103 protein-coding genes (1 of these 103 only partly in view) are annotated in these 113,258 nt (G+C 71.0%); 48 read left to right on the forward strand and 55 right to left on the reverse strand.

What is annotated here, in order from left to right; all coding sequences use genetic code 11:
• Positions 1 to 142: 142 nt before the first annotated feature.
• Positions 143 to 1,297 carry an alpha/beta hydrolase gene (locus tag AB0J87_RS22530; protein ID WP_363967904.1) on the forward strand — a complete coding sequence of 385 codons (1,155 nt, stop codon included), beginning with the start codon at positions 143 to 145 and terminating at the stop codon, positions 1,295 to 1,297.
• 87 nt (positions 1,298 to 1,384) lie between these two features.
• On the opposite strand, the gene AB0J87_RS22535 is transcribed toward AB0J87_RS22530, so the two are convergent.
• Positions 1,385 to 2,203, reverse strand: coding sequence for an APH(3'') family aminoglycoside O-phosphotransferase (locus AB0J87_RS22535; protein WP_363967906.1), 819 nt, complete (start codon positions 2,201 to 2,203; stop codon positions 1,385 to 1,387).
• Between the two features lie 114 nt (positions 2,204 to 2,317).
• On the opposite strand from AB0J87_RS22535, the gene AB0J87_RS22540 reads away from it, so the two are divergent.
• Positions 2,318 to 3,196: a hypothetical protein gene (locus AB0J87_RS22540; protein ID WP_363967908.1), complete on the forward strand. Its 879-nt coding sequence runs from the start codon at positions 2,318 to 2,320 to the stop codon at positions 3,194 to 3,196.
• A 21-nt stretch (positions 3,197 to 3,217) separates the two neighbouring features.
• On the opposite strand, the gene AB0J87_RS22545 is transcribed toward AB0J87_RS22540, so the two are convergent.
• The 3 genes from AB0J87_RS22545 to AB0J87_RS22555 are packed head-to-tail and all read right to left on the reverse strand — an operon-like array spanning position 3,218 to position 5,978.
• Positions 3,218 to 4,078: a helix-turn-helix domain-containing protein gene (locus tag AB0J87_RS22545; RefSeq protein WP_363967910.1), complete on the reverse strand. Its 861-nt coding sequence runs from the start codon at positions 4,076 to 4,078 to the stop codon at positions 3,218 to 3,220.
• A complete protein-coding gene (locus AB0J87_RS22550; RefSeq protein WP_363967912.1) occupies positions 4,075 to 4,926 on the reverse strand; it encodes a phytanoyl-CoA dioxygenase family protein in 852 nt (283 codons plus the stop codon). The genes AB0J87_RS22545 and AB0J87_RS22550 overlap by 4 nt, the downstream gene beginning before the upstream one ends.
• Before the next feature lie 44 nt (positions 4,927 to 4,970).
• Positions 4,971 to 5,978, reverse strand: a complete 1,008-nt coding sequence (locus AB0J87_RS22555; protein ID WP_363967913.1) for a WYL domain-containing protein — start codon at positions 5,976 to 5,978, stop codon at positions 4,971 to 4,973.
• Between the two features lie 95 nt (positions 5,979 to 6,073).
• On the opposite strand from AB0J87_RS22555, the gene AB0J87_RS22560 reads away from it, so the two are divergent.
• Together AB0J87_RS22560 and AB0J87_RS22565 are read left to right on the forward strand one after the other, a co-directional pair.
• Positions 6,074 to 6,490, forward strand: a complete 417-nt coding sequence (locus tag AB0J87_RS22560) for a VOC family protein (RefSeq protein WP_363967915.1) — start codon at positions 6,074 to 6,076, stop codon at positions 6,488 to 6,490.
• A gap of 33 nt (positions 6,491 to 6,523) precedes the next feature.
• Positions 6,524 to 7,618: a winged helix DNA-binding domain-containing protein gene (locus AB0J87_RS22565; RefSeq protein ID WP_363967917.1), complete on the forward strand. Its 1,095-nt coding sequence runs from the start codon at positions 6,524 to 6,526 to the stop codon at positions 7,616 to 7,618.
• A 22-nt stretch (positions 7,619 to 7,640) separates the two neighbouring features.
• Here the strand turns inward: AB0J87_RS22565 and AB0J87_RS22570 are convergent, their stop codons facing one another.
• Genes AB0J87_RS22570 through AB0J87_RS22595 form a run of 6 tightly spaced genes read right to left on the reverse strand, consistent with a single transcriptional unit; the run spans position 7,641 to position 15,162 of the window.
• Complete coding sequence (locus tag AB0J87_RS22570) at positions 7,641 to 9,497, reverse strand: hypothetical protein (RefSeq protein ID WP_363967919.1); 1,857 nt, start codon at positions 9,495 to 9,497, stop codon at positions 7,641 to 7,643.
• A 2-nt stretch (positions 9,498 to 9,499) separates the two neighbouring features.
• Positions 9,500 to 10,330 carry a carbohydrate ABC transporter permease gene (locus AB0J87_RS22575; RefSeq protein ID WP_350742026.1) on the reverse strand — a complete coding sequence of 277 codons (831 nt, stop codon included), beginning with the start codon at positions 10,328 to 10,330 and terminating at the stop codon, positions 9,500 to 9,502.
• Positions 10,320 to 11,261 carry a sugar ABC transporter permease gene (locus tag AB0J87_RS22580; RefSeq protein ID WP_355196890.1) on the reverse strand — a complete coding sequence of 314 codons (942 nt, stop codon included), beginning with the start codon at positions 11,259 to 11,261 and terminating at the stop codon, positions 10,320 to 10,322. The genes AB0J87_RS22575 and AB0J87_RS22580 overlap by 11 nt, the downstream gene beginning before the upstream one ends.
• A 1-nt stretch (position 11,262) precedes the next feature.
• A complete protein-coding gene (locus AB0J87_RS22585; RefSeq protein ID WP_363967921.1) occupies positions 11,263 to 12,516 on the reverse strand; it encodes a sugar ABC transporter substrate-binding protein in 1,254 nt (417 codons plus the stop codon).
• A gap of 19 nt (positions 12,517 to 12,535) precedes the next feature.
• Positions 12,536 to 14,140: an FAD-dependent oxidoreductase gene (locus AB0J87_RS22590; RefSeq protein ID WP_363967923.1), complete on the reverse strand. Its 1,605-nt coding sequence runs from the start codon at positions 14,138 to 14,140 to the stop codon at positions 12,536 to 12,538.
• 8 nt (positions 14,141 to 14,148) lie between these two features.
• Entirely contained in the window at positions 14,149 to 15,162 is a 1,014-nt protein-coding gene (locus AB0J87_RS22595) for a LacI family DNA-binding transcriptional regulator (protein WP_350742018.1), read from the reverse strand.
• 316 nt (positions 15,163 to 15,478) lie between these two features.
• Here AB0J87_RS22595 and AB0J87_RS22600 point away from each other — a divergent pair, with 316 nt between their 5' ends.
• Entirely contained in the window at positions 15,479 to 16,408 is a 930-nt protein-coding gene (locus tag AB0J87_RS22600) for a hypothetical protein (protein ID WP_363969028.1), read from the forward strand.
• Between the two features lie 224 nt (positions 16,409 to 16,632).
• Here AB0J87_RS22600 and AB0J87_RS22605 read toward each other — a convergent pair whose 3' ends face one another.
• Positions 16,633 to 17,253 (reverse strand): helix-turn-helix domain-containing protein, encoded by a 621-nt coding sequence (locus AB0J87_RS22605; RefSeq protein WP_363967925.1) that lies wholly within the window; start codon positions 17,251 to 17,253, stop codon positions 16,633 to 16,635.
• Between the two features lie 76 nt (positions 17,254 to 17,329).
• Here AB0J87_RS22605 and AB0J87_RS22610 point away from each other — a divergent pair, with 76 nt between their 5' ends.
• On the forward strand, positions 17,330 to 18,286 hold the full coding sequence (locus AB0J87_RS22610) for an aldo/keto reductase (RefSeq protein WP_363967927.1): 957 nt from the start codon (positions 17,330 to 17,332) through the stop codon (positions 18,284 to 18,286).
• A gap of 97 nt (positions 18,287 to 18,383) precedes the next feature.
• Here the strand turns inward: AB0J87_RS22610 and AB0J87_RS22615 are convergent, their stop codons facing one another.
• Complete coding sequence (locus AB0J87_RS22615) at positions 18,384 to 19,124, reverse strand: SDR family oxidoreductase (protein ID WP_363967929.1); 741 nt, start codon at positions 19,122 to 19,124, stop codon at positions 18,384 to 18,386.
• A 435-nt stretch (positions 19,125 to 19,559) separates the two neighbouring features.
• Between AB0J87_RS22615 and AB0J87_RS22620 the strand changes: the two genes are divergently transcribed.
• A complete protein-coding gene (locus AB0J87_RS22620) occupies positions 19,560 to 19,868 on the forward strand; it encodes a hypothetical protein (RefSeq protein WP_363967931.1) in 309 nt (102 codons plus the stop codon).
• A 102-nt stretch (positions 19,869 to 19,970) separates the two neighbouring features.
• Here AB0J87_RS22620 and AB0J87_RS22625 read toward each other — a convergent pair whose 3' ends face one another.
• Positions 19,971 to 20,126 (reverse strand): hypothetical protein, encoded by a 156-nt coding sequence (locus AB0J87_RS22625; RefSeq protein WP_363967933.1) that lies wholly within the window; start codon positions 20,124 to 20,126, stop codon positions 19,971 to 19,973.
• Between the two features lie 571 nt (positions 20,127 to 20,697).
• Positions 20,698 to 21,534: an NAD(P)H-binding protein gene (locus tag AB0J87_RS22630; protein WP_363967935.1), complete on the reverse strand. Its 837-nt coding sequence runs from the start codon at positions 21,532 to 21,534 to the stop codon at positions 20,698 to 20,700.
• Positions 21,535 to 21,616: 82 nt separating this feature from the next.
• Between AB0J87_RS22630 and AB0J87_RS22635 the strand changes: the two genes are divergently transcribed.
• Entirely contained in the window at positions 21,617 to 22,552 is a 936-nt protein-coding gene (locus AB0J87_RS22635; protein WP_363967937.1) for an AraC family transcriptional regulator, read from the forward strand.
• 24 nt (positions 22,553 to 22,576) lie between these two features.
• Here the strand turns inward: AB0J87_RS22635 and AB0J87_RS22640 are convergent, their stop codons facing one another.
• Positions 22,577 to 23,470: a LysR substrate-binding domain-containing protein gene (locus AB0J87_RS22640; protein WP_350742003.1), complete on the reverse strand. Its 894-nt coding sequence runs from the start codon at positions 23,468 to 23,470 to the stop codon at positions 22,577 to 22,579.
• A gap of 118 nt (positions 23,471 to 23,588) precedes the next feature.
• Here AB0J87_RS22640 and AB0J87_RS22645 point away from each other — a divergent pair, with 118 nt between their 5' ends.
• Genes AB0J87_RS22645 through AB0J87_RS22655 form a run of 3 tightly spaced genes read left to right on the forward strand, consistent with a single transcriptional unit; the run spans position 23,589 to position 27,179 of the window.
• Positions 23,589 to 24,344 (forward strand): enoyl-CoA hydratase/isomerase family protein, encoded by a 756-nt coding sequence (locus AB0J87_RS22645; RefSeq protein ID WP_363967940.1) that lies wholly within the window; start codon positions 23,589 to 23,591, stop codon positions 24,342 to 24,344.
• Positions 24,341 to 25,858, forward strand: a complete 1,518-nt coding sequence (locus AB0J87_RS22650; RefSeq protein ID WP_363967942.1) for an AMP-binding protein — start codon at positions 24,341 to 24,343, stop codon at positions 25,856 to 25,858. The genes AB0J87_RS22645 and AB0J87_RS22650 overlap by 4 nt, the downstream gene beginning before the upstream one ends.
• Before the next feature lie 10 nt (positions 25,859 to 25,868).
• Complete coding sequence (locus AB0J87_RS22655) at positions 25,869 to 27,179, forward strand: MFS transporter (protein WP_363967944.1); 1,311 nt, start codon at positions 25,869 to 25,871, stop codon at positions 27,177 to 27,179.
• Between the two features lie 17 nt (positions 27,180 to 27,196).
• Here the strand turns inward: AB0J87_RS22655 and AB0J87_RS22660 are convergent, their stop codons facing one another.
• From AB0J87_RS22660 to pdhA, 7 genes are read right to left on the reverse strand one after another with little or no spacing between them, the layout of a single operon-like run.
• Positions 27,197 to 28,159, reverse strand: a complete 963-nt coding sequence (locus AB0J87_RS22660) for a hypothetical protein (protein WP_355196916.1) — start codon at positions 28,157 to 28,159, stop codon at positions 27,197 to 27,199.
• On the reverse strand, positions 28,156 to 29,001 hold the full coding sequence (locus AB0J87_RS22665) for an ABC transporter ATP-binding protein (RefSeq protein WP_363967946.1): 846 nt from the start codon (positions 28,999 to 29,001) through the stop codon (positions 28,156 to 28,158). The genes AB0J87_RS22660 and AB0J87_RS22665 overlap by 4 nt, the downstream gene beginning before the upstream one ends.
• A complete protein-coding gene (locus AB0J87_RS22670) occupies positions 28,998 to 29,390 on the reverse strand; it encodes a GntR family transcriptional regulator (protein WP_363967948.1) in 393 nt (130 codons plus the stop codon). Before AB0J87_RS22670 ends, AB0J87_RS22665 begins: the two co-directional genes overlap by 4 nt.
• A gap of 59 nt (positions 29,391 to 29,449) precedes the next feature.
• Positions 29,450 to 30,505, reverse strand: a complete 1,056-nt coding sequence (locus AB0J87_RS22675; protein ID WP_363967950.1) for a histidinol-phosphate transaminase — start codon at positions 30,503 to 30,505, stop codon at positions 29,450 to 29,452.
• Positions 30,506 to 30,524: 19 nt separating this feature from the next.
• Entirely contained in the window at positions 30,525 to 31,952 is a 1,428-nt protein-coding gene (locus tag AB0J87_RS22680) for a dihydrolipoamide acetyltransferase family protein (RefSeq protein WP_363967952.1), read from the reverse strand.
• The gene (locus AB0J87_RS22685; RefSeq protein ID WP_363967954.1) at positions 31,949 to 32,965 is read right to left on the reverse strand and encodes an alpha-ketoacid dehydrogenase subunit beta; all 1,017 of its coding nucleotides are present in this window, start codon (positions 32,963 to 32,965) and stop codon (positions 31,949 to 31,951) included. The genes AB0J87_RS22680 and AB0J87_RS22685 overlap by 4 nt, the downstream gene beginning before the upstream one ends.
• Positions 32,965 to 34,041 carry a pyruvate dehydrogenase (acetyl-transferring) E1 component subunit alpha gene (gene pdhA, locus AB0J87_RS22690; RefSeq protein WP_363967956.1) on the reverse strand — a complete coding sequence of 359 codons (1,077 nt, stop codon included), beginning with the start codon at positions 34,039 to 34,041 and terminating at the stop codon, positions 32,965 to 32,967. Before pdhA ends, AB0J87_RS22685 begins: the two co-directional genes overlap by 1 nt.
• Before the next feature lie 119 nt (positions 34,042 to 34,160).
• On the opposite strand from pdhA, the gene AB0J87_RS22695 reads away from it, so the two are divergent.
• Positions 34,161 to 34,652 (forward strand): Lrp/AsnC family transcriptional regulator, encoded by a 492-nt coding sequence (locus AB0J87_RS22695; protein WP_363967958.1) that lies wholly within the window; start codon positions 34,161 to 34,163, stop codon positions 34,650 to 34,652.
• Positions 34,653 to 34,656: 4 nt separating this feature from the next.
• Here the strand turns inward: AB0J87_RS22695 and AB0J87_RS22700 are convergent, their stop codons facing one another.
• Positions 34,657 to 35,118, reverse strand: a complete 462-nt coding sequence (locus AB0J87_RS22700; RefSeq protein WP_363967959.1) for a hypothetical protein — start codon at positions 35,116 to 35,118, stop codon at positions 34,657 to 34,659.
• Positions 35,119 to 35,241: 123 nt separating this feature from the next.
• Here AB0J87_RS22700 and AB0J87_RS22705 point away from each other — a divergent pair, with 123 nt between their 5' ends.
• Together AB0J87_RS22705 and AB0J87_RS22710 are read left to right on the forward strand one after the other, a co-directional pair.
• On the forward strand, positions 35,242 to 36,807 hold the full coding sequence (locus AB0J87_RS22705) for a GMC family oxidoreductase N-terminal domain-containing protein (protein WP_363967961.1): 1,566 nt from the start codon (positions 35,242 to 35,244) through the stop codon (positions 36,805 to 36,807).
• A gap of 8 nt (positions 36,808 to 36,815) precedes the next feature.
• A complete protein-coding gene (locus AB0J87_RS22710) occupies positions 36,816 to 38,234 on the forward strand; it encodes an aldehyde dehydrogenase family protein (RefSeq protein ID WP_363967963.1) in 1,419 nt (472 codons plus the stop codon).
• Between the two features lie 15 nt (positions 38,235 to 38,249).
• On the opposite strand, the gene AB0J87_RS22715 is transcribed toward AB0J87_RS22710, so the two are convergent.
• Together AB0J87_RS22715 and paaZ are read right to left on the reverse strand one after the other, a co-directional pair.
• On the reverse strand, positions 38,250 to 39,053 hold the full coding sequence (locus AB0J87_RS22715) for an enoyl-CoA hydratase-related protein (protein WP_350741979.1): 804 nt from the start codon (positions 39,051 to 39,053) through the stop codon (positions 38,250 to 38,252).
• Between the two features lies 1 nt (position 39,054).
• Entirely contained in the window at positions 39,055 to 41,106 is a 2,052-nt protein-coding gene (gene paaZ, locus AB0J87_RS22720) for a phenylacetic acid degradation bifunctional protein PaaZ (RefSeq protein ID WP_363967965.1), read from the reverse strand.
• A gap of 108 nt (positions 41,107 to 41,214) precedes the next feature.
• Between paaZ and paaA the strand changes: the two genes are divergently transcribed.
• The 8 genes from paaA to AB0J87_RS22760 are packed head-to-tail and all read left to right on the forward strand — an operon-like array spanning position 41,215 to position 47,589.
• On the forward strand, positions 41,215 to 42,159 hold the full coding sequence (paaA, locus tag AB0J87_RS22725; protein WP_363967967.1) for a 1,2-phenylacetyl-CoA epoxidase subunit PaaA: 945 nt from the start codon (positions 41,215 to 41,217) through the stop codon (positions 42,157 to 42,159).
• The gene (paaB, locus tag AB0J87_RS22730; RefSeq protein ID WP_192783751.1) at positions 42,156 to 42,449 is read left to right on the forward strand and encodes a 1,2-phenylacetyl-CoA epoxidase subunit PaaB; all 294 of its coding nucleotides are present in this window, start codon (positions 42,156 to 42,158) and stop codon (positions 42,447 to 42,449) included. Before paaA ends, paaB begins: the two co-directional genes overlap by 4 nt.
• Before the next feature lie 13 nt (positions 42,450 to 42,462).
• Positions 42,463 to 43,299, forward strand: coding sequence for a 1,2-phenylacetyl-CoA epoxidase subunit PaaC (gene paaC, locus AB0J87_RS22735; RefSeq protein WP_363967969.1), 837 nt, complete (start codon positions 42,463 to 42,465; stop codon positions 43,297 to 43,299).
• Positions 43,296 to 43,796: a 1,2-phenylacetyl-CoA epoxidase subunit PaaD gene (gene paaD / locus AB0J87_RS22740; protein ID WP_363967971.1), complete on the forward strand. Its 501-nt coding sequence runs from the start codon at positions 43,296 to 43,298 to the stop codon at positions 43,794 to 43,796. The genes paaC and paaD overlap by 4 nt, the downstream gene beginning before the upstream one ends.
• A 1-nt stretch (position 43,797) precedes the next feature.
• On the forward strand, positions 43,798 to 44,853 hold the full coding sequence (gene paaE / locus AB0J87_RS22745) for a 1,2-phenylacetyl-CoA epoxidase subunit PaaE (protein ID WP_363967973.1): 1,056 nt from the start codon (positions 43,798 to 43,800) through the stop codon (positions 44,851 to 44,853).
• A gap of 11 nt (positions 44,854 to 44,864) precedes the next feature.
• The gene (locus AB0J87_RS22750; RefSeq protein ID WP_363967975.1) at positions 44,865 to 46,043 is read left to right on the forward strand and encodes a thiolase family protein; all 1,179 of its coding nucleotides are present in this window, start codon (positions 44,865 to 44,867) and stop codon (positions 46,041 to 46,043) included.
• A complete protein-coding gene (locus tag AB0J87_RS22755; protein WP_363967977.1) occupies positions 46,040 to 46,771 on the forward strand; it encodes an enoyl-CoA hydratase/isomerase family protein in 732 nt (243 codons plus the stop codon). The genes AB0J87_RS22750 and AB0J87_RS22755 overlap by 4 nt, the downstream gene beginning before the upstream one ends.
• The gene (locus tag AB0J87_RS22760; protein WP_363967979.1) at positions 46,768 to 47,589 is read left to right on the forward strand and encodes a 3-hydroxyacyl-CoA dehydrogenase family protein; all 822 of its coding nucleotides are present in this window, start codon (positions 46,768 to 46,770) and stop codon (positions 47,587 to 47,589) included. The genes AB0J87_RS22755 and AB0J87_RS22760 overlap by 4 nt, the downstream gene beginning before the upstream one ends.
• Here AB0J87_RS22760 and AB0J87_RS22765 read toward each other — a convergent pair.
• Positions 47,577 to 48,221, reverse strand: a complete 645-nt coding sequence (locus AB0J87_RS22765) for a TetR/AcrR family transcriptional regulator (RefSeq protein WP_363967981.1) — start codon at positions 48,219 to 48,221, stop codon at positions 47,577 to 47,579. The genes AB0J87_RS22760 and AB0J87_RS22765 overlap by 13 nt on opposite strands.
• Before the next feature lie 245 nt (positions 48,222 to 48,466).
• Between AB0J87_RS22765 and AB0J87_RS22770 the strand changes: the two genes are divergently transcribed.
• Entirely contained in the window at positions 48,467 to 49,420 is a 954-nt protein-coding gene (locus AB0J87_RS22770; RefSeq protein WP_363967982.1) for an AraC family transcriptional regulator, read from the forward strand.
• A 12-nt stretch (positions 49,421 to 49,432) separates the two neighbouring features.
• On the opposite strand, the gene AB0J87_RS22775 is transcribed toward AB0J87_RS22770, so the two are convergent.
• The 6 genes from AB0J87_RS22775 to AB0J87_RS22800 all read right to left on the reverse strand — a co-directional run bounded on the left by AB0J87_RS22775 (position 49,433) and on the right by AB0J87_RS22800 (position 56,401).
• Positions 49,433 to 51,004, reverse strand: coding sequence for an arylsulfatase (locus tag AB0J87_RS22775; RefSeq protein ID WP_363967984.1), 1,572 nt, complete (start codon positions 51,002 to 51,004; stop codon positions 49,433 to 49,435).
• Between the two features lie 47 nt (positions 51,005 to 51,051).
• Entirely contained in the window at positions 51,052 to 51,747 is a 696-nt protein-coding gene (locus AB0J87_RS22780; protein WP_363967986.1) for a TetR/AcrR family transcriptional regulator, read from the reverse strand.
• On the reverse strand, positions 51,740 to 53,200 hold the full coding sequence (locus tag AB0J87_RS22785) for a sulfatase-like hydrolase/transferase (RefSeq protein ID WP_363967988.1): 1,461 nt from the start codon (positions 53,198 to 53,200) through the stop codon (positions 51,740 to 51,742). Before AB0J87_RS22785 ends, AB0J87_RS22780 begins: the two co-directional genes overlap by 8 nt.
• A gap of 491 nt (positions 53,201 to 53,691) precedes the next feature.
• Positions 53,692 to 54,837, reverse strand: a complete 1,146-nt coding sequence (locus AB0J87_RS22790) for an epoxide hydrolase family protein (RefSeq protein ID WP_363967990.1) — start codon at positions 54,835 to 54,837, stop codon at positions 53,692 to 53,694.
• 557 nt (positions 54,838 to 55,394) lie between these two features.
• A complete protein-coding gene (locus tag AB0J87_RS22795) occupies positions 55,395 to 55,640 on the reverse strand; it encodes a hypothetical protein (RefSeq protein ID WP_363967992.1) in 246 nt (81 codons plus the stop codon).
• 110 nt (positions 55,641 to 55,750) lie between these two features.
• Positions 55,751 to 56,401, reverse strand: coding sequence for a helix-turn-helix domain-containing protein (locus AB0J87_RS22800; protein ID WP_363967994.1), 651 nt, complete (start codon positions 56,399 to 56,401; stop codon positions 55,751 to 55,753).
• A gap of 193 nt (positions 56,402 to 56,594) precedes the next feature.
• On the opposite strand from AB0J87_RS22800, the gene AB0J87_RS22805 reads away from it, so the two are divergent.
• Both AB0J87_RS22805 and AB0J87_RS22810 read left to right on the forward strand, forming a co-directional pair.
• Complete coding sequence (locus AB0J87_RS22805; protein ID WP_363967996.1) at positions 56,595 to 56,795, forward strand: ferredoxin; 201 nt, start codon at positions 56,595 to 56,597, stop codon at positions 56,793 to 56,795.
• Positions 56,792 to 57,976 carry an FAD-dependent oxidoreductase gene (locus tag AB0J87_RS22810; protein ID WP_363967998.1) on the forward strand — a complete coding sequence of 395 codons (1,185 nt, stop codon included), beginning with the start codon at positions 56,792 to 56,794 and terminating at the stop codon, positions 57,974 to 57,976. Before AB0J87_RS22805 ends, AB0J87_RS22810 begins: the two co-directional genes overlap by 4 nt.
• Before the next feature lie 60 nt (positions 57,977 to 58,036).
• Here the strand turns inward: AB0J87_RS22810 and AB0J87_RS22815 are convergent, their stop codons facing one another.
• From AB0J87_RS22815 to AB0J87_RS22825, 3 genes are read right to left on the reverse strand one after another with little or no spacing between them, the layout of a single operon-like run.
• Entirely contained in the window at positions 58,037 to 58,864 is an 828-nt protein-coding gene (locus AB0J87_RS22815) for an alpha/beta hydrolase (protein ID WP_363968000.1), read from the reverse strand.
• Positions 58,865 to 58,900: 36 nt separating this feature from the next.
• A complete protein-coding gene (locus AB0J87_RS22820; RefSeq protein ID WP_363968002.1) occupies positions 58,901 to 59,575 on the reverse strand; it encodes a response regulator transcription factor in 675 nt (224 codons plus the stop codon).
• Entirely contained in the window at positions 59,568 to 61,319 is a 1,752-nt protein-coding gene (locus AB0J87_RS22825; protein WP_363968004.1) for a histidine kinase, read from the reverse strand. Before AB0J87_RS22825 ends, AB0J87_RS22820 begins: the two co-directional genes overlap by 8 nt.
• Positions 61,320 to 61,453: 134 nt before the next feature.
• On the opposite strand from AB0J87_RS22825, the gene AB0J87_RS22830 reads away from it, so the two are divergent.
• The gene (locus tag AB0J87_RS22830; RefSeq protein ID WP_363968006.1) at positions 61,454 to 62,794 is read left to right on the forward strand and encodes a serine hydrolase; all 1,341 of its coding nucleotides are present in this window, start codon (positions 61,454 to 61,456) and stop codon (positions 62,792 to 62,794) included.
• Between the two features lie 9 nt (positions 62,795 to 62,803).
• Here the strand turns inward: AB0J87_RS22830 and AB0J87_RS22835 are convergent, their stop codons facing one another.
• Entirely contained in the window at positions 62,804 to 63,646 is an 843-nt protein-coding gene (locus tag AB0J87_RS22835) for an NAD(P)H-binding protein (protein ID WP_363968008.1), read from the reverse strand.
• Positions 63,647 to 63,730: 84 nt separating this feature from the next.
• Between AB0J87_RS22835 and AB0J87_RS22840 the strand changes: the two genes are divergently transcribed.
• Positions 63,731 to 64,588, forward strand: coding sequence for a helix-turn-helix transcriptional regulator (locus tag AB0J87_RS22840; protein ID WP_363968010.1), 858 nt, complete (start codon positions 63,731 to 63,733; stop codon positions 64,586 to 64,588).
• A 6-nt stretch (positions 64,589 to 64,594) separates the two neighbouring features.
• Here AB0J87_RS22840 and AB0J87_RS22845 read toward each other — a convergent pair whose 3' ends face one another.
• The 5 genes from AB0J87_RS22845 to AB0J87_RS22865 all read right to left on the reverse strand — a co-directional run bounded on the left by AB0J87_RS22845 (position 64,595) and on the right by AB0J87_RS22865 (position 75,550).
• Positions 64,595 to 67,855, reverse strand: coding sequence for a DUF2961 domain-containing protein (locus AB0J87_RS22845; protein ID WP_363968012.1), 3,261 nt, complete (start codon positions 67,853 to 67,855; stop codon positions 64,595 to 64,597).
• 11 nt (positions 67,856 to 67,866) lie between these two features.
• The gene (locus AB0J87_RS22850; protein ID WP_363968014.1) at positions 67,867 to 69,900 is read right to left on the reverse strand and encodes an N-acetylmuramoyl-L-alanine amidase; all 2,034 of its coding nucleotides are present in this window, start codon (positions 69,898 to 69,900) and stop codon (positions 67,867 to 67,869) included.
• Positions 69,901 to 69,914: 14 nt separating this feature from the next.
• Positions 69,915 to 71,387, reverse strand: coding sequence for a VCBS repeat-containing protein (locus AB0J87_RS22855; protein ID WP_363968016.1), 1,473 nt, complete (start codon positions 71,385 to 71,387; stop codon positions 69,915 to 69,917).
• A gap of 13 nt (positions 71,388 to 71,400) precedes the next feature.
• Positions 71,401 to 72,873 carry an FG-GAP-like repeat-containing protein gene (locus AB0J87_RS22860; RefSeq protein WP_363968018.1) on the reverse strand — a complete coding sequence of 491 codons (1,473 nt, stop codon included), beginning with the start codon at positions 72,871 to 72,873 and terminating at the stop codon, positions 71,401 to 71,403.
• Between the two features lie 76 nt (positions 72,874 to 72,949).
• Positions 72,950 to 75,550: an FG-GAP-like repeat-containing protein gene (locus tag AB0J87_RS22865; protein WP_363968020.1), complete on the reverse strand. Its 2,601-nt coding sequence runs from the start codon at positions 75,548 to 75,550 to the stop codon at positions 72,950 to 72,952.
• A gap of 306 nt (positions 75,551 to 75,856) precedes the next feature.
• On the opposite strand from AB0J87_RS22865, the gene AB0J87_RS22870 reads away from it, so the two are divergent.
• Entirely contained in the window at positions 75,857 to 76,834 is a 978-nt protein-coding gene (locus AB0J87_RS22870) for a LacI family DNA-binding transcriptional regulator (protein WP_363968022.1), read from the forward strand.
• Here AB0J87_RS22870 and AB0J87_RS22875 read toward each other — a convergent pair.
• The 6 genes from AB0J87_RS22875 to AB0J87_RS22900 are packed head-to-tail and all read right to left on the reverse strand — an operon-like array spanning position 76,831 to position 85,683.
• A complete protein-coding gene (locus AB0J87_RS22875; protein ID WP_363968024.1) occupies positions 76,831 to 78,270 on the reverse strand; it encodes an FGGY-family carbohydrate kinase in 1,440 nt (479 codons plus the stop codon). The two genes, AB0J87_RS22870 and AB0J87_RS22875, sit on opposite strands and share 4 nt — an antisense overlap.
• A complete protein-coding gene (locus tag AB0J87_RS22880) occupies positions 78,270 to 79,241 on the reverse strand; it encodes a substrate-binding domain-containing protein (RefSeq protein WP_363968026.1) in 972 nt (323 codons plus the stop codon). The genes AB0J87_RS22875 and AB0J87_RS22880 overlap by 1 nt, the downstream gene beginning before the upstream one ends.
• A complete protein-coding gene (locus AB0J87_RS22885; RefSeq protein WP_363968028.1) occupies positions 79,238 to 80,308 on the reverse strand; it encodes an ABC transporter permease in 1,071 nt (356 codons plus the stop codon). Before AB0J87_RS22885 ends, AB0J87_RS22880 begins: the two co-directional genes overlap by 4 nt.
• Positions 80,305 to 81,810: a sugar ABC transporter ATP-binding protein gene (locus tag AB0J87_RS22890; protein WP_363968030.1), complete on the reverse strand. Its 1,506-nt coding sequence runs from the start codon at positions 81,808 to 81,810 to the stop codon at positions 80,305 to 80,307. The genes AB0J87_RS22885 and AB0J87_RS22890 overlap by 4 nt, the downstream gene beginning before the upstream one ends.
• Positions 81,807 to 84,278, reverse strand: coding sequence for a glycoside hydrolase family 172 protein (locus AB0J87_RS22895; RefSeq protein ID WP_363968032.1), 2,472 nt, complete (start codon positions 84,276 to 84,278; stop codon positions 81,807 to 81,809). The genes AB0J87_RS22890 and AB0J87_RS22895 overlap by 4 nt, the downstream gene beginning before the upstream one ends.
• Positions 84,268 to 85,683, reverse strand: coding sequence for an L-fucose/L-arabinose isomerase family protein (locus AB0J87_RS22900; RefSeq protein WP_363968034.1), 1,416 nt, complete (start codon positions 85,681 to 85,683; stop codon positions 84,268 to 84,270). Before AB0J87_RS22900 ends, AB0J87_RS22895 begins: the two co-directional genes overlap by 11 nt.
• 905 nt (positions 85,684 to 86,588) lie before the next feature.
• Here AB0J87_RS22900 and AB0J87_RS22905 point away from each other — a divergent pair.
• The 5 genes from AB0J87_RS22905 to AB0J87_RS22925 all read left to right on the forward strand — a co-directional run bounded on the left by AB0J87_RS22905 (position 86,589) and on the right by AB0J87_RS22925 (position 92,002).
• Entirely contained in the window at positions 86,589 to 87,938 is a 1,350-nt protein-coding gene (locus AB0J87_RS22905) for a sugar ABC transporter substrate-binding protein (protein ID WP_363968036.1), read from the forward strand.
• A gap of 198 nt (positions 87,939 to 88,136) precedes the next feature.
• On the forward strand, positions 88,137 to 89,084 hold the full coding sequence (locus AB0J87_RS22910) for a sugar ABC transporter permease (RefSeq protein ID WP_355197007.1): 948 nt from the start codon (positions 88,137 to 88,139) through the stop codon (positions 89,082 to 89,084).
• Entirely contained in the window at positions 89,074 to 89,871 is a 798-nt protein-coding gene (locus AB0J87_RS22915; RefSeq protein ID WP_363968038.1) for a carbohydrate ABC transporter permease, read from the forward strand. The genes AB0J87_RS22910 and AB0J87_RS22915 overlap by 11 nt, the downstream gene beginning before the upstream one ends.
• Positions 89,872 to 89,882: 11 nt before the next feature.
• Positions 89,883 to 90,962, forward strand: a complete 1,080-nt coding sequence (locus AB0J87_RS22920; protein ID WP_363968040.1) for a glycoside hydrolase family 172 protein — start codon at positions 89,883 to 89,885, stop codon at positions 90,960 to 90,962.
• A gap of 38 nt (positions 90,963 to 91,000) precedes the next feature.
• Positions 91,001 to 92,002, forward strand: a complete 1,002-nt coding sequence (locus AB0J87_RS22925) for a LacI family DNA-binding transcriptional regulator (protein ID WP_355197013.1) — start codon at positions 91,001 to 91,003, stop codon at positions 92,000 to 92,002.
• Positions 92,003 to 92,006: 4 nt separating this feature from the next.
• Here AB0J87_RS22925 and AB0J87_RS22930 read toward each other — a convergent pair whose 3' ends face one another.
• The 4 genes from AB0J87_RS22930 to AB0J87_RS22945 form a co-directional block, all read right to left on the reverse strand.
• Complete coding sequence (locus tag AB0J87_RS22930) at positions 92,007 to 92,429, reverse strand: nuclear transport factor 2 family protein (RefSeq protein ID WP_363968043.1); 423 nt, start codon at positions 92,427 to 92,429, stop codon at positions 92,007 to 92,009.
• A gap of 85 nt (positions 92,430 to 92,514) precedes the next feature.
• On the reverse strand, positions 92,515 to 92,652 hold the full coding sequence (locus AB0J87_RS22935; protein WP_363968045.1) for a hypothetical protein: 138 nt from the start codon (positions 92,650 to 92,652) through the stop codon (positions 92,515 to 92,517).
• Positions 92,653 to 92,665: 13 nt separating this feature from the next.
• Positions 92,666 to 93,421: an SDR family oxidoreductase gene (locus tag AB0J87_RS22940; RefSeq protein WP_363968047.1), complete on the reverse strand. Its 756-nt coding sequence runs from the start codon at positions 93,419 to 93,421 to the stop codon at positions 92,666 to 92,668.
• Positions 93,422 to 93,534: 113 nt separating this feature from the next.
• On the reverse strand, positions 93,535 to 94,176 hold the full coding sequence (locus AB0J87_RS22945) for a TetR family transcriptional regulator (protein ID WP_363968049.1): 642 nt from the start codon (positions 94,174 to 94,176) through the stop codon (positions 93,535 to 93,537).
• 300 nt (positions 94,177 to 94,476) lie between these two features.
• Here AB0J87_RS22945 and AB0J87_RS22950 point away from each other — a divergent pair, with 300 nt between their 5' ends.
• The 4 genes from AB0J87_RS22950 (at position 94,477) to AB0J87_RS22965 (ending at position 97,245) form a co-directional block, all read left to right on the forward strand.
• The gene (locus tag AB0J87_RS22950; RefSeq protein ID WP_363968051.1) at positions 94,477 to 95,697 is read left to right on the forward strand and encodes a cytochrome P450; all 1,221 of its coding nucleotides are present in this window, start codon (positions 94,477 to 94,479) and stop codon (positions 95,695 to 95,697) included.
• A gap of 14 nt (positions 95,698 to 95,711) precedes the next feature.
• The gene (locus AB0J87_RS22955) at positions 95,712 to 95,906 is read left to right on the forward strand and encodes a ferredoxin (RefSeq protein ID WP_363968053.1); all 195 of its coding nucleotides are present in this window, start codon (positions 95,712 to 95,714) and stop codon (positions 95,904 to 95,906) included.
• 57 nt (positions 95,907 to 95,963) lie between these two features.
• Positions 95,964 to 96,191 carry an aldehyde dehydrogenase family protein gene (locus tag AB0J87_RS22960; RefSeq protein WP_363968055.1) on the forward strand — a complete coding sequence of 76 codons (228 nt, stop codon included), beginning with the start codon at positions 95,964 to 95,966 and terminating at the stop codon, positions 96,189 to 96,191.
• Positions 96,192 to 96,279: 88 nt separating this feature from the next.
• Entirely contained in the window at positions 96,280 to 97,245 is a 966-nt protein-coding gene (locus AB0J87_RS22965; RefSeq protein ID WP_363968057.1) for a metallophosphoesterase, read from the forward strand.
• A gap of 42 nt (positions 97,246 to 97,287) precedes the next feature.
• Here AB0J87_RS22965 and AB0J87_RS22970 read toward each other — a convergent pair whose 3' ends face one another.
• Positions 97,288 to 98,262, reverse strand: a complete 975-nt coding sequence (locus AB0J87_RS22970) for an oligopeptide/dipeptide ABC transporter ATP-binding protein (RefSeq protein WP_363968059.1) — start codon at positions 98,260 to 98,262, stop codon at positions 97,288 to 97,290.
• A gap of 7 nt (positions 98,263 to 98,269) precedes the next feature.
• Complete coding sequence (locus AB0J87_RS22975; RefSeq protein WP_355197027.1) at positions 98,270 to 99,271, reverse strand: ABC transporter ATP-binding protein; 1,002 nt, start codon at positions 99,269 to 99,271, stop codon at positions 98,270 to 98,272.
• A 129-nt stretch (positions 99,272 to 99,400) separates the two neighbouring features.
• Here AB0J87_RS22975 and AB0J87_RS22980 point away from each other — a divergent pair, with 129 nt between their 5' ends.
• The 7 genes from AB0J87_RS22980 to AB0J87_RS23010 are packed head-to-tail and all read left to right on the forward strand — an operon-like array spanning position 99,401 to position 107,019.
• Positions 99,401 to 100,609, forward strand: coding sequence for a membrane dipeptidase (locus AB0J87_RS22980; RefSeq protein ID WP_363968062.1), 1,209 nt, complete (start codon positions 99,401 to 99,403; stop codon positions 100,607 to 100,609).
• On the forward strand, positions 100,609 to 102,180 hold the full coding sequence (locus tag AB0J87_RS22985) for an ABC transporter substrate-binding protein (RefSeq protein ID WP_363968065.1): 1,572 nt from the start codon (positions 100,609 to 100,611) through the stop codon (positions 102,178 to 102,180). Before AB0J87_RS22980 ends, AB0J87_RS22985 begins: the two co-directional genes overlap by 1 nt.
• A gap of 5 nt (positions 102,181 to 102,185) precedes the next feature.
• On the forward strand, positions 102,186 to 103,139 hold the full coding sequence (locus AB0J87_RS22990; protein ID WP_355197032.1) for an ABC transporter permease: 954 nt from the start codon (positions 102,186 to 102,188) through the stop codon (positions 103,137 to 103,139).
• Positions 103,136 to 103,990, forward strand: coding sequence for an ABC transporter permease (locus AB0J87_RS22995; protein ID WP_363968068.1), 855 nt, complete (start codon positions 103,136 to 103,138; stop codon positions 103,988 to 103,990). The genes AB0J87_RS22990 and AB0J87_RS22995 overlap by 4 nt, the downstream gene beginning before the upstream one ends.
• A complete protein-coding gene (locus AB0J87_RS23000; protein WP_363968070.1) occupies positions 103,987 to 105,156 on the forward strand; it encodes a Xaa-Pro peptidase family protein in 1,170 nt (389 codons plus the stop codon). Before AB0J87_RS22995 ends, AB0J87_RS23000 begins: the two co-directional genes overlap by 4 nt.
• 11 nt (positions 105,157 to 105,167) lie before the next feature.
• On the forward strand, positions 105,168 to 106,007 hold the full coding sequence (locus AB0J87_RS23005) for an alpha/beta hydrolase (protein ID WP_363968072.1): 840 nt from the start codon (positions 105,168 to 105,170) through the stop codon (positions 106,005 to 106,007).
• A gap of 19 nt (positions 106,008 to 106,026) precedes the next feature.
• Positions 106,027 to 107,019 carry an Lrp/AsnC family transcriptional regulator gene (locus tag AB0J87_RS23010; protein WP_355197038.1) on the forward strand — a complete coding sequence of 331 codons (993 nt, stop codon included), beginning with the start codon at positions 106,027 to 106,029 and terminating at the stop codon, positions 107,017 to 107,019.
• Between the two features lie 93 nt (positions 107,020 to 107,112).
• On the opposite strand, the gene AB0J87_RS23015 is transcribed toward AB0J87_RS23010, so the two are convergent.
• Together AB0J87_RS23015 and AB0J87_RS23020 are read right to left on the reverse strand one after the other, a co-directional pair.
• Positions 107,113 to 108,096: a hydroxyacid dehydrogenase gene (locus AB0J87_RS23015; protein ID WP_363968074.1), complete on the reverse strand. Its 984-nt coding sequence runs from the start codon at positions 108,094 to 108,096 to the stop codon at positions 107,113 to 107,115.
• Between the two features lie 37 nt (positions 108,097 to 108,133).
• Complete coding sequence (locus AB0J87_RS23020; protein WP_363968077.1) at positions 108,134 to 109,171, reverse strand: LacI family DNA-binding transcriptional regulator; 1,038 nt, start codon at positions 109,169 to 109,171, stop codon at positions 108,134 to 108,136.
• A gap of 195 nt (positions 109,172 to 109,366) precedes the next feature.
• On the opposite strand from AB0J87_RS23020, the gene AB0J87_RS23025 reads away from it, so the two are divergent.
• The 4 genes from AB0J87_RS23025 to AB0J87_RS23040 form a co-directional block, all read left to right on the forward strand.
• Positions 109,367 to 110,341 (forward strand): ABC transporter permease subunit, encoded by a 975-nt coding sequence (locus AB0J87_RS23025; RefSeq protein WP_363968080.1) that lies wholly within the window; start codon positions 109,367 to 109,369, stop codon positions 110,339 to 110,341.
• Positions 110,338 to 111,222, forward strand: coding sequence for a carbohydrate ABC transporter permease (locus AB0J87_RS23030; RefSeq protein ID WP_363968083.1), 885 nt, complete (start codon positions 110,338 to 110,340; stop codon positions 111,220 to 111,222). The genes AB0J87_RS23025 and AB0J87_RS23030 overlap by 4 nt, the downstream gene beginning before the upstream one ends.
• Before the next feature lie 83 nt (positions 111,223 to 111,305).
• Positions 111,306 to 112,946, forward strand: coding sequence for an extracellular solute-binding protein (locus AB0J87_RS23035; protein WP_363968085.1), 1,641 nt, complete (start codon positions 111,306 to 111,308; stop codon positions 112,944 to 112,946).
• Positions 112,947 to 113,005: 59 nt separating this feature from the next.
• Positions 113,006 to 113,258, forward strand: partial view of a DNRLRE domain-containing protein gene (locus tag AB0J87_RS23040; RefSeq protein ID WP_363968087.1) — the 5' portion only. The gene runs 3,182 nt beyond the window's last position; 253 of the gene's 3,435 nt are visible here — the first part of the coding sequence; its start codon is at positions 113,006 to 113,008; the stop codon falls past the right edge of the window.

Raw genomic sequence — 113,258 nt, forward strand, 5'->3', positions numbered from 1 at the left:
CACAAGTGAACGGACCTCTCCGATGAGACACCTCCTGGCAGTCGCCGCCGGACTGGCCGTCCTCGCCGTGTCCGCCTGCTCCGCACCCACCCCGCCCTGGCCAAGGCCCTGACCTTGCTGCACAAGTGAACGGACCTCTCCGATGAGACACCTCCTGGCAGTCGCCGCCGGACTGGCCGTCCTCGCCGTGTCCGCCTGCTCCGCACCCACCCCGCCCCGCTCCGCCGCTCCCTCGGCCACACCCACCGGCCCGGCCACCCTGCCCGCCCCCACCGGCCCCCACCCCGTCGGCACCACCGCCCTGTACCTCAACGACACCTCCCGCCCCGACCCCTGGGACCTCGACGCCACAACCAGACAGCTCAAGGTCACCCTCTGGTACCCGACCAAGCAGCGCGACGGACAGCGAGCCCCGTACATGACCCCCAAGGAATCCGAGCTCACCCTGAAGGGAGGCAGGATCGCGGGCGTCCCGGACGACACCCTGAGCAAGACCCGAACGAACGCCACCAAAGACGCCGAACCCACAGGCCGCGACCTTCCCCTGGTGGTGCTCTCCCCCGGCTTCACCAAACCGATGAGCACGCTCACCGCCCTGGCCGAGGACCTGGCCAGCCGCGGCTACGTCGTCGCGGGCATCGACCACACCTACGAGAGCTACGCCACGACCCTCGCCGACGGGCGCGTCGCCGAATGCCTCGCCTGCGACAGCGACGCCGACCCCGGCTTCGGCACAGGCCTGGTCGCGGGCCGGGCCGCCGACGTCTCGTTCGTGCTCGACCAACTGCCCTCGACCTGGAACGGCGCCGACCGGATCGACCGCTCCCACATCGCCATGGTCGGCCAGTCCATCGGCGGGGCCGGCGCCATGGCGACCATGGTGAAGGACCCCCGGATACGCGCCGGTATCGACATGGACGGCACCACCTACGCCCGGATCCCCAAAACCGGATTCTCCCGTCCCTTCATGTTCATCGGTTTACCGCAGCACGTCCCCGGCGGCCGCGACAACTCGTGGGAGCGCGACTGGAAACTGCTCACCGGCTGGAAGCGCTGGATCGTGCTGTCAGGCGCGGACCACCAATCCTTCACCGACCTCCCGCTCCTGTCAGGCGCCCTCGGCATCAAACCCTCCTACGGCATCCTGCCCGCGGCGCGCGCCGCCGAGCTCACCCGTACGTACGTGGCGGCCTTCCTCGACCAGCACCTGAAATCGCAACGGCAGCCCCTCCTGGACAAGCCGTCCGCACGCTACCCCGAGGTCAAATTCTGCCCCGCGACCTGCGGCCAATCCTGAGATCCGTCGTGGAGCCCGTGGTTCTGCGCTGTTCTGGATGGGGTTTGCCCCAGCCGACGCCCTTTACATTGTAGATTTCTACCGGCGCTAACCCCAGGTGAGCGGGTCGAGGTGGAGGTAGAACCGCTCGCGGTCACGGTCGAGGACGATGCCGTACCGCTCGGCGAACCTCTCGTCCGCCAAGCTCGCCTCCCGCTCGTCGGGCCACGTCTCCCGCGCGTTGGCGAGCAGGAGCGCGATGTCGGCGTAGGGGTCGGCCCGTCCGAGGCGGCCGAGGTCGATGAAGCCCGCCACGTCCAGGGTCTCCGGGTCGAGGATGATGTTGGGCAGGCACAGGTCGCCGTGGCAGACGACCGTCTCGGCGGCCTCCTGCGCGAGGCGGTGCTCCAGCTGGGGCTCGAGGCGGGCGAGCAGTTCGCCGGCGGGCGTGTCCTGTTGTTCTTCCGGGAGGAACGCGGGGTTGACCGCGCCCCGCGCGACGACGTCGCGGGCCGTGGCGAACATCCATGTGAGATCCCGCGCGAACGGGCACCCGCGAGCGGGCAGGTCGTGCAGGCGGCGTACGGCATCCGCGATCTTCTCCCAGGCCGCCCGCAGCTCCGCGGCCGGGACCCGATCGGCGGGGACGCCCGCGACGGCGCTGGTCACCAGGCGGGCGCCGTCGGCCGTGGCGCGCCAGTCGAGGACGCGCGGGCCCGGAACGCCCTGCGCGCCCAGCCACTCGGCGCGGTCCCGCTCCTCCTCCAGCGAGGTCACGGAACCGGCGGGGACGCACTTGGCGTATCGGGTGCCGTCCTCGGAGCGGAAGACATCGGCCCCGGACTCGCCGCCGGTGACGGGGATCCATCCGTCCCCGTCGCGGCCGTCGTACAGCAGTGCCCGCAAGGCCGATGTCGAGTCGATCATGTGAACCACCCTAGCCGCCGGGGCCGACCGTGAAGCCCGCCTCCCCCTCGCTGGGGAGGGGCCTGCCTCTTACGGGGGTGCCCGGGCACCCCCGCCGGCCGCGAGGCTCCTGCCATGCGTCTACACATCGAGGTCCGTACGCTCGTGCTGGTGCGCCGCGTCGCCGGGTTCGGCGCGGCGGCGGCGATGTCTCTTTACCTGCTGGTCAAGCTGGTCTGGATCGCCGCCGAGGTGTGGCAGGGCACGGCCCAGTGGGTGCTGCTCAACGCGATCACGGTGGTGATGGCGCTGGCCGGCGCCGCGCTGGGCCTGGCGCTGGCCCAGTCGTGGGGGACGCGACTGCCGGGCTGGCTGGTGCTGCCGCTCGGCTGGGTCGCCGGCGGCTTCCTGGTTTCCATGATCCCGTACATGATCGTCGCCAGCCTGGTGGCGCCGAGCGCGCCCGAGCCGGCGGCCACCACGCCGGCCTGGGAGAGCGCGCTCATCGGCGTCGGGTTCGCCGGCATGGCGGTGGCGCTGGTCGTGGGCCTGCCGCTCTTCCTGCGTGAACGATGGCCCCGCGCCTTCACCGGACGGGTGGGCCGGGAACGAGCGGACGGCCGCTTCCTTTGGGTGTTGCCGCCGCTCGGAGTGCTCACCGCGACCTGGATCTCCTGGGCCGCGGGCAGCACCTACGGGCTGCTCACGGTGTGCGACACCCAGGGCAGGCTCCTCATGGCCAACAGCGCGCTGTGCGCGGCGGGCGCCGGTTGGAGCCTGTGGACGCTCGGCCCGTGGGGCAGCGGGCGGACGCCGGTGTGGCTGCCCATGGCCGTGGGGTTCGTCGCCTCCGGGTCGTTGTTCTCATGGGGAGCGTGGCGGCTGGCGTGGCTGGTGGCCGGAACGTACCAGCCGGTCGAACTTCGCGGGGTGGCCGTGGCCGAGCACTGCGTCGCCGTGGTCGCGGGCCTCGCCGTCCTGGTGGCGTTGACGCAGGCGTACGGGCGCCGGTGAGAGTGCACGCTGCGGGTTGGGTCAGGGGGCCTGGACGAGCGGTTGCAGCACCGTGAGGCCGTAGGACTCCGCCGGTGACGGCGGGGCGGCCTCCGGTGCGGTGCGGCGGAACGTGGTGGGCGCCATCCCGTAGATCGCGCGGAAGCGGCGGGAGAAGTGGTAGGCGTCCGCGAAGCCGCACTGCGCGGCGATCGCCCGCATGGACAGGTTGCTCTGCCACAGGAGCGGTTCGGCCCTGGTCAGGCGGAGGAGTTCGAGGGCGGCGACCGGACCGACCCCGAACGTGCGGCGGAACGTCCGGCACAGCGTGCTCGGCGAGACCCGGGCAGCCGAGGCGAGCTCCCGCATCGGCACCGGCCTGGCCACCCCGTCGGACCAGTGCTCGCGCACCGCGCGCAGCATCGCGGTCACCGGTGACGGCAGGGCCGAGGGCGGGCGCTGCGCCGGCGCCGGATCGGCCAGGAATGTCAGCACCAGCAGGCGCAGCGTCTCGCAGGCCTGGACCCGCCACCGCGGCGGGCACTCGGCGCCCAGCCAGAGCAGATACTGGCACAGGGCGCCCATCGGGTCGTGCCGCCCGGTCAGGTCCCGTACCAGCGGCCAGTCCGCCGGCACCTGACCCGTGAGCGTGAAATGCACGTACGCGTGCCGGGTCGGGGTGCGGGGATCCCAGCGGAACGCGTCACGCATACCCGGCCGGATGAGCAGCAGCTTTCCCGGGGTCAGCGACAGCGCGACGTCGTCCCACAGCCAGGTGGCACTGCCGCGGAGCAGCCAGACGAACTGGTACGACCTGGCCTCCCGCGGGCCGAACGTCGAGCCGGGCGGATAGTCCGCGACACTCGGCTCGAGCCGGGCCACCAGATCGACGGAGATCGTCATCTGTCACAGCCGCCGTCGCGATTCGGGCGGATCCGCGGCCGGCGCACGTCCTGGAGCCCTTTGTAGGCGTACGGGTCGGTGCCGGCGACGAGGACGACGTCCCGGAAGTCCGCCTGCGCCATGCCCGTCCCCTCCGCCGGGACGGCCCAGGGCAGCAGGGACTCGGCGCTCATGTAGTGGTTGACCAGCGCCCGCCGGTAACCCCGCCGTCCGGTGTTGGGCAGCGACCTGTGCAACAGGTAGCCGTTGAACACCACCACGGTCCCCGCCGCGACCTCGACGGGCACCGCGTCGGAGTCGCCGAACGGGAAGCCGTAGGACTCCACCGTGCAGTCGTAGCGGGGGTCGTCGTGCTCGCGGTTCGGGTAGAGCACGCCGCGCCGGTGCGATCCGGGCAGCACCCAGAGGCACCCGTTCTCCACGGTGGCGTCGTCGAGCGCGATCCAGGCCGCCGCGAGCGAACGGTCGCGGGTCGGGATGAACAGCTCGTCCTGGTGCCAGGCCTGCCCCGGCTCACCCTCGGACTTGATGAACAACATCGACTGCATCGCCTTGACGTTCGGGCCGATCAGCGAGGTCAGCGCCGAGACGATCGCCGGATGGCGCATCGTGTCGAGCATCAGGCCGGACAGCTTGTGCGGGTAGTGGACGCACAGGAACCTGCGCAGCACGTCGTCGTCGCTGTCGGCGTCCCCGGCGGGGAGCGCGCCGCTGATGTCGCCGAGCTCGCCCCGGCAGATGCGGACGGCCTCTTCGAGCAGCTCGCCCACCTCGCCGGGGTCGAGGGCGCGGTCGAGGACGAGGTAGCCGTCGCGCTCGTACGGGGACTTCAGGTCGGGGTTCGTCATCGCCCCATCATCGCCATCGCGGCCCGGTCCCGGCCATGGCCCGATCACGCATCCGGATGGCGAATCGTGTCATCCGCCGACGCCACCTGGGACGAGGAGGCGTCGGCGTAGCGGCGGGCCAGGTGCGCGAAGGCGTCCTTGAGCGCGGCAGGGCCGACGACCTCGATGTCGGCGTCGAACCTGCCGACGCTCGCGGCCAGCCCGACCCAGGACCAGGACCCCAGGATGAGCCGGCACCGGTCCGGGCCGAGCTCCTCGACCACCCCGTCGTGAACGTAGGGGGACACGGCGGCGGCCGGCAGGCCGAGGATGACCTCGCCGCGGCAGGGCCAGTCGCCGGAGCCGCCGGAGCCCCGGAACCGATCGGCCACGAAGGCGGCCACCCCTCCCCCGGGCAGCTCGCGCGGCGCGAAACGGGGCCCCGTGGGGACGCGCGGCGTGATCCGGTCGGCCCGGAAGGTCCGCCAGTCCTCCCGGTCGAGATCCCATGCCACGAGATACCAGCGCCCGCCCCAGGTGACGAGGTGGTGGGGCTCCACGCGGCGCGGCGGGCCGCCGTCGTCGCCTCCCGGCGAGGCGTAGTCGAAACGCAGCACCTCCCGGGCACGTACGGCGGTGCCGACGGACACCAGCACCCCGCTGTCGACCTGGGGATCCGGCGCGTACCGCTCGACGGCGATGATCTGGAGTGCGTCGATGCGGTGGCGCAGCCGTGCGGGCATGACCTGCCGGACGGTGGTCAGCGCGCGGGCCGCGGCCTCCTCGATGCCGGCGCCGGTCGTGGTCGCGGCCTGGAGCGCGATGGCCAGGGCGACGGCCTGCTCGTCGTCGAACAGCAGCGGCGGCAGCCGCGTACCGGCGTCGAGCCGGTAACCGCCCTCGGGTCCCTTGGTGGCCACGATCGGATAGCCGAGCTCACGCAGCCGGTCGACATCGCGGCGCACGGTGCGCGGGCTGATGCCGAGGCGCTCGGCCAGCAGCGCTCCCGGCCAGTCCCGGGGTGCCTGGAGCAGCGAGAGCAACGACAGCAGCCGAGCCGAGGTTTTCTGCACCCGTCCAGTATCGCCCGGAGAAGAGGCCACAACCTGACCGCTACCCCTGGAATTGTGGTCGGCGACCGGAAAGACGACCGACCAAGGAGCACATCATGTCCGTGAACACCGTGACCCATCTGAACTTCCGCGGAGACGCCCGGGCGGCGCTCGCGTTCTACCAGTCCGTGTTCGGCGGGGACCTGGCCGTGGTCACCTACAAGGACGCCGGCAACGTGCAGGAGCCGGCCGAGGCCGACCGGGTCATGTGGGGCCAGGTGAGCGCCGCCGGCGAATTCGAGGTCATGGCCTACGACGTGCCCTCGCGCCTGCCGTACAGCCGGGGAGAGAACGCGTTCTTCGTCTCGGTGCGCGGCGAGACGGCCGAGGAGATCACCGCGTACTGGGAGAGGCTGTCCGACGGGGCGACCGTGCTGCAGCCTCTGGGGCCCGCGCAGTGGGCCCCGCTGTACGGGATGCTGACGGACCGGTTCGGCGTGACCTGGGTCATCGACGTCGCCGCCCAGTACTGATCATCACAGAACGCGCTGCGGCAGGATGATCGCATGACTGTGCTCGACACCCGGACACTCAACCGCGCGACGCTGGCGCGGCAGCTACTGCTCGACCGCGCCGACTTACCGGTGCGGGACGCCGTCGCGCACCTGTGCGGCCTGCAGGCGCAGGAACCGCAGGAGCCGTTCGTGGGGCTCTGGTCGCGGCTGCGCGCGTTCGAACCGGCGGCGCTCTCGGACCTGCTGACCGGGCGACGCCTGGTGCGGACCATTCTCATGCGCCGCACCGTTCACCTCCTCACCGCGGAGGACGCCCTGGCCTGGCGCGCCCGCCACGACGCCATGCTGCGCCAGCGCATGCTCGGGACCTACCGCCGCGAGCTCGACGGGGTGGACCTCGACGAGCTCCTGGCGGCGGGCCGGGCGCTGATGGCCGACGGGGAGCCCCGCTCGATGGGCGAGATCGGGCGGGCGGTCGCCGAGCGCTGGCCGGCGCCGGGACCGCGCGTGCTGGGCGAGATGCTGGTCGCCGCCCTCATCCCGATGGTGCAGCTGCCGCCGCGCGGGCTGTGGCGGACGAAGGCGGGCGTGAGCAACGCGCTGCTGTCCTCCTGGCTCGGCCGGGAGATCGACCCGCCCGCCCCGAACGGCTCGGACCCGGTCGGCGAGGCGCTGGTGCGGCGCTACCTGGCCGCCTACGGCCCGGCGGCCTCGGCCGACCTGCGCGCCTGGTGCGGCCTGGCCGGGCTGCCGGGCGCGGTGGCCGCGGTACGCCCCGAGCTCGTCTCCTTCCGCGACGAGCGCGGCCGGGAGCTGCTGGACCTGCCCGACGCGCCGCGTCCCGACCCCGGCACGCCCGCGCCGGTGCGGTTCCTGCCCGCCTTCGACAACGCGATCCTCGGCTACCACGACCGCGGCCGGATCATCGACGACGCCCACCGCGGCCCGTCGGTCGCCGGGGCCCGCGTGGTCCTGGTCGACGGCCGGGTCCGCGCGACCTGGACCGTCGAGGACGGCACGGTGGCCGTCACGCCACTGGGCCGCCTGTCCGGAGCCGACCGCGACGCCGTCGGCGAGCAGGGGCGGGCGCTGGCGGCGTTCCTGTCCGACGGCGACAGCCACCGCGTGCGGATCGGCGACGGCTGAGGTCACCAGCCCGGCGTTCGCGTCACCCCATGATGACCGTGAGGTCGAACGTGCCCTGGTGCGGGATGCGGAGGGCGTGGAAGCGGCGGGCGCCGTCGCGGAAGTAGCGCACGCTGCCGGCCGCCAGGGTCGCCTGCAAAGGGGTGTTCCAGCGCAGGCGGATCGTGGTGCGGCCCCTGCGGAGGTCGAACCCGTCGGCGGTGGCGGTGGTCGTGCCGCCGAACGCCGCCCGGGTGCCGTCGGTGAAGGTGAGGACGTCCGTGGGATGCAGGACGAGGGGGATCTGCTCGGTGGCGGCGGCGTTCGCCGTGACCGTGCGCCGGATCGTCCGGCGGGTGACCAGGACGTCCGTGGTGACGTTCGCGTTGCCGTAGCGGATGCCGAGGGCGGCGGGGGCCCGGCCGCCGCTCCATTCGCGGCCGCCTGGGGCGCCGTGGAAGTAGGTGGCGGGCAGGGAGCCGTCGGAGTCGGGCGCCTGGCCGGGGAAGACGGTGGACCAGCAGGCGTAGTCGTTGTCGTTGAGCCCGCAGATGATCGTGCCGGCGTCGGGGTGCCACAGGAAGGTGAGGCCGGTACGGCTGCGGGAGGCGCGCGTGCCGAAGTAGCCGCCCAGGTACAGGCCGGGCTTGCGGACGTACAGGAAGTCCTGGCTGCCGTCCCTGCGCAGCTCGGCGAAGTCGTTCGAGCGCAGGTAGGGCAGGTCCGCGATGGCCTCGGCCCGCTGCCGCCTGCTGGGGAACCGCTCGCCGTACAGGCCGTGGGTGAGGATGCGGGGCGAGGTGTCCTGCTTGGCGAGCGGCGTCACCGGGTCGGTGGAGGCCGCCCAGGCCGTACGGGCGTCGGCCAGGTCCTCGCGGGCGGTCATGAAGGCCGACAGCAGCGGCACCTGGCGGGTGAACGTCCAGTTGAGCGCGGTCCTGTCGGGGTCGGGCCGGACCTCGTCGTACCAGCGGGCGCTGGTGCGGGTGGAGGGGGCGACGTTGACCAGGTATCCGGCGCCGTCGGGCTCGCGCAGCAGGTTGTAGGACAGGAAGCCGGTGAACGCGCGGGCCATGTCCACCAGGTGCGCGTCCTGGCTGTGGAGGTAGGCGTCGGCCAGCTCGGGGAGCATGACCTCGAAGTTGTAGTTCATGTCGTGGCCGCCCTCCTCGTAGAAGAAGCCGGCGGGGCTCTGGCCGACCGCGGGGAGCCGGGCGAACGCCTCGGTCAGGCGGGTGGCGAGCGCGGGTTCGGGGTCGAGCCGGAGCGCGTGCGTGGCCCCTGCCAGGCCCGAGGTGGTCTGGTTCGCCCAGGTGAGGCGATCTTGCCAGACGACCCGGTTGCCGGCGTCCAGGAACCACGTCATGGCCTTGCGCAACGCGGCGGTGAGCTGCGCCTGCCGCGCGGGCAGCGCCCCGGACGCGCGCAGGAGGCGCAGGGTCTTGGCCAGGTAGCCGAGGCCGAACCCGGTGGGGGCCAGGCCATGCTGGTCACGGCTGTACTCGGGGAAGGAGCCGTCGGGGTGCTGGAGTGACAGGTAGTGGCCGAGCGCCGCGTCGAGCGCGGCCAGCAGGCTCGCGTCCCCGGCGTACGGGTTCCACGGGCGGGCATTGGCGTGGAACCAGGCCAGCGTGAAGACGTGCTCCTGCACGCGGGCGTTGTACGACGCCGCCGGCGTACGCCACCAGCCGCCGGCGAAGAAGCCGCTGGAGTCCATGTCGTTGACCATGGGCGCCAGGGTGGCCAGGTACGGCGCGAAGCGCTGCTCGTGGGGGGCGAACGACGTGCGGTCCACAGCCGGCGGCAGGGAGGGGATGGCGGCGAAGGCGGCGCCGGGCGCGAGCACGGGGACGGCCGGGAGCAGCGCGGCGGCGCGGAGGAGGGTGCGGCGGGAGAGCATGGTCAGCCTTTCAGACCGGTGTGCGCGAGCCCCTCGATGAACTGCCGCTGGGCCAGCACGAAGACGACCAGGATGGGCAGGGCGGTCATCGTGGCGGCGGACAGCTGCACGTTCCACAGGGGCGAGCCGTAGGCGTCGACGAACTGGGTGAGCGCCTGCGGCAGGGTGAACTTCGACGGGGTCGACAGGAACACGATGGGTTCGAGATAGAGGTTCCACGAGTGCAGGAAGGTGAAGATGGCGACGGCGCCGAGCGCCGGCCTGGCCAGCGGCAGCACCACCCGGCAGAAGGTGCCGAAGCGGCCGAGCCCGTCGACCCTGGCGGCCTCCTCCAGCTCGTCCGGCAGCGTGATGAAGAACTGCCGCATGATGAACGTCGCCAGCACGCTGGGCGCGCCCAGGATCGGCACCAGGATCAGCGGCCAGTGCGTGTCGGTCATCCCCGCCGCGTGGAACATCTGGAACAGCGGGACGATCGTCACCTCGCTGGGGATCAGCAGGCCGACGAGCACGACCAGGAAGAGCACGTTCTGGCCGGGGAAGCGGATGCGGGCGAAGGCGTAGCCGGCCATCGCGGCCACCGCCATCGTCCCGACGGTCACCACCGCGGCGATGTAGAGGCTGTTGAGGTACTGCTGCCCGAACGGCTGCAGCTCGAAGACCCGGCTGTAGGTGGAGAAGTCGAACCTGGAGGGCACCAGCGCGGGCGGGAAGGCGAAGATGTCGCTGATCGGCTTCACCGACGAGGTGACCATCCACCAGGTCGGGAAGACGAACGGCACGCACAACACGCACAGCAGCGCGTACAACGCGAGCTTGACCCTACGACTCATGGAAGACCCACCTCCGGCGCAGCCGCCACTGCAGCAACGTCAGCGCCGCGACGATCAGGAACAACAGGACCGACAGGGTGGCGCCGTAGCCGAGGTGCCGGAACTGGAAGGCCTGCTGGTACAGGTAGTAGACGAGGACAGTGGTGGACATACCGGGCCCGCCCTGGGTGAGCACGGCGATCTGCGCGAACACCTGCAGCGACCCCACCACGGTGATGATCGAGGTGAGCAGGATCGTCGGGCTGATCAGAGGCACCGTGATGCGCAGGAACCGGGTCCAGGCGCCGGCGCCGTCGAGCTGCGCCGCCTCGTACAGCTGGCGCGGCACGCCCTGGAGCGCGGCCAGGAACAGGACCATGTTGAGCCCCACGTTCTTGACGACCTGGACGACGACGACCGACAGCAGGGCGGTGGTCTCGCCGCGCAGCCAGTTGGGGCCGTCCACGCCCGCCGCGCCGAGCAGGCCGTTGATGCCGCCGTCCTGCTGGAGCAGGAACTGCCAGACGATGGTCCAGGCGACCAGCGACACCAGCACCGGCGAGAAGAACAGCGTGCGGAAGAACGTGGTGCCGCGCAGCCGCTGGTCGAGCAGGATGGCCAGGGTGAGGGCGAGGGCCAGGTTGAGCACGACCAGGCCGACCGAGAAGAGCGCGGTGCTGGTCAGCACCTGCCCCATGTTCGGGTCGGCGAGCAGCTTGGCGTAGTTCTCGCCCCCGACGAACTCGAACGTGCCCGCCAGCACGTTCCACTCCTGGAGGCTGTAGTAGACGACCAGGCCGAGCGGCAGCAGGACGAACAGCGCGCTTCCGGCGAGCTGCGGCGAGATCAGCAGGTAACCGACGAGGGCGTCGCGCCGGGGGATGGTCCAGAAGTGGCGGGGCCGGGCGGCGGCGCGGTCAGCCACCCGGTTGCCGAGATCCGTCACCGCCACGTCATCCGCCCAGCAGCGGCTGGATCTTCGCGCACACGCCGTCCAGCACCGCCTTGACGTCGGCGTCCGGCTTCCACAGCGGGTCGAGTGCGGCCCTGGCGGTCTGGGCGAGCTCGGCCTGCCCCTTGTGGCTGGGCTTGACCACGCCCTTCTCGATGCCGTCGATCACCACCTTCTGGAGCTGATCGCCGTTCAGCAGGGGGCTGGTCTTGGCCATGGTGTCGGCCGTCAGCAGGGAGGTACGCGCGGGCGGGAAGTACGCGGCGAGCTTGGCGGAGTTCGCGGAGTTGGTGAAGTAGGCCAGGAAGTCGGCGGCCTGCGCGGCCCTCGGCGACTTCTTCAGCACGCCGATCCCGGCCTGGCCGATGACCGCGTACTCGCCCTTCGGCCCGGCGGGCAGCGGCACCAGGTCCCACTTGAACGTCGCGTCCTTCAGCATGGCGGCGCGGGAGATCTGGGCGACGGCCATCGCCGTGTCGCCGGAGAAGAAGTCCACGGAGGTGCCCGGCCCCGGCATGGACTTGTCGGTGAAGATCGCCTTGTGCATGAACGTCATGGCTTCGACCATCTCGGGCGCGTTGAACTGGCACGTGCCGCCGTCGTCGCTCCACGCCTTGGCGCCCCAGCCCTGCCAGACGGTGGCGAGGTTGTCCCAGGCCTTGTAGTCGAAGTTGAGGATGGTCAGGCCGTTCTTGCCCTTCGCCGCCACGGCCTTGTTGATCTCGTTGGCGTGCTCCCAGTCCCACTGGCCGGCCTTGATCAGCTCGCGCGGCGCCTTCTGGCCCGCGGCCTTGACCAGGTCGGTGTTGACGAAGACGCCGAAAGGCGAGGTGGAGAACGGGTAGGCGTACAGCTCGCCGTCGCGCTCCCACAGCCGGGTGGCGGCGGGGACCAGCTCGGCCGCGTTCTCGACCTTGCTCTTGAGCGGGACGAGGGCGCCGGAGCCGACGAAGTCGGGGGCGGAGTTCTCGAGGATCCAGGCCAGGTCGGGGGCGTTGCCGCCGGCGATCTGCGTGGTCAGCGTGGTGGTGTAGTTCTCGAACGGGATCGGGTCGAAGGTGATCTCGCCGACCTGCGGGTGGGACGTGCGGTATTCGGCGGCGATCTCCTTGAACAGCTTCAGGTGGGCCTCGTTGGAGGTCCAGATCGACATGCGCAGCGGCTGCGGGCCCTGCGCGGCCGGCGCTTCACCGCCGCCACAGGCGGTGACCGTAAGGAGGGCGGCCAGCGCAAGGGCAGCCAGGGGTGCTTTCATGGGGGATCTCCTTCTGGCGTCAGTAGCCGGTGACGTCGGGCCAGCGCAGCTCCACGCCGTCGCGGACGAGCCGGTCCTGGTAGTCGGCCAGGAGCCGGCCGTCCGCGCGCACGGCGTGCGGCGTGGTGGCGCGGTCCAGGCAGAAGGCGGCGAGCGCGCCGGCCGCCTCCCCGACGTTCCACTCCACCGGGTGCAGGCGGTAGGCGCCGTTGGTGATGTGGGTGGTGCCGATGTTCTTGCAGGCGGGCAGCAGGTTGCTCATCCGCTGCGGGATCAGCGCCCCGAGAGGGATCTCGAACGGGGAGCAGGCGACGTCGATGTAGTTGTCGCCGCCGGTCGACGGGTGCAGGTCGATGCGGTACATGCCCACGCCCACCGAGTCGTGATAGGAGACGGCGCCCTTGTCGCCGCGTACCGCCACGGACAGGTCCTGTTCGGTGACGGTGGTCAGGGCCCGGACGCGCCGGGACTCGCGGATGTAGGGGGCCTGGGCGAGCCCGTCGGCGCCGCCGGTGACGTCGCCGCGCAGCCGCAGGCCCGGATAACCGGTGCCGCCGTCGTGGCGGGGGGCCTCGGTCTGCAGCCAGTACAGCACCGACATCGACAGCTCGCGGGCCGCCGCCAGGTGCCGGTCGGCGTCCGGCACGTCGATGACCGGCCCCTCCAGGTAGTCAATCATCGGCCAGTTGACCAGCGCGATGTCGCTGTCGTACGCGCCCGGCAGGAAGTTGTCGCGGGCGGCGATCCTGCGGAACGTCCACAGGTTGCCGTCCCCCGGGTTGACCCGCTGGTCGGCCGCCACCAGGCGGGGGTCGTCACCCGGGTTCGGGGTGAAGGAACGCTCCACGATCTCCAGCGTCCGCGGGCTCGGGCAGCGCCACGACAGCAGCCGGTCGCCCCAGAAGGGCGGCTGGTAGGCGCGCCAGAAGTCGTACGACGCGGGCTTGTCGACGGTGTGGTCACCGTCCACGTGGTCGATCGCGAAGCACACGGACACGGCCTGCATGTTCATCGGCTGCGCCGCCGCCGGGGCGCTCGGCTCGCCGGTGTCGGCCTGCGACTCGAAGCCGGTCACGTACTCGGTGCCGGTCAGCGGCAGCAGCTCGCCGGTCTCGGTGGCGTCCAGCACGTACGGCGCCACCGCGGTGATCTCATCGCCCCCGTCGCGGTGCGCGAGCCGCACGGCCGTGACGCGGTCGCCGTCCACCTCGGCCCCGACCGGCCGGTACGGCTGGAGCACGCGCAGCCTGCCCGATCCCCGGTACGGGGCCAGCATGGCCTCGATGACCGCGACCGCGACCCTGGGCTCGTGGCACAACTTGCTGACGTGCCCGGCGCCCGGGTTCAGCTCCGGCCACGCCCGCGCCCGCTCGGTCAGCGGGTAATGGTCGCGGTAGTAGCGCCGGATGCCGTCACGCAGCGCGCGGTAGCTCGCCGTGACGCCGAACCGCTCCACCCAGGTGTGCTCGTCCGGCGGCACCGCCTGGCTGGTGAGCTGGCCGCCCAGCCAGTCGTACTCCTCGGTGAGCACCACCGATCGCCCGGCCCGCAGCAGGGCCAGCGCGGCGGCCACGCCGCCCAGCCCACCGCCGACTACGAGCGCGTCTGCCGATATCTCAACCACGTGGGGGATTACCTCTCCTCATGTACGGGTGCCAGCGTCGATCCCTCGACCAGCTCGCACACCAGCAGTTCCTGCGGGATGCCGCCGCGTTCCAGCACCTGGGTGAGCAGCTCGACGGCCCTGCGGCCCATCTCCCGCCGGGGGATGCGGAGCCCGGAGAAGTCGATGTCGGTCGACACCGGCCTCGTGGGCGCGCCCATCGCGACCATGGACAGGTCGCGCGGCACGTCCAGCCCGCGGGCCTCGGCGGCCTCGGCGATGGCCACGCCGTCGGCCAGTTCCTCGGCGAACACCACGGTCGCGCCACAGTCGAACAGCCCGTCCGCGGTGGTCAGGTGCAGCCCCTCGACGCCGGTCGCGGCCACCCCTTCGGTGAAACCGCGAAACCGGTCGGCGTAGGACTCCGGGCCCTCCCCCGCTCCGACGTAGGCCATCCGCCGGTGCCCGAGCGCCGCCGCCCGCTCGACCAGCGCGCGCACCGCCGGCGGGTAGTCCGCTCCGACGTACGGCACCGGCCCGCCCGCGTCGTCGCGGCGGCCGACCGAGACGAACGGAATGCCCTCGGACAGCAGCCTGGACAGATCCTCCCGGTCGATCGTCCGGCCGAGCAGGACGCATCCGTCGGCCAGCCGGATCCGGCTCTCCGCGCTGAAGATCCGCCGCCGCTCCCCCTGCTGCACCTTGGCGCTGGTGAACAGCAGCAGGTCGCAGCCCGCCTCCTCGACGCACTCCTCGATCCCGACCAGGAACGGGTGATAGAAGTCGGCGCTCTCCGCGGGGAAGACGGCCTCGTAGGTGAACACGCCGTAGATGCGGTTGCGCCGTTCGACGAGCCGGCGCGCGGCGGGGTCGGCCACGTACCCGGTCTCCCTGATCACTTGAAGGACCCGATCGCGGGTTTCGGGCGAGATCCGTACCTCGCCCTCGGCCCTTCCGTTGAGCACCAGGGACACCGTCGTCTGGCTCACTCCAGCCATGCGCGCGATGTCCTGCTGCGTCAGCCGCCGCCCTGAAGCAGTCACAGTGCGTATCACCTGTCGTTTCGATAATGCGTATTAGTTCGGTCATTCTGGGACCGGGCAGAACTGGGCGTCAAGAGATAATCGCTGAGTAATTCGTATTATCAGGTGGTACGGCTTCCTCCGGGCATGGCAACATACAGTGACGCCGGCGACGGCGGGCCGAAGGCATTGCCGGCCGCACGGCGCCCATCGCCTGTCGCGACCAGGATCGGAGGGCATGTTGACCATCCATCAATCAGGCCGGGACTTACGTCCGCCCACCCGACGCGGCGTGTTACGCGGCGCCGCTTCTCTGGGTGCCGGGTCTTTGGGCGCCGTGGCCGCCGCCGGCCTCGTCGCCCGGCCGGCCACCGCCGGGACCGCCGCCCAGCCGGCGGGCATGCCGGTGTTCCGATACGTGCGGGACGCTCTGGCCCTCCCCCTGCACTACAACCGCACCGGGGAGTTCATCTTCCCCTGCATCAGAGGGGTGTACGACAAGCTCGACAACCCGCGCTCGCGCTACTACCTCTACTACGCCCCTCATGAGAACCCCGGCGGCATCTGCGTGGCCTTCAGCGACACCTTGGAGGGCCCGTTCCACGACTACAGCGGCAACCCGATCATCGACAGGTACCTGCCCACCACGACGGTCAGCCACGTGTCCTCGCCGCACGTCACCTGGGACGCCGCCACGAAGCAGTTCTTCTGCTACTTCCACGGCGAGAACTTCACCACCCGCGTGGCCCGCTCCACCGACGGCATCACCTTCACCGACGAGACCCCCATCCTGAGCACCCGCCTGGTGTCCGGCACCTCCGAGACCTCCTACGCCCGGGTCTTCGAGCATTCCCTTCCGGGCCGCGGCAACAAGTACGTCATGGTCTTCATGGGCGTGAAGAACGGCCGCCGCCTCTTCTACGGCTGGTCCCCCAACGGCTGGGACGGCTGGCAGTTCAGCCGGCAACCGCTGGTCAACCCCGAACCCGACGGCGTGACCGACATCTCAGGCCCGTCCCTGGTCAAGCGCAACGGCACCACGTACGTCGCGTACCACGGCAACGACGGCAACATGCGCATCACCGAGGTCGGCAACGCCTTCGACAAGGAGGTCCACCTCGGCGTCTTCCACTCGCCGATCGCCTCGGACAACGGCCGCGTGGCCGCGCCCTCGTTCGGCACCCAGGGTGGGGTCGAGTTCATGTTCTACGAGGCCAGGCCCCGGCTGCAGGCTCGCATCTGCATCGCCCGCGCCGTTCCCGCCTGACCTGCCCGCGCGTCCGGGCACCCGCTTGCCCGCCGACGACCTCGCTGTCAGGCCGGCCCCCCGGAGCGACCCGTCCTGACAGCGACGCCCGCCTCTTCCTCACCGAACACTTCGCGATCGCCCGGTGGGCTGAGTGCCATCACGTCAGGAGTGCGGCGCGATCCGTGCGCATGCCTCCTCCGCACGCACGGTCCTGTCGCGAGCCAGCCGGGCACGGGCCGCCGCTACCGGCCCGCCCCGGGGAGGAGGGCATCGACGAGCAGGTCCAGGAGCCGGCCGGTCTGCTCGGGGGTATCGCGGGCCGCCGTGGCGAGAAAGATGCCCAGGAGCATCGTGGTGACCTCGTCCGGGTCGACGTCCGCACGGAGTGAGCCCGTTTCGGCCCCCTTGGCGAGGATCATCGCGATCGCGGCGGTGATGCGTTCCCTGGTGGTGGAGGTCGGGATACGGCCCGAGGCCTGGCCGGCGCGCAGCGCGTCGGCCATCCCGCGTTTCACCGCACTGAACGCCGCGTACCGCTCCATCCAGGCGCGCAGCGCGATCTGCGGCGGGAACCGTTCGAGCAGGGCGGGGGCGCTCGTGGCGATGTCGTCGAGCTCGGCGGCGTAGACGGCCTCCACCAGCGCTTCGCGGGTGGGGAAATGGCGATAGAGGGTGCCGATCCCGACACCCGCCTCACGGGCGATGCTTTCGAGCGGGACGGTGTCGTCGGCCGCCGCGAAGGCGGTCCGGGCGACGGCGATGAGCGTGTCCCGGTTGCGCTGGGCGTGGGCACGCAGCGGGCGCTGTGTCGCGGCCGGCCGCTCGGCGGAGGTGCCGGCGGACGCCGATTCGGGCGAACTCAAAGCGGAGGAACCTCCGGTATTGCTCTATAGTCAGTCAGAGATAGCGGAGGATCCTCCGTTATCTCTGACATCCTACGTGGACGGGATCCTCATGGCCTCCAGCAACCCCCTTTCCGACGAACAGCCGGTCAACGCCCTTCGGCCCGGCGGCACCGCGCCGTTCGCCGGACGTACCGTCTCCCGCGTCGGCTACGGCACCGCACAGCTCGAACGCCTGCACCACGACCGCGACACGGCCCTGGCGCTCCTGCGCCGCGCGATCGACCTCGGCGTCGACCACATCGACACCGCCCAGTTCTACGGCAACGGCTTCGCCAACGAGCTCCTGCGCGAAGCGATCCGGCCGCAGGACGACGTCATGGTCGTCAGCAAGGTCGGCGCCGACCCCAACCCCGGCGGCCCGATCCCACTGCGCCCCGCACAGCGACCCGAAGAACTCCGCGCCAGCGTCGAGGACAACCTCATCAGCCTCGGCCTGGAGCAGATCCCGGTCGTGAACCTGCGCCGCCTGGACGCCGGCCCCGGACTACGGGCCACGGGCGACCAGGCAGTCGACCTCGACGACCAGCTCGCCATGATGACGGCGATGCGCGACGAGGGCAAGATCGGCGCGATCGGGCTGGGCAGCGTCACTCTCGACGGGCTGCGCCGGGCGATCCCCGCCGGCATCGCCTGCGTACAGAACGCCTACAGCCTCGTCACCCGCGACGACGAGGCCCTGCTCCAGCTGTGCCAGGCCGAGGGGATCGCCTGGGTCCCGTTCTTCCCCCTCGGCGGCGCCTTCCCTCAGATGCCGAAGGTGACCGACGAGGCGGCCGTCCTCACCGCGGCGGCGTCCCTCGACCGCACACCCTCACAGGTCGGCCTCGCCTGGCTGCTGCACCACGCCCCCCACGTCCTGCTCATCCCCGGCACCTCCAGCATCAAGCACCTCGAAGAGAACATCGCCGCCGCCACGATCACCTTCGACCGCGCCACGCTCAACACGCTCGACGCCGTCCCCTCCCGCTCGGCAGAGGTTCCGCTCGGCTGATCCCCCGCTCGACGCTGAGGTCCGCTGAGGCCGGGATACGGCGTTCGTTCGCGAGCTGGTCGGACACCGCGACGGACCCGACCCCGCCGAAGCCGGCTCAGCCGCGCGCGACGTAGCCGCCGTCTACCGGCAGGGTGACCCCGGTGATATAGCTGGACCGCGGGGAGGCGAGGAAGAGGATCGCTTCGGCGACCTCCTCCGGACGGCCGAGGCGGCCGAGCGGGTTGCCCGTACGCCCCCACTCCTCGAACATCTCTTCACCGAGGGCCTTCACCACGTTGTCGGTCCTGGTGTTGCCAGGGGCGACGGAGTTGACCCGCACCCCGCGATCGCCGAACTCGGCGGCCCAAGAGCGAGTGAGGGCGTCGAGAGCGGCCTTCGTCGCCCCGTACGCGGCGGCGTCCGGGATGCCCTGAAGAGCGGCGATCGAGCTGACATTGACGATGCTGCCGGACCCCTTGGCCCCCATCCTCGGCGCGAGGGCGGCGGTCAGGAAGAACGGCCCCCGCACGTTGGTGTCGAACACCTGCATGAACGACTCCAGATCCTGCTTCGGGGTCGGCATGAAGGGGTAGACGCCCGCGTTGTTGACCAGGATGTCGACGTCACCGGCCTCGTCGGCAAGCCGCTGCAGCGCGTCCAGGTCGTTGAGATCGGTGGGAACGGCACGAGCCCTGCCCCCCGCGGCCTCGATCTCCGCGACCGTCTCGGTGAGGCGATCGGCGCTGCGACCGGCGACGATGACGAAGGCCCCCTCGCGGGCGAGCGCCAGCGCGGCCGCCCGGCCGATGCCCGAGCCGCCTCCGGTCACCAGCGCGGTCTGGTTCTGAAGTTCCATGATCGAGCCCTTGATCAGAGAAATGCCGAGCCTGAGACCGCTCCAGCGAGGACCAGGACCGCGATCACACCCTCTGCCAGCCATCAGCGTTCAGCCCGACTCCCGTGACCGAATATGCCCCTAACCAGCCACAATACACGCGACGTCCGGCGACCCACTCGGGGGCGAAGGTCGGATGTTGGTGAGGTTGTTGCACCATTCTCACCCGGCGCCTTTACGATGTAGATTCGTTCGGCGCAGAAGGACTGGTCGTGCTCTCAGTCCGCACCGCCGAGGCCACCGGGACACCGAGGTCATGGCTCCGCTTTCGACGCCGAACCTGGTCGTCAGCGCCTTCCGAGGAAACAACGATGTACCCGCAGCGGTCGTTATTTTCGGTAGCAGATCGACTACAGAATGTTATATTCCCTGATCAGCTCCCCGAAAGGAAAACCGATGCGACGTTTTTCCGCCCTCTCAGCCATGGCCGCCACCGGCGCGCTCGTGCTCGCCTGCGCCGGTCCCGCCTCCGCCGCGCCAGGGTTCGTACGCCTCTACTCATCTGACGGCCAGGTGGCGACGGTCGTCGATCCGGAGCCCTTCGTCTGCCATCAGGGCTTCGGCGACGACACCGCCGTGGTGAACCGGACCCGGGGCACGATCCTGATCTTCCCGGACTTCGACTGCCGGACCAGGATCTTCGACCCGGTCGAGCCCGGCGAGGACAGGTACGGCAACATCGGCAGCTTCCAGGCGCTCAACTGAGCCGATCCCAGAGGCCCGGCGGCACAGCGGTCGTCGAGACGCTCGGGGTGCCGCCGGTACGGGTACGCGGCAGGCCGTACCGAGAGAGGGGGTATCGCCTGATCAGTACAGCCAGATGGCGTTGCGACGGTGTCGGGCAGGGTGGACCTCGAGATCGTCGACGGCCTCGGTGGCGTTGGCGCTCTGGCGGATCGCTTCGAGCTGGAGACGCAGGCGCTGGCGCGCTCGGCGCTCTTCGATCTTGGCCCATTCCGCCACCGACCGGTCCCGACGATCGGCCCTGGCCCAGGAGTAGACGTCGACCCTGCGGCGGACGGGGGCCGGGCATGGTCGATGACCGGCTCGTTCTGCCTCGCGCAGGCACGCGGCGCTGTAACGGAGATCGGCTATCGTCACCGATCGCCACGGGTCTCCCCGCCGATCACCTCCAGCGGGAATCGGGCGGTCAAGGTGATGGGCGGTGCGGGACATGGGGCTCCCCTGGTAGCACCGCCAGGTATCTCCTGGCGGACTACCTGAAGCCGGTCGGCCCCGTTGATCGCTCGTGATCCATGGCCGGACCCTAGCATCGCGGGCGGCGAGGTCGCTCAGGTCGCACACACCGGAACGCGAACGGGCACGCGTTCGTCGGTCCACAGCACCGCAGGCCGAACCACGGTATGCGGTCCGGCAGCTACCTGGGAATGCCCTTGGCCGGACTGGCGCGACGGCGACGAGGAGGCGGGCCGGATCGCGGGGCACGGGCCGGCGATGGGCGCCGAAGCTGGTCCCGCTCTGCGCCCATCGCTTCCTGCCCGGCGGACGCGGCACATCCGGCAGCCCTCGGTGGTCAGTCCCAGTGGCCGGCGGCGGCGGTCTCGACGACGTAGTCCTCGAACGACCTCGGCGGCCGGCCGAGGGCCCGTTCCACGCCGTCCGAGACCGGCGAGCCCCGGCCGTCGCGGACGGCCACGAAGAGGCCGGTGAGCAGCCGGGCGACGTCGGCGGGGACGCCATTGGCGACCTGACGCTCGACGAAGACCTCGGGCTCGACGTCGACGTGACGGATCGTACGCCCGGTGGCCTTGCCGATGAGGTCGGCCGCCTCGCCGAAGCCGATCACCCGCGGTCCGGTCAGCTGGTAGGTCCGGCCGCCATGGCGGTCCTCGGTGAGCGCGGCCGCGGCGACCTCGGCGATGTCCTCGGCGTCGATGAACGGCGTACCTCCGTCACCGGCGGGCAGGACCAGCTCCCCGGAGAGAACCCCCTGCCGCCAGAAGCTCTCACTGAAGTTCTGCGCGAACCAGTCCGGCCGCAGGATGGTCCAGCCGACGCCGGAGTCGCGCACGGCCTGCTCGGCGGGCTTGAGGGGATGGCTGTCGCCGGCCTCGCCGACGCCGTAGGCCGACAGCAGCACCAGCCGCCGCACCCCCGACGCGACCGCCTCGGCCACGAACCCGGGGATGCGCGCGCGGTGGTCGACGCTCCCCCGCAGGTCCGGCTCCATGAGGTAGGCGGCGGTGACGCCGTCGAGCGCGGGCGCCCACGTCGTCGGATCGCCCAGGTCGAAGGGGAGGTCGCCGGTGGTACGGGCCACCGCCCGTACCGGATGGCCGGCGCTCCGCAGACGCCGGACGATGCGGCGGCCGGTCTTGCCGTTGCCGCCCAGGATGAGGATGTTCGTCATTCCCCCAAGGGAACTCCACAATGCGAAGACGATCCATGGGAGAACATCCGGGATACCTTTGTGATCGTCTACCGTGATGGGCATGGATGTCCTGAGCGATCTGCTGCACCGGGCCCGCGCCAAGAACGCGCTGGTCAGGAAGCTGGTCCAGCGGCCGCCGTGGTCGCTGGGCTTCGCCGACGCTCCCCCGCTCACGGTCGTGGCCACGCTCGGCGGCCACGCGTCGGTCCGGCTCGGCGAGGACGCCGCCCCCGTCCATCTCGCCGCCGGTGACATCGCCCTCATCAGCGCCACGGGCCGCTACACGATCGCCGACAGCCCCTCCACCCCACCCCAGGTGGTGATTCAGGGACAGAAGAAGTACGCCGTCGGCGGCGACCAGGTGGCGGCTCACCGGAGCCTGGCGCCCCGCACCTACGGTGACGGCCTGCCCGGGGCCACGGTCATGATCCGGGGCGCGTACGAACTCCGCGGCGACGTGGGCGACCGCCTGCTGGACATGCTCCCGCCGCTGGCGGTCGTGCCCGCGGGGCCGCGGACCCGAGCGGCGCTGGATCTGCTGGCCACCGAGATCGCCTGCGACGAACCCGGCCAGGACGCCATCCTCGACCGCCTGCTCGATCTGGTGCTCGTGCTGGCGTTGCGCGCATGGTGCGCCAGGCCGGATCCGGCCCTGCCCGCCTGGCATCGGGCGCTGGCCGACCCCGCGATCGGGGACGTACTGCGCCTGCTGCACGAGGACCCCGCCCACCGATGGACGGTCGCCGAGCTGGCCGCCAAGGTCGGCATGTCCCGCGCCGCCTTCGCCGCGCGCTTCACCGGCCTGGTCGGCGAGCCCCCGCTCACCTATCTCACCGGCTGGCGCATGGCCCTGGCGGCGGACCTGCTCCGTGACACCGAGGCGACCGTCGCCACCGTGGCGCGGCAGGTCGGGTACGAGGACGCCTTCGCCTTCAGCGTGGCGTTCAAGCGCGCCCGCGCGCTCAGCCCCTCGGCCTGGCGCCGCCAGGCCCGCTGACCTCCGCCGTCGCGGACCGCGGCGCTAGGCATGGCCGACCTCGCGCAGCCCCGCGAGGGCCGCGGCGGCGAAGGCGGTGGCGACCTCGCCGCCCTGCACCGGCAGCCACACCGCCGAGGTCGACCAGGTCAGCCGGGGCTCGTCGATCGGCCGCCACACCAGCCCGGCGGGCAGCTCGTCGTACGGCTCCTCGTTGAGGTGCGCCCCCAGCCCCGACATGACGAGGCCGTGCACGAAGTGGGGGTTTCTGGCGTGCCTGATCGCGCCGGGCAGGAACCCGTTGTCCCGGCACGCCTCCAGCACGTGGTCGTACAGCTGAGGCGCCATCTCCCGGGGGAAGATCACCAGCGGTGACCCGTCGAGCGAGCGCAGGCGTACCACCTCCTGACCGGCCGCGCGGTGGCCGGCGGGCAGCACCACGCCGAGCCGCCGGTGGACGACCTCGCTCGACTCCAGCCCCACCGTGTCGCAGGGATGCCGGACGAGGCCCACGTCGAGCTCCTCCGCGCGCAGCTTGGCGAGCTGGCTGGCGGTGGTCAGCTCGTGCAGCTCCAGCAGCACGTCGGGAACGCGCTCGGCGAACGTGGCCACCAGCGTCCTGAGCGCCATCGGCGTCGTGTCCGGCGGCACCCCGGCCCGGAGCACGCCCGAGTCGCCCGGGCGGATGCGGCGCATGGCCTCGCGGGCCGCGTCCGCCCGCTCCAGCACCCCGCGCGCGTGCTCGAGCAGCAGCGCGCCGGCCTCGGTGAGCGAGACACGGTGCGGGTTGCGGTCGAACAGCCGGACGCCCAGCTCCCGCTCCAGGTCGCGGATGCGCTGGGACAGCGGCGGCTGCGCCATGTGCAGCCGCTCGGCGGCCCGGCCGAAGTGCAGCTCCTCGGCGACCATGACGAAATACCGCAGGTGGCGTAGCTCCATCAGCCTGACCATATCGCTCTGATATCGCCAAGAGTCCACATTGATGTTGGCCAGCACCCCGCAGGACCTGGTTATATCCCCGACAAGCCCGTTGACCTGCGGAGGGACGCTAGTGAGTGTGCTGCTGGACCGTGACGGACCCGTCGCGGTGATCACCTTGAACCGCCCGGAGAAGCTGAACGCCTGGACCGCCGGGATGCGGGAGCGGCTGATCGAGCTGCTGCGCGCGGCGGGCGCCGACCCGGAGGTGGGCGCCGTCGTCCTCACGGGGGCGGGGCGCGCCTTCTGCGCCGGTCAGGACCTGGGTGAGACGGCCGGGATCGACCCCGACGACCACGCCGCCTCCGACGCCTGGATCGACGGCTTCGACCGGCTCTACCGGGCGGTGCTCGACCTGGACAAGCCGGTCGTGGCCGCGGTGAACGGGGTGGCGGCCGGGTCGGGGTTCCAGTTCGCGCTGCTGGCCGACCTGCGCATCGGCCACGCGGGCACCCGGATGGGCCAGCCGGAGGTGCTGTCGGGCATCCCGAGCATCACCGGCATCTGGGCCATGTGGGGCGTGCTCGGCCGCGCGAAGACCATCGAATTCGCGCTGACCGGACGCCTGGTGCACGGGGCGGAGGCGGAGCGGCTCGGCCTGCTGACCAGGCTCGTGCCGGAGAACGACGTGCTGGCCTCCGCCGTGGCGCAGGCCAAGGAGCTGGCCGCGCTGCCCTCCGGCGCGGTGGCGCTGACGAAGGGGCGGCTCAGGGAACTGGAGCGGGACGCCCTGGCCGACTCGGTCGCGGCGGCGAAGAAGGTGCACGCCGCCGCGTACGCCACGGGCGAACCCCAGCGGGAGATGGCCCGTTTTCTGAAGGGACGCGCCAAGTGACCGAGTGGAGCGTTCCCGCACGCTACAACATGGCCGTGGACGTGGCCGACCGCCACCCCCGCGAGAACCTGGCGCTGATCTTCGAGGATCACACGGGAGCGCGCGAGGAGGTCCGCTGGGGCGCCGTGCAGGACCGCTCCCGCCAGGTGGCCGCCTGCCTGCACGGCCTCGGCGTCCGCCCCGGCGACCGGGTCGCGGTCATGCTCCCCCAGCGCACCGACACCCCGGCGACGTACCTGGGCGTGCTGCGTACCGGCGCCGTGCTCGTGACCATGTCCCTGCTCTGGGCCGACGACCAGATCGCCTACCGGCTCGCCGACTCGGGCGCGTCCGTGCTGGTCACCGAGGCGGGCGCGATCCGGCGGGCGAGCGGGTACGGCGGGACCGTGATCGACGTGGACGACCCGGCGATCGGCCTGCTGACGCCGGAGTTCGAGGACGCCGACACCGCCGCCGACGACCCCGCGCTGATCTTCTACACCTCCGGCACGACCGGCCCCGCCAAGGGCATCGTGCACGCGCACCGCACGCTGCTCGGCCACAACGAGTTCCGGCACTGCCATGACCTGCGTCCCGGCGACGTCTTCTACGGCGCGGGAGAGTGGGCCTGGTCGATGGCCAAGCTCATGGGCCCGCTCAGGGCGGGCGCGACGCACCTGGTCTACCGTCCGGCGGCCGGGTTCGACCCCGAGGGGCTGCTGGCCAGCATGGCGCGCAACGGCGTCACGACCGGCCTGGTCAACCCCACGTTCCTGCGCAAGATGCGCGAGCAACTGCCCGACGCGGGCCGCCGTCACCCGCAGCGGTTCCGTACGATCTGCTGCGCCAACGAGCCGCTCACCGCCGACCTCATCGGCTGGTTCCGCGACCAGTTCGGGGTCACGCTGCTCGACTACTACGGCTCCACGGAGTCGTACCCGCTGATCGGGAACTTCCCCGGCGTCCCGGTCAAGGAGGGGTCCATGGGCCGGCCGCTGCCCGGCTGGGACGTGGCGCTCCTCGACGAGCACGAGCGGCCGGTCCCGGCGGGCGAGGTCGGCGAGATCTGCCTGCGGGCGCGGAGCAACCCGCAGTTCCCGCTCGGCTACTGGAACCGCCCCGAGCCCTCCCGGGAGGTGTTCGGCGGCGAGTGGTTCCACACCAAGGATCACGCGCGGGTGGACGAGGACGGCTACTACTGGTTCCTCGGCCGCGTCGACGACGTGATCAAGACCTCCGGCTACCGCGTCGGCCCCGACGAGATCGAGGAGGCGCTGCGCGCCCATCCCGCCGTCGCGGACGTGGGCGTGGCCGGGGTGCCCGACCCCGTACGCGGCCAGGCCGTCAAGGCGTGGATCCGGCCGGCGCCCGGCCACCTGCCGGGCGAGGAGCTGGCACGGCAGATCCGCGAGTTCGCCAAGACCACGCACTCGCGCTTCGCCTACCCCAGGGAGATCGAGTTCGTGGACGAGCTGCCCCGGTCGGCGACCGGGAAGATCCAGCGCGCCCAGCTCCGACTCCGTCACCAGAAATAGGGAGCAAGCAATGACCCCCCACGCCTCCACTGACGTCCGGCGCAAGGTCACCCTGGCCTCCGCCATCGGCAACTTCGTCGAATGGTTCGACTCGGCGGCGTACGCGGTGATGTCCGCGACGATCGCCAAGCTGTTCTTCCCCGACTACGACACGACGGCCGCGCTGCTCGCCACCTGGGCGATCTTCGCGGGCGGGTTCGTCGCCCGCCCGCTCGGGGCCGCCTTCTTCGGCAGGTACGGCGACCGCCTCGGCCGCAACAGGATGCTGGCGCTGACCATCCTGACGATGAGCGGCGCCACGTTCCTCATCGGCATCCTGCCCACCTACGCCTCCTGGGGCATGGCCGCGCCGATCCTGCTGTTCCTGCTGCGCTGCGCCCAGGGGTTCTCGACCGGCGGCGAGTACACGGGGGCGTCGGCGTTCATCGTGGAGTACGCGCCGGAGGGGCGGCGGGCCCGCTTCGCCGCCGCCGTGCCGGTGACCGTGGGCCTGGCCAGCGTGGCGGGCTCCGGCGTCGGCTTCCTGATCACCTCGACGGTCACGACCGAGGCGCTGCAGAGCTGGGGCTGGCGCATCCCGTTCCTGCTGGCGGCGCCGCTCGGGCTCATCGGCCTGTACCTGCGGTCCAAGGTCGAGGACACGCCCGTGTTCCGGTCGCTGCAGCAGCACGACGCGGTCGAGCCGGCGCCGCTGCGCGAGGCCGTACGCCGCTGCGGTCGCCAGATCGCGACGCTCTTCGGCTACAGCATCACGAACGCCGTCGGGTACTACCTGATGAGCAGCTACATGATCGCGTACATGTCGGAGGAGCTCGGCTACACCAAGAGCCAGGCCCAGCTCACGAACGTGGTCTCGATGCTCGCCTACAGCGTGGCCTGCCTGTTCGCGGCGGCGGCCAGCGACCGGTTCGGCCGCCGGCCCATGCTCGTCGTCGCGTGCGCGGGCTTCGTGCTGCTGCCGCTGCCGGCGTTCTGGCTGATGGGGTCGAGCCTGGCCGGGGCGATGGTCGGCACGTCGGTGCTGGCGATGCTCGTGGCGGTGATCGGCACCTCCAACGTGCCCGCGCTGGTGGAGATGTTCCCCGCGAAGGTGCGGGCGAGCGGCTCGGCCATCGGGTACACGGCGGCGTACGTGCTGTTCGGCGGCACCGCCCCGTTCGCGGCGACCGGGCTGGTCTCCGCGACGGGCAGCGCCGTCGCGCCCGCCTACTACATGGTGGGGCTCGCGGCCGTGTCGCTGGTGGTGGTGCTGACCTCGTTCAGGGAGACCCGCGGCCTGCGGCTGGAGCGGGGCGTGGACGAGGTCACCAGCGGGGCCTGACCGGCGGAGCCGGCCCGTCAGCCGGGGCGGCGGAGGGTACGGCGTACGGCCAGGCCGCCGAGGACCGCCGACGCGAGCGCCAGGATTCCCGCCTCGGTCCACTGGAAGCGCCAGAAGCGGGACGCCGGATGGTGGTACACCGCGTACCGGTAGCCCTTGCCGAACAGGCACGCCTGCCACGCCTCGGCGTTCCTGTTGCTCTGCCCCGCGTCCACCCGACGCGGGCAGCCGCTCCCCGACGGCTCGGCTACCTCCCTCCCGGACGGCTCCACCCAGGCGGCGCTCACCATCCGGGCGTCGGGATCGTCCAGCAGCACGGTGCCGGACAGCTCGGTGCGCGCCGGCTCGGCGTAGTAGTCGCTCAGCTGAAACAGGGTGAACATCGTCACCGCCACCCCGGCCACGACCAGCGCCATCGCGGGCAGCGTACGCCGGAACAGGGTGCCGGCCAGCGTGCCCAGCGCGAACGCGTACAGCCACCACGCCGCGGGTTCCACGCCGACCATGTTGAACACGCCGATATTGCCGAACGTGGAGTCGACCCCTTCCCTGAACACCGGCCGCCACAGGCTCACCATGAGCGACAGCAGCAGCCCACCCGCCACGACCGCCCCGCCCAGGATCGACAGCTTGACCGCCAGCCACCGCCACACGGGCACCGCCTGAGTCCAGGCCAGGCGGTGGGTGCCGCGCTCGTACTCGCGGCCGAGCAGGGGCGCGCCCCAGAACGCCCCGATGAGCGCCGGCGCCACCAGCGGCATCCAGCCGAACACCGAGTAGACCGCGTCGTAGCGCCGCCCGAGCGCCACCGCCAGGTCTCCGCACTCCACAGCGGGCCCCGGGCAGCCGGGCGGGGCGTGCTCGGTCACGTACCGGCTCGCCTCCACCGCCGAACCCAGCAGCAGCACCCCCAGCAGCGCCAGGAAGCCCGCCGTCACCAGGAGCTGCGCCCGGTGCTGGCGCCACGTCACCCAGATCACGCGCTCACCCCCGTCAGCTCCGGAAGTGCCGCCGACTCGGGGCTGCGCAGATAGCCCATGACGAGCTCCTCCAGCCGGGGGCGCCGCGCCTGCCAGCGAGGATCGAGCGGGGGCGCTCCCCTGACCAGCATGCTGACCTGCCTGCCGGCCCGGCTCGCGCTCACCACCTGCATCCCCGCCACCGATGCCCCGTCCGGCCCGGTGAGCACGAGATGCCCGTCGAGGAGGTCCTCGATGTCACCACTGACCTGCAGCCGGCCCCCGTTCAGCACGATCAGCCAGTCGCACGTCTCCTCCAGGTCCGAGACGACGTGCGAGGAGAGCAGCACGGTCAGCTCCCGCCCGGCCATCTCCGCCATGATCGAGCGCATCACGCCGTGGCGGGCGAGGGGGTCGAGGTTGGCCAGCGGTTCGTCCAGCACGAGCAGGTCGGGCCGGCAGGCCAGCGCCATCGTGACCGCCACCTGCGCCCGCTGCCCGCCCGACAGCCCGCTCACCTTCCGCTCCAGCGGGATGCCCAGCCGGGCGAGCCGGTCCGCAGCGGCGGCGTCGTCCCAGCGGGTGTTCATGCGGCGGCCGAAGGTGAGCATCTCGGCGACGGTGAAGCTCTCGTACAGCGGCTTGTCCTGGGCCACGAACGCCACCTCGCCGGCCACGCGGACGCTTCCCAGCGCGGGCCGCAGCAGGCCGACGGCCGCGTGCATGAGAGTGGTCTTGCCCGCGCCGTTGGGCCCGACGAGCGCCGCCACGCGTCCCGCGGGCACGGACAGCGAGCAGTCGCGTAACACCCACGTACGGCGGTAGCGGACCCCCAGCCCGGTCGCCTCCAGCGCGGGACTCATGCCGCACCCGCCTTCGCGGCGTCGGCCAGGACCACGGTGACCAACACCCTCAGGTCCTCCTGGTCGAGCCCGGCCGCGCGGGCCTCGCGCACCCACGCCTCCAGCCCGCGCCGCAGCCGCGTGTGCTCGGCGAGCGTCGCACCCGCGACGCCCCGCTGAACGAACGTCCCCATCCCCTGCCGTCCCTCGACCAGCCCTTCGCGCTCCAGCTCCCGGTACGCCTTGAGCACGGTGTTGGGGTTGATGGCCAGGCTCTCGACCACCTCGCGGGCAGTCGGCAACTGGTCACCGGGCCGCAGCGTACCGAGCCTGAGCGCCTGTTTGACCTGGTGAACGAGCTGCAGGTACGTCGAGACCCCCGAGCCGCGGTCCAGGTTGAACTCGATCAACCGAAAACACCCTTTCACTATTTGAGTAGTGAAAGGGTGTTGTATCCGGGCGTCCGTTGTCAACCCTGCTGTCGTTGCCAGGTTGCGGCCGGCGCGAGAAAGGCCGCGTTCTCCTCCGGCAGGCCCACCGTGACGCGCACGCCCTCCCCCGGGAACGCCCGCACGATCACCCCGCTGGCGTGGCAGTGGTCGGCGAAAGGCGCGCTGTCGTGACCGAGCGGGAGCCACAGGAAGTTCGCCTGGGACGGCGGCAGGTCATAGCCGAGGGCCCGGAGCTCGCCGGTGACGCGGTCACGCTCTTTGACGGTGAGGGCGACCCGCCGGTCCACCTCCTCGTGCTCGCGGAGCGCCGCGATCGCCGCCTCCTGGGCGAGGGCGCTGACGCTGAAGGGCGTCTGCGTCTTGCGTACCTGGGCGATGATCTCCGGTGGCCCGACGCAGTAGCCGACCCGCAGGCCGGCCAGCGCGTACGCCTTGGAGAAGGTTCGGAGCACGACGACGTTCGGCCGGTCGCCGAAGAGCGCGAGCGCGTCCGGCACGGCGGACGGGTCGGTGTACTCGTGGTAGGCCTCGTCCACGGCGACCAGCACGTGCTCGGGCACCTGGTCCACGAAGGCGCGCAGGGCGGCCTCGCCGACGGGGGTGGAGGTCGGGTTGTTCGGGTTGCAGACGAACACCAGCCCGGTCCGCGGGGTGATGGCCGCCGCCATGGCCTGGAGGTCCTGGACGTGGTCGCGCAGCGGGACCCGTACGGGGACTCCGCCCGCCACCGTGGTCAGGATCGGGTACGCCTCGAACGACCGCCACCCGAAGACCACCTCGCTGCCCGGCCCGCACACCGTGTGCAGGACCTGCCCGCAGACCTCGGACGAGCCCGCCCCCACGGCGATGCGATCGGTGCTCACCTCGTGGCGGGCGGCCAGCGCTTCGAGCAGGCGGGCGGCCCCCATGTCCGGGTACCGGGACAGGCCGCCGGTCAGCTCGGCCAGGCGGGCGGCGACGCCGGGCAGCAGGCCGTACGGGCACTCGTTGCCGGCCAGCACGACGGCCCCGGGCGACTTGCGGCCCGGCACGTAGGACTGGAGGTCGAGCAGAGACGAGCGTACGTTGACCACCTGATGTCACTTCCTTCCGTCAGACGTGGGCGAGCAGGACGGCGGGGTTCTCCACGCAGTCGGCCACGAAGCGCAGGAAGCCGCCTGCCGCGCCGCCGTCGCAGACCCGGTGGTCGAACGTGAACGACAGCTGGGTGACCTTGCGGGGCACGACCGCGCCGTCCTTCACCCAGGGGCGGTCGATGATGCGGCCGACGCCGAGGAGCGCCGCCTCGGGATGGTTGATGATCGGGGTGGACCCGTCCACGCCGAAGACGCCGTAGTTGTTGAGCGTGAACGTGCCCCCGGTCAGCGCCGCGGGCGGCAGCGTGCCTTCGCGGGCGAGGGCGGTGAGCCTGGCCAGTTCGGCGGCGAGCTGCGCGGTCGTCATCAGGTGCGCGTCGCGGACCACCGGCACGACCAGGCCGCGATCGGTCTGGGCGGCGAAGCCGAGGTTGACGTGGCCGTGCCGGACGATCTCGGCGCGGGCGGTGTCGACCGAGGAGTTCAGCTCGGGGAAGCGGCGCAGGGCGGCCACGCAGCTGCGGGCCAGGAGCGCGAGCAGCCCGATGCCGAGGTCCGGGCGATCCCGCCGGAGCGCGTCCTTGACCTCGAGCAGGCCGGTGGCGTCGACGTCCACCCAGGTGGTGGCGTCGGGGATCTCGGTACGGCTGCGGCTCAGCTTGTCGGCCACCGCCCGCCGCAGCCCGCGCAGGGGGATGCGCTCGGTCCGGAGCGGGGTTCCGGTTCCGGTCGCCTCCGATGCCGTCCGGGTCGCGGCGGACGCTGTCCCGGTCGCGGCCGGCGTCGTCTCGGTCGCTCCCGGTGTCGCCGGGGCGACGGCGGAGGCTGCGGGGACGGTGGAGGCGGCGGGGGTGGCCATGGCGCGTTCGACGTCGCGGCGGAGGATCACGCCGCGGGGTCCGGTGGGGGTGACGGCGGAGAGATCCACCCCGTGCTCGTGGGCGAGCCTGCGCACGAGCGGGGAGATCACCCGAGGCGCCTGCCGCTCACCAGCCGCGGCCGGGGAAGCAGGCGCGGCCGGCGAGGTGGGCGCGGGCCGGGAGGCCGGAGCCGTAGGTGGCTGGCCGGGGGTTGCGGGGGCCTTTCGGGAACGTCGGCGGGTGGTGGGGGTGTGGCCGGTGCCGTAGCCGATGAGGACATTTCCGGATCCGGCGCGTTCCTCCTCCCGGTAGCGCTCCGCGGCGGCCGAACCGCCCACGCCGCCCGCCGGGCCGACCTCGATGAGCGGCTCCCCCACCGACAGGACGGCCCCCGCCGAAGCGTGCAGGCTCAGCACCGTCCCCGCGTACGGCACAGGCACCTCCACCGCCGCCTTGGCGGTCTCGACCTCCACCACGATCTGGTCGATCTCGACGGTGTCCCCGACGGCGACCTTCCAGTCGACGATCTCGGCCTCCGTCAGCCCCTCGCCCAGGTCGGGCAGGCGGAACACGTGCCGCGTCATGACGCCTCCCCGCCCAGGTGCGCCAGATCGGGCTCGTCACCGAACTGGAGCCGGTCCACCGCGTCCAGCACCCGGTCGGCGTCCGGCAGATGCGAGTGCTCGAGGATCGGAGGCGGGTACGGGATGTCGAACCCCGTGACCCGCAGCACCGGCGCCGCCAGCGAGTGGAAGCACCGCTCCTGCACGCGGGCCGCGATCTCCGCGCCCACCCCGGCGAAGCCCTGGGCCTCCTGGATCACCACGCAGCGCCCGGTCTTGCGTACGGAGGACACGACGGTCGAGTCGTCGAACGGGACGATCGTCCGCAGATCCACCACCTCCAGGGCGAGCCCGTCCCTGGCCGCGGCGTCGGCGGCCTGGAGCGCCACCGAAACGCTCGGCCCGTAGGCGACCAGCGTCGCGTCGCGGCCCTCGCGCAGCACCGCCGCCCGCCCGAACCCCGCCGCCCGCCGGTCCCCGACGGACGTCTCGCCCTTGGACCAGTACAGGCGCTTGGGTTCCATGAAGATCACCGGGTCGGGGTCGGCGATGGCGTCGCGCAGCAGCCAGTACGCGTCGTCGGCCGTCGCGGGGGTCACGACCTTCAGGCCGGGCGTGTGCGCGTAGTACGCCTCGCTGGAGTCGCAGTGGTGCTCGACCCCGCCGATGCCGCCCGCGTACGGGATCCTGATCACCATCGGCAGCGACAGCCGACCGCGCGTGCGGTTGCGCAGCTTGGCCACGTGCGAGGCGATCTGTTCGAAGGCCGGGTAGGCGAACGCGTCGAACTGCATCTCGATCACCGGCCGGAAGCCGCCCATGGCCAGTCCCACGGCCAGCCCCACGATCCCGGCTTCGGCCAGCGGCGTGTCGAAGCACCGCTCCTCGCCGAACTCCTTGGTCAGCCCGTCGGTGATGCGGAAGACGCCGCCCAGCGGGCCCACGTCCTCACCGAAGACGAGAACGCGTTCGTCCTCGCGCAGGGCGTCCCGAAGCGCGGCGTTCAGCGCCTGCGCCATGCTCAAGGTGGTCATCAGTCCTCCAGCTCGGACGCCAGCAGGGCCCGCTGCTCGCGCAACTGGGGCGTGGCCTCGGCGAAGACGTGCTCGAACAGCTCGAACGGATCCACCTTCGGGTCGGCGTTCATCTCCGCGCGCACCCGGGCGGCGAACTCCTCGGCGGCCTCGTGCGCCGCGTCGACGGCCTCGGCGTCGAGTACGCCGCGCCCACGCAGGTAGGTCTCCAGGCGGGCGAGCGGGTCGGCCGCCTCCCACTGCTCGACCTCCCGCTTGTCCCGGTACCGGGCGGCGTCGTCGGCGTTGGTGTGGGGGTCCATCCGGTACGTGTGCGCCTCCACCAGGAAGGGGCCGCCGCCCGTACGCGCGTGCTCCACGGCCTCGGTCAGGACGGACAGCACCGCGACGAGGTCGTTGCCGTCCACCTGCTCGGAGCGGATGCCGTACCCGATGCCCTTGTACGCGAGCGCGGGCGCGGCGCTCTGCTTGGCCAGCGGCACGGAAATCGCGTACTTGTTGTTCTGCACGAAGAACACGACGGGCGCGTGCAGGACCGCGGCGTAGTTCAGCGCCTCGTGGAAGTCGCCCTCGCTGGTGCCGCCGTCGCCGATGAAGGCCATGACGACGCCGTTCTCATTCTTGCGGCGCAGGGCGTCGGCCATGCCCACGGCGTGGATGGTCTGGGTGGCCAGCGGGGTGCACTGGGGCGCGACCCGGGTGGCGGCGGGGTCGTACCCGCAGTGCCAGCCGCCCCGCAGCAGGGTCAGCACCTCGACGGGGTCGAGGCCCCGGGAGACCAGCGCCACCGAGTCCCGGTAGGTCGGGAACAGCCAATCGTCCTCGCGCAGCGCGAGCACCCCGGCGATCTGGCAGGCCTCCTGCCCGCGGCTGGAGGGGTAGACGGCCAGGCGCCCCTGCTTGGTCAGCGCGGTCGCCTGGCGGTCGAAGCGGCGGCCAACGACCATCCGGCGGTAGGCCTCCAGCAACCGCTCCTCCTCCGGCACCTGGTAGCCGGTGGGCGGCTGGACCGCCGTGCCGTCCTCGGCGACGAAGCGCACCGGCACGGGTGAGGGCAGAAGGACGTCGACGGACATGCGACGCTCCCTTTCTCTGGACGTTTGACAGGGAAAGCGTCCGCGTGTGGGGCCAGGTGTTCAAGACATCAGGCATGATGAGCGACAAAAGGTCTGAAACCAGTCTTCAGGAGGACCGATTGTCGTTCAACGACGGTGCCGGAGAGGGGTCGGCGGGACATTCGGCCGCGCCGCTGGACGGGGTGGATCGGGCGATCATCGCCGAGCTGCGGCGGGACGGCCGGATCTCGATGCGCACCCTCGCCGAGCACGTGCACGTCTCCCGGGCCAACGTCTACGCCAGGATCACCCGGCTCATGGACGCCGGGGTGATCACCGGCTTCACGGCGCGGATCGCGCCGCACAAGGCCGGCCTGGGCACCAGCGCGTACGTCTCGCTCACCATCGAGCAGAACTCCTGGCGCGCGGTGTCGGCCCGGCTCCGGGAGACTCCGTACGTCGAGAACTTCGCCCTGGTCGGCGGCGACTACGACGTCCTGGCGCTGGTCAGGACCCCGGACAACGCGACGCTCCGGCACGTGGTGCTGGAGCTCATCCAGGACATCCCGGGCATCCGCGCCACCCGTACGTGGCTGGTGTTCGAGGAGGCCCGCGGCGCCGGAGCCGGGTGAGCGGTCAGCGCGCCCGCAACGCCTTGTACTCGCCGAGCAGCGCCTCCAGGCTCCGCACCATGAACGTGTAGTACTCGTACATCTCGGACATGCGGGCGCGCTGCCGGTCGGGAAGATCGGCCGAGCGGGCCCGGGCGTTCTCGGCCAGAGAGAGCAGCTCCGTCGTCTGCTCCAACTGGTGCTGCAGGCAGCCGATCCAGGCGTCCTCGCGCCACTCGTAGACGTACTGCCGGGACCCGGACTCCTTGAACCGCCGTACGGTCCCGTTGACCACGAGCAGGCGGGTCGTCTCCGAGACTGAGCCCTTGCTGGCGTTCAGGGCGGCCTGCAGTTCGTCCATCGTCATGGGCGCCTCGCTCAGCATGAGCACCCCCGCGGCGCGCCCGGCCATCGGCGGCCAGCCCATCGCGCGGCCGATGCGCAGGCCGAAGTCGTCGATCAGGGGATTCACGTCGCCGACAGACACCAGCGGAACACCATCCGTTCAGAAAAAAATGAACTTTCACTATTGACTGAACTTTCTGCTGGGGGGCAGTCTACCGGCTAACGGTGGCCCGGGCGGTTCCGGGCCGAGCGCAGGAGGTTCGCCGTGACAGACACGGGCTGGGACATCATCGTCGTGGGAGCGGGTTCCGCCGGCGCGGCACTCGCCGCCCGCTCCGCCGAGCGGGGCAAGCGCGTCCTGCTGCTGGAGGCCGGCCCCGACTACCGTTCGGCGCGGATGCACGAGGCCTGGCGCTCGCCGAACCCGGTCCGCGCGCTGCTGGACCCCACCGCCGTCGAGGGCATGGTGTGGATGGGCGTCACCTCCTCCCGCACCGACAGGCAGGCGCCGGCTCCGTACTGGCGGGGCAGGGGCGTCGGCGGCAGCTCGTCGATCAACGGGCAGATCGCGATCCGCCCGCCGATGGAGGACTTCGACGACTGGGCCGCGGCGGGATGCGCCGGCTGGTCGTGGCGGGACGTGCTGCCGTACTTCGCGAAGCTGGAGGACGACGAGGAGTTCGGCGACGAGCCGTACCACGGGCGCGGCGGGCCGACTCCGATCTTCCGGATGCCGCGCGAGCGGTGGGGCGGGGTGGACGCCGCGCTGGCCGCCGCCGCGCTGGCGGCCGGGCACGCCTGGGCGCCGGACGTGAACGCGCCCGGCGCCGCCGGGGTCTCCCCCTACCCGATCAACTCGCGCGCCGGGCGCCGGGTCACGGTCAACGACGGCTACCTCGAGCCCGCCCGGTCCCTGGCCGGCCTCACCGTCCGCGGTGACGCCCTGGTCGACCGGGTCCTCTTCGCCGGTGACCGCGCCGTCGGCGTACGGGCCGTCGTGGGCGGGACGGCGGTGACCGAGTACGCGGACGAGATCGTCCTCAGCGCGGGCGTGATCCACTCCCCCGCGATCCTCATGCGCTCGGGCGTCGGCCCGGCCGCCGACCTGCGCCGCCTGGGGATCAGGGTACGGCGGGATCTCCCGGTCGGGCTCGGCATGCAGGACCATCCGATGATCGTCGTCGAGCTGCCGCTGACCCAGGAGGCCGCCATCAAGACGGCCGACGACCGCCACACCAACGTCTGCGTCCGCTACACGAGCGGCCCCGGTGGGCTGCCGCACGACATGATGTTCGTCTCGCTGAACCAGAACGTGCTGTCCATGGAGGCCGCCGACACCCGCTTCCCGGCGGGCGGCTTCGGCGTGTGGCTCAACCAGAACCACTCGCGCGGAGTGCTGACGCTGACCTCCGCCGACCCGCAGGCCCAGCCCGAGGTGCGCGAACGCATGCTGTCGGACTCCCGCGACCTGGAACGCCTGCGCGCGGGCGTGCGCGCCCTGGTCGGGCTGGCACGCGGCCCCGAGGCGGCCACGATCGTCGCGGGCTCCGGCTCCGTGGAGGCCGGCAACAAGCGGCTGTTCGCGGTGCTGGACGACGACGCCGCGCTCGACGAGCACATCCTCGCCACCGCGGTCGACGCCCAGCACGGCACCAGCACCTGCCGGATGGGCGCGCCCGGGGACGCCGCCACGGTGGTGGACCCGTCGTGCCGCGTCCTCGGGGTCGAGGGGCTGCGCGTGGTGGACGCGTCGATCTTCCCGTCCGTACCCCGGGCCAACACCAACCTGGCATCGATCATGGTCGGCGAGCTCATGGCCGACCGCCTCTAAGGAGCCCTGTGAAAACCCTGCAGAACCTGATCGGCGGCATCTGGGAAGACTCCCGGGGCGACGCGTTCCACGAGGTGGTCAACCCCGCGACCGAGGAGGTCGTCGCCCGCTGCCCCAGCGGCTCACCGCAGGACGTACGCCTGGCCGTGGACGCGGCCGTGCGCGCGCAACCGGCCTGGGCCGCGCTGACCGTCGCCGAACGGGTGGAGCGGCTGTCCCGATGGGCGGACACGGTCGCCGCCCACGCCGGCGAGCTGGCGGAGATCGAATGCCGGGAGATGGGCAAGCCCGTCGCCCTCGGCCGGGCCTTCATCGGTGGCGCGGCGATGGGGTTCAAGGCGGCGGCGGCCGAGGCCCTGGAGTACGCGTTCGAGGAGACCGTCCCGGCGCCGGACGGGGGCAGCACCACGATCGTGCGCGCCCCGCTCGGCGCCACGGCCGTGATCGTGCCGTGGAACTTCCCCGTGCCCATGACCCTGGGCGCGCTCGGCCCGCTGCTGGCCGCCGGGAACACCGTCGTGCTCAAGCCGTCCGAGCGCTCGCCGATGTCGGCGGTGCGGCTGCTTGAGCTGATGGACCTGCCGCCCGGCGTGGTCAACCTGATCCTCGGCGACTCCCGCGCGGGCGCGCCGCTGGTGGCCGACGAACGCGTCGGGCTCGTGCACTTCACCGGCTCCGTCGAGTCCGGGCGCAAGGTCGGCGAGCGGGCCGGGGCGCTGCTGCGCCGCTCGATCCTGGAGCTGGGCGGCAAGGACCCCGTGGTGGTCGACGCGGGGGTGGACCCGGTCGCCACCGCCGCCGCGGTCGCGTTCGGCGCCTTCGCGAACTCCGGCCAGATCTGCACCTCCATGGAACGCGTCTACGTGCACCGCGACGTCGCCGAGCCGTTCATCGAGGCCCTGGTCGAGGCCGCGGGGACGTACGCGCTCGGCGACGGGCACGACGCGGCCACCGTCCTCGGCCCGCTGGTCGATCAGCGGCAGCGCGACATCGTGGCACGGCACGTCGCCGACGCGGTCTCGCGCGGCGCGACCGTACGGGCCGGCGGGGTGGTGCCCGAGGGCAGGGGCTTCTTCTACCCCGCGACCGTGCTCACCGGCGTGGACGAGTCCATGCTGGTCATGACCGAGGAGACCTTCGGCCCGATCGCCCCGGTCGTCGTGGTCTCCTCCTTCGAGGAGGGGCTGGAGCGGGCGAGCGCGTCACGCTTCGGCCTGGCCGCCACCGTGTACACCGCCGACCCCGAGCACATGGCGGCCGCCCGCCGCATCCCCGCCGGTGTCGTGTGGGTGAACCAGTGGCAGGGCGGCGGCCCCGAGCGGCTGTACGAACCGGCCGGGGACAGCGGCATGGGCGCGACCGGCTCCCGCGCCGCCTATGACGCGGCCACCCGCCCCACCTCGATCCACACCGCCCCCGCCGCGTGACGGGGACCCCAGGGGTCAGCGGCCCTCGAAGGTGGGTTTGCGTTTCTCGAGGAACGCCTCCACCGCTCCCGCGTGGTCGGCGGTCAGCCCCAGGCGGGCCTGGGCGCGGGCCTCGGCGGTGAGTGCCGCGCCGAGGTCCTGGTCCCAGGCCCCGGCGATCAGCCGCTTGGACTCGGCGTACGCGGCGGTCGGCCCGGCGGCGAGCCGGGCCGCCAGCTCGCGCGCCACCGCACCGGCCTCCTCCCGAGGGACCACGCGCCCCGTGATCCCCCACTCCACCGCCTGCCGGGCGCCGAACGACTCACCGAGCAGGACCAGCTCCTTGGCCCGGGCCTCGCCGACCGCCCGTACGAGCGTCAGGGACAGCCCCGAGTCGCACGTCAGCCCGATCGCCGTGAACGCCGTCGCGAAGACGGCCTCCTCCGCGAGCACCCGCAGGTCACAGGCCAGGGCGAGGGCCAGACCGGCGCCGACGCACGTGCCGTTGACGGCGGCGACGACCGGTTTGCCCATGGTGGCCAGGAGCCGGACGATCGGCGCGTAGTCCTCCTCGACGGTGTCGAAGGCGTGCCCGGCGTCCGAGCGGAGCGCCGCCGCGTGCTCGGCTAGGTCCTGGCCGACGCAGAAGGCGGTCCCCGCCCCGGTCAGCACCACCGCGCGTACGGCGTCGTCGGCCGCGACCTCCTCCAGCGCCCGGCGCAGCGCCGTCTTCAGCCCGGTGTCCAGCGCGTTGCGGCGGTCCGGGCGGTTGAGGGTCAGGACGGCCACGGCGCCGTCGCGTTCCAGCAGGATCGAGGCCCCGTCCAGCTCAGGCTCCACCTCAGGCCTCCTGTCCGGGCAGCGGCCAGGTCTTGGCCACGAGGGTCAGCACGTCGTACGTGGCGACCGGCTGGCCGTCCTGGTTGGCGACGACGGCGTCCCAGCGGACCTCGCCGTAGTCGGCGGAGCTGCGCGGGGTGATCTGCTTGACGGTCAGCGTCACGTCGATCGTGTCGCCCGCCTTCACGGGGGTGAGGAAGCGCAGGGAGTCGACGCCGAAGTTCGCCAGGACCGGCCCGGGCGCCGGGTCCACGAAGAGCCCGGCGGCCAGGGACACGACGAGGTACCCGTGGGCGACGATGCCGCCGAACAGCGGGTTGCGCGCGGCGGCCTCGGCGTCGGTGTGCGCGTAGAAGGTGTCCCCGGTGAACTCGGCGAAGTGCTCGATGTCGGCGAGCGAGACCGTGCGCGGCGCGGAGGCGATCGTGTCACCGACGCGCAGCTCCGCCAGGGACTTGCGGAACGGGTGAACGCCCGACTCGGCGCGCGCGGCGCCCGTGGTCCAGCGGCCGGTGACCGCGGTGAGCAGGTCCGGGGAGGCCTGGACGGCGGTGCGCTGCATGTGGTGCAGGACCCCGCGGACGCCGCCCAGCTCCTCGCCGCCGCCGGCCCGGCCCGGGCCGCCGTGGACGAGGACGGGCAGCGGCGAGCCGTGCCCGGTGGACTCCTTGGCGTCGTCCCTGTCCAGGACGAGGACCCGGCCGTGCCACGGCGCCAGCCCCAGCACGACGGTCCGCGCGACCTCCGGGTCGTGGGTGGCGACGGAGGCGACGAGGCTGCCCCTGCCGCGCGCCGCGAGCGCGATCGCCGAGTCCAGGCCGTCGTAGGCGAGCACGGTGCCGACCGGCCCGAACGGCTCCACGTCGTGCGGCTCGGTGGCGCCGGGACGGGCGCGCAGCAGGAGCGGGGTCATGAACGCGCCGCGTTCGGCGTCGCCGTCGAGCAGGGAGGAGCCGGAGGGGTCGCCGAAGGCGATCTCGGCGCCGGCCCGCAGCGCCTCGACGGCCTTGCGCACCTCGTCGCGCTGGCCGAGGCTGGCCAGCGCGCCCATCCGTACGTCCGGATTGCGGGGATCGCCGACGGTCACCTTGGCCAGGCGCGCGGCCAGCGCCTCGACGACCTGGCCGGCCATGGCCGAGGGTACGAGGATCCGGCGGATGGCGGTGCACTTCTGGCCCGCCTTGACCGTCATCTCGGTGACGACGCCCTTGACGAACAGGTCGAACTCCGGGTCCTCCGGCCGCACGTCCGGCCCCAGGATCGAGCAGTTCAGCGAGTCGGCCTCGACGCCCAGCAGGACGCCGCCGTCCAGCACGTTCGGGTGGCGGCGCAGGATGCCCGCGGTGTGCGCGGAGCCGGTGAAGGCGACGGAGTCCTGGACGGTCAGCTCGTCGAGCAGCCCTCCGGCGCCGCCGGAGACGAGCTGGAGCGTGCCTTCGGGCAGGATGCCCGACTCGACGATCAGCCGTACGGCCAGCTCGGTCAGGTACGCGGTCTGGCTCGCGGGCTTGACGATCGAGGGCAGCCCGGCGAGGAAGGCCGGGGCCAGCTTCTCGAGCATCCCCCAGACCGGGAAGTTGAAGGCGTTGATCTGCACCGCGACGCCCGGCCGCGAGGTGTAGAGGTGCTGGCCGACGAACGTGCCGCCCTTGCCCAGGCGTTCCAGGCCGCCGTCCAGGACGACGGTGTCGTTCGGCAGCTCGCGCACGCCCTTGCCGGCGTAGCTGAACAGGGTGCCGATGCCGCCGTCCACGTCGATCATGGTGTCGCGCGAGGTGGCGCCGGTCCGCACGGACAGCGCGTACAGCTCCTCCTTGCGCTCGGTCAGGTGCTTGGCCAGCGCCTTCAGCAGGGCCGCCCGCTCGTGGAAGGTCAGGGACCGCAGTGCGGGCCCGCCGGTGTCGCGGGCGTGGCGGACCATCGCGGCGACGTCCAGCCCCCGGCTGGAGATCCGCGCGACCTCCTCGCCCGTGGCGGCGTCGAGCAGGGGCTCCCCTTCATCGGCCGCCCGGAACCATCGTCCGGCGGCGTAGCTCTCCAGCAGCGCGCTCACGCGTCCTCTCCTCTCCACGGGCCCCTTGCGCAGGTACCCCAACACGTGCCACGGTATTACTGACCGAGCGATAAGTAAATACGACTCGACGCCCGAGGAGGGAAATCGATGACGACGACACCGGCGGAGCCGGAAGCGCTCGAAGCCGCGTTCGAGGCGACGATCGCGCGCCACGACCGGATCGAGCCCCGGGACTGGATGCCGGACGCCTACCGCCGGACGCTCGTACGCCAGATCGCCCAGCACGCGCACTCCGAGATCATCGGCATGCAGCCCGAAGGCGCGTGGATCGGCCGCGCTCCGTCCCTGCGCCGCAAGGCGATCCTGCTGGCCAAGGTGCAGGACGAGGCCGGGCACGGGCTGTACCTGTACTCGGCGTGCGAGACCCTGGGCGTCTCCCGCGCCGAGCTGACCGAGCTGCTGCTCACGGGCCGGCAGAAGTACTCCTCGATCTTCAACTACCCGACGCTGTCGTACGCCGACGTCGGGACGATCGGCTGGCTGGTCGACGGCGCCGCGATCTGCAACCAGGTGCCGCTCTGCCGCACCTCGTACGGCCCGTACGGGCGCGCCATGATCCGCATCTGCAAGGAGGAGTCGTTCCACCAGCGGCAGGGCTACGAGCTGCTGATGACGATGATGAGCGGCACCGACGCCCAGCGGGCGATGGTCCAGGAGTCGGTGGACCGGTTCTGGTGGCCGTCGCTGATGATGTTCGGCCCGCCGGACGCCGACTCGCCCAACAGCGCGCGGTCGATGGCCTGGGGCGTCAAGCGCAACTCCAACGACGAGCTGCGCCAGAAGTTCGTGGACATGACGGTCCCGCAGGCCGAGGCGCTGGGCGTGACGCTGCCCGACCCCGACCTGCGCTGGAACGCCGAACGCGGCCACCACGACTTCGGCGAGCCCGACTGGCAGGAGCTCGCCGCCGTGATCCGCGGTGACGGGCCGTGCAACGCGCAGCGCATGGCGCACCGCCGGGCCGCGCACGAGGACGGCGCCTGGGTTCGCGAGGCCGCGTCGGCGTTCGCGGAGCGGGCGGGCACGCGATGAGCGCCGACCGGCGGGAGTGGCCGCTGTACGAGGTGTTCGTCCGCGGCAAGCGGGGCCTCAACCACGTGCACGTCGGATCGCTGCACGCCGCCGACGACGCGATGGCCGTACGGCACGCGCGTGACGTCTACACCCGGCGCAACGAGGGCGTGAGCATCTGGGTCGTGCGGGCCGACGCCATCACCGCCTCCAGCCCGGACGAGAAGGACCCGCTGTTCGCGCCGAGCGGCGACAAGGTCTACCGACACCCGACGTTCTACGACATTCCCGACAACGTCCCGCACATGTGATCGGTTGGCACTCATGAACGACGAATTCGCCGGCGACTCCTCGCAGTGGGCCTTCGGCACCGGCTTCGAGGACCCTCTGGCCGGGGTCGACACCACGGTGCCGCCGGGCGTGGACGCAGCCGAGCTGGCCGCGTACTGCCTCATGCTCGGCGACGACGCGCTGATCATGTCGCAGCGCCTGTCCGAGTGGTGCAGCCGCGCGCCCGACCTGGAAGAGGACATCGCGCTGGCGAACATGGCGCTCGACCTGCTCGGACAGGCCCGCCTGCTGCTGTCGCGGGCGGCCGCCGCGGATCCCGGCGTCGTGCCCGCCCTGCCCGAGGGCTCGCCGGTGCCCGCCGAGGACGCGCTGGCGTACTTCCGCGACGCCGAGCAGTTCCGCAACGTCCGGCTCGCCGAGGTGGAGAACGGGGACTTCGCGCACGTCGTCGTGCGGCTGCTGCTGTTCTCGGTGGCCCGGCTCGCGCTGCTGGAGCGGCTGCGGACCAGCCGTGACCAGGTCCTGGCGGCGGTGGCGGCCAAGGGCGTGAAGGAGATCACCTACCACCGCGACTGGGCGGGACGCTGGTTCCTCACCCTGGCGCAGGGGACCGAGGAGTCGCGGCGCAGACTGGTGGCGGCGCTGGACGCCCTGTGGCCGTACCAGGCCGAGCTCACCGATTTCGGCGAGGACCTGCGCGACGAGGTGGACGTCGTCCTCGACCAGGTCTTCGCCGTGAGCGGCGTCGAGCGGCCCGAGCGCGCGCCGCTGGCCGGCACCGGCCGCGACGGCGCGCACACCGACGCCCTCGGCCCGCTGCTCGCCGAGATGCAGGTCGTCGCCCGCGCCCACCCGAGCGGGCGCTGGTGAGCGCCCGCGACCGGGCCGCCGAGGTCGCGGCGCAGGTACGCGACCCCGAGATGCCCATGCTCACCCTCGCGGACCTCGGCGTGCTGCGCGGCGTCGAGGTATCCGGTGGCGAGGAGGTGGTCGTGTCGATCACCCCGACGTACACCGGCTGCCCGGCCATGGCGACCATGCGCGACGACCTCGTCCACCGGCTGCGGGAGGCCGGGTTCGACCGGGTCGAGGTGCGGATCGTCCTGGATCCGCCCTGGTCGAGCGACTGGATCACCGAACGCGGCCGGGCCGCGCTGCGGGAGGCCGGGCTGTCGGCCCCCGGCCCCGCCCCTCGGCGCGGCGGCCCGATCCCGCTCACGCTGGGGCCGGCCAGGAGCGCCCCGCCCTGCCCGCGCTGCGGGTCGGCGGCGACCCGGCTGACGTCCGAGTTCGGCGCGACCGCCTGCAAGGCCCTCTACCGCTGCACCGGCTGCCTTGAGCCGTTCGAGCACGTCAAGGAGATCTGACATGGCCTCTTTCCACCCGCTCACCGTGTCGGCGGTGGACCGCCTGTGCGAGGACGCCGCGGCGATCACGTTCGCCGTCCCGGACGAGCTGCGCGAGGCGTACGCCTTCCGCGCCGGGCAGTCGCTCACCCTGCGCCGCGTCGTGGACGGGCGGGAGGAGCGCCGGTCGTACTCGATCTGCGCGCCGGCCGGCGCGCGGCCCCGGATCGGGGTCCGCGAGATCCCGGGCGGGTTGTTCTCGTCCTGGCTGGTACGCGAGGTCGCGCCGGGGACGCGGATCGAGGTCCAGACGCCGACCGGCTCCTGGCGGGCCGACCCCGCCACGGGCGAGCGGCACCTGTGCGTCGCCGCCGGGTCGGGCATCACCCCGATGCTGTCGCTCGCCTCGACCGTGCTCACCCACCCGCAGGCCCAGGTGTCGCTGCTGTACGGCAACCGGACCAGCCGGACCGTGATGTTCGCCGAGGAGCTGGGCGACCTGAAGAACCGCTACGGCCCCCGGCTCCAGGTGGTCCACGCGCTCTCACGGGAGCCGCGCGACGTCGAGCTGTTCTCGGGTCGGCTCGACGGCGACCGGCTGCGCCGCCTGCTGACCGAGGTGGTGCCGGTCGAGGTGTTCGACCACGTCTGGCTCTGCGGGCCGCTGGCGATGATCCAGGAAGCGCGTACGGTGCTCGCCGACCTGGGCGTACCCGCCTCCCGCGTGCACGTCGAGCTGTTCTACGTCGACGAGCCGCCGCCGCAGCCGCGACGGGCCCCGGAGGGGGTCGCGCCCGGCGCGACGAGCGAGCTGACGACGGTGCTGGACGGCCTGCGCACGACCTCGACGGTCTCCCGCGACGCGACGCTGCTCGACGGCGCCCAGGCGGCGCGCGCTGACCTGCCGTTCGCCTGCAAGGGCGGCGTCTGCGGGACGTGCCGCGCGGTCGTACGGTCGGGCGAGGTGGACATGCGCCGCAACTACGCCCTCGAACAGGCCGAGATTGACGCCGGGTTCGTCCTGACCTGCCAGACATTTCCGGTCGGCGAGCGCGTCACCGTCGACTACGACGCATAAGGAGCCCACTGATGCCCGAATCCTTCGTCGTCTCCGGCGTGCGGACGCCGATAGGCCGCTACGGCGGCGCGCTCGCCCACGTCCGGCCCGACGATCTGGCCGCCCTCGTCGTGGGCGAGGCCGTCGCCCGCGCCGGGATCGCCCCGGACCTCGTGGACGAGGTGGTGCTCGGCGCGGCCAACCAGGCCGGCGAGGACAACCGGAACGTCGCCCGGATGGCCCTCCTGCTGGCGGGCCTGCCCGACTCGGTGCCCGGGTTCACCGTCAACCGGCTCTGCGCCTCGGGGCTCACCGCGGTCGCGACGGCTCGTGCCCTGATCGCCGCCGGGGACGCGGATGTGGTGGTCGCGGGCGGGGTGGAGTCGATGACCCGGGCTCCGTGGGTGACCGAGAAGCCGGCCAAGGCGTTCGCGAAGCCGGGGCCGTCGTTCGACACCTCGATCGGCTGGCGGTTCACCAACCCGCGCTTCGACGCCGCGATGACCGCCTCCATGCCGCAGACGGCCGAGACGGTCGCGCGGCGGTGGGGGCTGACCCGTGAGGAGCTGGACGCGTACGCGCTGCGCTCCCACGAACGGGCGGTCACGGCCATCAAGGAGGGCCGGTTCACCGGCGAGATCGTCCCGGTTCCCACGGGTGCGAGCGTCGTCGACACCGACGAGGGGCCGCGGCCGGACACGAGCCTGGAACGGCTGGCGCGGCTGCGCCCGGTCAACGGCCCCGGCGGGGTCGTCACCGCGGGCAACTCCAGCTCGCTGAACGACGGCGCCGCGGCCGTCGTCGTGGTCAGCGACCGCTTCCTCGAACGGCACGGCCTGACGCCGCGGGCACGGCTGGTGGCGGCGGCCAACGCCGGGGTGGCGCCGGAGATCATGGGCGTCGGCCCGGTCCCGGCGACCCGCAAGGCGCTCGAACGCGCGGGCTGGGCCGTCGGCGACCTGGACGCCGTGGAGCTGAACGAGGCGTTCGCGTCCCAGTCGCTCGCCTGCGTCCGTGATCTCGGGCTCGACCTCGGCCGCGTCAACGCCGACGGCGGCGCGATCGCCCTCGGGCACCCGCTGGGCGCGTCCGGCGCCCGGATCCTCGTCACCCTGCTCGGCCGGCTCGAACGCACCGGAGGCCGGCGCGGCCTGGCGACCATGTGCGTCGGCGTCGGCCAGGGCAGCGCTCTCCTGGTGGAGCGCCCATGACCAGCCTGATCGTCGAGGAAGGCGAGGACCGGGTGGTGTGGCGGCTCAACCGCCCCGAGGTCCGCAACGCGATCGACCGCGAGCTGGTCGCCAGGCTCCACGAGGCGTGCGCCGCCGTCGAGGAGGAGCCGCGCGTCGTCCTGCTCACCGGCGAGGGCACGACGTTCGCGGCCGGGGCCGACATCGCCCAGCTGCGCGAACGCGACCTGTACGACGCGCTGCGCGGCATCAACTCCAAGCTCTTCGACCGGATCCACCGGCTGCCGATGCCGACTGTGGCCCTGCTCGACGGGTACGCCCTGGGCGGCGGGGCCGAGCTGGCCTACGCCTGCGACTTCCGGATCGGCACGCCGGGCACGCGGATCGGCAACCCGGAGACGGGCCTCGGCATCCTGGCGGCGGCCGGGGCGGCCTGGCGGCTGGCCGAGCTGGTCGGGGAGCCGCTGGCCAAGGAGATCCTGCTCGCGGGCCGGGTGCTCACGGCCGAGGAGGCGCACGCCGTACGGCTGCTCAACGAGGTCGTGGAGCCGGAGGAGCTGATGGCGGCCGGGCACCGGCTGGCCGACCGGATCACCGCGCGGGCGCCGCTGGCGACCCGCCTGACCAAGGCGGTCTTCCACGCCCCTCGGGGCGCGCACCCGTTCGTGGACGACGTGGCTCAGGCGGTCCTGTTCGAGACGGAGGAGAAGCACATGCGCATGACGGCATTCCTGGAGCGGCGCTCATGAGCCTGCCACGGACGGTCGGCGTCTTCGGCGGCGGGCGGATGGGGTCCGGGATCGCGCAGGCGTTCCTGACCTCGGGCAGCCACGTGATCGTCGTCGAGGACGGTCCGGAGGCGGCCGAGCGGGCCAGGGCCCGGGTACGCGACGGCCTGGCCAAGGGAAACGCGGACCCGGATGCCCTCGCACGGCTGCGAACGACTTCGGACCCCGGCGAGCTGGGCCCGTGCGAGCTCGTCGTCGAGGCGGTCCCGGAGGACGCGGCGCTCAAGGCCCAGGTGTTCGCCCTGGTCGAGAAGGTGGCGCCGGGCGCGGTGCTGGCCTCGAACACCAGCAGCCTGTCGATCGGCGCGCTGGCCGCCGGCCTGGCCGCGCCGGAGCGCTTCCTCGGGCTGCACTTCTTCAACCCCGTCCCGGTGAGCGCGCTCATCGAGATCGCCACCGGGCCGCGTACCGATCCGGCGCTCGTGGCGCTGGCCCAGGAGTGGGCGGCCGGGCTGGGCAAGACGCCGATCACGGTCGCGGACTCGCCGGGGTTCGCCAGCAGCCGGCTGGGCGTCTGCCTGGCGCTGGAGGCGATGCGGATGCTGGAGGACGGCGTCGCGAGCGCGGCCGACATCGACACGGCGATGACCCTCGGCTACCGGCACCCGATGGGGCCCCTGCGGACCACCGACGTGGTGGGGCTGGACGTGCGGCTCGCGATCGCCGAGCACCTGGCGCGCGAGCTGGGGCCCCGGTTCGAGCCGCCGCGGATCCTGCGCGACCTGGTCGCGGACGGGCATCTCGGCCGTAAGACGGGCCAGGGCTTCTACACCTGGTGAGACCGTCCGGATTCGTGCCGGGCCAGGCCGTCGAAGGCGATGGCGGTGATGGCGTCGGCGACCATCGCCCGGTCGTACGCGCCATCGGGCCGGTACCACTCGACCAGCGAGTTCACCATGCCGAACAGCAGCCGGCTGACCAGCGTCGCCGGCACGTCGTCGCGGAGCGCGCCCTCTGCGACGGCGTCGGTGACGAGCGCGGCCAGGCGGTCGTCGAGCCAGCGACGCCGCTCCAGCGCCGCCAGCTCGACCTCGCTGTTGCCGCGCACCCGCAGCAGGAGCGTGACCGAGGGCTGGTGCGCCACCAGCACCTCGACGCTGCGGCGTAGCACCTCGCGCAGCCGTCCGTACGCGCTCGTCCCGGCCTGGTCCCTGGAGGCCTCGGTCACGACGGCGGTCAGCTCGTCGAGCGCGTCGTCCAGGGCCTGGCCGAGCAGTTGCTCCTTGCTGGTGACGTGGTGGTAGATGGCCGGCTTGGTCAGGCCCAGCTCCTTGGCCAGGTCGCCCATGCTGGTGGCGTCGTACCCCTTGCGGTTGAACAGCTCCACCGCGGCGCGCAGGACCGCGGCCTGGTCATGGCCGGGACGGCCACGCCCGCGGCGCGGGGACGGTTCGGCAGGCTGAGTCGTCACGAATGCAGCATCTCACGACGGATCAGACGCCCCTCCACGCGCAGCGGGTGGGGTCCAGGTCATCGCGCTCAGCGTGCCGTCACGCAGCCGAGATGCCCTGTGCGAGGAGAACTCACGTCGTGGGCATTTTAGCCGCGACCCGCCAAAAAGCGATTGATTTGAAAATTCTTCAAAGCATTCGGATTTACGTTTACAACGTCGCGATGCAGTCGTTAATCTGCTGAACGCGAAAGAGAATCAGCGCTATGAAAGACTTGAACGCGATGAACCACCCGGTTGTCACAGCAGATGTCGACCAGATGCGCGATTTGCTGGTGCAGCATTTCCCGCCCTACTATCTCGAAATCGGAAAGCCGCACCCGCGCGGCGCTCGGTACCAGCTTCTTCACAAGGGAAAGATCGCTCTGCACACCGCGACATACGGTGCGGAGATTCGCGTCGGAACGTCGGAGTCGTTCAACTTCTATGCGGTCATGATGCCGTTGCGGGGAACCGGCGGGGTGACCCTCAACGGGCAGGACGTCACCGCGCCGATCTCCCTCATCGGCCCCAAGCAGAAGATCGACATGCGTTGGAGCCTCGACCACGAGGTTTTGATGATGCAGGTTCCGTTGGCGACCATGGAAGAGGCGCTCGAGGCCTACCTTGGCGATCCTCCCAAGGAGCGGCTGCGGTTCGAGCCTGGGGTGGACGCCACCGGCGCGCTCGGCCACGCGCTCAGAATGGTGTCATCGGGCGGCACGCTGCTCTTCGCGGCTTCGAAGCTGGCCGAGCACCACTTCGAGCAGTTTCTGCTGCACACCTTGCTCGCCTCCCAGCCGCACAACTACTCGGACGCACTCAGCGAGTCCGCTGCCCCCTGGACCCCCACCGCTCTCCGGCGTGCCATCCGCTACTGCGAAGACCACGCCGGCGAGGCGATCTGCCTCGGCGACATCGCCGCCGCGGCCAGAGTCAGCGTCCGTACCCTCCAGCTCGGCTTCCGTGAACATCTGCAGACCACCCCGATGGCCTATCTCCGTTCCGTACGGTTGGCTCACACGCACGCCGATCTCGTCCGCATCGCGGATACGGGCAGCCAGACGACCGTCACGGAGGTGGCCCTGCGATGGGGATTCACCCATCTCGGCCGCTTCGCGGCCCTGTACAGGCAGACCTACGGCCGGCTTCCGTCCAGCACCCGGCAAGGACACCGATGAGGCCGTCGGCGCCTACCTCAGCGCCTCGGTCTCGGGCCGGCCCCGGCGGCGGAGGTCGGCCAGCACATCCGACCAGGGGATGACCGCGTTGTCCTTGGCCCATTGTGCCCAGACCGCTGCGAGCTCCGCGACGAGCGACGGCTCCCGCGGGGCGAGATCCTCGCTCTCGCCGCGGTCGGCCTCGATGTCGTACAGCTCCCAGGGGCCGCCCCACTCGCGTACGAGCTTCCAGCGCCCCCGTCGTACGGCGGCATTGCCGATGTGTTCCCAGCACAACGTCCGGGGTTCGTCGGCGGTGGGAAGGTCGTCGCCCCGCCACACGGGCAGCAGGCTGTGGCCCGCCGTGTCCGCGTGGCCGTACGCCGCCTGCACGATGGTGGAGGTCAGGTCGACCAGGTGACCGGGGCGCCGTTCGACCCGGTCGGCGGGCAGCGCGCTCGGCCACGACACGATGAAGGGGGAGGCGACACCGCCCTCGTGAACCCAGCGCTTGTAGAGGCGGAACGGCGTGTTGGACAGGTTCGCCCAGCCTCGGCCGTAGCTGAGGTAGCTCTGCTCGGGACCGGGCATGATCCGGGGGGTGTTGCCCACCTCGACCGGTTCGCCGAGCCGGGTGTGCCGGGGGCAGATCTCCTCTCCGAAGAGCGGCTGTCCGGGACCGTGCGGCAGGTCCTCGGCGCACCCGCCGTTGTCGGAGAGGAACATCACGATCGTGTTCTCGCGGGTCCCTGACCGTTCGAGCTGGTCGAGGACCTGACCGATGCCGCGGTCCATCACCTCGACCTGGGCGGCGTACGTGGCCATCCGCTCCACCTGCCAGGCGTGGTCGTCGACGTCGGCCCACGGTGGAACCGCCTCGTCCCGCGGGGGCAGTTCCGCGACGCCGGCGACACCGAGGTCGGCCTGGCGCCGGAAGCGTTCCGCGCGGAGCGTGTCCCAGCCGGCCCGGTACCGCTCGCGGTATTTCGCGATGTCGGGCTCGCGGGCGTGCAACGGCCAATGGGGAGCCGTGTACGCCAGGTAGAGGAAGAACGGCGGGTCACCGGCCGAGGCGCGGGCGACGAAGTCGCGGGCGTGCTCGCTGAGGTCGTCGGTGATGTAGTAGTCCGGATCCGCGTGCGCCTCGGGCACCCTCGATTCGCCCGACATGAGCGGCGGCTGGTAGTAGCTGCTGCACCCGGGCAGGATGCCGTAGAACTCGTCGAATCCGCGGCGTGTGGGCCACGTGTCGTTGGGTGTCGTGGTGTCGGACGACAGGTGCCATTTGCCGACCAGCGCGGTCCGGTAACCCTGGTCTTTCAGCCTCTGCGCGAGGGTCGGGACACTCTGGTCCAGGGAGCCCCGGTAGCCGCCCGGCCTGTTGTCGCGCGTCAGGACGCCGATTCCCACGGAGTGGGGGTGCCGGCCGGTCAACAGGGCCGCACGGGAGGGGCTGCAGCGCGGCGTGACGTAGAACGACGTCATCCGGACACCGCTGCGGGCGAGGCGGTCGAGGTTCGGAGTGTCGATCTCCCCACCGAAGCTGCCGAGGTCGGAATAGCCGAGGTCGTCGGCGAGGATCACGATCACGTTGGGGGCTGGCATGCGGGCCTTTCTGTTTCTGTCGGAGGAGTGTGATGTGCCGGTTGTGCTCACGTATCCGATGTCTCGCCGGCCGGGTTCGTGTTCGGCCGGGTCAGTGAGCGCAGCAGGTCGGCGAACTGGCGGACCGCCTCCGCCCGGCTCACCGCGTCGGGGTCCAGCAGCCATTGGACGCGCAGCCCGTCGGCGAGCGCGATGAGCCATCGCGCGACCGTCTCCGTGGTCAGCCCCGGAGGCAGGTTGCGCTCGTCGATCACCTCGGTGAGCCACCCCTGCACGGAGATCACGATGGCCCGGTACCGCTCGACCCACCATTCGTGGGCCGGGTGCTCAAGGCTCAGCCCCTCCGCCGACAGCAGGGCGAACAGCTGGACGAGCACGGGGTTGCGCTCGTTGTCCTCGAGGGTGCGGAGGAACACCTCCATCCGGTCCTCCCCCTCGGCCAGCCGGCGCCGCTCGTCCTCCCGGTTCCTGTCCTCGCGGTCCTGCAGCACGGCCATCAGGAGCGAGGCCTTGTTGGGGAAGTGATGCAGCAGACCGGCCTGGGAAATGTCGGCCTTGTCGGCGACTTCCCGCAGGCTCACGGCATTGAAGCCGTTGGCGGAGAACGCGGTGACGGCCGTGTCGAGGATCTCGCGGCGGCGTTGGTCGCCGTGCGGGCGCGTGACGACCTTTCTCCGTCGCCTCTTCGGCGCCGCGGCGCCGTCCTGAGCCCCTCCGTGTGGTGCGGAGCCCCCGTCATCCATCGCTCTTCTCCCGTACGTCGTCGTGGTCGGCTGTGGGGCTGGAAGCGATCGAACTCCCCCGCCGGCAGAGCAGCGTGGCCACGAGGTCATCGTCGAGGCAGGCCAGCAGCTCGCGCACCGTCGCCGGTTCCGAACCGGCCAGGTCCGTGGTCTCGTACGGATCGGACTCCAGGTCGAACAGGGCCGGCGCGGGCAGGTCGGCGCTCACCACGAGCTTGCGCGTCCTGGTGGAGACGGCACGCCAGCGGCGCAGGGCCACCCACCGGTTGTCCCCGTAGTGACGCTGGGCGAGCTCGATCTCGCGGGCGGACCGGTCGAGCCCGGACACGACATGGTCGCGGTGCTCGGGCGTCTTCCCTCGCACGACGGGCAGCAGCGACCGCGCGGTCATCCACTGCGCGGGTGCCGGCCCCGCGACGTCGAGGAAGGTCGCGGCCAGGTCCTCCAGCGAGACCAGGGCGTCGCTGGTGAGGCCAGGGTGCCTCACGACCGGTCCGGCGATGATCATCGGGATGCGGATGCTCGGGTCCAGGGCGACCTGCTTGCCCCAGATACCCTGGTCACCGAGCATCTCGCCATGGTCGCTGGTGTAGACGACCACCGTGTTCTCCAGCTCCCCCCGTTCCGCGATCAGGTCGAGCAGCCCGCCGACGTGGCCGTCGATGTTCTCGATCATGGCCGCGTAGCGGCGCCGCACCTCCTGGTGGCGGGGGTCGGCCGGATCCTCACCGGCCGGAACCGGGAACTCGACGTCCCGCCACCTGTCGATCAGCCCTGGCGGCACGTCCATCGGATCGTGCGGGCCGGCGAAGTTCACCACCACGTGCCAGGGCCGCCCCTGAGGGCAGCTCGACAGGACGTCGCGGGCGTTGCGCGCGATCCAGTTGTCCAGGTAGGCGTCCTCCGGCAGCGGGCTGGGCTCGACGTCGAAGTAGGGCTCGTGCCGTCTGCGCTCGAAGTCCCGCAGGTGCAGGTCCGCGACCCCGCGTCCGTACAGATGGTTCATGTACGGCCCTTTGGGTCCGGTACGCCCCGACCAGAGCGAGTCGAACTTACCCTCGTTGTCGATGCCACCGTCCAGACCCCACTCGCGCAGGCACCGCGAGCCGTCGAGATTCCAGTCGAACGTCGCCTTGTGCAGGTCGAACTTCCCGACGCCCGCCACGTGGTACCCGGCCTCGTCCCGGAGCGTCCGGAAATAGGTACGCGTCTCCGGCGGCAGATCGTGGAAGTTGCTCGGCACCGGGCCGGAGTCGTAGTCCAGACCGGTGGCCAGGCAGGCCCGCGCCGGTGCGCACAGCGGCGCGGGAGTCACGGCGCGGCGGAACGTCATGCCACGCTCGGCCAGTCTCCGCAGGTGAGGTGTGCGTACCGGCAGGTCGCCCGTTCCCTCGATCCAGTCGTAGCGGTGCTGGTCCGCCACGATCAGGAGCACGTTCGGTCGTTTCGGCATCACACCTACTTGAGAGTTCGACGGGTGTGGGGCTAGGAGCCGTTCGGCACCGAGAAGGCCTGGTCGAGCAGGGTATTCCGACACCGCGTCGCGGCCCAGAACGTCCAGCAGGCATGGCGATCGTTCCTCGCGTTCTCGTCCGTTCCCCAGGCGCGACGAGCACCTCGCGGAATGTAACGGGACCATACCTAACTTACCGAGTACTCGGTAGGTTAGCGCGACAAAAAAATTAGGTGCCATGCTTCCGGATCGTGCCGCGGCACCGTCAACCTGCTCAGGCTCATGGCCGATGAGCTGCGTCTCGACGCGCTCGAGACCGCGGTGGCACGCGAGTCGCAGGGTCCGGTGGACCGCCGAGCGAGGCGCGTGGACGGCCGGTGGCCGAATGGCGGTGGATGCACTGCGGGCCGGTCGGCAACAGCGTGCCGGCCGGCACCGGTCAAGGTCGGCCTCGGACCGCCGCCATCGGAGTGTGGCGGCGGTGTGAACGGTCAGCGCAGGGAGCGGAAGAACTCGCGCACGTCGCCGACGAACGGGCCGGGCTGCTCCAGGGCCAGGAAGTGTCCGCCGCGCTCGAATTCGGTCCAATGCACGATGGTGTGATCGCGTTCTGCGAAACGACGGATGGCCACGTCCTGGGTGAGGGAGACCGCCACGCCGGTGGGCACGGTCCCGGGGTCGCGCGGCGCCCAGGCCGAGGGGTCGTGGTGGGCCTCGTAGTAGAGGTGGGCCGAAGAGGCGCCGGTCTGCGTGAACCAGTAGATGCTGACGTCGGTGAGGAGGGCGTCGCGGCCGACGGCGTCTTCGGGCAGGTCCGCGGCGCTGTCGGTCCATTCCTTGAACTTCTCGGCGATCCAGGCGAGCTGGCCGGCCGGGGAGTCGTTCAGGCCGTGCCCCAGGGTCTGCGGACGGGTGCCTTGGATCTTGTCGTAGCCGCTCTGTTCCTGCTGCCAGTGCTCCAGGCGCGCCAGCCGCTCCAGTTCGGACGTGGTCAGGCCGTCCATCTCACCGTCGGCCCCGATCGGGAAGGTGACCAGGGCGTTGACGTGCACGCCGAGGACGCGCTCGGCATCTTGGCGGCCCATTTCCGGGGCGACGAAGGCGCCGACGTCGCCGCCCTGCACGCCGTAGCGGGAGTAGCCGAGCCGGTTCATCAGCTCGGTGAAAGCGCCGGCGATGCGGCCGTGCGTCCAGCCCGCCTCGCGCAGCGGAACGGAGAAGCCGAACCCGGGCAGAGAGGGGATCACCAGGTGGAAGGCGTCCGCAGGGTCGCCGCCGTAGGAGCGCGGGTCGGTCAGGGGGCCGACGACGTCCAGGAACTCGGCGATCGAGCCGGGCCAGCCGTGGACGAGCATCAGCGGAGTGGCGTCGGCCTCGGGAGAGCGAATGTGCGCGAAATGGATGGTCTGCCCGTCGATGTCGGTGGTGAACTGGGGCAGGTCGTTCAGCCTGGCCTCGTGCTTGCGCCAGTCGTAGCCGTCGGCCCAGTAGGCGGCGAGCTGCTGCAGGTAGCCGGTCGGGACGCCGCGGCTCCAGCCTTGGCCGCCGATCTCGCCGCTCCAGCGGGTACGGGCGAGCCGGTCTCGTAAGTCATCCAGCTCGTCCTGCGGGATGTCGATGCGGAACGGGTTGATCATCGAACTGTTCCTTCCAGCAACGGAATACTTATATGAAAAAGGCGGTGGACCGTTGTTTGCGGTTCACCGCCATTCCCGGAAAACGGGCTCATGCCGCCGGCCCCTCTGCCTGGGGTCGAGCAGCCGCCGTGCGCACCGGCGCGCTGATTTCATCAAGAAAGTACGCGACTCCCGCGCTTACCCCGGAGAAATGCGCGCGATGCCGCCTGAATTCATGGAGTGGGGGTTTCTCCCGTGATGCGGACGCTGTCGCTCTCGTCACCCATGACCGTACTCGGGACAGCGCCGTTACCCGCGGCCACGGCCGGCGATGCGGCGACCATGACGCCTCCCACCCCCATGGCAAGTGTCGCGGCCAAGACAAGCAGGACACGATTCACGTTCAGTTTCCTTTCGCAGGGCCGGAGATGCCGATGCCTTCTGGCCATGCGAGCCTATGAGCGTTGCACGAGGTCCCACTATCCACATAGCGCTCATGCCGATTCGTTCACCGGATAGGCGCGGGCACGGGTCTCCGTGACCGGCACCGGCGGCTTGAAGCTCCTACCGTTGCCGGGTCACCAGGTGACGGGGAGCTCGAAGACGCCGTAGACCAGCCCGTTGTGCTTGAACGGCACCCGGTCCAGCTCGGTGGCCGGTTTCAAGGTCGGGATGCGCCGGTAGAGGGTGCCGCAGACCAGCCGGACCCTGGTCAGCGGGCCCTGCTCGCGCTGGGCGTACAGGCCCGGGGCCGGGTCGAACGGGCAGCGGGCCTCCCGCGCCATCGGGAACTCCGGCACCTCGGCCAGGCTTTCGGCCGTCATAGGAGTCGGTCCTTTCCATTGCTCGGCGGCCTGTCCGTGCCACATAGTGAATCACATGATTTAATCTAGCCAATCACGTGATTCACACAGGCCGATGGGAGGCCCCGGGCTTACGGGCGAGGCGTCACCGGGGCCTGCCACAGGCCGACTATCGCGTCGATCAGACCGGAGGCGAGGTCGTCCCAGCTGGGCTGGAGGGTGGTGGCGCCCTCGGCGAGGGCACGTTCCCGTTCGACGCACATGTGCACGATGACGTGACGCGCCATGGCCCAGCGCTCCTTCTGCACGGTGGCCGGCAGGTCGCTCAGACACCGGTTCAGGCCGTCCACGAGCAGCCGCAGCGAGGGCGACGGCAGCGATTCCTCGACCGTGATCTGGTAGAGCGCCGGATCGGCCATCACCTGCGCGCGGAACCGGGCGTACCAGGTGGGGCTGCCCTGCGCGTCCAGATGCCGGGTGAACGGGCGCACCAGACAGGCCACCCAGTCGCGCACGTCCGCCGAGCCGGCGGCGTCGGCGACCATCCACACCCGCAGTTGCTCCATCTCGTCGGCGTGCCTGCGCGCGATGGCGCGTACCAGGTCGACCTTCGTGCCGAAGTGGTAGCCCACCGCGGCGCTGTTGCCCTGACCCGCGGCCTCGCTGATCTGACGGTTGGACACCGCGTGCACCCCGTGCTCGGCGAACAGCCGCTCCGCGGTGGCCAGGATCACCTCCCGCGTCGCGCTCCCCCGCTCGGGCCGCGCAGTCCCGCCCGCCATCACCCTCTCCTCCCTGTGGCCTTCACCGCATCGTAGGAAACCTCGCATCCACCCAACTCAATCATATGATTTAATTAAATCAAGCGACTGACTTACCCATTTCGCGGCGAAGGCTCCTCCAGCGCCGTCCTGGCGCCACCGATGACCCAACTCAAAGGCCGCCTGACCCATCCCCCTAAAGGAAGACGAAACCATGAAAGTCACCATTGACCAGGACAAGTGCTGCGGCGCCGGCACGTGCGTGCTCGTCGCGCCGGACGTGTTCGACCAGCGAGACGACGACGGGATCGTGATCCTGCTCAACGAGCGGCCGCCCGCGGAGCTCCACGCCGTCGTCCGCGAGGCCGCCGACGTCTGCCCCGGAGCTGCGATCTTCGTGAGCGAGGACGCATGAGCACCCCCGACCACGTGCTCGTGGCCGGCGCCTCCGCCGCCGGCCTGGCCACCGTGGAAGCCCTGCGCCGCAAGGGATACGAAGGCCGGGTGACCGTGCTGGGAGCCGAACCCCACCTGCCCTACGACCGGCCGCCGCTGTCCAAGCAGATCCTGTCCGGCAGCTGGGAACCCGAGCGAGCCCGGCTGCGGCCCCCGGCCACGCTGTCCGCGCTGAACGCGGAGTTCGTGCTCGGCGACCCGGCGACCGGGCTGGACGTCTCCTCCCGTACCGTGCGCACGGCATCGGGACGCGTTCTGAGCGCGGACGCGGTGGTGGTAGCCACCGGACTGCGCCCCCGCACACTGCCGGACCAGGCCGGGCCGGCCGGCGTCCACGTGCTGCGCACCCTCGACGACGCGCTGGCACTGCGGGCCGACCTGCTGTCCTGCACGCGCCTGGTGGTCGTCGGGGACGGCGTGCTCGGCGCCGAGATCGCCGCCACCGCGTGCGGCATGGGCGTGAACGTCACCCTGGCCGGCCCTCAACCGGCGCCGCTGGCCTGTCAGCTCGGCCAACCGGCCGCCGGGCTGCTCGCCGACCTGCACACCGAGCACGGGGTCGAGCTGCGGCTCGGCGCCGCCGTCAGCGGCCTGACCGAACGGCACGGCCACGTCACCGGGGTACGCCTGGAGACCGGCGACGTGCTGCCGGCCGACGTCGTCGTGGTCGCCTTCGGCGCAGCCCCGGCCACGGAATGGCTTGCCGGCAGCGGGCTCGACCTGGACAACGGGCTGGTGTGCGACTCCCGCTGCCGCGCGGCGGACGGCGTCTACGCGGTCGGCGACGTGGCCCGCTGGCACCACGAGACCCTGGGCAGGTCGCTCCGGCTGGAGAACCGGACCAACGCCACCGAACAGGCGATCGCCGTCGCCGGCAATCTCCTCGGCGACGACCGCCCCTACACCCCGATCCCCTACTTCTGGACCGACCAGTTCAACGCCAAGATCCACGTACACGGGATGCCGTCACCCGACGCCGAGGTGTCCATCGCGGAAGGCTCCGTGGCCGAACGCCGCTTCGTCGCCGTCTACCGCCACGACGGCCGGGCCACCGCCGTACTCGGCTGGAACATGCCCAAACAGGCGCGTCAGCACCGGCAGGAGCTCGCCGCGACTTCCCTGCTCGCTGGATCGGCCTGACCGGCAGGCCGTGGTCACCTTGAGAGACCGGCGTGGCCGTGGCTTCCGACCCCGGCGCCTTTACGTTGTAGATTCATGCCGGGTGAGCCAGGCGCGGATCTCGTCCATGAGCGGGACGGGCGCGTCGTGGTGGACCAGGTGACCGGCGGCGGGGATCAGCGAGAGCTCCGCGGCGGGGATCAGGCCCTGCAACCGCCGGCCGATCTCGGTGGGGATCCACGCGTCGCAGGAGCCCCACAGGATCCGTACGGGGATGCTGATGCGGCCCAGCTGTTCCTCGTTCTCTTCGAGGAAGCGCTCGTCATAGTGGGCGATCTGCCGGTAGAAGGCGGGCTGGCCGTCCTCCCCCGTCCACGGCCGCACGAGGGCGTCGAGATCGTCGTCGCGCAGGCCGCGGTGGCTCGCGCCCTGAATGTAGGCGCGCACGATGGCGGTGTGGATGTACGCCGGCAGCTGCCCCAGGACGTCAGGATGGTCCTGCACGAACCTGAAGAAGGGTGAGCCGCTGGGCGGGATGGCCACGACGTCGACGAGCATGAGCGAGGCGTAGCCGACGCCCAGGGTCAGGTGCGTGCGCAGCGACACCGCACCGCCGAAGTCGTGGGCGATCACGTGCGGCCGCTCCAGCCCCCAGTGCGCGAGCAGCGCCGCGAACGCATCGGCCTGCGCGCCGAAGTCCACGGGATGCTCGGCATGCTTGGACGAACGGCCGTATCCGGGCATGTCCCACAGGTAGACGGTGAAGTCGCGGCTCAGGGCCTCCGCGAACGGCTGCCACAACGCCGACGAGAACGGCGTGCCATGACAGAACACCACCGCCGGACCGGCGCCCGCGCGCCCCCAGGCGATCTGCCTCCCACGCCACTCGAATCGCTCCGTCAACTCCATGGCTACCCATGGTAGTCAGCGGTCGGGCTGCTGCGCCTATCGATCGGGGCCGAGGTAGGCGAGGACCGCCGCCACCCTCCGGTGCACGTCCCCGCTGTTCTCCAGCCCCAGTTTCGTGAAAATGGCGTTGACGTTCTTCTCCACCGACGAGATCGACAGATGAAGCGCCCTGGCGATGGCCGAGTTGGAGCGGCCGCGCGCCATCTCCCGGAGCACGTCGCGTTCGCGGCCGGTCAGCGCCTCCTGCTGGCCGCGGACGTCGCGCCTGGCCAGCAGGCCCTCCACGACCTTCGGGTCGATGACGGAGCCGCCGCAGGCCACCGCCCTGATGGCCCCCAGCAGCTCGTCCAGGTCCCCGACCCGGTCCTTGAGCAGGTAGGCGTAGCCTTCGGTGCCGTGCTTGAACAGCTCGAACGCGAACAACGCGTCCGCGAACTGCGACAGCACCACGACCCCCACCCCTGGATGCGCGGTCCTGATGCGGTGGGCGGCGTCGATGCCCTCGAAGCCGGGCCGCCAGTCGCCGCCCGGCATCCGGATGTCGGTGACCACGACGTCGGGGCCGAGGCGGCGGACGGCGTCGAGGAGTTCGTCGGCGTTGCCGACCGCGCCGACGACCGTGATCTCGCCCGACATGTCGAGCAATTGGCGGGTTCCTTCGCGTACGAGGTAGTGGTCGTCGGCGACCACCGTACGGATCCGCTCACCCATCGACCGGCACCCACGCCTTCATCCGTGTCCCCTTTCCCGGCGAGCTGTCGAGGTCGAGCCCGCCGCCGAGCGCGTCCAGCCGGTCGGACAGCGTGGCCAGCCCCCTGCGGGCGGTGGCCCCCGGGTCGAAGCCCTCGCCGTCGTCGGCGACCGTGGCGCGCAGGCGGCCGCCCGCGTGCGACAGGCCCACCTCTATGGTGGCGGCACCCGCGTGTTTGAGCGCGTTGGCGAGGGCCTCGTTGACGGTGAAGTACATCGCGCCCTCGACCTCGTCCTTGAACCGCCTGGTTCGCAGCCCGGGGTCCGAGGTCACCGTCGTGTGCACGGGCAGGCGGGAGCAGCGTTCCTCCACCGCCTCCACCAGGCCGCCCTGGCTGAGGGCCGACGGGTGGATGCCGGCCGCCAGCTCGCGCAGGTCGGCGAGCGTCTGGCGGGCCTGTTCGCGCAGGTGGGCGAGCATGTCGGGGCTCGCGCCGGTGGAGCGGGCCAGCTCCAGACCGGCGATGAGCGCGACAAGCTGCTGCTGTACGCCGTCGTGGATGTTGCGTTCGATGCGCCGGCGTTCCGCCTCCTGGGCGTTGACCAGGCGGGTGGCCAGGCCGGCGCTCTGGATGGCCAGCCCGGCCGGCACGGCCAGCGCCTCCAGGAGCCGCCGGTCCACGCGCGTCAGCCCGCCCACGCCTCGGGGGCCGCACTCGATCCGGCCGAGCCCTCCGTGCACCGGCACCGTCAGCGTCGCCGGGCCCTCCTGCCGGCCGGCGACCACGCGGGTGCCGTCCGCCAGCGTCACGGCCGCCCAGGTGGCCTCCAACGCGGTGCGCACGGCCGCGGCCACCCGGCCGAGCTGCTCCGCGGGCTCGGGCGCGTCCTCCAGCGCGGTGCCGAGGTCGGATAGCACCTCGTCCACCGTCGGCCGGACGTCGAAGATCAGGTGCAGGCGGGAGCCCCGGATGCCGATCCCGATGTCGAGCAGCCGGTGGCGGACCACGGTGACCCCGATCGCGACGGGCAGCGCCCCCGTCATGGCCATCGTCCCGAACAGCGCGAGCATCGGCAGTCTCGCGAGGAACACCATCTGGACGACGCCGCCCAGCAGGCTCACGGCCACGCCCCCGACCATCCAGGTGTACTGCCGGCGCTCGACCCGCGCGCTGCGCCGCCGGCGGAGCACGAGCCCGCAGAACGCGATCGCCGCCATGATCCACGTGATGAGCTGGCCGGCGGCCGACATCAAGAGCCCGACCAGGGTGAGCGTCGACTCCAGGACCCGCGTCGGCTCGCGCGCGGCGCCGCCGCTCAGCGTGTTCCCCACGGCGTGCAGGGCGATCGCGATGCCGGAGATCCACGCGAACGCGCGCCAGCGGCGCGACGGCAGCCGTCCTTCGGGGAAGAGCAGCGGGACGAAGATCCAGTTCAGGCCGTAGAAGACAGCGAGGACGGAGGAGAGCGGGGCGGTCAGCCAGAGCGGCACCGTGCCCATGATCGACAACCCCGTGCCGGTCAGGCCGATCCCCAGGAAGAGTGCGCAGAGCAGGAGCAGCCAGCCATAACGCAGCTCGGGACGCCGGATGGCCAGCAACCAGCCCAGCGCGGGCATGAGCAGCGCCACCACCATGTACACCCATTCGGTCACCGGGAGGGGGACGCCGCGGCTCGCCGTGATGCGGCTCGTGATGATCACGTTGGCCACGATGCCGGCGGCCGCGCCCGTCGCCAGTACCCCGGCCACCAGCCTCGAACCCATAAGCCTCCATCGTCGTGAGTGATCGGCGAGAGGGCTATGAGGTTATCCGCATATTTCGTACGGCCATCCCCACCGGCCAGAACGGTGGCTCCCATGGTGGCCCGCCATGACCCCGCCGCGATTGCCTGAGCACCATGAGAAACAACAAGCCCGTCCGCATTCTGACGGCGGCAGCCGTCGCGGCCACGATGACGGCGGTCTGCGTGGGCCAGGCCGCGCCCGTGCAGGCCGCCGCCGTCGCCGCGCCCGAGATCCCCGACACGCCCGCGGGCCGGCAGTTGCGCTGGCTGCTCGACGCCGCCACGCGCCCGCCGATCCCGGAGAGCGAGCTGAGGCAGCACTTCGCCGCCGAGTTCCTCCAGAGCGTCCCCGCCGACCGGCTGAACCAGACCCTGACCGGCTTCAAGGGCATGCGGTTCCAGGAGCTCACCAGGTCGGAGAGCGCCCTGCTCGTCGCCACGGTCGAGGCGGCCGGCGTCCTGTTCGACCTGTCGCTCACGACGGACGGCGCCGGCCTCATCAGCGGGCTGCTGTTCCGCCCGCAGGTCTCCCCCGCGCCCAAGGACTGGGCGGAGCTGGACCAGCGGCTGAGCAGGCTCGCGCCGCAGGCCGGCTTCATCGCCGCCGAGGTGGCCAAGGACGGGGCCTGCCGCCCCGTGCACTCCGTCGCCCCCGGCACGGCGCGCCCGCTCGGCTCCATGTTCAAGCTCTACGTGCTGGGGGCCGTGGCCGAACGCATCGCGAGCGGGGCGTTCGGGTGGGACACCCGGCTCACGATCACGCCGGAGCTGAAGAGCCTGGGGTCGGGCGAGCTGCAGAACCGCCCGGACAACAGCGAGGTGTCGGTGCTGGAGGCCGCCAAGCTGATGATCTCCATCAGCGACAACACCGCCGCCGACCTGCTCATCCACCGGGCCGGCCGCAAGAACGTCGAGCGTACCGCGCGGGCCTGGGGCGCCCGCGACCGGCGCGACACGCCCTGGCTCACCACGCGGGAGATGTTCGTGCTCAAGGGCGCCGGCTACCCGCGGCACGCCAAGAAGTACCTCTCGCTGGGAACGGCCGGGAAGCGGGCCTACCTGGACAAGGTGGTCGCCAAGGTCCCGCTGTCCCGCATCACCGGGTGGACCGCGCCGCGCGGGCTGGACACGATCGAGTGGTACGCCTCCCCCGCCCAGGTGTGCCAGGCCTTCGCCCGGCTGTCGAAGCTGCCCGACAAGCACGTCGGCGAGGCCCTGTCGATCGACGACGCGGGGCTCGCGCTGGACAGGGCCCAGTGGCCGTCGGTCTGGTTCAAGGGCGGGTCGGAGCCCGGGGTGAGCGACCTGGGATATCTCGCCAGGACGGCGGACGGGAGGTCGTTCGTGGTGACGACCCTGGCGATCGATCCGAAGACCCCGTTCGACCAGGCGCGGGCGTTCTCGGAGCAGCTGGGGCTGACCCGTGGCGCGTTCGCGCTGGTCAAGGGCTCCTGAAGGCCACGATCACGAGGGCTCGTCGCGGAAGTCCTCGGCGTGGTCGCGGGCCCACTCGCCGTACGTGCGGGCGGGCCGGCCGGTGACCTTCTCGACCGTGTCCGTGGGGGGCAAAGGCCGGTCGACGGCGGCGGCCGACTCCTTGATCACCACGTCGGCGACCTGGGGCGTCGTCCAGGCGCTCAGCTCCGCGCGGTACTCCTCCAGATCCTGGACGAGGAAGCGGACCGGACGGCCGATGGCCTCCCCGATCAGCTCGGCCTGACGGCTGCGGCTGACCAGCTCCGGCCCGGTCAGCGGGTAGGTCGCACCTTCGTGTCCCGGCTCGGTCAGGGCGAGGGCGGCGACCGCCGCGATGTCCGCCTCGTGCACGGGGGCCGAGCGCGAGTCCGGGAACGGGTCCCGCACCACCCCCTCGGCCCGGACCGACGGCGCCCACTGGAGCGTGTTGGTGGCGAAGGCGCCCGGGCGCAGGAACGTCCAGGCGATTCCCGAGCGGGCCACGGCCTGCTCGGCGTCGCCGTGCATGCGGCCGATCGCGTCGGTCGAGGCGGGGTCGGCGAGCAGCGCGGACAGCAGGACGATGTGCTCCACCCCGGCGGTCGCGGCGCGGGTGACGAAGTCGTCCAGGCCGCGTCGCTCGGCGTACAGGAAGACCTTGGTGACGCCGGCGAGCGCGGCGTCGAACGTGTCCGGGTCGGCGAGGTCGCAGAGCACCGTTTCCACCCCGGCGGGCAGGCGGGCCGCGCCCGGGTTCCGGCCGGCCGCGCGGACGGGCTGTCCCGCGGCGAAGAGTCGCTGTACGAGGCCGCGCGCGACGTGCCCGCGCGCCCCGGTCACCAGAATCGTCATGCCACCAGGTTGGCCGCGCGGCCGGGACGTCGGGTAGGCCCCCGTGGGCCTGGGACTCGTGATACCAGGCCATGATGGAAGACGATGAACAAGGACGAGCTGGGCAGTTTTCTGCGGAGCAGGCGCGAGCGGGTCAGGCCGGAAGAGGCGGGGCTGGCGCCCGGCCGCCGGCGCCAGACGCCGGGCCTGCGCCGCGAGGAGGTCGCGCTGCTGGCCGGGATCTCGGTCGACTACTACATCCGGCTGGAGCAGGGCCGCGGGCCGCAGCCGTCCGCGCAGGTGCTCGCCGCGCTGAGCCGCACGCTGCGGCTGACCGGCGACGAGCACGACTACCTGCTGCGGATGGGCGGCCAGGCCCCGGTCCGGACCGGCTCCGCGCCGGAGGTTCCCGAGTACGCGCGGCGCCTGCTGGATCGCTTCGAGGAGTTCCCCGCCGTGATCGTCAACGTCTGCTGGGACCTGCTCGCCTGGAACCGGATGCTGGTCGCGCTCATCGGCGACCCGGCGGCCAGACCGCCCCGCCGGCGCAACACGCTGCGCTGGCTGTTCGGCGGCGCTCCCGCCCTGCTGAGCGATCACGCCGACCATGCCCGCCAGGCCGTCGCCGATCTGCGGGCCAGCGGCCGCTACCCGGACGATCCAGACGTACGGGAGATCGTGGACGAGCTGACGGCGGCCAGCCCGCTGTTCGCCGAGCTGTGGGCGGCGCAGGACATCGAAGTGCAGCGGACCGTGACGAAGCGAGCCATGCACCCGGTGGTGGGCGTGATGGAGCTCGATTGCGACGTCCTGCCCCTGCCCGGCGGGGAACATCGCATCGTCCTCTACACCGCCGCCCCGGGCTCGCCATCACACCGTGGGCTGCAGCGCCTGCGAGCACTCACCGAAAGCAGCTCGATGAGCCCGCTCCCGGAGGGACGGGAGCGGGCTCGGGTGCCGTGAGGCAGGTCAGCGGATCTGGCTCGGTTGCGGCCACTCCGTGCCGGCGGCGAAGTGGTCGTGCCACTTGATCGGCGTCGGCTGGAAACGGCCGGTCTCCGAGGTGGCCACGAACACGTCCGCGGCGTCGCCCCGCGTGAAGGCGATCACGTCGGCCTTGCCGTCGCCGTTGACGTCGCCGACGCCCGGGACCTGGTCGCCGCCCGCGAAGTTGTCGTGCCACTTCCAGGCGTTCTCCACGAACCTCCCGCCGTCGGACAGCGACACGAAGACGTCGGCCGCCGCGCCGCCGGTGAAGGTCGCGATGTCGTCGCGCCCGTCGCCGTTGAAGTCGCCGACGGCGGGCGTCTCGGAGCCGACGGCGAAGTTGCCGTGCCAGCGCCACCCGTCGTGCCGGAAGACGCTGCCGCTGGACAGCGCCACGAACACGTCGGCGGACGTGCCCCGGGTGAAGGCCGCGACGTCGTCCCGGCCGTCGCCGTCGAAGTCGCCCACGGCCGGGAGCTCGTCGCCGATCACGAAGCGGTCGTGCCACTTGCGCGACGTCCCGAACCCGGACCCGGTCGACAGGGCCACCCAGACGTCACCCGAGTCGCCCCGGGTGAAGGTCGCGATGTCGTCGCGGCCGTCGCCGTCGAAGTCGCCCACGGCGGGGATCTCCGTGCCGGCGGCGAAGTAGTCGTGCCACTTCCAGCCGTTCTGCACGAGTTTCGTGCCGTCCGACAGCGACACGAAGACGTCGGCGGCGCTCCCCCGGGTGAACGTCGCCGCGTCGTCGCGGCCGTCGCCGTCGAAGTCACCCGTCAGGGCGATCTCCTGGCCGACGGCGAACGAGTCATGCCACTTCCACCCGTCCTGCACGAACCTCGTCCCGTCGGAGAGCGAGGCGTACACGTCGCCGGTGCTCCCCCGGGTGAAGGTCAGCACGTCGTCCCGCCCGTCCTTGTCGAGGTCGGTGCGGGTGGGCGTGCCGGTGCGGCCGGAGACGACCGGCCCGGCGGCGGCCGTGCGGCCTGACAGGTCCACCGCCTCCACCCGGTAGTACCAGGTCGCGCCGGCGGCCAGCGGGCCGTGGGTGAAGCCGGGCGCGCGGGTGGTGCCGAGCAGCGTGTTCTGCGCGGACGGCGAGGTGGAGCCGTACACGCGGTATTCGCGGATGCCGAGGTCGTCGTCCGGCTCGCGCCAGGTGAGGTGCAGCGCGTGCCTGTCGCCGCCGACCAGGGACGGCCCCTCGCTCGCCGCGGGCGCCCGGTCGTCGGCGTGCTGCGCGGGGACGAGGCTGTCAGCGGCGTACCGGGCCGCGGTCCACGGGGGCGCGCCGGCCGTGGGCCGCAGCTCGACCCTGATGGAGGACTTGCCCGCGGTCGCGCTCACCGGCAGCGCGAACGTGTCCGCCAGCCAGCGCTGGGTGCCGTTGCCGAGCGGCTGCCGCCACTCGCCGACGTCCACCCCGTCCACCAGGACCCGGGCCGCCTGGCCGGCGGCAGCCTGGTCGGAGGTGCGCCGCAGCAGCACGCCCGCGTTGCCGGCGTCCACGCCGAGTTGGAACGACACGGGGCTCGACGTGGACCGCGTCACCCCGCGCACGGTCTGGTGGTCCTCGTCCCCCTCGTACACCGAGGCGAGCGTGGCCTGGGTGGCGGCGCCGCTCTCCCGGTAGTCGTGCGCGGCCCTGCCGGCCGCGTCGCCGACGTCGAGGACGCTCGTGCGGTGCGTGCCGAAGGTGGGCTGCGTGTAGAGGAACGCGGTGGAGCCGTACGTGGCGGGCTTGTCGTTCTGCGGGCCGTGCTCGATGCCGAACCTGAGCGCGGAGGAGAACTCCACGCCGTCGGAGAGCATGAGCCGGTACGCGGCGTCGCATTCGTACGGGCAGCCGCCGCCGGCCTTCTCGTGCGCCGGGTTGCCGGCCAGCGGATCGTTGAACTCGCCGCGGTTGAAGTACCAGCCGGACTCGTAGAAGTCCTCGGTCCCGGAGCCGTGGAGCTGCGGCGTCAGCGCGCCGTCCACGTATGCGCGCTCGTCGCCCTCCAGGTACTCCCGCGTGAGACCTTCGGTGATGAGCCCGTTCATGGTGTGCGAGACGCCGACGAACTTGCCCCGTCCCGTGCGGTCGGAGAACAGCCAGTCGGAGTCACGGACGGCCGGGCCGCGCCGCGACTCGGTGGTGAAGTAGCCGGCCTGGCCGCCGGGCGCGAGCGCGTCCGCCCAGGAGGCGTCGGCAGCGGAGGTGACCTGCACCTCCAGGTCGTCCAGCGTGCGCCCGGTACCGTTGACCAGGCTCACCCTGGCCTCGGACCGGTACGGCATCGGCCACCACGTCGTGTACCAGCCGCCGCCCGCGGTGTCCACGGCGAACAGCAGCGACTTGACCGGGTACTCGCCCAGACCGGCGCCGAAGAACTCGCCGACCGGAGAGTCGGCGGTGGTCCGGCCGTCGAAGTCGAGCCGCAGCCGCAGCCCGGCCAGGGTGTCGTCGGTGTCCGACGCGTCCGGGACCCGCACCCGCAGCGCGGAGATCGCGCCGGAGCCGGTCACCCGGGCGAACTCGCGCTGCTGCCCCGCCGTCAGGCTCGCCTTCTGGGTGACGGTTTGCGCGCCGGGCCGGGCCGGCTTGGGGTCGCGGGTGCCGGACGCCTTCAGCAGGTTGACGACGTCGGAGGCGTTCTCTGCGGGGTCGAACCGCCGCACCCCTTCCGCGTCTGGGAAGTGGCGGTAGGTGACGTGGTAGAAGAGCGGGTTGTGCTGCGTGTACACCCGCATGGACTGGCGGTACGGCATCGGCACCTTGATGTAGACGCCGCCCGAGCTCTGGTCGGCGTTGGCCACCAGCGGGAAGACGAACGGCCCGCCGACCTGCCCGTTGACCAGGCTCTGCAGCGGCGCGCTGACGACCACGGCGCCGTCGAGCTCGATGGTGATCGTGCCGGTGGCCGACACGTCGCCGCCGTCCCTGGTGAACCAGATCGAGGAGATCTCGCCGGCGCCCGTGTCCTCGGCGATCACGCACTGGCTTCCCGAGGTGCGCAGGCAGGAGTACACGCCGCCGAACCCGTCCTGGAAGTTGGCGCCGGCCCGGTCGAAGCTGGAGAACTGCCGGGTCTGGGTACCGGGGCTCAGGTACGGGAGCCGGTCGAGGCGCCGGAAGACGTCCCAGCCGATCGGCCCTTTGTCGGCCCCCGCCGCCGCGACAGCGGGCTGCGCTGTCACGGCGACGGGGGCGGCCACGAGAAGCAGGCTCGTCGCCAGCGCGGCGAGCAGCTTTCGCATCATCCGCGTGCCTTTCACAGCGTGGTCTCGCCGTTGAGGCCGAAGAAGTCGTGCCACTTGACCCCGGCGCCGAAGGCCGACGTGCCGTTCGACAGGCCGACGAAGACATCGTTCGTGGAACCCTTGGTGAAGGTGACGATGTCGTCCTTGCCATCGCCGTCGAAATCACCGGTGTACGGGAACTCGCCGTTCGGAGCGAACCAGTCGTTCCACTTCACGCCCGGACCGAAACCCTGACCATCCGAAATCGCGACCCACACATCACCGAGGTTGTTGTTGGTGAACGTGACGATGTCGTCCTTACCGTCACCGTTCACATCCGCGATCCGAGGTTGCTCACCGGCGAGCGCGAAATTGTCGTGCATCTTCACCGCGGCGTTGAAACCCGTCCCGGTGGACGTCGCCACGTACACGTCATTCGTCGAACCCTGAGTGAAGACGATGATGTCGTCCTTGCCGTCACCGTTGACATCACCCACCGCCGGGAATTCGCCGTTCAAGGCGAACCAGTCATGCCATTTGACGCCGGCACCGAATCCATGGTCGTTGGACAAGGCCACGTACACGTCGTTGGCCGTGCCACGGGTGAACGTGACGATGTCGTCCTTGCCGTCACCGTCGAAATCGCCGACCGCCGGCACTTCACCGCTCGGCGCGAAGAAGTCGTGCCACTTGGTCGCCGCCCCGAAGCTGTTCCCGGTGGACGGCGCCACGTAGACGTCGGCGTTCGCCCCCTGGGTGAAGGTGACGATGTCGTCCTTGCCGTCGCCGGTGAAGTCGCCGGTCAGCGGGACCTCGCCGCTCAACGCGAAGTAGTCGTGCCACTTGACCGACGTGCCGTCGAAGGCGGTGCCGGTCGACTTCGCCACGTAGACGTCGGCGTTCGCGCCGTGCGTGAAGGTGACGATGTCGTCCTTGCCGTCACCGTCGAAGTCCGCCGGAGAGCCGCCCAGGAGCGAGCCGCCGCCACCGTTCACGAGGGACATGTAGTAGTCCCAGTTCCAGTGCGGGCCGGGGTCCGTGTGGTCGTTGCCGGGGAGCTCGTTGTGGCCGACGATGTTCGCGCGGGTGCGCGGGATGCCCCACTTGTCGGCCAGGTAGCGGGTCAGGGCGGCCGAGGAGCGGTACATGGCGTCGGTGAACCACGACGGGTTGTCCACGAAGCCCTCGTGCTCGATGCCCAGGGCCTCGGCGTTCGAGGACCGTGCGTGGTAGGCGGTGTCGGTGTCGCGGACCATCTGCGTGACGTCACCGTCGGACGAGCGGATCACGTAGTGGGCGCTGACCTGCGCGGACGGGTTCTGGAACCAGCTGATCGTGCCGGCGTACGAGCCCTGGGTGACGTGGATGACGATCTTGCGGATGGGGCTGGAGCGGCCGGGCGAGTAGTTGTTGCCGTTGGCGGGGACCCAGTGCGCCGGCGGGTAGTCGGTGCTCAGGAGGCCGGCCTGGGGTTCACCGGTGGTGGCCGCCAGGGGCTTGACCTTCTCGTACGTGCCGCGCTCCGGCCTCACCTTGCGCGGCTGGACGACGACCTCGGCCTTGATGCCCTGGGTGAGCAGGCCGTAGACGGTGTCGGCGTACAGGCGGGCCACCTGGTCATCGGCGGCGCCGCCGTAGCGTGCGACGACCGGGTACCAGGCGTTGACGTCCTTGCGCTTCGACGCGTCGAGCCCCGCCTGGTCGGCGAGGGCACGCAGGACCGCCGCGCCGCCGCGGATGTTGGCCGCGGCGTCGCTCTTCAGGTCGGCCTCGGGCTCGCCGGTGAGCTTGGCGGCCTGTTCGAGGGTCTTGTGCTGCGGATTGCTCACCAGGTGCATGACGCCGTAGCCGTTGTCGCTGCTGGGCGCGCCGTTGTGGCCGTCGAGATGCGTCTCACCGTAACCGACCGCCACGAGCAGGTCCTTGGGGACCTGGTATTCCGCTGTCGCGTCGGCGAACGCCTTGTCCAGCCCGTCCGGCTGGGCGGCGACGGCGGGCCTGGCGGTGAGCAGCAGCCCGCCGACGGCCGCGCATAAGGCGGCCTTACGCACATGCTTCCACTGCATTGTTCCGGCTCCTTCTAGAGGGTGGTTTCGCCGTTCAGGCCGAAGAAGTCGTGCCACTTGACCCCGGCGCCGAAGGCCGAAGTGCCGTTCGACAGGCCGACGAAGACGTCGTTCGTGGAACCCTTGGTGAAGGTGACGATGTCGTCCTTGCCATCGCCGTCGAAATCACCGGTGTAGGGGAACTCGCCGTTCGGAGCGAACCAGTCGTTCCACTTCACGCCCGGACCGAAGCCCTGCCCATCCGAAATCGCGACCCACACATCACCGAGCCCGTTGTTGGTGAACGTGACGATGTCGTCCTTGCCGTCACCGTTCACATCCGCGATCCGGGGCTGCTCACCGGCGAGCGCGAAATTGTCGTGCATCTTCACCGCGGCGTTGAAACCCGTCCCGGTGGACGTCGCCACATACACGTCATCCGTCGAACCCTGAGTGAAGACGATGATGTCGTCCTTGCCGTCACCGTTGACATCACCCACCGCCGGGAACTCGCCGTTCAGGCCGAAGAAGTCATGCCATTTCTGGCCCGCGCCGAACCCGTTCCCGCTGGACAGGGCCACGAAGACGTCCTGGGTCGTCCCGCGGGCGAAGGTCGCGATGTCGTCCTTCCCGTCGCCGTCGAAGTCGCCGACCGCCGCGATCTCGCCGCCGGGCGCGAAGAAGTCATGCCATTTCGCGGCGGGACCGAAGCCCGTGCCGGTGGACGGCGCCACGTACACGTCGCCGCTGGAGCCGTGCGTGAACGTGACGACGTCGTCCTTGCCGTCACCGGTGAAGTCGCCGGTGTAGGTGGTCTCGCCGCCCAGCCCGAAGAAGTCGTGCCACTTCACCGACGTGCCGTTGAAAGCGGTGCCGCTCGAGGTGGACACGTACACGTCGGCCGAGGCGTTCTTGGCGAAGGTGATGATGTCGTCCTTCCCGTCGCCGTCGAAGTCGGCCGGCGAGCCCGCCTGCATGCCGTGCATCCAGGCGGCCTCGTTCAGGAGCGAGCGGGCCTTGGCCTCGGACTGGTCGTAGCGGTCGGGGAAGGCGGAGCGCTGGACGCTCTGGGCGAGCTGCCCCGGGGTGTAGCCGGGGTTGGCCGCGTCGTTCCTGATGGCCCGGGTGAAGAACGAGTTGGCGGCGAAGCTGACGTCGAGGATCTGCTCAGGAGTCCCCCAGCCCTGGCTCGGGCGCTGCTGGAAGACGCCGAGGGAGTCCTTGTCGCCGCAGTTGAGGTTGTTCATGTGGGACTCGACCCAGCCGGTCTCGAACGCCGCGAGCATCACCTTGTCGTTGGCGTTGAGGCTGCGGCCGACCCGGTAGACGGCGGTCGTCACCCACTGGTCGTGGACGGCGGGGACGGACGGGCAGGCGAGGAGGAGTTCGGCGTTGGAGCGGTGCTTGCCGGGGTCGGGGGCCGCCTGGGCGGGCATGGCCGAGGCGGCGGCGATCGCCAGCGCGCCCGCGGTGACGGATAACGCGCGGCCGATTCGGGACTTGCGCATGATGTCTCCTGGATCAGAGGGTGGTTTCGCCGTCGAGGCCGAAGAAGTCATGCCATTTGATGCCGGTGCCGAAGGCGGAAGTGCCGTTCGACAACCCCACGAACACGTCGTTCGTGGCGCCCTTGGTGAAGGTGACGATGTCGTCCTTGCCATCGCCGTCGAAATCACCGGTGTAAGGGAATTCGCCGTTCGGCGCGAACCAGTCGTTCCACTTCACGCCCGGACCGAAGCCCCGGCCGTCGGAAACGGCGACCCACACGTCACCGAGCCCGTTGTTGGTGAACGTGACGATGTCATCCTTGCCGTCACCGTTCACATCCGCGATCCGGGGCTGCTCACCGGCGAGCGCGAAATTGTCGTGCGCCTTCACCGCGGCGTTGAAACCCGTCCCGGTGGACGTCGCCACGTACACGTCATTCGTCGAACCCTGGGTGAAGACGATCAGGTCGTCCTTGCCGTCGCCGTTGACATCGCCGACGGCCGGGAACTCACCGTTGAGCGCGAACCAGTCGTGCCATTTCACGCCCGTGCCGAAACCGGTGCCGGTCGACAGCGCCACGTACACGTCGTTGGCCGTGCCACGGGTGAAGGTGACGATGTCGTCCTTGCCGTCACCGTCGAAGTCGCCGACCGCGGGAATCTCCCCGCTCGGCGCGAAAAAGTCGTGCCACTTCGCGGCAGTACCGAAGCCCGTACCGGAGGACGGCGCCACGTAGACGTCGGCGTTGGATCCCTGGGTGAACGTGACGACGTCGTCCTTGCCGTCGCCGGTGAAGTCGCCGGTCAGCGGGACCTCGCCGCTCAACGCGAAGTAGTCGTGCCATTTCACCGACGTGCCGTCGAAGGCGGTGCCGGTCGACTTCGCCACGTAGACGTCGGCGTTCGCGCCGTGCGTGAAGGTGACGATGTCGTCCTTGCCGTCACCGTCGAAGTCCGCCGGAGAGCCGCCCAGGAGCGGGCCGCCGCCACCGCAGTTGCCACTGGTGTGCTTGGCGGCGGCTTCGCTGTAGCGGAGAGCCACACCGTCGATGACGATCGGCTGGTTACCGCCGTCGGCCTCCTGCTCGTAGTGCAGGTGCGGGCCGGTGGAGTTGCCGGTGCTGCCGACCTTGCCGAGTTCGGCGCCGTAGTCGACCCACTGGCCCCTGGCGGCCGTGATCCGGTCCAGGTGCGCGACGAGGCTCGTCCAGCCGCCGCCGTGGTCCACGCGGACGTAGTTGCCGTAGCCGGGGTGGCCGGTGACCGTCTCGATCACCGTGCCGGGCGCCGAGGCCAGAGCGGGGGTGCCGAGGTCGCCGGAGCCGGCGATGTTGAAGTCGATGGCGTTGGCGACCTCGGTGGGGTGGTGGTAGTAGTCCCGCACCTGTCCGCACGGCCACGGGGCGCGGAAGTCGGGGCGGAGCCCGGCCGCGGCGGCCGGGGCGGGCGGGACGAGGAAGACGCCGGCCGACAAGGCCGTCACCGATAACAGGATCCTGCTTCTCACGGGGTTCTCTCCTGTCTGGAGGCGTGACGCGGCCGCGCGGCGCGAGGGTTGCCGTGCCGCGCGGAGGATTACCGGGTCAGAGAGTGGTCTCGCCGGGCAGGCCGAAGAAGTCGTGCCACTTGCCGCCGCCGGCGAAGGAGGTGCCGGTCGACAGGCTCACGCGCACGTCGGCGGACGGCGTGTGGGTGAAGGAGACGATGTCGTCCTTCCCGTCGCCGTCGTAGTCGCCGACGTACGGGAACTCGCCCGCCGGGGCGAAGTCGTCGTGCCATTTCGTGGCGGCCCTGAATCCGGCGCCGTCCGACAGGGCCACCGAGACGTCGGCGGCGGGGTTGTTGGTGAAGGAGGCGATGTCGTCCTTGCCGTCGCCGTCGAAGTCGCCCACGCGGGGCTGGTCCGCGCCGGGCGCGAAGCTGTCGGCCACCTTGGTCGCTGGGCCGAAGCCGTGGCCGGTGGACATGGCCACGTACACGTCCGCCGTGGAGCCCTGGGTGAAGACGATCAGGTCGTCCTTGCCGTCCCCGTTGACGTCACCGACGGCCGGGAACTCGCCGTTCAGGCCGAAGTAGTCGTGCCATTTCTGGCCGGCGCCGAACCCGTTCCCGCTGGACAGGGCCACGTAGACGTCCGCGGCGGCGCCGCGGGTGAAGGTGGCGATGTCGTCCTTGCCGTCGCCGTCGAAATCGCCCACCGCCGGGACCTCACCGCTCGGGGCGAAGAAGTCGTGCCATTTCACGCCCGGTCCGAAGCCGTTGCCGGTGGACGGCGCCACGTACACGTCGCCGGTGGTCCCTTGGGTGAAGGTGATGATGTCGGCTTTCCCGTCGCCGGTGAAATCGCCGGTGTAGGGGAGCTCACCGCTCGGGGCGAAGAAGTCGTGCCACTTCGCGGACGCCCCGAAGCCCGTGCCGGTCGAGGCGGCGGCCCACACGTCCGCGCTCGCCCCGTGGGTGAAGGCCACGATGTCGTCCTTGCCGTCTCCGGTGAAATCCGCCGGCGAGCCGCCGAACATGGTCCCGCTGGTGCCCGTGTAGTACACCTCCAGTTCGGCGACGGAGGTGAAGGTGCGGGTGCCGCCCGGGGCGCCGATGACGCGCACGCCGTCGCCGTCCACCGGGTTGAAGCCCAGCTCGTACGTGCGGTTCGGGCCCGCCGTGTTGTCGTACGGGTAGTCAGGCGTGATGCGCAGTCCGGTGACGTTCACCCATTCGTGGTTCCTGCGGACCTGCACCCGCAGATCGCTCGCGAACCAGCCGCCGTCGCCGAAGAGCTGCCCGCTGGTGAAGGCGACCTTGTTCATCAGGTATTCGCGCGGCCAGGTGTAGCCCCACCAGCTCGCGCCCTTGCGCTCGTCGTTCCAGTCGTCCTCGCTCTGCGCCTTGTTGCCGTCGTTGTAGAACCCGACGTTCCCGAAATGCGCCACCCGCTCGACGCCGGTCGTGCCCGGCTCGCGGGCCAGGTTCCTGGCGCCGTCGGGCGTGTTGGCCGGGGTGGTGTCCACGTGCGGCTCCAGGCGCATCTTGCGCAGCGAGAACGTGTACGCCCAGTGCTGCCCGTCGGGGAAGCCGCCGCCGCACGGGCAGACGTTCGACTGCAGCCACATCGACTTGCCGTCGGCGCTGATGTACTTGGACGGGATCGTGGTGGCGTAACCGCCGTGCTTGGTCGTGGTCCACGGGTAGCCGCCGAAGTCCTTGCCGGAGAAGTGCTTCCACGGGCCCCACGGCGTCGGCGACTCGTAGAACTCGAAGGTGTACTCCGTCCAGGACGTGTAGAGGTAGCGGTTGAGCGGCTTGTTGTACACCACGCCGCCCTGGCTGAGCACGGTCAGGTTCTTGGCCCGGTTGGCGGTGTAGACGTCCTGGTAGATGCGCCGGTCGTCGTGCATGACCGCGACCCGCCGGCCGATGTCCGCGGACCAGGTGGGCGCGCCGGAGGCGGCGAAGCCGCTGACGAACTCCCAGGCCGACCGGTTCTGCACCTGGTCCTTGGGCACCCGGGCCAGCCACAGGTCCACCGGGTCGGGCACCCGGTTCGCGAAGGAGTCGCGCCAGTTGTGGTCGAGGCCGTAGGCGTAGACGTAGCCGTCGGGGGCGTTGCCGTACGCCTTGCCGTAGTCCAGGAACATGATCGTGGTGAACACCCCGTTGCCGAACATCGGCCCCGACCTGTCCCACGTCCACGTCCTGCCGTGGTCGGTCGACTTCGCGATCGTCGCCGCCGGGGCGTCGTCGAAGTCGAACGCCAGGTCCTGCACGGCCAGGTAGAGCGTGCCGCCCACGCAGGCCATGCCGGTGGGCTTGCGCGTGTGGTTCGCCGTCCACACCTGGCCGACGTTGTCGCCGATCGGCAGCTGCGCGCCGGTCAGGTTGCCGGGCATGCCCGAGATGCGGGCCACGCCGATGTCGCTGTACGTGCCCGCGAACCCGATGCCGTCACCGTAGGCGGTGTAGACGTTGTCGTCGTCGGACCAGCAGTTCGGCCACAGGTCGCCGTGGTTGCGGTTGTCGCCCGCGGCGGGCGCGCCGACCGTCGCGCCGGAGTCGATCTGCACGGTCGAGAAGAACGGGCTGGGCGGCGGCGAGGCGGCGGCCGTCGCCGCCGGGACGGCGGTGATGGTCATCATGAGCAGCGTGGCCAGGCCCGCGCCCAAACATCGTCGAACGATCGAGAACATGACTTCTCCTGGCGGTGCGGGACTCCTGAGCGCATGGCAGTCAGGAGGCCGTGAGGTGGGGGTGAAGGGAGAAGAGATCTGAGCAATCGATTTCTGGATGAACGTACAATCGCGGCCTGACAGCCGTCAAGCCCTGATTTGTCAGGATTTCAGTCGAGCATTTGCCCAGGTAAACCACCACATTTCAATATTTCAGGAAATGTGGAAGTATGATCATGACCGGAAAGCGATTCCTGGACCAGGACCTCGACCCCAACCTGCGGCGAGGAGGGGCGCGGGGCTCCGCGATGGTAGAAACTTGGTGCGATGCCCACTATCTACGATGTCGCACGGGAGGCAGGCGTGTCCGCCGCCACCGTTTCCCGCGTGCTCAACGGCGCCCAGACCGTCGACCCCGCCATGGTCGCCCGGGTGCTCACGGCGGTCCGCGAGCTCGGCTACCGCCCCAACGCGGTCGCGCGCAACCTGCGGCGCAGCCGTACGTCCCTCTGGGCCGTGATCATCTCCGACATCGGCAACCCGTTCTTCACCTCCATGGTGCGCGGCATCGAGGACGTCGCGCAGCAGGAGGGTTACTCGGTCGTGCTGTGCAACAGCGACGAGGACCCGGCCAAGGAGGAGACCTACGTCGCGGCGGCGCTGAGCGAGCAGATGGCCGGCGTCATCATCTCCTCCTCGGGCAGCGTCAAGGCGGCCAAGACGCTCATCGACTCGCCCGTGCCCGTCGTCGCCGTCGACCGCGAGCTGCCCAGGGGCGCCGTGGACACGGTGGTGGTCGACAACGAGGGAGGCGCGCGCACGGCCACCGAGCACCTGCTCGCGGCCGGATACCGGCGGATCGCGTGCATCGCGGGGCCCGAGGGTGTGAGCACCGCCGACCTGCGCCTGCGCGGCTACACGACGGCGCTGCCGGGTGACCCTGTGATCGTCCGCGCGGACTTCCGCGAGCAGGGGGGTTACGACGCCATGGCCGCACTGCTGTCCTCTCCCGAGCCTCCCGACGCGGTCTTCGTGGCCAACAACCTCATGACGGTGGGCGCGCTGCGCTGCCTGACCGAGCACGGGGTGGACGTGCCCGGGCAGGTCGGCCTGGTCGGCTTCGACGAGATCCCGTGGGCGGACCTGGTGCACCCGTCGCCGTCGACGGTGACGCAGCCGACGTACGAGCTGGGCCGCATGGCCGCCCGCCTGCTGGTCGACCGCATCGCCACCCCCGCCGCCAAGCCCGCCACGATCGTCCTGCCCGCCGAGCTCCATCCCCGCGAGAGCTCCACCCCCCGTTAACGGGTCGCGAGCTCGTGGGCGATGTGGGAGGTGGAGTCGTACAGGTCCCGGTAGAGCCCGTACAACCGCGCGTAGTCCTCGGCGGCGGCCGGGTCGGGCTCCACGACGGACGCCACCGGGTTCCAGCCCGCGCACGAGACGCCGCAAGCCTGGGCCGCCAGCATGGCGTCGCCGAAGGCGGCGCCCACCGTGTGGGTGGACAGGACCTGCTCCTGCTGGAGCACGTCGGACACGATCCGCGTCCACAGCCCGCCCTTGGTGCCGCCGCCCACCGCGACCAGCCGCTTCGCCGACCCGCCCGCGGCCCGCATGGCCTCCAGGTTGTGCAGCACGCCGAACGCGGTCGCCTCCAGCGCGGCCCGGTACAGGTGGCCGCGCCCGTGCCGCAGCGTCAGCCCGATGAGGGTGCCGCGCGCGTCCGGGTCGAAGAGAGGCGTGCGTTCTCCCGCGAAGTACGGCAGCATCAGCAGCCCCTCCGCCCCGCGCCCCACCGCCGCGGCCTCGGCCGTGAGCGACTCGAACGAGGCGCCGGTCAGGTCGCGCAGCCATCCGGTGACGGCGCCCGACGTGGCCATCCCCGCCGCCAGGTTGTACGTCCCCGGCGAGACCCCCACGGTCCCCCACAACCGCGGCGAGACGGCCCGCGAGGCCAGCACCTCGACCAGGAACATCGTCGTCCCGTACATGAGCATGACGTCGCCCGGCGAGGTCGCCCCCACGCTCAGCGCCTCGGCCCACGCGTCGATGGTCCCGGCCACCACCGGGATCCCCTTCGGGAGCCCGGTGGTGGCGGCGGCCGCCTCCGTGACCGTGCCGACGACGTCGCCGCTCCACGCCAGCGCGGGCAGCTCCAGCTCGGGGAAGAGCTCCCAGTCGTCGATCCACTCGTGGGCACGGGTGTCGTACAGCGGCGTGCACTGGCTGGCCGCGTGATGGTCGAGCACGTACGCGCCGGTCAGCCGGTACGCCAGCCACGAGTGCGCCATGAAGATCCGCCGCGTCCGCGCCCACACCTCGGGCTCGTGGGTGCGCAGCCATTCCAGCTTCGGCCCCACCCCCTGGGAGGTCAGCGGCGACCCGCACCGCTCCAGGATCGCGGAGGCGCCGTACCGGGAGGTCTGCGCCGCGATCTCGGCGGTGGCCCGGGTGTCCACCCCGTACAGGATCGCGGGCCGCAGCGGCGTGCCGTCCTGCGCGCAGGGCAGCACGCACGGGCCGATCCCGCTCAGCCCGACGGCGGCGACGTCCGGGCGGGCCAGCTCCGCCACGATCGAGGTGAAGTCGGCCCACCAGACGTCCTGCGCCGAGTGCTCGAACCAGCCCGGCCGTGGCGAGGCGGTGCGGTGTTCGCGGACCGCCGTCGCCACGACCGTGCCGTCGGGCGCCACGAGCACCCCCTTGGAGCTGGAGGTGCCGATGTCGACTCCGAGGAACATCAGTTCTGCCCCGACAGGTCGAACTGCTTGTAGAGCTCGGCCGCGTTGTCCTTGGTGACCTGCGTCGTGCCGAGCACCTGCTTCTTCTCGACCTGCCGGCCGTGCAGGATCTTGTTGACGGTGTCGGCCGCCTCCTGCGCGCCCGTCGGGTAGATGAACGTGGCCGAGAGCTGGCCGAGCTGGACCGCGCGGATGCCGCCGTCGGGGATGGCCAGGCCGTCGATGCCGATGAACTTGATCTTGTCGGCCTTGCCCGCCGCCTGGGCCGCCAGGTACGCGCCCAGCGCCATCGGGTCGTTGTGCCCGTACACGAGGTCGATCTGCTCGTGCTGGGCGAGCCACTGCTGCATGATCGGGGTGGCCTGTTCCTTCACCCACTTGCCCTCGCGGTCGGCGATAATCTTGATCTTGGGGTTGGCCGCGACGGCCTCGCGGAAGCCCTTGTCGCGGTCGATCTGCGGCTGGTTGGACATGATGCCGCGCAGCTCGACGATGTTGCCGCCGTCCGGCAGCAGCCTGACCGCCTCCTCCCCCGCCTTCCTGCCGATGAGCACGTTGTCGCCGCCGATGAAGGCGGTGTAGCAGTCGGTGTTCACGGTGCGGTCGAGGACGATCACGGGGATCTTGGCGTCGCACGCCTGCTGCACGGCCGCCGTCAGCGGCGCGGGCTCGGTGGGCGAGACGATGAGCGCGTCGACCTTCTGGGTGATGAAGTTCTGGACCTGGGAGACCTGCGTGGCGCTCGACTGCTTGGCGTCGGCGATCGGCAGCAACTCGATGTCCGGATATTTCTTCAAAAAGTGCTGCAACTGCAGGTTGAGCTGGGCCCGGTACGGCTCGGCGTTGTTCGACTGCGAATAGCCGACGACGAACTTCTCCTTCTCACCTGACGACGCCGACGGCGCGGGCGCCTTGGACGCGCACGCGGCGGCCAGGAGCGCGCACAGCGCGATGGTGATGGGCTTCTTCATGATCGAGACCCTCCTCGGAAGATCTTGAAGAGATCGGGACGCTGCAGGACGACCGCCACGACGACGATCAGTCCCTTGATGACGAGCTGCCAGTTGTCGCTGACCGCGTTGAGGCCGAGCACGTTGTCCAGGAGCGTCAGGATGAGCGCCCCCACGAACGTGCCGGCGATGGTGCCCTTGCCGCCCGCCAGCGACGCCCCGCCGATGACGGCGGCGGCGATGGCGTCCAGCTCGAACGACTGCCCGGCCTGGGGGTCGGCCGAGGCGCTGTAGGCGGCGTCGATCGGCCCGGCGAAGCCGGCGAGCATGCCGGACAGGGTGAAGACCGCGATCGTGACCGCCGTGACGTTGACGCCGGACAGCCGGGCCGCGGTGGGGTTGCCGCCGACGGCGTACACGTGCCGGCCGAACCGGGTCTTCGTCAGGATCAGGTGGAAGACGACGCAGACCACGATGAAGGCCAGCACCGGATAGTAGACGCGATCAAAGAGGTTGTGCCCGGGGGTGCCGAACAGCTGGAACGCCTCAGCCTGCGGCGTCAGCTTCCCGTCGGCCCCGGCGATCTGGGTGCCGACGCTGACGTTGTCGCTGACCTGCCGGTCGAGCCCGCGTACGACCGAGAGCATGGCCAGGGTCATGACGAACGACTGGATGCGCAGCCAGGCCGTGCCGGCGCCGTTCAGGAACCCGAAGAGGGCTCCCACCACCATGCAGATCGGCACGATCTGCCACGGCTCCAGCGAGAACTTGGCGAGCATCATCGCGGCCGTCATCGACGCGATGCCCAGCAGCGAGCCCACGGACAGGTCGATGCCGCCGGTCAGGATCACCAGCGTGACGCCGACCGCCAGGATGCCGCGGGAGGCGAAGGCTCCGATGGCGTTGGTGAGGTTGGTCTCGTTCAGGAACATCTCGCCCTTGGTGGCGATCCCCACGGCGAGGATCAGCACCAGGCCGATGTACGCCTGCGCGGCCCCGAGGGCGGAGAGCGTGCGCCGCATCCGGCTCTCCCCCGGCGCCTTCACGGGCGGCACTGGATCGGGTGGCGCGGTCTTCACGGTTGTCATATGGTCACCTGCTGTCTTGCCATGGCGGCCTCGAGGATCGCCTCCTGCGTCGCCTGGCCTCTCGGGAACTCGGCGGTGATGCGGCCCTCGCAGAGCACGAGGATCCGGTCGCACATGGCGAGCAGCTCGGGCAGCTCGGAGGAGGCCACGAGCACGCCCTTGCCCTCGGCGGCCAGCGACGACATGAGCGCGTGGATCTCCGCCTTGGCGCCCACGTCGATGCCGCGCGTGGGCTCGTCCATGAGGATCAGCGAGGGCGCCGTGAGCAGCCACTTGGCCAGCACGACCTTCTGCTGGTTGCCGCCGGAGAGGTTGCCGACGGTGAAGCGCAGTCCGGGCGTCTTGACCCGCAGCGCGCGCACCTGCTGCTCGACGGCCGCGCCCTCGCGCCGCCGGTCCACGGTCCAGAACCGCAGGTAGCGCCTGAGCGATGACAGGCTCGCGTTGAAGGCCACGCTGTTGCCCAGCACGAGGCTCTGCGCCTTGCGGTCCTCGGCGACCAGCGCGACACCGCGCTCGATCGCCTGCTTGGGGCTCCTGGGACGGTACGGCGCGCCGTGCAGGCTGATCGATCCCTCCGACGGCCGGTGCACGCCGAAGATCGATTCGAGCAGCTCGCTGCGCCCGGCGCCCATGAGCCCGGCCACGCCGACGATCTCCCCGGTGCGCACGGTCAGCGAGATGTCCCGCAGCGCCGTACGCCCGGTGTCCCGATCCCCCGGCACGCGGAGCCCCTCGACCCGCAGCAACTCGTCACCTTCGGTGGCGCCGTCGGCGCGCGGGAACATCTCGCCCAGGGGGCGGCCGACCATCATCTGGATGAGCTCGTCCCGGTTGATGCCGGTGCGCTCGCCGATGTACTGGCCGTCGCGCAGCACGACGACCCGGTCGGCGATCTCCTCCAGCTCCTCCAGCCGGTGCGAGATGTAGATGACGGCCACGCCGCGTCCGGTCAGGTCGCGGATGACCTCGTACAGCCGCTGCACCTCCGCGTCGGCCAGGGCCGAGGTGGGCTCGTCCATGACCAGGACGCGGACGTTCTGCGACAGGGCCTTGGCCACCTCGATGAGCTGGCGTTCGGCGATCTTGCACTGTTTGACGAGCGTGCGCGGCGACAGGTCGAGCCCGAGGCCGCGCAGCAGCTCGGCGGTGCGCGCCTCGGTGGCCCTGCGGTCGAGGAGCGCGCGTTCCTGGCCGAGAAAGATGTTGTCCGCGACGGACAGCTCGGGCACCAGGTTGAGCTCCTGGTGGATCATGGCGATCCCGTGCCGCCGCGCGTCCTTGGGCGAGTGGATGTGCGCCACCTCGCCGCCGATCTCGATCTCGCCCTCGTAGTCCTTGAACACCCCGGCCAGGATGTTCATCAGCGTGGACTTGCCGGCGCCGTTCTCCCCGAGCAGGGCCACCACCTCGCCCTCCGCCACGGTGAGCGACACCCCGTCGAGGGCCCGCACGCCGGGGAAGGACTTGCCGATGGCCCGCATCGCCAGGACGGTGGTCACCGGAGGCTCCACGCCGTGTAGGAGGCCGCCGACCAGGGGGTCTTCGGGGCCAGCTGGACGGTGATCTCCCGCTGCCCGCGGGTGACGCCCGCCGGGATCTGGTAGACGTCCTCCAGCCACCTGCGGGTCCGGTTGCCCAGCGGCTGCACCCAGTCGGCCAGCCGCCGCCCGTTGACGGTGACCTCGGCGTGCTGCCCGGCGACGCTCTGGTCACTCGTACGGCGCAGCTCGACGCCCTGGTTGTTCCGGTCGATCGTGAGCCTGAACGTGACCGGGGCCTGCGTGACCCGCTGGGTGGCCTTGAGCGTGACGGGGTTCCTGAAGTCGCCCTCGAACGCGGACTCCAGCGTGGTGACCTCACCCTGTCCGGTGTAGCCGTGCTGCCGCTCGCTCGCCGGGTCGCCGACCGTCAGCGAGTCCGTCTGCGCCGTGGCGCTGCGGTCGGAGCCGTACCAGTAGGCGGTGGAGGAGTAGACGCCTTCGACGTCGTTCGTCCAGCCGTGCTCGATGTCGAACGTCAGCGAGCCCGCGAACGGCACGGCGTCGCCGATCATCAGCCGGTACGCGCCGGTGCAGTCGTTCTCCGCCGGGCAGCCGGTCGCCGGGGCCAGGTGGGCGGTGTTGCCGTGGAACGGGGTGCTGAAGGTCTCGCGGTTGAAGTACCAGCCCGCCTGGTAGAAGTCCTCGGTGCCGGTGCCGTGGATCTGCGGGGTGCGCGAGCCGTCCACATAGACGCGCTCGTCGCCTTCCAGGTAGTTGCGGTTGGTCGGGCCGCGCATGGTGTGGCTGATCCCGACGAACTTGCCCTGCGCGCCGGAGACCCGAAGGAAGGGCCAGCTCGTGCCGGGGGTGGTGCCGCCGGCGCGGGACTGCGTCCTGAAATAACCGACATTTCCTGATACGGGGCGGTTGGTTGACGTGACCGTCGCCTGGCCCTCGATCGTGCGGCCGGAGTCGTTGAACAGCTCGACCGTCGCGCCCGTCCGGTACGGCATCGGCCACCACGCGCTGAGCGTGCTGGTCGCGGCGTCGACCGCGTACATGAGCGACTTGACGGGCAGCATCGCGTGCCCGCTGCCGAAGAACTCGCCGGCCGGCGAGTCGACCGTGCGCCGGCCGTCGAACGTGATCCGTAGCCGCAGCCCCTGCAGGATCTCCTGCGCCGTCCTGATCTTCGCCAGCTGGGGCTGGTCCATCGGGAAGGCGAAGGTCCGCTCGCCCTGCCACGTCTGCGCGACGATCGTGTAGTGGTGCGCGGCCTCGTCGGCCGCGTCGCCCACGTCCACGGTGTCGGTACGCTTGCCGGCGCTGTCCACCCAGTACGTGAACTCGTTGTAGTCGAGGTCCGACGAGGCGAACACGTTCTTGACAGTGATCTGCGACTTGCCCTTGGTGGCACTGGCCGGCAGGTCCACGACCTCCTCGGCCCACATCCCGGCGGCGCCGAGCTTGCTCGGCGGCCACTGGGCCACCTGCTGGCCGTCCACCAGGACCTTGGCGACCTGCCGGCCGATGGCGGGGTCGATGCGCCTGGTCAGCCGCACGCCGTCGTTGGCGGGGTCGATCTTCACCGTGAACTCGCTGGAGCCGTTCCGGCCGAACGCCCGGCCCTCGTCGGCCTCGGTCTCAGGCAGCACCTGCTCGGCCTGGGGCAGCGTCAGCTTGATCGCCGACAGCAGGCCGGCGCCCTGGGTGCGCGCGACCCGTACCGACTGGCCGGGCGCGAGGCGGATCGCGGCGTCCTGGGAGCGCGCGCCCGGGACGGCGGGCTTGGGATCGCCGCCCGCCTTGAGCCGGTCGATGACGTCCTGCGCCTTGTCGGCCGGGTCGAACGTGCTCACGCCCTCGGCGTCGGCGAACGTGCGGTAGCTGACGTGGTGGAAGAGCGGGTTGTGCTCGGTGGTGATGCGCATCGAGCGGGTGAACGGCATCGGCACCTCGACGTAGACGCCGCCGGAGCTCTGGTCGGCGTTGCCCACGAGGGGGTAGGCGAAGGGGGCGCCGAGCTTGCCGTCCACCAGGTCCTGGAGGCTCGCGTCCACCACCTTCCTGCCGTCGAGCTCGACCGTGATCCTGCCGGTCCTGCTGACGTCGCCGCCGTCCCTGGTGAACCAGATGGCCTGCACCTCGCCGGCGCCGGTGTGCTCGGCGATCACGCAGCCCCCGTCGTCGGTGCTGCTCAGGCACGAGTACGTGCCCTCGAACCCGTCGTTGTTGTCGCCGGTGCGGTCGAAGCTGGAGAACTGCTTGGTCTGCACGCCGACGGGCAGCTCGGGCAGCCGGTCGAGCCTGCGGTAGACGTCCCACCCGACGGGTCCCTTGGCGCTCGCCTGCGCCTGCGCCGGTGCGCTGGGGCCCTTGGCGCTCGCCTGCGCCGGTGCGCTGGGGCCCTTGGCGCTCGCCTGCGCCGGTGCGCTCAACCCGCCCAGGACGAGCGCGGCCGCGAGGAGGAGAGGACTAAGCCGCATCGCCGAACCCCTCGAACTCGACGCCCAGCTGCTTGCAGACCGCTTCCAGCTCGGCGATGTAGTCGCCGGGGACCGCGTGGATGTGGTTGGAGCCGAACCGCCCGAGGAACTCGGTGGCCGGCACGTGCAGCCTGGTGAACGCGTGCGGCCACTCGAACGTGGACTGCCGGGCCATCGCCTCGTTGGTGGCGTCGTCGTACAGCTCGAAATCGCCGCGCATCACGTGCATGCGGTACTGGCCGTCCCTGCGGGTGAGGCGGGCGAACGTGGCGGCGCCGGGCGCGGCGAGATGGTGCACGCTCGCGCCACCTGCCGGGAAGAAGAACACCTCGGGGTAGAAGTGCGTCCTGGCAAGGTTCTCCTCGGGGTCGTCGGACCTGGCCGCGTACCAGGTGGCGTGCTGGCCGGAGTTGCACAGGTCCCAGACGTCCTTGTCCGCGTGGTAGTGGCGGACGTCGGCGAAGAGCACCGGGTCGCCGCTCAGCAGCTTCAGGATCTGCATCGTCAGCGCGCCGTCCATGTCGGCCTCGGTGGCGCAGACGTGGGTGTCCTTCGGGCCCTCCCAGTCGTACGGGTCGTTGAGGAAGGCCTCGGCGAGGTCCATCGTGCAGAAGTGGGTGGTCAGCTCGGGCTGGCCCTTGATGCCGGAGAAGTCCAGGTTCCACTCGTCGATGAGCTCGCGCATCGCGTAGTACGTGCGGATCTGGCGTTCGAGCAGGTCCGGCGTGAGCTGCTTGCCGTCGTAGTGCACGTTCCCCTTGGCCTCGAGCCACTGGCGGGCCTGGGTGACCCGCGCCTGGGAGGCGTTCTCACTCCGCCGGACGATCTCCCACTGGTCGATCTCCTCGACGTCGACGCCGAACGTACGCATCCACTGGTCGGTGTTGGCGACGGCGGTGTACATGCCCATCGGCCGGCCGCCGATCCGGCCGAACGTCGAGCCGCGCAGGCCCCGGACCGCCTGGGCGGCCCGCACCTCGGTCAGCACGCGCTCCCTGACGGCGGGGTCGTCGATGTCTCCCCAGGCGCGGGCGTGCACCCGGCCGATCTGGTCCAGGCCACCGCCGCCGGCGAGCATGCCGACCATGCCGGGCTGCGCGGGGTCGATGTTCGCCATGAGCAGCAGCGGCCCCGGGGTGGCCTCGGCGGCCAGCATGGTGAAATGCGGGAAGGCCCAGACCGCGTAGTTGAAGATGGTCAGATCGGGCCGGCGATCGGCCAGCCATCGCGCCTGCGACGTGGCCAGCTCGTTGGTCCACACGATCTCCGGCGCCACGATGACCTCGTGGCCCTCCTTGCGCAACGCCTCCGCGAGGGCGGTGGTGGCGTGGGTGATGTGCTCAACGAGATCGCGGGCGACGAAGTCCCGCCCGTCCGAGATGCTCAGCACTCCGATACGTGCCACGGGTTGTCCTCCATGCATACGAGAAATCGATTGCTCAGAAATCGATTTCCCTCAACCTAGATCCGACCTTTTGACCCGTCAATCCCGCTTCACATCACAGAATCACAACGGTGAACCGATTTCTCGAACCCTGCCGCCGAGGCCCCACCGCCTCACCGTCGCGGACGACCACCACCACGCCGGTTCACCCACGCCGGTTCACCCACGCCCGTCCACCACCGAGCTCGGCCATCAGCACGCCGGTCGCCCCCAACGCCGTCCCGCGCCTCCCCCCAACACGGGCCACCTCCCGACGCCGTCCCGCGCCTCCCCCAACACGGGCCACCTCCCGACGCCGGTCCGCACCTCCCACACGCCGGTCACCCCCCAGCGGCGGCCCCGGGCCTCCCGCCGGCCACCCCCCAGCGGCGGCCTCGGCCTCCCGCACGTCGGGCACCTCCCACACGCCGGCCATCCCCAACGGCAGCCTGCGCCTCCCGCGCTTGCCGCGCCTCACCGCGTCCGCGCTGCCCCGGCACCCCGCCGAGGAGCCGGGGCGGCGAGTCGGCGGAGCTCGGCCCCTCGCCTCACCGGACATGCGCGTGACCCCCCGTCGGCTCAGCACCGCGACCGCCGCCCTCCACGGCAACCCGCTGGCGACCGGCGCCGGCCCGGTCGGTTCGCTGGGAGCCGGGGCCGGCGAAACGGCGGAGCTCGGTCGCGGCGGTCGGCTGCTCAGCGTGGATACGCGTCATAGTGGCGGCGGTTGCCGCCCGGAGCGGGGGCGCAGGTCTCGAGGAGATATCGATTCCCGGATTCGGGAAGCTGTAGCAGGAACTTCTTGACGCTGGCCGCCCCGACGCCTACCTTTCTGGGAAATCGATTGCTCACCCCCCGAGCTTTCTGCAAGATCAGGAGGATGCGACATGTCGGCTTTCGAGAGGGTGACCCGCCGATCTCTGCTGCGTGGCGGCGCCGTCGTCTTAGGGTCGGCGATGGCGGCACCGCTGCTGTCCGCGTGCGGGGGCGGCGGGAAGACCGGCAACGCCAAAGAGCTGACGTTCTGGAACTTCTACGGCCCCAACCCGCAGGCCGACGCGCAGAGCAAGTGGTTCACCGACCTGGTGGCGGCGTGGAACGCCAACAACGAGGTCAAGGTCAAGCTCCACTACCTGCCCGTCTCCGAGTACCTCGCCGGCACGGCGCTGCAGACCGCGTTCTCCGCCGGTCAGGGGCCGGACATCTTCCTGCTCAGCCCCGGCGACTTCCTCCGCTACCACAACGGCGGCGTACTGGCCGATCTCACGCCGCACCTCAAGCCCGACCAGATCGCCGACTTCGACGGCGGCGTGCTGGACACGCGCAAGGTGGACGGCAAGATCTACGGCCTGCCGATGGAACAAGAGCCGCTGGCCATGTACTACAGCATCGACGCCTTCGAGAAGGCGAAGCTGGCCGAGGGCGACCTCCCCCAGACCTGGGACCAGTTGCTGGACGTGGCCGCCAAGCTGACCACCAAGGACCAGTTCGGCATCCTCTTCGAGACCATCCCCGGCTACTACCAGAACTTCACCTGGTACCCGTTCATGTGGATGGCCGGCGGCTCGGCCGTGCCGGGGAACGGCGGGGCCGGGTTCAACGCGCCCGGCGTACACCAGGCGCTGAAGCTCTGGCAGGACGCGGTCAACAACAAGGTCGCGCCGCGCAAGCCGCAGGGCGACGGCGCGGGCAACGCCCCGGCGAACCTCGCAAGCGGGTCCGTCGCCATGCAGCAGAGCGGCATCTGGTCGGTGTCGCAGCTGGAGCAGGAGAAGAAGGACTTCAAATACGGGGTGTTCCGGCTTCCCGTTCCTGAAGGCGGGACTTACACCACCGACATCGGCGGGTGGGCGTTCGTCGCCAACGCCAAGGGGGCGAACCCGGAGGCGGCGGCCAAGTTCATCGCCTGGGCGCTGGGCGCCACCGACGCGGCCGGCGTCGAGCGCGGCCGGCAGTGGAACACGGTCGTCAAGACGAACCTGCCGGCCCGCAAGTCCGTCCAGGAGGCGGCCAAGGCGGCGGGGGCGTTCGACAAGCCGGCGCTCAAGGTGTTCCTGGAGCAGGTGGTGCCGGGCGGCCGGGGCGAGCCCCGCTACACGCCCGAGGTGTACAAGGCCGTCTCGGACGCCATCCAGGCCACCCAGCTCGGCGGGGTGGACCCGGCCAAGGCTGCGGCGGACGCCGCCGCCAAGATCGACACCTTCCTGAAGGGCTACAAGGGTGCGGCCATGCTCTGACGCCTTCGCGGGCGCAACCCCACGGCCGCTGCCGTCCGGTCGGGCGATGGACGTGCGGTCATGTTCCAGCCGGGCCTCGGCGACGCGGCCGGAGGGTCGCGTCGCAACGGTCCGGTTGGGGGCAGGCGCCCGCGTGTCCCCAGTGAAACCGCGCCGGCGGCACCCGGCGACCGGCCCTCTGAGCGAAAGGCGGTAGTCGTGGCCACATTGGTCGACCCGGGTACGGCGGTCGCCGGCGAGGCCGTGCCCCGCGTGTGGTGGACCCGGCGCAGGAGAGAGGCCCTGGCCGCGTACGCGTTCGTCGCGCCCGACCTGCTCGGCCTGCTCGTCTTCGTCGGCCTCCCCATGGTGCTGGCCGTCGGCGTGTCGCTGTTCAGCGTGGACGGGTTCGGCGGCTACACGTACGTCGGCCTGGACAACTTCCGCCAGATGGCCGAGGACGCGCAGCTCTGGCAGAGCGTCAAGGTCACGCTGACGTACATGGTGACCTTCGTCCCCATCGGGTTCGTCGTCAGTCTCGGGCTCGCGCTGCTGGTCCGCGACCACTTCCCCGGCGTCGGCCTGGTGCGCACGATGTTCTTCCTGCCGCACGTCATCAGCCTCGTCGTGGTCGGCGTGGTGTGGCAGTTCCTGCTGGCCGACAAGCAGGGCGCGGTGCCCGCGCTGCTGCGGCCGGTGGGCCTGGGCGACGTGTCGTTCCTGGGCAACCCCGCGCTGGCGCTCGGGTCGCTGGTGGTGATCAGCATCTGGTTCCTCATGGGGTACCAGATGCTGATCCTGCTGGGCGGGCTCAAGGACATCCCCAAGGAGTACGAGGAGGCGGCGCGCGTCGACGGGGCCACCTCGTGGCAGCGCTTCCGCCACGTCATCTGGCCGCTGCTCCGGCCGACCAGCTTCTTCGTGCTGGTCAACTCGACCGTCGGCGCGGTGACCGGTCTGCAGGCCTTCGACCTCGTCTACGTGCTGACCAAGGGCGGTCCGGCCAACAGCACGTCCAGCGTGGTCTTCTACATCTACCAGCAGGCCTTCACCTTCAACAACTACGGCTACGCGGCGGCGCTGACCACGGTCGTGGTCGGGTTCCTGGTCGTGGCCACGGGGCTGATGTTCGGGCTCACGAAGGGAGGCAGGTTCGATGTCGGTTAGGCTGCGCGCCCTCGTCGGGTACGTGCTGGCGGCCGTCACGGTGGCGCCGCTGGTCTGGCTGCTGGTGACGGTGCTGAAGCCGGCGGACGAGCTGTTCGAGGTGGCGCTGCCCAGCCGCTTCACCCTGGACAACCTGCTCTACGTGCTGACCGAGGTGCCCCTCGGCAGGTACATGCTCAACAGCCTCGTCGTCTCCGTGGCCGTCACGGTGGTCGCGCTCGTGCTGCACTCGATGGCCGCCTACGCGCTCGCCCGGCTGCGCTTCCCCGGGCGGCAGGTGATCTTCTCGATGATCGTCTCCACGCTGCTGGTGTCGCTGCCGGTGATCCTCGTCCCGCTGTTCCTGGTGGCCAGGCAGCTCGGGCTGCTCGACACGTACGCGGGGCTGATCCTGCCGGCGATCTTCCACGCGTTCGGGATCTTCCTGCTCCGGCAGTACTACCTGACGATCCCGCGCGAGCTCGAAGAGGCGGCAGATCTCGACGGATGCGGATATTTCCGGCGCTGGTGGCAGGTGGTCGTGCCGCTCAGCCGGCCCGTGCTCGCCTCGCTCGCCGTGCTGTTCTTCCTGGCCAACTGGAACGCGTTCCTCTGGCCCTTGACCGCCACCCGCGACCCCGAGCTGCGCATGGTGCAGGTCGGCATCGCCACCCTCCAAGGCCAGTACGGCTCGGCCTGGAACTACGTCCTGGCCGCGACGGTGATCGCGGCCGTGCCCACCTTGATCGCGTTCGTGCTCGGCCAGCGCCGCCTGGTCGAGGCGATCAAGACCTCCGGATTGAAGTGAATGAGGATCATATGAGCTACGGAAACCACGGCAGCAGCCTGCGTGACCTGCCCCGCCTGCGGTCGTCCAGGCGCAAGCGGGTCTCCAGCTACGACCGCACGGGCGGCAACGAGGACCGGCTGACCGTCGAGGCCGGCACCACCGTGACCCTGGCCGACATCGAGGGCCCCGGCTCGATCAACCACATCTGGTGCACGGTGGCGCTCCCGCTGAAGGACGTGCCGGACGCGGTGGACGTCGACTACCTGCGCAGGCTCGTGCTGAAGATCACCTGGGACGACCAGGAGCACCCCAGCGTGCTGGTGCCGCTCGGCGACTTCTTCGGCATGGGCCACGCCAAGACCGCGAACTTCGTCTCCGCGCCGCTGCAGATGAGCCCGCAGGACGGCAAGAGCTTCAACTCGTGGTTCCACATGCCGTTCGCGAGCCGCGCGAAGGTGGAGCTGATCAGCGAACTGTCGGCCGAGCCGGTCTTCTTCTACTACTACGTCGACTACGAGCTGTTCGACTCGGCGGCCGAGGACCTCGGTTACTTCCACGCGCAGTGGCGGCGCGAGCGGCCCACCGACGGGGTCCCGCAGGGCACGCAGAGCAACCGCGAGTACCAGGTCGAGGGCATCAACGACACGGGCGACGGCAACTACGTCATCCTCGACGCCGAGGGGCGCGGCCACTACGTGGGCTGCGTGCTCAACATCCGCAACCTGCGCGAGACCAGCGACTGGAACTGGTACGGCGAGGGCGATGACATGATCTTCATCGACGGGGAGCCGTTCCCGCCCTCGCTGCACGGGACCGGCACCGAGGACTACTTCAACACCGCCTGGTGCCCGACGCAGACCTACCACGCGCCGTACCACGGCATCACCATGCCCGGCGGGGACAACTGGAGCGGCGAGATCTCCCTCTACCGCTTCCACGTCGAGGACCCGATCACGTTCACCGAGTCCATCAGGGTGACGATCGAGCACGGCCACGCCAACAAGCGCTCGGACGACTTCTCCTCGGTCGCGTACTGGTACCAGACGCTGCCGCACAAGCCGTTCGGGCTCGCGCCGGTGGCGGAGCGGTTGCCGTTCCCACCTGCGTAATCGATTTCTCCTGCCCGTGTCTCCGAGATCGGACGAGGTTGATCAAGATCCAAGATGTCGCGCGGCACGCCGGGGTCTCCGCCGCGACGGTCTCCCGCGTGCTCAACGGCCGTTCCACGGTCAACCCGGAACTGGCGGGGCGGGTGCTCGCGGCCGTGCGGGAGCTCGGCTACCGGCCCAACGGAGTGGCGCGCAATCTCAGGCGCAGGCAGACGACGTTGTGGGCGGTGCTGGTCTCCGACGTCGGCAACCCGTTCTTCACCTCCCTGGTACGGGGGGTGGAGGACGGGGGCCGGCAGTTCGGGTACTCGGTGGTCCTGTGCAACACCGACGAGAACCGGGCCCGGGAGGCCGAGTACATCGCGGTGGCGCTGGCCGACAACATGGCCGGCGTGATCATCTCTCCGGCTGACGACTCGACGGACATCTCCGCCCTGGTCGCCGCGGGCACCGCCGTCGTCACCATCGACCGCGAACTGGCCGAGACCGAGGTCGACGCGGTGATGGTGGACAACGAGAAGGGCGCGGAGATGGCGACCGCGCACCTGCTGTCGTCCGGCTACCGGCGGATCGCGTGCATCACGGGCCCGCGGCGGATGTCCACCGCCATGCGGCGGCTGCGCGGCTACCACCGGGCGCTGCGCGCGGCCGGCGTGCCGGTGGATCGTGCCCTGGTGCGGCACGCGGACTTCCGGGAGGAGGGCGGCTACTCGGCCATGGCCGCGCTGCTGGACGAGGGGGTGGAGATGGACGCCGTGTTCGCGGCCAACAACCTCATGACGGTGGGGGCGGTGGAGTGCCTGACCGAGCGGGGGGTGCCGATCCCCGAGCGGGTGGGGGTGATCGGGTTCGACGACATCCCGTGGGCCCGGCTGTTCCGGCCCGGGCTGAGCACGGTCCGGCAGCCGACGTACGAACTGGGGCGGGCGGCGGCGCAACTGCTGGCCAGCCGGATCGACAACCCGGCCCGGCCGGCGGCCCGGATGGTGCTGCAGACGGAACTGCACCCCCGCGAAAGCTCCCGCCCCCGGCACGACTGAGAGCTCACCGGCGGCCGCCGAGGGCTCGCGCGACCGTGAGGCTGTCCTCGTAGATGTGGTAGCTGGTGATGAGCCCGTCCTCGACGGTGAGGTGCAGCGCGAACGGCGAGGTGTACGCGACCCCGCTGACACGTACCGTCTGCGCGATCTCACCGAGCACGACGGCGTGCGTCCCGTCGACCAGGATCCGCGTCACCGACGTGCCGTTCAGCTCGGGCACGTGGTGGGCCTCCAGCGAGCGGAAATGGTCCGCCACGTCGGCCCGGCTGGACCGGGGCCGGATCCACGGCACCGCGGGATGCCCCTCGGCGGGCCAGTCGAGCTGCCAGTCGACCGGCTCGGCGAACAACTCCGCGGTGCGCGGATGATCGCCCTTGGCCATCCTGCGCAGCAGCTCCTCCACGACGTCACGGGTGTCAGTACTCATGCCGCAACCCTCTCGGCAAAGGCACGGGACGTCGATTACCTCCGAGATAATGGGCACGGCGGTCACCCGCCAGGCCGTCCGACCGTCAGCGCCGGGCCCCGACCGCGGCACGGGCCCCCTCCACCGAGAGGGCCGGCGCGGTGGCCTCGCCGATGCCCGACGACGCTCCGGCGACCAGGGCTCCGATGACCTGGGCGACCTTTGCGTGCAACGGGTGGCTCACATGCCTCCTCCGGCTATTTGCCGGTCGCGTTCCGGCCGAGCCAGTCGCGGTAGCTGATCGTGCCGAGGACGGCGCCGTCCTCGGGAACCAGCGACCGCTCGCTCAGCTCGCTGCCGAAGTAGCGCGCGTGCGGGTCGGTGACCACCTCGCGCGGGTCGCCCCAGGCGGTCAGCGCCTGGCGGAAGAACTCGTCCATGCGGTACTCCTCGGGCCCGGCGATCTCGACCCTGCCGTTCAACGGCGCTCCGACCGCGGTCCGGCCGACCGCCTGGGCCACGTCGTCACCCGCGATCGGCTGGAACAGCACGGGTGCGATGTGCACCTTGCCATCCGCCGTGGCCTCGTCGGCGATGCCCCGGGCGAACTCGAAGAACTGGGTCGAGTGCACGAGGGAGAACGGGATGCCCGACTTCTCGATCAGCTGCTCCTGAGCGATCTTCGCCGCGAAGTATCCGTTGTCCGGCATCCGCTCCGTACCGACGATCGACACCGCGACGTGGTGACCCACGCCCGCCGCCGCCTCCGCCGCCAGCAGGTTGCCCGTGGAGGTCTCGAAGAACTCCAGCACCGCGGCCCGCTCGAACGACGGCGAGTTCGACACGTCCACCACCACCTGCGCACCTGCCAGCACCTCGGCCAGCCCTTCGCCGGTCAGCGTGTTGACGCCCGTGTTCGGTGCCGCCGCCACCGCCTCGTGACCGTGCTCGCCCAGCTTCGCCACCAGCTTCGACCCGATCAGGCCCGTCCCGCCGATTACCACGATCTTCATTGCGATCCTTTCGCTCCGCCGGGCCACCTCGTCGCCACCCGGTCGCCAGCTAAGACCGGACAGCCTCCGGGCTTGTGACAGCCCGGGCGAAATTGCTTCGCAGGGAGAAGGAGCTACGGCGTGCCCCGGACGGGGGCCTGCCACATCGCGACGATCGCGTCGATCAGGCCGTCGGCCGTGTCGTCCCAGGTGGGCCGGAAGGTGGGCGCGTGTTCGGCCAGGGCCCGTTCCCGCTCGACGCACATCTGCACGATGAGGTGGCGGGCCATGGTGGTGCGTTCGCGGTGGAGGCCGGCGGGGCGGCCGGGCATGCACCGGGCCAGGCCGTCGCTGAAGAGCCGCAGCACCGGGGCGGCGGTCAGGGCCTCGTCCACCATGATCGCGTTGAACGCGGGGTCGGCCATGACCTGGGCGGCGAAGCGGGCGTACCAGGTGGGGCTGCCCAGGGTCTCCAGGTGTTCGGTGAGCGGGCGGACCAGGCAACCGACCCAGTCGCGCAGGTCGGTGGAGCCGTCGATGTCGGCCATCATGCGTGCGCGGATGCGCTCGATCTGCTCGGCGTGCTTGCGCGCGATCGCGCGGATCAGGTCGGCCTTGGTGCCGAAGTGGTAGCTGACCGCGGCGTTGTTGCCCTGCCCGGCGGCCTCGCTGATCTGGCGGTTGCCGACGGCGTGCACGCCGCGTTCGGCGAACAGCCGCTCGGCCGCGGCCAGGAGCGCCTCCCGGGTCGCGCTGACCTGCTCGTCCCGTGTCATCTTGCTGATCATCGTCATTCACCGCACCGGGACTTTCGCGCAGCCCGCGACGGCCCGGTCCCACAGGCCGCCGCAGGTCCTCGGCCGTGCCGGCGAGGCGTGACGGAAGGACAGCCTATTCAAGCGACGGACCGACGGTCGTCCCGTCGAGGGCTGCTCCGGCTTGACAGGCATCCGCCCCACGCTAGAGTTTAAATCAATCGGTTGATTTAAATCATCCAGCCGACGCGAGTGCGGGGATCGGCCAGGCCCGCGAGACGGCCCGTGAAGCTCGCTTGAAAGGCATTCCAGGAGGAAACAGTGACGACAATCCCGGAGTACGACATCGCCAGATCGGCGAAGTGCCCGCTGGACCCGGCTCCCGCGATGCGGGCGCGGCAGGAGGAGGGCCCGCTGGCCCGGGTCCGGCTGTGGGACGGCAGCACCGCGTGGCTGGTGACCGGCCACGCCGAGCACCGCGCTGTGCTCGGTCACCCCAAGGTCAGCGTCGAGCCCGCGCGCGGCATCCCCCGGCTCTCCCCGGCGGAGGCCGCGACGATGGACAGCATGGCCAAGGCGGGCTCGGCGAGCCTCGGCTTCATCATGATGGACGATCCCGAGCATGCCCGCCTGCGGCGGATGGCAACCTCCGCGTTCACGGTCAAGCGGGTCGAGGCGATGCGCCCGGCCACGCAGGAGATCGCGGACGAGCTGATCGACCGGCTGCTCGCCGGCCCGAAGCCCGCCGACCTCGTCGAGGCGTTCGCGCTGCCGCTGCCCTCTCTGGTGATCTCCAACCTGCTCGGCGTCCCGTACGACGACCACGAGTTCTTCCAGGCCAACAGCAGGACCATCATCAACCGCAACTCGACCGCGGAGGAACGCGGACAGGCCCAGCACCGGCTGGCCGAGTACCTGGACGGGCTGATCGGCGAGAAGCTCGCCAAGCCCGGCGACGACCTGCTGTCCGGGCTGGTCGAGCGGGTCAAGGCCGGTGAGCTGTCCCGGCAGGAGGCCGCCCGCATGGGCGTGCTGATGCTGTTCGCCGGCCACGAGACCACCGCGAACATGATCACGCTGGGCACCCTGGCCCTGCTGCAGGACCCCGGCCAGCTCGCCCTCCTCCGCGAGAGCGACGACCCGAAGCTGATCGCCTCGGCGGTCGAGGAGCTGCTGCGCTACCTCACGATCACCCACGGCGGGCTGCGGCGGGTGGCGCTGGAGGACATCGAGATCGCCGGCCAGGTCATCCGGGCCGGCGAGGGCATCATCACGGTCAACGAGACCGCCAACCGCGACCCGTCCGTCTTCCCCGACCCGGACCGGCTGGACCTCCAGCGCAACCCCCGGCTGCACGTGACCTTCGGGTACGGGGTGCACCAGTGCCTGGGACAGCCGCTGGCGCGGATGGAGCTGCAGGTCGCCTACCCCGCCCTCCTGCGGCGGATCCCCACCCTGGCGCTCGCCGCCGAGCTGGAGCAGATCCCGTTCAAGCACGACGGGTTCGTCTACGGGGCCTACGAGCTGCCCGTCACCTGGTGACCGAGGAGGACATCGTGAAGATCATCATCGAGCAGGACAAGTGCGTCGCATCCGGGCAGTGCGTCATGGCCGCCGACGACGTGTTCGACCAGCGGGACGAGGACGGGGTCGTGGTCCTGCTGAACGACGACCCGTCGCCCGAGCGGATGGCGGACGTGCGGCAGGCCGCCCTGGTCTGCCCCGCCCTGGCCATCACCGTCGAGGAGTGACCGAAGGCGGCCAGGGCCGATGCGGGTCCACCATCCCCCAGCAGGAAGGCAAGCGTCATGGACGATCGGCTGATGTACCGGCGTGAGTTCTACGTCGGAGGTGAGTGGGTCAAACCGGCGGGCGGCGAGGTGCTGAAGGTCGTCTCCCCGTCGAGCGAGGAGGTCGTCGGCGAGGTACCGGTCGCGACCGTGCAGGACATGGACCGCACCGTGGCCGCCGCCCGCGCCGCCTTCGACCACGGCCCGTGGCGTCCGATCGGCCTGACCTCAGGATGGCCGGGATGAGGTCGGCCACGTCCATGTCAGCGAGCCGTCGGTGACTCGTCGACTTGGCGTAATGTCCGGGTTGTCGGGCTGTGCGGAGAATCGTCCCATGCGTAAATCTTCCGCTGCCGTCGCCGCGCTGATGGCAGCCCTGGTCGCCGGCACCGTCACTCCCGCGTCGGCCGATGTCCAGGAGACCGGCGGCCCGTCTCTCAGCTTCGCCCTGCTCGGCGACACTCCGTACGGCGCCGACCAGCGGGCGGCGTTCCCCGCGCTGGTCGACGCGGTGAACGCCGACCCGGACGTCCGCTTCGTCCTGCACGCCGGTGACGTCAAGGATGGCGCGTCCACCTGTGACGACGCGCGCTTCGCCGACCTGGCCAAGCTGTTCGGCACCTTCGACGACCCGTTCGTGCTGACCCCCGGCGACAACGAGTGGACCGACTGCCACCGCACCGCCGCCGGGGGCTATGTGCCCACCGAGCGGCTCGACGCGGTCCGCACGTTCTTCTACCCGAAGGCCGGTCACACGCTCGGCCGCAACTCGATCGGCGTGCGGACCCAGGCGTCCGACAGCCGGCACAGCGCCTACAAGGAGAACGTGCTGTTCCGCCGGCAGGGCGTCGTGTTCGCGACCGTGCACGTGGTCGGCAGCGAGAACGACCTGGCGCCGTGGTCCCAACTGCCCGGCGGCGACCGCCCTGACCTGCGACTGGCCGAGTTCACGGCGCGGAAGGCGGCGGCCCTCGACTGGATCGACACCGCCTTCGACACCGCACGGCAGACGAACGCGCCCGGCGTGCTGCTCCTGATGCAGGCCGAGCCGACCGACACTCCCGGGTTCTCCGAGATCCGCGCCCGGATCACCGACCGTGCCAAGGCGTACGGCAAGCCCGTCCTGCTCGTGCACGGTGACGAGCACGTGTACGAGGTGGAGCCCGGCTACGCGGGCGTCCCCAACCTGACGAGGCTGGAGACCTACGGCGTCACGGCGACCCAGTGGCTGCGCGTCACGGTCGAGCCCCGCTCGCGCGCGGTGTTCTCATGGCGGCCCCAGAGGGTGCCCGCCTCCTGAAGGAAGGCCGCCGGCCCGGAGCACTCGCTCCGGGCCGCGGGCTCAGCCGCCCGCCCGTTCGGCGTGGTGGCAGGCGGCGTAGTGGTCGCCGACCGCCTCCAGCACGGGCTCGACCTCGGCGCACCGCTCGGTCGCCTTCCAGCAGCGCGTGTGGAAGCGGCATCCGGGTGGCGGCGCGACGGGGCTCGGCGGGTCGCCCGCCAGCATGATCCGCTTCCGGCCGCGCAGCCGGGGCTTCGGCACGGGTGCCGCGGAGAGCAACGCCATCGTGTACGGATGCGCCGGCTCACCGTACACCCCGGCCGCGGGCCCGACCTCGGCCAGCCGCCCCAGGTACATCACGCCGACCCGGTGCGACACGTGCCGCACCACGGCCAGGTCGTGGGCGATGAACACCAGCGCCACGCCGAGCGTGCGCTGCAGCTCGGCGAAGAGGTTGACCACCTGCGCCTGCACCGACATGTCCAGCGCCGACACCGGCTCGTCGCACACGATCACGTCCGGTTCGGTGGCCAGCGCGCGGGCGATGCCGATCCGCTGCCGCTGCCCGCCGGAGAACTCGTGCGGGAACCGGTTCATCCGGTCGGGGGACAGGCCCACCAGCTCCAGCAGCTCGCCGACCCGCTCCCGCATGGCGCGCGCGTCCGGGCACAGCCGGTGCACCCGCAGCGGCTCGGCGACGATGTCATGCACCGTCATGCGGGGGTTCAGGGAGGTCAGCGGGTCCTGGAAGACCATCTGGACGCGCCGCCTGATGTCGCGCGGCACGCCGCCGCGGGCGAAGAACGGCCGGCCGCGGAAGGTGACCTCGCCCTGGTCAGGGCGTTCGAGGCCGACGAGCATGCGGGCCAGCGTGGACTTGCCGCAACCCGACTCGCCGACGATGCCCAGGGTCTCGCCGGCACGCAGCTCCAGGTCCACGCCCGCGACCGCGCGCACGGCCCCGCCCCTGGACAGCATCCCGCCGCGGTAGGTCTTGTGCAGCCCGACGGCCTGCAACACGGGCTGGTCAGACACGGGCTGGTCAGACGCGGGCGGCATCGAGCATCTCCTCCGAGTGGTGGCAGGCGGCGTACCGGCCGGTTCCGGTCGGCAGCAACGTCAGTTCCGGACGCGTGGTCGAGCACACCTCGCTCGCCCGCGCGCAGCGCGGCGCGAACGAGCACCCGGGCGGTACGCTCGCCGGGCTCGGCGGCGCCCCGGGGATGGCGCGCAGCGACGCGGCCGGGCTGTCCAGGTCGGGGATGGCGGCCAGCAGCGCGTCGGTGTAGGGATGGGCCGGCAGGTCGTACAGCTCGCCGACCTCGCCGCTCTCCACGATGCGCCCGGCGTACATCACCGCCACCCGGTCGCTGACCTCGGCCGCCACCCCCAGGTCGTGGGTGATGAGCAGCACGGCGGTGCCCAGCTCGCGCCGCAGCCGGTCGATGAGCTCCAGGATCTGCGCCTGGACGGTCACGTCCAGCGCGGTCGTCGGCTCGTCGGCGATGATCAGGTCGGGTTCGAGCGCCACGGCCATGGCCACGAGGATGCGCTGGCGCATGCCGCCGGAGAACTGGTGCGGGTAGTCGTCCACGCGCGTGGCGGCGGCCGGGATGCCCACCAGGTCGAGCAGTTCGACCGCGCGGGCCCTGGCCTGCTTGCGCGAGGCGCCACGGTGCACCCGGAACAGCTCCCCGACCTGGTCACCGACGCTGAGCACCGGATTGAGCGCCGACAGGGCGTCCTGGAAGACCAGCGTCATCGCGCTGCCGCGCAGCGCACGGCGCTCCTCGGCGGACATCGCCGTCAGGTCCCGGCCGCCGAGCCGGGTCGCCGCGGAGCGCACCCGGACGTTCGGGCCGTCGAGCAGCCCCATGACGGCCTTGGCGGTGACGGATTTGCCCGACCCCGACTCGCCCAGCAGCGCCAGTGTCTGGCCGCGTTCGATGGTCAGGTCCACGCCCCGCACCGCCGGGACCTCGCGTCCGTGGGCGGTGAAGGTGACGTGGAGGTCGCGGATCTCCAGGACGGGTGCCTCGCTCACTGCACCCCTTTCTCAGATGTGACGAAACTTGGCGTCGACTTAGCCGAAGTTGCCGAAAAACAACTCTCATATTGCCTTTCACGCCCGATCCTGGCAAGCTTCCTCGAAATCGGATGAAAGGGATTGCCAGTGCTGGAAGCCGCGAAGAGCTATAAGGGTTACCGTTCCTACGAGTACCTGGAAGCAGGCGTCGACTACCGGGAGTTCGACCTGGCGCCCGAGCTCGGCAGGGTTCCGGCGTACCAGGGGCCCGAGCTCACCACCGAGCAGACCGAGCGCGTCCGCCGCCTGCTCGTCGACAGCCTGGTCGTCTCGCTGCACGACCACCCGTCGATCTTTCCCGACGACATCGGCCAGACCGTCGACTACAACCGCACCGCCCGCCACCACACCGGCTACGCCGGCCTGGCCCGCTCCGGCATGACGGTCGTCTTCGACAACCTCATGGACGGCACCTGCTGCATCACCAGCCAGGCGGGCTGGAAGTGGAACGACGTGATCGCCGACATCGGCATGCGCCTGTCGGACCTGGCCCACCAGGACTTCCTCATCAAGGTCGAGCGCCTGGCCGACGTGCGCGAGGCACACGCCGGCGGCCGCATGGGCCTCGTGCTCGCCCTCGAGGCGGCCACGATGATCGAGAACGAGGTCGACAGGATCGACATGCTGTACGGCTTCGGCGTCCGCCAGATGGGCATCGCCTACAGCGAGGCCAACACCCTGGGCAGCGGCCTGAAGGAGCGCGGTGACGGCGGCCTGACCCTGTTCGGCGAGAAGGCCGTGCGCCGCATGAACAAGCTCGGCATCGCCATCGACGTCTCCCACTCGGGCGACCAGACCTCGCTCGACACGATCCGCCACTCCACCAAGCCGATCCTCATCACCCACGCGGGCGCCCGTTCGGTCTGGCCGACGAACCGGATGAAGCCGGACTCCGTCATCAAGGCGGCGGCCGAGCGCGGCGGCGTGATCGGCCTGGAGGCGGCCCCGCACACCACGCTCTCGCCCGACCACCCCCGCCACAGCCTGGAGTCGGTCATGGACCACTTCACCTACTGCGTGGACCTCGTCGGCATCGATCACGTCGCCTTCGGCCCCGACACGCTGTTCGGCGACCACGTGGGGCTGCACGACACCTTCGCCGAGCACCTGTCGCTCAACGAGGCGCACGCGGGAACCCCGTACGAGAAGGTCGCCTACGTGGACGGCCTGGAGAACCCGGCCGAGTGCTTCTGGAACATCATCTCCTGGCTCGTCGCCCACGACTACTCCGACGACGAGATCACCAAGGTCATCGGCGGCAACGTCATGCGTGTGCTGGAAGAGGTCTGGTTCTGATGAGACGCTCCATCCTCGTCTTCGCCGCGCTGGCGATCGCGACGGCGGCCTGCGCCCCTAGCGTGCCGGGACAGTCGTCGTCGTCCCAGAGCGCGCCGCCGGCCAACGCCGACCGGCTGACCATCGGCACGACCGCCGACGTGGTCAACTACAACCCCCTGGTCGGCAACAGCCGTACCGACTCGTGGGTCACCAACCTCATGTACCCGCACCTGACCCAGATGGACGAGTCGGGCAAGCGCGTCCCGTACCTGGCCACCGAGTGGTCCTACTCCGACGACGGCAAGACCGCCACGGTGAAGCTGCGCGACGACATGAAGTGGTCCGACGGCAAGCCGGTCACCGCCGACGACGTGGTGTTCTCGGTGACGACGGTGCAGAAGGAGAAGTTCGGCGTGGTCGCCGGGCTCATCACCGCGCTGGACAAGGCCGAGGCCGTCTCGCCGACCGAGGTGCGATTCTCCCTCAAGCGCCCTGACGGCACCTTCCTCGACAACGTCGGCTTCTGGCTGCCGGTCGTGCCCAAGCACGTCTTCGAGAAGGCGCCCAGCGTGCAGAAGTTCGCCAACGACGCCGACTGGGTGAGCGCGGGGCCGTTCAAGCTCACCAAGGTCGAGCGCGGCCAGCGCTACATCATGCAGCGCGTGGACGACTTCGGCCCCGGCACGCCCGCCGTCAAGGAGATCGTCTTCCGGGTCTTCCCCGACGTGAACACCGAGGTCCTCGCGCTGCGCAACGGCGAGATCGACCTGATCGGCAACGTGCTGCCGCCCGCCACCGCGACCGAGCTGAAGAACGACCCGAAGGTCACGTTGCAGCAGATCCCGTCGCTGGGCTGGGCGCACCTGCAGTACAACACCAAGCGCAAGCCGCTCGACGACGTCCGCGTCCGGCAGGCGCTCGCGCAGGCCGTCGACTACGAGGCCATCAGGAACATCGCGCTCAAGGGCTTCGCCAAGTCCTCCAACTCCAGCGTGCTCACCCCGTCGCTGCCCGACTACGTGGACCCGTCCTCGAAGGAGTACATCTTCGACCCGGAGCAGTCCAAGAAGCTGCTGGCCGAGGCCGGGGTGACCGACCTCAGCCTGAGCATGGTCTACGACCAGGCCGACCCGAACATCGCCCGCTGGGCCCCCATGGTCCGCGACTCGGCGAAGAAGGCCGGGATCACGATCAAGCTGCAGGGCCTGGAGCGCAACACGTACCTGGACAAGACGCTCAAGCGCGACTTCGACATCTACGCCGGCTCGTGGGCCGTCATGGACAACCCGCCCGCGAACCTCGGGCTGGCCTTCAAGACCGGCGGGTTCATCAACTACGCCCAGGTCAGCGACCCCAAGCTCGACGACCTGATCGACCAGGCGCAGCGGGCGCTCAGCCCCGCCGACGCCAAGGCGCCGATCCAGGAGGCCGCGCGGATCATCCACGACCAGGTCTACGACAACGTCCTGTACGTGGAGACGTTCAACATCGCGCACTCCACGAAGTGGACCGGGTTCAAGCCGATGCCCAGCGAGCTGCTGTCCATCCTGAACCCGCTCTCCCTCGCCGCGGCCAAGCCGGCGGGCTGATCGCCATGCGGTTCATCGGCCTGCGGCTGGCCCGCGGCCTGCTCACCCTGTGGTTCGCGGTCACGGTCACGTTCTTCCTGGTGCGCCTGCTGCCGGGCGACCCGGTGCTGGCCGTGGCCGACCCGAACATGACCGAGGAGCTGCGCCAGAAGCTCCTGGCCGACTTCGGCCTGGACAAGTCACTCGGCGCGCAGTACGTCGACTACCTCGGCCAGCTCCTGCACGGCAACCTCGGCATGTCGTTCCGTCAGTCGGTGCCCGTCACGACCGTGCTGATGGAGCGGCTGCCGTGGACGCTGATCCTGACAATCTCGGCCATGGTGGTGACGATCGCGCTGGGCATCCCGCTCGGCGTGCTCGCCGCCACCAAGGCCAAGGGGTGGCTGGACCGCCTGATCCAGGTCACCGGCGTCACCGCGCAGTCCCTGTTCGTGCCGAGCGTCGGGATCTTCCTCATGTACGTCCTGGGGGTCTGGCTCGGCTGGTTCCCCATCGGCGGCGCGGTCGACCTCGATGCCACCGGCTTCGGCGCCACGCTCAGCATGCTGCACCACCTGGTGCTGCCGTGCCTGTCGCTGGTCCTCATCCAGCTGGGCGGCTACGTGCTCACCATGCGCACCACGCTCATCGACGCGCTCGGCGAGGACTACGTCGCACTGGCCAAGGCCAAGGGCGTCCGCCCGGGGAAGGTCGTGTGGAAGCACGCCCTGCGCAACGCGCTGCTGCCGACCACCACCATCGCCGGGCTCCAGCTCGGCACCCTGGTCGGCGGCGCGGTGCTGACCGAGACGATCTACGCCTACCCGGGCATCGGCCGCGCCATCTACGAGGCGGTCGGCCAGCTCGACTTCCCCGTCCTGCAGGGCGCGTTCGTGCTGCTCGCGGCGGCCGTCGTGGCCGCCAACCTGATCACCGACGTGGCCTACGGAATCCTCGACCCCAGGGTGCGCACCTCATGACTGTGGCTGCCATCGAGCTCACGCCCAGGCAGCGGACCTGGAGCGCGTTCCGCCGCAACCCGCTCGGCCTGGCCAGCGGCGTCGTGCTGGTGCTGCTGGCACTGGTCGCGGTCCTCGCGCCGCTGATCGCGCCCTTCCCCGAGGGGTACGGCGCCGACACCTCCCAGCCGCCGTCGGCCGCCCACTGGTTCGGGACCGACGACATCGGGCAGGACGTGTTCGCCCAGGTCGTGTGGGGCACCCGGGTCAGCATGGCGGTCGGCGTCAGCGCCTCCGTGCTGGCCATCGTGATCGGCCTGCTCATCGGCGTCAGCGCCGCCTACTTCCGCCGCCTCGACACGCCGCTCGGCGTGCTGGTGGACCTGTCGCTGTCGCTGCCCGTGCTGCCGCTGATGATCCTGGTGGCGGCGCTGGCCGGGCCGAGCGTGCGCACGCTGGCCGTGGTCATCGCGCTGTTCAGCTGGCCCGAGGTGGCCCGCGTGGTCCGCTCGCAGGCGCTGGCGATCGTGCCCATGCCGTTCGTGTCGGCGGCCAAGGTCGTCGGCGGCTCGTCGCTGTGGATCGTCCGCAAGCACCTGCTGCCCGGCGTCATCCCCGTCGTCGGCGTGTCGGTCGTGCTGACCACCTCCCGCGCCGTGCTCGCCGAGGCCGGGCTCTCCTTCCTCGGCCTGGGCGACCCCAACAGCTGGTCGTGGGGGACGATCCTGCACAAGGCGCAGCAGTCCGGCTCGCTCGCCTCCGCCTGGTGGACCACACTCTTCCCGTCGCTGGCCATCTTGCTGCTCGTCCTGTCCACGACGCTGCTGTCCGTGGCCTACAACGACGCCCGCAACCACAGGAGCGACTCATGACCTTCAGCCAGCGGCTCCCCGACGCCTTCTACGCCGGCGCGCTCGCCCGCGTCCGCGCGGAGATGGCCGCGGAGGACCTGTCGGCGCTGCTGCTCGACGACCCGCTCGACGTCGCCTACCTCACCGGCTTCCACCACTTCCCGAACGAGCGCCCGGTCGCCTGCTGGCTGCCGCTCGACGGCGACCCGGTCCTGCTCGTACCGGACCTCGAACGCGAGTACGCCCAGGACCAGCGGGCCCGCGCCGAGATCGTGGCCTATCCCGAGTTCCCCGGCCGCCGCCCGCCGTTCGCGGTGCTCGCCGGCCACGTACGCCGGCCCGCGACCGCCGCGTACGCACCCTCCACCAGCGTCGCCCGCGCCCAGGCCCTGGCCGAGGCGTTCCCCGGCACCCGGTGGAGCACCTGCGAGGCCGTCGGCCGCGTCCGGCTGCGCAAGACGCCCGAGGAGATCACCCTGCACGAGGAGGCCGCGCGCATCGCCGACGCCATGCTGGAGGCCGGCGTCGAGCTGGTCAGGGCGGCCCTCGAAGCCGGCGGCAAGCTGCCCGCCGAGACGGAGCTGGCCTCCCACGTCATCGGCCACGGCGCCCGCCTCATGTACGCCAGGCACCAGGACGTCGTCGTGGTCCCCATGCTCACCGGCGGCCTCGTCTACGGCGGCCCCAACTCGGCCCAGCCGCACCGGCTGCCGGGCGGCGACCGGCTGCGGGCGGGAGAGACGTTCATGCTCTCGCTCGGGTGCGCGGTCGGCGGCCGGTTCGTCGAGAGCGAGCGCACGTTCGTGATCGGCGAGCCCACCACGCGGCAGGCCCGCTACTACGAGACCGTCCGCGAGGCCCAGGAGACCGGTACCGAGGCCCTGATCGCGGGCCTGACCTGCGAGGAGGCCAACCGCCGCTGCCTGGCGGTGATCGAGGAGGCCGGGCTGGGCGAGTACATCCGCCACCGGCAGGGGCACGGCATCGGGCTCGGCTTCCACGAGCCGCCGTGGCTGTCCGACGGCGACACCACCGAGCTGGCCCCCGGCATGATCCTGTCCAGCGAGCCCGGCGTGTACGTGCCGGGGCACGCCGGGTACCGCATCTCCGACACCGTCCTGGTCACCGAGTCGGGGCCGCGCCGGCTCACGGCGTACCCGCGCGAGCTCACCGACGTCATCATCTGAAAGGCAGACACGTGTTCGTCGACATCAACGGCAACCCCCTGAACGTCGAGGTCCTCGGCGACGGCGAGGAGACGATCATCGCCCACCACGGCGCGCCGGGGCTCGGCTCGCTCGCCGAGCCGAAGGCCAGCTTCGGGCGGCTCGCCGACGCCTACCGGGTGGTCGTCTTCGACGCCAGAGGATCGGGCAGGAGCGGACAGAACGGGCCGTTCACGCACGAGCAGTGGGTCGCCGACGTCGAGGGCCTGCGCGAATGGCTCGGCGCCGAGCGCATCGTGATCGCCGGCGGCTCGTACGGCGGCTTCATCGCCATGGAGTACGCCGCCCGCCACCCCGACCGCGTCAGCGCCGTCGTGCTGCGCGACACCTCGGCCGACAACGCCAACCAGGAGCTCGCCACCCGCAACGCCGCCGCCTCGTCCCGGGTGCGGATCGACCCGGCCAAGCTGGATCGGATCATGTCCGGCACCGTCCGCGACGACGCGGACCTGAAGGACTGCTGGCGGGAGATCCTGCCGCTCTACGACCACGACTACGACCCGGCCAAGGTCGAGCAGCGCGTGGCCGCGACTCCGTACCACTACCTCACCCACAACCACGCCTTCGCCGTCAACCAGCCGAACTACGACATCAAGCACCTGCTGCCCGGCATCACGGCCCCGGTCCTGGTGACCGTCGGCAGGCACGACTGGATCACGCCGGTCGAGTGCAGCGAGACCATCGCCCGCCTCATCCCCCAGGCTGAGCTGCGGGTATTCGAGAAGTCCGGCCACTCGCCGCAGGTCGAGGAGGCCGAGCTGTGGGAGACGACCGTCCGCGACTTCCTCGACAAGGTGCGCGGGCGGCGCTGAACACGCGATGATGCCCCCGATGGAAGATCTCGACGACCTCGACCGGAAGATCCTCGCCGCGCTCCACGTGAACGGCAGGGCGAGCTGGACCGACATCGCCCAGTTGCTGGGCATCTCCACCAGCACGGTGGCGCGCCGGGCCCAGCACCTGTTCGCCGCGGGCCTGGCCCGCGTGGCGGTGCTGCCGCACCTGGAGCACGACGGGCCCGTGCACGTGTTCATCGTCCGGCTGTCGTGCGCGCCCGGCAGCCAGCTCAGGGTCGCCGGGCTGCTGGCCAAGAACCCCGACATCCGGTACGTCTCCATCGTCACCGGCGGCTACGACATCGTCTTCGAGCTCGTCGCGCCCAAGGACCGCGACCTGTACTCGATGCTGGTCGACGTCGTGCACGCCATCCCCGGCACCCAGCAGAGCGTCGCCGACCTCGTGCTGCACACCTACAAGCGCAGCTACGACTGGAGCGTCCCCGTGGTCGGGGAGCAGGCGGCGCCGTTCGCGCTGGAGCCGCCCCTGCACACCTGCGAGCGCGGGCACCTCGACGACGTCGACCGCGCCGTGCTGGCGGCGATGCGCGAGGACGGGCGGGCCAGCTTCCAGTCGGTCGGCAACCGGCTGGGCATCAGCGAGAGCACGGCCAGGCGGCGCTTCGAGGCCATGGTCGAGCGCGGCTGCGCCATCACGGCCACGTTCATCCCGGCCGCCGCACTCGGCTACGAGGCGGAGCTGCTCTTCTGGCTGTCGGTCGAGCCCAGCATGCAGGACGCCGTCGCCGAGCGGCTCGCGAACGAGCGCGGCGTGCGGATGATCGCCTCCCTGCTGGGCCAGACGTCGCTGATCTGCGAGGTGATCGTGCCGACCACGGCCGACATCCACCACTTCACCTCGCGCACGCTGGCCTCCGTGCCCGGCATCCAGTCGTGGACGGCGGGCGTGCAGGTGCTGACGGTCAAACGCGGCTTCCTCATGGTGCCCTGGGCGGAGGACCGGATCGCCGCGGCGCTGGCCGGCTGACCGGGCCGCGGGAAGAGAGCCCGGTTCCGGTACGGACACCGGCCGGCCGGCGCGGAAGGGCGTTGTCACGCGAGCATGTCCGTACCGGGGTTTCTAGGCGATGCGGGCGAGGTCGCGCATGTGGATCGGATACGCCGGAGGCAGCCCCTTCGCGTACCGCTCGAGTTCGTCGAGGGCAGCCTCGGCGAGGCGATGGACCTCCGTGCCCATGGCTCCGGCGATGTGCGGCGTGAGCTGCACGTTGGGCAGCCCGAACAGCGGTGAGTCGACCGGCAGCGGTTCGGGGTCGGTGACGTCGAGGATCGCGCTGAGCCGCCCGCTCACGCATTCGGCGGTGAGCGCGTCGGTGTCGATCAGGCTGCCTCGGGCGGTGTTGATGACCGTGGCGTGGTCGGGAAGCAGCGCGAGGCGGTCGGCGTTCAGCAGGTTGCGGGTCTCGGGCAGTGACGGCGCGTGCAGGGTCACGATGTCGCTGCGGCGCAGCAGGTCGGGCAGGGGCACGAGGGTCGTGCCGAGGTCCTCGGCGTCCGCCTCGGTGGCGTAGGGGTCGCTCACGAGCACGGTGCGGTCGAAGGCCTGCAGCAGGCGTGCCACCCGCCGGCCGGTGTGCGACAGGCCGACGATGCCGACGACGCCGCCGTAGTTCGACCCGGCGGCCACCCGTTCCCGCCACGCGGAGTCGGCGCCCCGCCGCCGGTACGCCTCGGCGAAGGCGCTCACGCGTTTGCCGCTGTGCAGGATCGCGGCGAGGGTGTACTCCGCGACGGGCACCGCGTTGGCGTTGGCCGCGGAGGTGACGAGGATCCCGCGTTCCCAGCAGGAGGCGTCGGTCAGATGCGTCTTCACGGTGCCGGCCGCGTGCAGCACGGCGCGCAGCCGGGGAGCGGCATCGAGGACCTCGCCGGTCAGGAGCGGACACCCCCAACCTGTGATCATGACTTCGATGTCGCGGAGCCGGGCGCGGCTAGACGGTGAGCCGAGCTCGGTCAGCGCTTCGGGGCGGCCGAGCCGGGCGAGGTTGTGTAGTCGCTCGAATCGTGCGTCGTCGAAAAGCTGGCGGATGGTGGGTTCGGACATGACCAGTGCTGTCACGGGCCGGCGGGTCATCATGCTCCTATTCGGTGGTGGCCGCGATCGCGACGCTGTCCCGTACGACGACGTGAGTGCCGAGCACGACCCGCGGGTCGACGGTGTCCGGCGCCATCGCCATCGTGGCAGCGAGCCGGCCCAGTTCCCGGGCGGGAATGTGCACGGTGGTCAGTCCGAGATCGGCGGCGAAGGTGGCGTCGTCGAACCCCACGACCGAGATGTCCTCGGGCGTGCGCAGCCCTGCCTCCCGCAGGGCTTGCAGGACGCCGCTCGCGACGTGGTCGGTGTGGGCGAACACGGCGGTGAAGTCCGGCGGCCCGGCCCGCAGGATGTCGCGCATGCGGGCGTAGCCGGTCTCGCGGCTCCACGCGGGGCCCGCCTCCAGCCGGGGGTCGAGGTCGCCGCCGAGGTCGGCCAGGGCACGGCGGTATCCGTCCCGCCGCCGCACCGTGGTGCTGTGGTCCTGCTGGCCGCTCAGGAGCAGGATGCGGCGGTGGCCGCGCGACAGCAGGTGACTGGTCGCGGCGTACGCACCGCCCTCGTTGTCGTACTCGACCACGAGGGCGGGTACGTCCGGGCCGAGCGGGGGGCGGGCGCACAGCACCAGACGTGAGCCGGTCTGCGCGAGGGAGCCGGCGAAGGCGCTGGTCTCGCGCACGTACTCCGGGCTTTCGCTGACGGCGCCGATGAGGACGATGGCCTGCGCGTGCTGGGCGCTCATCTGCCGCAGCACCTGCAGCTCGCGATCGGGGTCGCCGCCGGTGGTGCCGATCAGGCAGAACCGCCCGGCGTCGGCGAGGGTGTTGGCGATGCTCTGGACCAGGCTCATGAGAAAGCCGTCGTCGAGCATCCGGACCACGATGGCGATCGTGCCGGTCTCCTGGTGGATCAGTGCGCGGGCGTGCGGATTGGCGACGTAGGCGAGGTCGCGGACCGCGCGCATGACCTTGTCGCGGGTTTCCGGCGCCGGCGGATAACTGCCGTTGAGGATGCGTGACACGGTGGACACCGAGACGCCCGCCCGGGCCGCCACGTCGCGGATGCTCGCCCGCCTGTTCTCCATGCCGTTCTCTACCTCCGTGCGCGGTTCCGCTTTGTTAAAAGGGTTTACTCCAGAGCCTAGCCCGTGCCCTCGCGGCCGGTCCAGGGGAGAGACTCTATCTGCCTGTTTGCGAAGTGTGGGTCTTGACGTACGAGTGAAACCCTTTTAACGTGCCGAGGACCAAGCGCCATTACGTAGCTGTTTCCAGGAGGCAACGTGGCCGTCACCCTCGCTGACCGGCGGACGGACGATCCGCCCACCAGCGCGGCCGAGTCCGCGCGCCGGCGCGGCGGCCGGCGGCAGCGGCTGCGCCGCAGCCGCTTATTGCTGCTCATGATGGCACCGGGAGTGCTGTACTTCCTGGTGTTCCACTACGTCGCCCTGCTGGGCAACGTCATCGTCTTCCAGAACTACCTGCCGTTCGCGGGCATCGCGAACAGCCCCTGGGTAGGCCTGGACAACTTCCGGACGCTGTTCGCCGACCCCGACTTCTGGCAGGCGGCGGTCAACACCATCAGCCTCGCCACGCTGCAGCTGACCTTCTATTTCCCGGTGCCGGTGGCCCTGGCGCTGCTGCTGCACAGCCTGACCCGAGGGTGGGTGCGCAAGGCGGTCCAGAGCATCGTCTACCTGCCCCATTTCATCTCATGGGTGATCGTCGTCGCGCTGTTCCAGCAACTGCTCGGTGCGGCGGGCGTGCTCAACGGGCTGTTCGCCGACAACGGCTACCACCTGGTCAACGTCTTCAGCGAGCCGTCGTTGTTCAAGCCGCTGATGATCGCCGAGCTGATCTGGAAGGACTGCGGCTGGGGCACGATCATCGTGCTGGCCGCCCTGCACAACGTCGACGATCAACTCTACGAGGCATCCGCGATCGACGGCGCGGGGTGGGGCAGGCGGCTGTGGCACGTGACCCTGCCGTCCCTGCGACCCGTCCTCGTCCTGCTGCTGATCCTGCGGCTGGGCGACATCCTGAGCGTCGGCTTCGATCAGGTCCTGCTGCAGCGCGACGGGTTCTCCCCCGGGGTCGCGGAGGTCCTGGACACATACACCTACTACCACGGGGTGGTCAACGGCAGTTGGGGGCCGGCCGCCCTGGCCGGCATCTTCAAGGGCCTCGTCGGCCTGGTCCTGATCGTCGTGGCCAACAAGGTCGCGCACCGGCTTGGCGAGGAAGGAGTCTACCGATGACACGTCCGGTCTGGATGGAGCCGCCCCGGCCGAGCACCAAGGCGGCGAAGGCCGTCGCGGTGACGATCACGGTGGCGTTGGTGATCATCCCGTTCTGGGTGGTCGTCGCCACCAGCCTGTCGCCCGACCTGCAGGTGATCCGCAACGGCGGCTGGTCGATCTGGCCCGAGCAGGTGACGCTGGACGCGTACCGGCGGCTGTTCGGTTCCGGGGTGATCTCTCACGCGGTGCTCGTCTCCGCCGTGGTCACGATCGTGGGCACCGCGGTGAGCCTCACCGCCACCGTGCTGATGGCGTACGCGCTGGCCCGGCCGAACGTCTTCGGCGGCAAGCCGATCATGCTGGGCGTCCTGCTCACCTTCCTGTTCCCGCCGGCGATCATCCCCAGCTTCCTGGTCGTCAGCAACCTGGACCTGCGCAACCACTACGCGGCGCTGATCGCCCCGGTGCTCATCAGCTCCTTCAACCTAGTCATCATGCGGGGCTACTTCCAGGGCCTGCCGGCGCAACTGTCGGAGAGCGCCCGCATCGACGGCGCCGGCGACGGCCGCGTGCTGTGGCACGTCGTGCTTCCGCTGTCCAAGGCGATCATCGCGGTGGTCGGCTTCTACTACGCGGTCGGCTACTGGAACAGCTTCTTCAACGCCATGCTCTACCTCGACGACCAGTCCACCTGGCCGCTGCAACCCATGCTGCGGCAGATCGTCATGCTCGGGGCCAACCCCGACACGTCGATCGCGGCCGGAGCCGGGGCCAGCGTGGCCCCACAGACCACGACCATGGCCACCGTCGTGGTCGCGGTGCTGCCGATTCTCGCGGTCTATCCGCTCGTGCAGCGCTTCTTCACCAAAGGCGTGCTCACCGGCGCGATCAAGGGCTGACCTCGCCTGACGGCCCACCCCCCTGCACACCTTCCGCGCCCAGCGCGGACCGCACAACCCACCCGGAAGGGAAAGCGCTTGCCATGGACATCACCCGGAGATCGCTGCTCAGACTGACCGGCGGCGTCGCGCTCGCCTCCGCCGTACCCGGCCTCGCCGCCTGCGGCGACGGCTCGGCCACATCGGTGGGCAACGCGGGCAAGGGTCTCGCCCCGCTCCCCACCTACACCCCGATCAACCTGGTGAAGCCAGACCTGCCCGGCACCGCCCAAGGCGTCCAGGACGCCTTCCTGACCTATCCGCAGAAGCTGGCCCAGACCGTCGACGGCAAGCCGGGCGACGGCTCGGTCGTCACCTGCATGGTCATCACCTACGGCACCGCGCCGTCCCCGGCCGCGAGCAACAAGCTGTGGACCGCGATCAACGAGGCGCTCGGGGTGGACCTGCGCCTCACCCTCGTCCCGGCGGCCGATCTCAACGCCAAGTACGCCACCATGATGGCCGGCGGCGACCTGCCCGACATCATCGCCACCATCGACCTGGCGATGTCCAACGCACTGCAGTTCACCCAGGCCAAGTGTGCCGATCTGACCGAGTACATCTCCGGTGAGGCGATCAAGGACTACCCGAACCTGGCCAACCTGCCGACGATCTCATGGCAGAACGTCGGCCGAATCGGCGGCCGCCTGTACGGCGTCCCGGTGCCCCGGCCCCAGCTCGCCGGCGTGATGTTCGGCAACAGGCAGAAGCTCGAGACCGCCGGCATCAAGATGGGGCTCGGCGTGTCCACGGCCCAGTTCGCCGAGGGCTTGGCCAAGCTCGCCACCGCCAAGCAGTTCCCGCTGGGCGGCAACAACTTCAGCGAGAACATCCACCTCGGCGCGGCCGGTGTCCCCAGCAACTGGGTGCTCGCCGACGGCGCGTTCACCAGCCGTTACGAGAACCCGGTCTACCCGGAGGCGCTGCAGCGGCTGCGCGACTGGTACGCCAAGGGCTACTTCTACCCGGACCTGCTGAGCACCCAGGCCACCCAGGCGAACACGTTCTTCATGAACGGCACGACGCCGACCCTGGGCGGCGGCATCGGCGGCTACCCGGGAATGGTCTCCGGGGTCGGCGACGCCTTCATGGTCGACTTCGTCCGCCCGTACGGCGACAACCCGACTCCGTGGCTGGGCAACGGGGTGTTCTCCAACAGCGGCCGCGGCGGCTTCACCGCCCTGAAGAAGGCGTCGCCGGAGCGCATCAAGATGCTGCTGCGAGTGCTGAACTTCCTGGCCGCGCCGTTCGGCAGCAAGGAGTACGAGCTGATCAACTACGGTGTCGCCGGGGTGCACTTCACCACCGGTGCCGACGGCGACCCGTTGCCCACCGCGCTGGCCACCACCGGCGGCGAGAACAAGACGAACCTGCCCCTGCAGTACATCGCGGCCGCTCCGTATGTGCTCTACCTGCCCGGCAACGCCGACGCCACCCGCCGCAGCTACCAGGCCCAGCAGGAGATCGTCCCCATCGGCGTCGGCGACCCGTCCTACGGCCTGGTCTCGCCGACCCAGGCCGCGCAGGGCACGAAGCTCAACCAGCAGATCACCGACGTGACCAACGCGATCATCACGGGCAAGCGCCCGGTGTCGGACTGGAGCGGGGCCGTCTCGCAGTGGAAGTCCCAGGGCGGCGACGCGATCGCCAAGGAACTCGCCGAGCAGCACGCGGCCAACCACTGACCCACCGCAGACGCATGGGGGCAACTCCATCGAAGAGAGAAGGCTGTGCCATGCCGTCCTTGAGCACAACCGCCGCCCGGCTCCGCGCGGGCGCCGCCGCCCTCGTCCTGACCCTCGCCACGTTGACGACCCTGGCGGCGGTGGACACCCCCGCGCACGCCGATCCCGTCCAGCCTCCGGCCAGCGTCGTCGCGCTGCTGACGCCGGAGCACCCGCGGCTCCTGGCGACCGCGCAGACGTTCTCCGCCGCCGCCCGGCGCATCGGCACCGACACCCGGCTCAAGGCCTGGTATGCCCAGGTCAAGGCCGGCG

This window comes from Nonomuraea sp. NPDC049625, assembly GCF_040675285.1.
Lineage (GTDB): Bacteria > Actinomycetota > Actinomycetes > Streptosporangiales > Streptosporangiaceae > Nonomuraea > Nonomuraea angiospora_A.

Excerpts from the sequence above, each read along its gene's own strand:
- AB0J87_RS22530 (WP_363967904.1), top strand. The coding sequence starts at position 143 with ATGAGACACCTCCTGGCAGTCGCCGCCGGACTGGCCGTCCTCGCCGTG.
- AB0J87_RS22535 (WP_363967906.1), bottom strand. The coding sequence starts at position 2,203 with ATGATCGACTCGACATCGGCCTTGCGGGCACTGCTGTACGACGGCCGC.
- AB0J87_RS22540 (WP_363967908.1), top strand. The coding sequence starts at position 2,318 with ATGCGTCTACACATCGAGGTCCGTACGCTCGTGCTGGTGCGCCGCGTC.
- AB0J87_RS22545 (WP_363967910.1), bottom strand. The coding sequence starts at position 4,078 with ATGACGATCTCCGTCGATCTGGTGGCCCGGCTCGAGCCGAGTGTCGCG.
- AB0J87_RS22550 (WP_363967912.1), bottom strand. The coding sequence starts at position 4,926 with ATGACGAACCCCGACCTGAAGTCCCCGTACGAGCGCGACGGCTACCTC.
- AB0J87_RS22560 (WP_363967915.1), top strand. The coding sequence starts at position 6,074 with ATGTCCGTGAACACCGTGACCCATCTGAACTTCCGCGGAGACGCCCGG.
- AB0J87_RS22565 (WP_363967917.1), top strand. The coding sequence starts at position 6,524 with ATGACTGTGCTCGACACCCGGACACTCAACCGCGCGACGCTGGCGCGG.
- AB0J87_RS22570 (WP_363967919.1), bottom strand. The coding sequence starts at position 9,497 with ATGCTCTCCCGCCGCACCCTCCTCCGCGCCGCCGCGCTGCTCCCGGCC.
- AB0J87_RS22575 (WP_350742026.1), bottom strand. The coding sequence starts at position 10,330 with ATGAGTCGTAGGGTCAAGCTCGCGTTGTACGCGCTGCTGTGCGTGTTG.
- AB0J87_RS22585 (WP_363967921.1), bottom strand. The coding sequence starts at position 12,516 with ATGAAAGCACCCCTGGCTGCCCTTGCGCTGGCCGCCCTCCTTACGGTC.
- AB0J87_RS22615 (WP_363967929.1), bottom strand. The coding sequence starts at position 19,124 with ATGGAACTTCAGAACCAGACCGCGCTGGTGACCGGAGGCGGCTCGGGC.
- AB0J87_RS22620 (WP_363967931.1), top strand. The coding sequence starts at position 19,560 with ATGCGACGTTTTTCCGCCCTCTCAGCCATGGCCGCCACCGGCGCGCTC.
- AB0J87_RS22630 (WP_363967935.1), bottom strand. The coding sequence starts at position 21,534 with ATGACGAACATCCTCATCCTGGGCGGCAACGGCAAGACCGGCCGCCGC.
- AB0J87_RS22635 (WP_363967937.1), top strand. The coding sequence starts at position 21,617 with ATGGATGTCCTGAGCGATCTGCTGCACCGGGCCCGCGCCAAGAACGCG.
- AB0J87_RS22640 (WP_350742003.1), bottom strand. The coding sequence starts at position 23,470 with ATGGAGCTACGCCACCTGCGGTATTTCGTCATGGTCGCCGAGGAGCTG.
- AB0J87_RS22655 (WP_363967944.1), top strand. The coding sequence starts at position 25,869 with ATGACCCCCCACGCCTCCACTGACGTCCGGCGCAAGGTCACCCTGGCC.
- AB0J87_RS22665 (WP_363967946.1), bottom strand. The coding sequence starts at position 29,001 with ATGAGTCCCGCGCTGGAGGCGACCGGGCTGGGGGTCCGCTACCGCCGT.
- AB0J87_RS22680 (WP_363967952.1), bottom strand. The coding sequence starts at position 31,952 with ATGACGCGGCACGTGTTCCGCCTGCCCGACCTGGGCGAGGGGCTGACG.
- AB0J87_RS22685 (WP_363967954.1), bottom strand. The coding sequence starts at position 32,965 with ATGACCACCTTGAGCATGGCGCAGGCGCTGAACGCCGCGCTTCGGGAC.
- pdhA (WP_363967956.1), bottom strand. The coding sequence starts at position 34,041 with ATGTCCGTCGACGTCCTTCTGCCCTCACCCGTGCCGGTGCGCTTCGTC.
- paaA (WP_363967967.1), top strand. The coding sequence starts at position 41,215 with ATGACGACGACACCGGCGGAGCCGGAAGCGCTCGAAGCCGCGTTCGAG.
- paaB (WP_192783751.1), top strand. The coding sequence starts at position 42,156 with ATGAGCGCCGACCGGCGGGAGTGGCCGCTGTACGAGGTGTTCGTCCGC.
- paaC (WP_363967969.1), top strand. The coding sequence starts at position 42,463 with ATGAACGACGAATTCGCCGGCGACTCCTCGCAGTGGGCCTTCGGCACC.
- paaE (WP_363967973.1), top strand. The coding sequence starts at position 43,798 with ATGGCCTCTTTCCACCCGCTCACCGTGTCGGCGGTGGACCGCCTGTGC.
- AB0J87_RS22750 (WP_363967975.1), top strand. The coding sequence starts at position 44,865 with ATGCCCGAATCCTTCGTCGTCTCCGGCGTGCGGACGCCGATAGGCCGC.
- AB0J87_RS22755 (WP_363967977.1), top strand. The coding sequence starts at position 46,040 with ATGACCAGCCTGATCGTCGAGGAAGGCGAGGACCGGGTGGTGTGGCGG.
- AB0J87_RS22760 (WP_363967979.1), top strand. The coding sequence starts at position 46,768 with ATGAGCCTGCCACGGACGGTCGGCGTCTTCGGCGGCGGGCGGATGGGG.
- AB0J87_RS22770 (WP_363967982.1), top strand. The coding sequence starts at position 48,467 with ATGAAAGACTTGAACGCGATGAACCACCCGGTTGTCACAGCAGATGTC.
- AB0J87_RS22775 (WP_363967984.1), bottom strand. The coding sequence starts at position 51,004 with ATGCCAGCCCCCAACGTGATCGTGATCCTCGCCGACGACCTCGGCTAT.
- AB0J87_RS22780 (WP_363967986.1), bottom strand. The coding sequence starts at position 51,747 with ATGGATGACGGGGGCTCCGCACCACACGGAGGGGCTCAGGACGGCGCC.
- AB0J87_RS22785 (WP_363967988.1), bottom strand. The coding sequence starts at position 53,200 with ATGCCGAAACGACCGAACGTGCTCCTGATCGTGGCGGACCAGCACCGC.
- AB0J87_RS22790 (WP_363967990.1), bottom strand. The coding sequence starts at position 54,837 with ATGATCAACCCGTTCCGCATCGACATCCCGCAGGACGAGCTGGATGAC.
- AB0J87_RS22795 (WP_363967992.1), bottom strand. The coding sequence starts at position 55,640 with ATGACGGCCGAAAGCCTGGCCGAGGTGCCGGAGTTCCCGATGGCGCGG.
- AB0J87_RS22800 (WP_363967994.1), bottom strand. The coding sequence starts at position 56,401 with ATGGCGGGCGGGACTGCGCGGCCCGAGCGGGGGAGCGCGACGCGGGAG.
- AB0J87_RS22805 (WP_363967996.1), top strand. The coding sequence starts at position 56,595 with ATGAAAGTCACCATTGACCAGGACAAGTGCTGCGGCGCCGGCACGTGC.
- AB0J87_RS22810 (WP_363967998.1), top strand. The coding sequence starts at position 56,792 with ATGAGCACCCCCGACCACGTGCTCGTGGCCGGCGCCTCCGCCGCCGGC.
- AB0J87_RS22815 (WP_363968000.1), bottom strand. The coding sequence starts at position 58,864 with ATGGAGTTGACGGAGCGATTCGAGTGGCGTGGGAGGCAGATCGCCTGG.
- AB0J87_RS22820 (WP_363968002.1), bottom strand. The coding sequence starts at position 59,575 with ATGGGTGAGCGGATCCGTACGGTGGTCGCCGACGACCACTACCTCGTA.
- AB0J87_RS22825 (WP_363968004.1), bottom strand. The coding sequence starts at position 61,319 with ATGGGTTCGAGGCTGGTGGCCGGGGTACTGGCGACGGGCGCGGCCGCC.
- AB0J87_RS22830 (WP_363968006.1), top strand. The coding sequence starts at position 61,454 with ATGAGAAACAACAAGCCCGTCCGCATTCTGACGGCGGCAGCCGTCGCG.
- AB0J87_RS22835 (WP_363968008.1), bottom strand. The coding sequence starts at position 63,646 with ATGACGATTCTGGTGACCGGGGCGCGCGGGCACGTCGCGCGCGGCCTC.
- AB0J87_RS22840 (WP_363968010.1), top strand. The coding sequence starts at position 63,731 with ATGAACAAGGACGAGCTGGGCAGTTTTCTGCGGAGCAGGCGCGAGCGG.
- AB0J87_RS22845 (WP_363968012.1), bottom strand. The coding sequence starts at position 67,855 with ATGATGCGAAAGCTGCTCGCCGCGCTGGCGACGAGCCTGCTTCTCGTG.
- AB0J87_RS22850 (WP_363968014.1), bottom strand. The coding sequence starts at position 69,900 with ATGCAGTGGAAGCATGTGCGTAAGGCCGCCTTATGCGCGGCCGTCGGC.
- AB0J87_RS22855 (WP_363968016.1), bottom strand. The coding sequence starts at position 71,387 with ATGCGCAAGTCCCGAATCGGCCGCGCGTTATCCGTCACCGCGGGCGCG.
- AB0J87_RS22865 (WP_363968020.1), bottom strand. The coding sequence starts at position 75,550 with ATGTTCTCGATCGTTCGACGATGTTTGGGCGCGGGCCTGGCCACGCTG.
- AB0J87_RS22870 (WP_363968022.1), top strand. The coding sequence starts at position 75,857 with ATGCCCACTATCTACGATGTCGCACGGGAGGCAGGCGTGTCCGCCGCC.
- AB0J87_RS22875 (WP_363968024.1), bottom strand. The coding sequence starts at position 78,270 with ATGTTCCTCGGAGTCGACATCGGCACCTCCAGCTCCAAGGGGGTGCTC.
- AB0J87_RS22880 (WP_363968026.1), bottom strand. The coding sequence starts at position 79,241 with ATGAAGAAGCCCATCACCATCGCGCTGTGCGCGCTCCTGGCCGCCGCG.
- AB0J87_RS22885 (WP_363968028.1), bottom strand. The coding sequence starts at position 80,308 with ATGACAACCGTGAAGACCGCGCCACCCGATCCAGTGCCGCCCGTGAAG.
- AB0J87_RS22895 (WP_363968032.1), bottom strand. The coding sequence starts at position 84,278 with ATGCGGCTTAGTCCTCTCCTCCTCGCGGCCGCGCTCGTCCTGGGCGGG.
- AB0J87_RS22905 (WP_363968036.1), top strand. The coding sequence starts at position 86,589 with ATGTCGGCTTTCGAGAGGGTGACCCGCCGATCTCTGCTGCGTGGCGGC.
- AB0J87_RS22915 (WP_363968038.1), top strand. The coding sequence starts at position 89,074 with ATGTCGGTTAGGCTGCGCGCCCTCGTCGGGTACGTGCTGGCGGCCGTC.
- AB0J87_RS22920 (WP_363968040.1), top strand. The coding sequence starts at position 89,883 with ATGAGCTACGGAAACCACGGCAGCAGCCTGCGTGACCTGCCCCGCCTG.
- AB0J87_RS22930 (WP_363968043.1), bottom strand. The coding sequence starts at position 92,429 with ATGAGTACTGACACCCGTGACGTCGTGGAGGAGCTGCTGCGCAGGATG.
- AB0J87_RS22940 (WP_363968047.1), bottom strand. The coding sequence starts at position 93,421 with ATGAAGATCGTGGTAATCGGCGGGACGGGCCTGATCGGGTCGAAGCTG.
- AB0J87_RS22945 (WP_363968049.1), bottom strand. The coding sequence starts at position 94,176 with ATGACACGGGACGAGCAGGTCAGCGCGACCCGGGAGGCGCTCCTGGCC.
- AB0J87_RS22960 (WP_363968055.1), top strand. The coding sequence starts at position 95,964 with ATGGACGATCGGCTGATGTACCGGCGTGAGTTCTACGTCGGAGGTGAG.
- AB0J87_RS22965 (WP_363968057.1), top strand. The coding sequence starts at position 96,280 with ATGCGTAAATCTTCCGCTGCCGTCGCCGCGCTGATGGCAGCCCTGGTC.
- AB0J87_RS22985 (WP_363968065.1), top strand. The coding sequence starts at position 100,609 with ATGAGACGCTCCATCCTCGTCTTCGCCGCGCTGGCGATCGCGACGGCG.
- AB0J87_RS22990 (WP_355197032.1), top strand. The coding sequence starts at position 102,186 with ATGCGGTTCATCGGCCTGCGGCTGGCCCGCGGCCTGCTCACCCTGTGG.
- AB0J87_RS22995 (WP_363968068.1), top strand. The coding sequence starts at position 103,136 with ATGACTGTGGCTGCCATCGAGCTCACGCCCAGGCAGCGGACCTGGAGC.
- AB0J87_RS23000 (WP_363968070.1), top strand. The coding sequence starts at position 103,987 with ATGACCTTCAGCCAGCGGCTCCCCGACGCCTTCTACGCCGGCGCGCTC.
- AB0J87_RS23010 (WP_355197038.1), top strand. The coding sequence starts at position 106,027 with ATGGAAGATCTCGACGACCTCGACCGGAAGATCCTCGCCGCGCTCCAC.
- AB0J87_RS23015 (WP_363968074.1), bottom strand. The coding sequence starts at position 108,096 with ATGTCCGAACCCACCATCCGCCAGCTTTTCGACGACGCACGATTCGAG.
- AB0J87_RS23020 (WP_363968077.1), bottom strand. The coding sequence starts at position 109,171 with ATGGAGAACAGGCGGGCGAGCATCCGCGACGTGGCGGCCCGGGCGGGC.
- AB0J87_RS23030 (WP_363968083.1), top strand. The coding sequence starts at position 110,338 with ATGACACGTCCGGTCTGGATGGAGCCGCCCCGGCCGAGCACCAAGGCG.
- AB0J87_RS23035 (WP_363968085.1), top strand. The coding sequence starts at position 111,306 with ATGGACATCACCCGGAGATCGCTGCTCAGACTGACCGGCGGCGTCGCG.